Here is a 115,343-nt window from a genome sequence, read left to right on the forward strand (position 1 = left end):
GTCAACAGCAGGCCCATGAGCAGGGTGATGATCAGACCGACCACCGAAGCCTTGATTACCTGGGACAGAAACTCGGCCTCGACGTCATCCACATACACGCCAGAGCCGATGATCCAGCCCCAAGGCTCGAACAATTGGACGTAGGAGGTCTTGCCCACCGGGGCCTCGGCGCCCGGCTTCGGCCAGAGGTAGTTGATCATGCCTGCGCCCTTGGATTTGGCGATGGCAACCATCTCGTTGAACAGCGCATAGCCGTTCGGGTCACGGATGGCCGAGAGGTTCTGGCCTTCAAGCTTCGGGTTGGCCGGGTGCATGACCATCACGGGCGTCAGGTCGTTGATCCAGAAATAGTCACTCTGGTTATAGCGCAGGCCACGCACGGCGCTGAGGGCCTGCTTTTGCGCGGCATCACGGGTCAGGGTGCCAGCGGTTTCCAGGCCATGGTAGTAGCTCAGCACGCCGCTGGCGGTCTGTACCACGTGCTGGGTTTTCTGCACCTTGGCTTGGTAAAGGTCGGTGTGGATCTGATTGAGCATCAAGGCGCCGAGCGTGAACAACATCACGATGGCCACGACGAGGATGAGCCACAAGCGTCGGCTGATCGACACACTGCGCAAGCTATTCATACGCTGTCACTCCGGTTTTTTATTCTTGTCATATCGACGGCCGGCACTGTAGCGCCCGGCAGCTATCCCTAATTGACTTGAGTCACAACGCGGCAGCGTTATCAGGGCTTGTCTGATAGGATTTCGGCCCCGCAGCGCAAAACCTGAGCCTGTTCTCATTTTTCATTGGTTTTTTTTGAAAGGTCGCGGTTATCGTGCACCCGCCGCGGGGTACCTGCATGACACTTGAATATTGATAAGACCTGCATGAACAGCGTCTTTTTTGGGGGATGAATGGATTTGTGGACCGCCTTTTCGGCACTGATTCTTGGCGTAGTGGAAGGCCTGACGGAATTCCTGCCGATTTCCAGCACGGGGCACCAGATCATAGTTGCCGACTTGCTTGAGTTTGGTGGCGAACGTGCGATGGCGTTCAACATTATCATCCAGCTCGGCGCGATCCTGGCGGTGGTCTGGGAGTTCCGCCGCAAGATATTCGACGTGGTGTTGGGCCTGCCGACGCAACCCAGCGATCGCCGCTTTACCGCCAACCTGCTGATCGCCTTCATGCCCGCCGTGGTCTTGGGTGTGCTGTTTGCCGACTGGATCCACCACTACCTGTTCAACCCGATTACGGTGGCCGCCGCGCTGGTGGTGGGCGGTCTGGTGATGCTCTGGGCCGAGAAGCGCCAGCACCAGGTGCACGCTATGACCGTGGACGAGATTACCTGGAAAGATGCGCTGAAGGTCGGCCTGGCCCAATGCATTGCGATGATTCCAGGCACGTCCCGTTCCGGTGCGACCATCATCGGTGGCTTGTTGTTCGGGCTGTCGCGTAAAACCGCGACCGAGTTTTCGTTCTTCCTGGCGATGCCGACCATGGTCGGTGCGGCTGTCTACTCGGGCTACAAATACCGTGAGTTGTTTGTCCCGGCGGATTTCCCGGTGTTCGCCATTGGCTTCGTCACGGCGTTCATTTTCGCCATGATTGCGGTCAAGGCCCTGCTGCGATTCATCGCCAGCCACAGCTACGCCGTGTTCGCCTGGTATCGAATCGCCTTCGGCCTGTTGATCCTGGCAACCTGGCAGTTCGGCTGGGTGGACTGGACCGCTGCCAAGCCATGAACGAACCAGGCAACCGCAAGCGCGCCGGACGCAATGCTGAAGGTCGCGTGCAGCATCTGCGGCTCAAGCTGATGGCGTTTGTGCTGCTCTGTGCCTTGCCGGTGTTCGGTTCGCTGCTGTTCGGGCTGCGGGCGGTGTCGTGGGTGCCGATGGTGGCTTATGGCGTCGTCAGCGTGGTGGCGTTCCTGCTGTACTGGAGCGACAAGCGCAAGGCGCGCGCCGACGCCTGGCGCACCCCGGAGAACGTGCTGCATGCGGTGGAGCTGGCCGGCGGTTGGCCCGGCGCCTTGCTGGCCCAGCAGCTGTTTCGCCACAAGACTCGCAAAGTGTCGTTTCAGGTCGTGTTCTGGTTCATCGTGCTGTTGCACCAGGTGTTCTGGATCGACCAGTTGTTCCTGGGCCGCTTTGTGTTTTGAATAACTAGAGCAACAAGCCCGCCTGGGTGCGCTTGGGCAATTTGCTGACCACCAACTGGTGTGAACGTTGCAGCAGGCCACGCAGCTCTTCGCCATCCAGCGGGTAGGGCACCTGCATGATGACCCACTGGGCCCGCGCCAGGTAAGGCGCGGGGTGGATGCCCGGCCGATCGCAATGGCCCAGGAACAGGTCCTTGTCGACCTTGAACGCCAGCGAGTCGCCTCGCAGGCCCTGCAAGGCGAACATCTTGTTCCCGGCAATGGAAAACACCCGCACGCCGCCCCATTTGTAGTCCTCCCTGGCACCGGGCAGGTCCAGGCAAAACTGCGCGACATCCTCTTCGCTCAACCTCATATCGTTCTATCTCCACAGCCCTCGAAGGCTTCCACCAAATGATCGATCCATGCACGCACCGCCGGCAACATGCCGCGCCGATGCGGGTAGACCGCCTGGAGCCAGCCATCGGGTGACGACCATCCAGGCAACAGTTCCACCAGTGTGCCGTCCTGCAATTCCTGCTCGCAATACATGCTCGGCAATAAAGTGAAGCCCAGGCCGGCGAGGGTGCAGGCCCGGCGCACAATGAAGTCGTCAATGCCCAGGCGGGCTTCCAGGCTCAGTTCCACACGCTGCCCGTCGGCGCTGACCAGGCGCAGGTGCACCTGGCGATCGGCTTCCAATGCCCCCAGCACCGGCAACTGCTTGAGATCATCCGGGGTTTCGATCCGCCGTCCTTCGACAAAGGCCGGGCTGGCGACCATCATCAGCCGCGCCTGGCGCAGACGCCGGGTCATCAGCAAGGGGTCTTCGTCCCCCAGGTCGCGCACGCGCAACGCCACATCGATGCCTTCGCTGATCAGGTCGACCCGCCGGTTAAGCAGGGTCATCTCCAGTTGCACCAAAGGGTATTTCACCAGGAAGGTTTCGATTATCACCGGCAGGAACTGGTGGGCCAGGCCCACCGGGCTCGATACGCGCAATCGGCCACGCGGTTCGCTGGACATGCTCGCCACCGCCTCGTCGGCCATCTCGGCCTCCAGCAACATCGCCTGGCAATGGCGCAGGTAACGCTCACCGACCGCGGTCAACTTCAATTGGCGAGTGGTGCGTTGGAGCAACCGGGCGCCGAGGCGTTCTTCCAGCTCGGCAATCCGGCGTGACAGCCGCGATTTGGGAATCCCCAGCAATCGCCCGGCCGCCGCGAAACCGCCGGCTTCGACGACTTTGGCGAAGTAGTACAAGTCATTGAGGTCTTGCATGTTGAGCTCGATTGTCCTGTCAGTGGGACAAACTATCGCATTTATGCTGTCTTATCGATCATTAGCTTCGTCGATAGGATGGTCACCCATTGATCGCCCGGTTGCGGTCCTCACTTGGAGAGCACTGACATGAAACTGCTGCACATCGACTCGAGCATCCTCGGCGACAACTCCGCTTCCCGCCAATTGAGCCGCGAAGTGGTTCAAGCCTGGAAAGCTGCCGAGCCAGGCATCACGGTGACCTACCGCGACCTGGCCGCTGACGCCATCAGCCATTTTTCCGCCCAGACCTTGATCGCCGCCGGCACCAGCGCCGAATTGCGCGACGCAGCGCTCAAGCATGAAGCCGATCTCAGCGCGTCGGCGATGGCCGAATTCCTGGCCGCTGATGCGGTGGTCATCGCCGCGCCGATGTATAACTTCAGCATTCCGACCCAACTCAAGGCCTGGATCGACCGCATCGCCGTGGCCGGCCAGACGTTCCGCTACACCGAAGCCGGTCCCGAAGGCCTGTGTGGCGGCAAGAAACTGGTGATCGTTTCCACCGCAGGTGGTTTGCATGCCGGCCAACCGAGCGGCGTAGGGCACGAGGATTATCTGAAGCTGATGTTCGGTTTCCTCGGCATCACCGATATCGAATTCGTCCGCGCCGAGGGCCTGGCCTACGGTGACGATATGCGCACCAAAGCCATGAGCGAAGCCACGTTGCAGATCGGCCAGCAGTTCGCTGCTGCATAAGGCTTGCGTAAAGGCTCTAAGCTATTGGGGCAACCTTCGTAAAACCCTGTATTCTCGTCGTCATTGGATGGTCGGGATGCAGGGTTTTGCTGCATTCGGCGCTGGGCTTTATGGCGCAGGTTATGCACGGCCAAGACGGCGAGCGACGGGGCCTTCCCGTGCGCTGGTGAAGGTGGAAGATTCGATGACGCGTTTTGGTGCAGCGTTGCTGCTTTGCTTGTGTGCCAGTCTCGGTCCAGTGCAGGCCGCCCCGGGGCCACATCCGCATTGGAGCGCCGGTTTCCATGAGCTGAGTTTTCTCGATCCGCTGGATCAGCAGCCGATGCATGCCATCGCCTTTTATCCGTCCACCGACCGGGAACAGTCCAGCCTGCTGGGTGGCTACCAGATCGATGCCGCGCCAGACGCCAAGATCGCTATCGGGCGCTTTCCGCTGTTGATGCTGTCCCCTGGCAATACCGGTACGCCGCTGGCCCTGCATGACCTGGCCACTTCGCTGGCGCGCAAGGGGTTTGTCATAGTGGCGGTGACTCATCCCGGCGACAACGCTCAGGATCACAGCCGGCTTGGCACCCTGAGCAACCTGTACGGGCGGCCGATCCAGATTTCCGAAGCCATCACCGCAACGCTCAATGACCCGATGCTCTCGCCGTTCGTCAATGCCGGGCAGGTCGGGGTGATCGGCTATTCGGCCGGTGGCGAAACCGCGCTGATCCTGTCCGGTGCGACGCCCGACCTCAATCGCCTGCGCCGCTACTGCGTAGAGCGGCCGGACGACCGGGACGCCTGCAATACCCAGGGCGAACTGATCGCTGATCGCGATGACCTGCAACCGGTGGCTGACCCCAGGGTCCGGGCGTTGTTGTTGATGGCACCGTTGAGCCTGAAGTTCGGCCGTCATACCCTGGCTGATGTTCATGTGCCGGTGCTGCTGTACAGCGGCGATGGCGACAAACTCGTGGCCTTCGACAAGAATGCCGCCGCTCTGGCCCGTAAGCTGCCCACTGCGCCGGACTTCAAGACCCTGGCCGGTGCGGGGCATTTTGTCTTCCTGGCACCGTGCACAGACGAGCAGATCGCCGCGATGCCGGCGCTTTGCACGGATGCTGACGGTGTCGACCGCAAGGACATCCACCGCACCATGATTTCCGAGGCCAGCCGCTTTTTCGGCGAGGCCTTGGGCAAGCCGACCCGGGCGGGGATGAGGACGGCTGATCAATGAGGTAGTGCTGTTCACTTAAGCGTTCCCGGTGATCTTCCGTTCCGAGTTTTTGGTGTGTATATCCGTTTCTGCGGTAACGGCTACTTAGGGTTCCGCCCTGACGGCGGCTCACTTTTGGAAGAGCCGGGAGCCGGACCAGCCAAAAGTAAGCAAAAACGCTCATGCCCCACCACTTGGCACCTCGCTTAGGCTCGGTGTGCCCGAACGAAGGCATTGCTCCGTGGGCCCACTACGCAATACCTGCGTTCGGCCAGCGTGGTTAACGGGGCGCCCGAGATCAACGTCCACCGCGAGGCGGCCTTATAGCCGACCTGGCTCTTTCGGTCGTACACCCATCAGATCTGTTTGAGCAGGACCTGTGGAAGCAAAGCTTGCTCGAGAAGCGGCCTCACAGCCGACCTGATTCTCCCGTTCGTACGCCCATCAGATCTGTTTGAGCAGGACCTGTGGAAGCAAAGCTTGCTCGAGAAGCGGCCTCACAGCCGACCTGGTTCTCCCGTTCGTACGCCCGTCAGATCTGTTTGAGCAGGACCTGTGGGAGCAAAGCTTGTTCGAGAAGCGGCCTCACAGCCGACCTGGTTCTCCCGTTCGTACACCCATCAGATCTGTCTGAGCAGGACCTGTGGGAGCAAAGCTTGCTCGCGATAGCGGTCGATCAGCTTGCATCAGCGCTGGATGTGCCGCCGTCTTCGCGAGCAAGCTTTGCTCCCACAGATCTGACGGGTGTACGACCGGAAGAGCCAGGTCGGCTATCAGGCCGCCTCGCGATGGACGTTGATCTCGGCGCCCCGTTAACCACGCTGGCCGAACGCAGGTATTGTGGAGTGGGTATCCCGGCATGGATGCCGGGATACCCACGCTGGGCCATGGATGACCCTTCGCGGCGGGCCCACGGAGCAATGCCGGAGTGAGGGCACTCCGAGCCTAAGCGAGGTGCCAAGTGGTGGGGCAGAGCGTTTTTGCCATTCCTGAAACAAGCGCCGTTTCCCTAGTGAACAGTATTACGAAGACGCGTTCATGGCTCGGCGACGCAGCAGCAGAGTCAGGCCCAGCCCAGTGACGGACAACAAGGCGGCACAGAAGAAAATCGACGAATAACCCAGGTTCAACGCCACCGCCCCCATCAGCGGACCGGCAATCGCCAGCGCCAGGTCAAAGAACACCGCATAGGCGCTCAAACCCGCACCCCGGCTGGTGTTCGGCACTTGCTTGATGGCCTCCACCCCCAGCGCCGGGTATACCAGCGACAGCCCGAAACCAGCCAGCCCGGCACCGACCAGGGCGAACGCGGTGGACGGCGCCAGCCACAGCAATACCAGCCCGAGGGTTTCAATGCTCATGCAGGCAATGGCCGAGTTGAAGCCACCGAAGCGGGCGATGCTGGAAATGAACAACAACCGTGCCAGGATGAAGCAGATCCCGAAGACCGTCAGGCACCAGGCCGCGCCGGTCCAGCCGCGACTGATATAGAACAATGTGATGAACGTGGTGAGCGTGCCATAGCCGATCGACGCCAGGCTCAGGCTCGCGCCGAACGGTGCAATGCGTCCAAACACCGCCCAGAAAGGCAAGCGTTCGCCACGAATGACCGGCACCGATGGCTTGTTGCGAATCATCAACAGCGCCGCCCCGGCCAGCACCGACAAAGCCACACCCAGGCTGGCGAACCCCAGCTCACCGACCATCACCACGCCCAGCGGGGCGCCGATGGCGATGGCTCCGTACGAGGCGATACCGTTCCAGGAAATCGAACGGGCTGTGTGCTCCACACCCACCTGGCCCATGCACCAACTGATGGTGCCCACGCCAATCAGCCCTTGGGCCACGCCAAGCAGCAAGCGCCCAGCAATCAGAATCAACAGGCTGGGCAGGGGAAAGCTTTGCAGCAAGATCGAGAGCAGCGTCAGCAAACCGCTGAGCACAATCCCCGACAGCCCGTAGACGATTGCCCGCTTCGTGCCGACGCTGTCCGACAGTCGCCCGGCCATGGGGCGGCTGAGCAGGGTCGCCAGGTACTGTGAACCGATGGTCAACCCGGCCACCACTGCGCTGAAGCCCAGTTGCTCGTGGACGTACCCCGGCAGCACGGCGATGGGCAGGCCGATGCATAGAAAGGCGATGAAGGTGTAGAAAACGATGGAAACGATCTGCAGGGTGATCGACAGGGAGCTGGAGGCAGGTGAGGGCGTGGGCATAGGGCTCGTTCGCGGGCGGCGGTAAGAGAGCCTCATCATGGCGTGAGGTGAGGATAAAAGAAAGCAGGCTAACTAAATGGGTTTGGGAGGCTGAGTGCTCAGTTTGAAATGAGGTTGAATGTACCGGCCTCATCGCGAGCAAGCTTGAACTCCCACAGGTTGTTGCTCTTTGGGATACAAAAAAGCCCTGTCACATGGACAGGGCTTTGCTTTTGCAGCGAACAGCCAAGGACTGTCCTTAGAACACCACACCCTGGCTACGCAGGTAGTCGTCATAGGTGCCGCTGAAGTCGACCACGCCGTCGGCGCTCAACTCGATGATGCGGGTGGCCAGGGAGGAGACGAACTCACGGTCATGGCTGACGAAGATCAGCGTGCCCGGGTAGTTTTCCAGCGCCAGGTTCAGCGCTTCGATCGATTCCATGTCCAGGTGGTTGGTCGGCTCGTCCATGACCAGCACGTTCGGCTTTTGCAGGATCAGCTTGCCGAACAGCATGCGGCCTTGCTCACCACCGGAAATGACCTTGACCGACTTGAGGATCTCGTCGTTGGAAAACAGCATGCGGCCCAAGGTGCCACGAACCAGTTGTTCGCCACCCTGGGTCCACTGGCCCATCCAGTCGAACAGGTTGACGTCGTCTTCGAAGTCGTGGGCATGATCCTGGGCGTAGTAGCCCAGTTCCGCGGCGTCGGTCCATTTCACGGTACCGGCATCGGGTTCCAGTTCATTGACCAGGGTGCGCAGCAAGGTGGTCTTGCCGATACCGTTCGGGCCAATGATCGCCACGCGTTCACCGGCTTCGACGGTGAAGCTGAAGTCCTTGAACAGCGGCTTGCCGTCAAAACCCTTGGCCATGCGTTCGACAATGACCGCCTGGCGATGCAGTTTCTTGGTCTGTTCGAAGCGAATGAACGGGCTGACGCGGCTCGATGGCTTGACCTCGGCCAGTTGGATCTTGTCGATTTGCTTGGCGCGAGACGTAGCCTGCTTGGCTTTCGAGGCGTTGGCCGAGAAACGGCTGACGAACGACTGCAGCTCGGAAATCTGCGCCTTCTTCTTGGCGTTGTCCGACAGCAGTTGCTCGCGGGACTGGGTCGCCACGGTCATGTACTCGTCGTAGTTGCCCGGGAACAGGCGCAGCTCGCCGTAGTCCAGGTCCGCCATGTGGGTGCAGACACTGTTCAGGAAGTGACGGTCGTGGGAGATGATGATCATCAGGCTCGAACGCTGGGTCAGCACGTTTTCCAGCCAGCGGATGGTGTTGATATCCAGGTGGTTGGTCGGCTCGTCCAGCAGCAGAACTTCCGGGTCGGAGAACAGCGCCTGGGCCAGCAACACTCGCAGTTTCCAGCCTGGCGACACTTCGCTCATCGGGCCGAAATGCTGCTCGATGCCAATCCCCAGGCCCAACAGCAGTTCACCGGCGCGGGATTCGGCGGTGTAGCCGTCCATCTCGGCAAATTCGGTTTCCAGCTCGGCCACGGCCATGCCGTCTTCTTCGGTCATTTCTGGCAGCGAATAGATGCGATCGCGCTCGGCCTTGACCTTCCACAGCTCCTCGTGACCCATGATCACGGTGTCGATCACGGTGAATTCTTCGTAGGCGAACTGGTCCTGGCGCAGCTTACCCAGGCGCACGTTCGGCTCGAGCATGACCTGGCCGCCGGACGGCTCGAGGTCACCGCCGAGGATTTTCATGAAGGTCGACTTGCCGCAACCGTTGGCGCCAATCAGACCGTAGCGGTTGCCCGCGCCGAATTTGACAGAGACGTTTTCGAACAGTGGCTTGGCGCCGAACTGCATCGTGATGTTAGCTGTAGAGATCAAAGGTTTATCCTGCGGAACATTCAGAGTAGCTAAGGGTGCGGCAGTACCTGTTCAGTACCTGTTTGCGCACGTTGCGACCGCGCAAAGGCGTCGCGGTCGCAAGCGCAAGGGTCCATCCGGCATAAGAGGACAGCAGCATACGGAGCGCCTGGCCCGGTAGACGTGCGCCGAAGCCGCGTTTGCGGTATCGGCCAAAGGGGGCGCGTAATAGTTGGCGGCGATTGTACTGGTCTGGCCGCATAAACGATAGGGTATTGCCCGGGCAAGACAGTTTTTCACAATTGAAGGATAACTTTTGGTTACAAACTGTGGCTAGAATGCCATCGCACCCTGTGCCACCGCCCTTGCCGCTTGGCTGGCCCGGGGAGGCAACCTGATCACTCCAGCATGGTGACGGTTTTCGTGAAGCTCATCATTGTCGCGATCTACATCTTCTCCATTGCCTACGTTCACCTGCGCGGTCGCGTGCGGCATACGTTCGGACGCCAGTTGAGCGATCATTCGTCGTTTCTCGCGCCGATCAATTGCCTACTTTACCTGTGCTCGAAACTGCCCAACAGGCCGTTCCTGAGCCCGGCGCAGTTCCCGGACCTGAGCCCGTTGCAGGCCCACTGGCAAGAGATCCGGGCCGAAGGCCAAGGCCTGTTGCACGCGGGGCAGATCAAGCGTTCCAATCAATACGACGACGTGGGCTTCAACTCGTTCTTCAAGACCGGTTGGAAGCGTTTCTACCTGAAGTGGTATGGCGACAGCCATCCTTCGGCCATGAAACTGTGCCCACGCACCACCGAACTGGTGCAGAGCATCGGCTCGATCAAGGCGGCGATGTTCGCCGAGTTGCCACCGGGCTCGAAGCTGGTGCGGCACCGCGACCCATACGCTGGGTCCTATCGCTATCACCTGGGGCTGGAAACGCCCAACGATGCGGGCTGCTACATCAATGTCGATGGCGAGCCTTATCATTGGCGCGATGGCGAGGCGGTGATCTTCGACGAAACGTTCATTCATTACGCTCAGAACACCACTGACCATAATCGCATCATCCTGTTCTGCGACGTGGAGCGGCCCATGAAGTTTCGCTGGGTTAGCGCGTTCAACCGCTGGTTCAGCCGCACCGTGATGGCCGCGGCCGGTGCGCCCAACGACGCGGGCGACAGGACGGGCGCCTTGAACCGGGCGTTCTCCAGGCTCTACAAGATCCGGTTGCAGGGCAAGGCCCTGAAAAAACGCAACCGCACGTTGTATTACCTGCAGAAGTGGGCTTTTTTTGGTGGTTTGCTGGCGATCTTTGTCTGGATCTGAATTTTTTACCCTCGTAGGAGCTGGCGAAGCCTGCGATCTTTTGATCTTTTGATCTTTTGATCTTTTGATCTTTCGCTTGAGATTCAAGTGTCTGGGGAAAGATCGCAGCCTCGTTTCACTCGACAGCTCCTACGCTCCTACGTTTCTTCGTTTCTTCGTTTCTTCGTTTCTTCGTTTCTACGTTTCTACGTTTCTACGGGTCTATAGGGGTTCAGTCGTGGGGTTTTTGTGCATCCAATTGCTCCCACATCCTGGCCGTGATCCGCTGGCGGTGGTTGTAGCCTTCCCAAGGATCGGCGCCCAAGCCTTTGGCCCGTTCCAGCGCGGTATGAATGTCCCATTGCTGGGCGTTGCGCAGGGTTTGCAGTTCGGCCCGGGCAATCGGCACCGAGACCGGTAGCCCTGGCCTGGCGCGTACTGAGTAGGCGGCCACTGTGCTGGCACCGCGAGCGTTGCGCAGGTAGTCGACGAATATTTTCCCGACGCGGTTCTTTGGGCCCATGGTGGCCGTGATGCGCTCAGGCATTTGCCGGGTCAGAAACTGCGAGATGGCCTTGGCGAACGCCTTGGTGGCGTCCCAGCCCTCACTTCTCGCCAAGGGGACGATCACGTGCATGCCTTTGCCACCGCTGGTCTTGAGAAAAGCCTGCAAACCCAACTCGTCGAGCACCGCCAAGGTCATGTGGGTCGCCTCGATCATGGCGCTCCAGGGCAGCGAAGGGTCCGGGTCCAGGTCCAGAACGAACAGGTCAGGCGTCTCGATCCGGTCGTGGGTCGCGGTCCATGTGTGCAGCTCCACCGTGCCCATCTGCGCCGCGCTCACCAGGGCGTGGATGTCATCGATTTCCATGAGCGCTGCATGGCCCGGGTCCAGGTGCGGATCCAACTGTTGGATATGGGGAATCTCCAGGCGATCGGCGTGCTTTTGAAAGAACTGCTCTTCGCCGATACCGTCCGGCGCCCGCAGTAGCGCGACCGGGCGCTGCTTGAGGTGCGGCAGGATCCAAGGAGCGATGTCCAGGTAATACTGCGCCAACTCGGCCTTTTGCACACCGCTGACACCGTCGATGACCCGATCGGGGTGGGTGATTGTCACGCCGTCGACTTTGGCCGCGCGGGCTTTGCTGCGGCGTTTGGGTTCTGGCGTCGTGGGTTTTATTGGCAGAGGCTGTTCGCGAAACACCTTGTCGGCCGGCATATTGCTCGACAAGTCCAGGAAAATAGCCTGCCGCACCTGGTTATCGCGAGTCCATTCAGTGAACTCGACCTCGCAGGTCAGGCCAGGCTCGACCCATTGCACGCCACGTCCCTGCACACCGTTGGGTGGCAACGCCAGGGGCGAAGCCTCGCGCTGCTGCGCACACAGTTGCGGGTGTAATTGTTTGATTTGCGCCTGGCTGAACCCCGTGCCGACCCGACCGGCGTACACCAGCCCAGACGGCCCGTTGACGGCCAGCAGCAACGCGCCGAAACCGTTGCGCTTGCCTTGGGGGCGGGTGAACCCGACGATGACGAAGGCTTGACGCAACCGGCACTTGAGTTTTACCCAATCGGCGCTTCGCCGGGACATATAAGGGCTGCCCAGGCGCTTGCCGACCACGCTGTCCAGTGAGAGCGCGATGGTGCTTTCGAACATGTCGTGCTGGCTGGCGGAAAACGACTCGGAAAAACGCAGGCGCTTGCTGGCGTTGTTGCCAAGGGCTTTTTTCAGGGCGGCACGGCGTTGCTCCACCGGTGCCTGGCGCAGGTCGACACCATTGAGGAACGGCGCATCGAACAGGAAATACACCATGTCGACCGTGCGGTTGATGTCGAAGGCCTGGCGCAGGGCCGCGAAATCGCAGTGGCCGGTCTCATCGAGCAGCACCAGTTCGCCGTCGAGCCAACTGTCCCCCAGGTTCAACCCGGCCAGGGCGTCTGCATGCAGCTTCAACCGCTCGGTCCAGTCCTGGTGAGTGCGATTGAACAGGCGGACTTCGCCACGTTCGATACGGGTCAGCAGCCGATAGCCGTGGAATTGGACTTCATAGCGCCATTCGCCGGTGGGCGGTTCTTCCACAGGCGTGGCCAATTGCGGCGACAGGCGCTCGGGCAGGCTGTTTTGAGGCGCCTTGCGGGCCGTCGTAGCGTCAGACTCGGCGTTGGACAAACGAGCAGATTCACTCTTGGCGTTGGCCATGGCAGATTCCCTTGTATTGCGCACGCCAGGGTTTACCCCCGGGAGGCCTTGGTGGCTTTTTTGGCAGGAGCGGATTTGCGGGGTTTCGTCGGTTTTGCAGCGACCTTCCCGGCGGATTTGTCGGTGGCCTTGCCCTTGCTGCCCAGGCTGCGCTTGAGCAACTCGGTAAGGTCGATGACATCGGCGGTCTTGCGTTGTTCTTCGCCCGGGTCGGTCTCCACCGCTTCAAGGCGGCCTTCGTTGGCCTTTTTCTCCACCAGTTCCATGATCTTGTCTTCGAAGCTGTCCCGGTATTCTTGCGGCTCCCAGTCGGCGCTCATGTCCTCGACGAGGCGCTTGGCCATTTCCAGCTCGCCCTTGGCCAGGGTCGGGTTCGTGACCTCGTCGCCCAGTTCCAGGACATCAAGATCGCGCACCTGCGCGGGCCAGCGCAGCATCACCAGCACCAGCGCCGATTCAAGGGGCATGAGCGCCGCCAAGTGCTGGCGGGTATGCAACACGACGTGGGCCAGGGCGACCTTGTTGGTCTTGACCAGGGTTTCGCGCAGCAGGGCATAGACTTTGCCACCGCGTTTGTCAGGGGCGAGAAAGTAGGGTGTATCGATGTTTTGCAGGGGGATCTTCTCGCTGTCGACAAAGGAAAAGATATCGATGGTCTGGGTGGACTTGGGGTGGGCGGAACGAATTTCTTCCTCGCTGAGCAACACGTACTGGCCTTTCTGATACTGGACGCCCTTGACGATGTCGTCCTTGGTCACTTCCTTGCCCGTAGCCTTGTTGACCCGTTTGTAGCCCACCGGGTCCATGCTGCGTTTGTCCAGCCAGTCAAAATCCACACCCTGGGAGGAGGTGGCCGACACCAGCGCGACAGGAATGTGGACCAGTCCGAAACTGATTGCGCCTTTCCAGATTGCCCGTGCCATGGTGGTGTCGTCCTCGCCGGTGGATGTCTTTCTGGTGACCTTCGCGCCTTGGGAAAAGTTTCCATTGTGGATGCGAGCTTGCTTGCGACAGCGGTGGGGCAACTTGCATCAAGGGTGCCTGTAGCGCCGTCATCGCGAACAAGCCCGCTTGCACATTGTCTCGCAGACGTTTCGTTACATCTTCACCCGGACATTTCGCTTAACAAGGGCGAACCTGCGGCGTAGCGTGCTTTCGATATGCCTGAACTCAAGAGGTGTCCGAATGAACAGGCTGATAGTTGCCATCATGACGCTATTGCTGACCGCTGCCGCCCAAGCCGCCATGCCGGGCGCAGATCCCGTGGTTCTGGCCCAGAATCTTCCGGGCAACAACAATCCCTACAACAGCCCGACGCGGCGGGCCAATCCCAACAGCATGCAGGGCACGCGGTCCAATGTGCCGACGATTCATGACAACCCGACGGTGCCGGTACCGCGCCCACCGACCCTGGAAAACGGCGGCATCGGCAACGGTTACCCCCGCTCCGGCCAGCCATCGGGTTCGCCGCGTCCCACCATCGAGTCTCCTACGCCACCCAGGAGCACCCAAAATGGCAGCCGCTAGGTTCCGGAGGCCGTCGTCCGCTTTTCACACCACAGAAGGAATTGTGCATGTCGCGTAAAACACTCCTGGCCGTATGTTGCGCCAGTGCTGCCCTGACTCTCACCATGCCGGCTGCTGCCGCGCCAACCCAGTCATTCAAGAGCGAGGAGGGCACCGTGGAAGTGACCACCGTGGCCAAGGGGCTGGAGCACCCTTGGTCTGTTGCATTCCTGCCTGGCCAGGAGGGCATGCTGGTGACGGAGCGACCGGGCAACCTGCGCGTGGTCAGCGCCGATGGTCAATTGTCAGCGCCTTTGAGTGGCGTGCCTGTGGTATGGGCCAAGGGCCAGGGCGGCCTGCTGGACGTGGTGCTGTCGCCTGACTTCAAGCAGGACCGTACCGTCTACCTGTCTTATGCCGAGGCGGGCCCAGACGGCAAGGCCGGCACCGCCGTGGGGCGCGGGCAACTGTCCGAAGACCTCAGGAGCCTGAAGGACTTCGACGTGATCTTTCGCCAACAGCCCAAGCTGTCCACGGGCAACCACTTCGGCTCGCGCCTGGTCTTCGACCGCGACGGCTATCTGTTCATTACCTTGGGGGAAAACAACGAGCGGCCCACCGCCCAAGACCTGGACAAGCTGCAAGGCAAGGTCGTGCGCATCTACCCCGACGGCAAGGTGCCCGACGACAATCCCTTCGTCGGCCAGAAGAACGTCCGTCCCGAGATCTGGTCCTACGGCATGCGCAACCCCCAAGGTGCGGCCCTCAACCCGTGGAATGGCACGTTGTGGGAGAACGAACACGGCCCCAGGGGCGGTGATGAACTGAACATCATCGAGCGCGGCAAGAACTACGGCTGGCCACTGGCGACCCATGGCATCAACTACTCCGGCGCCCCGATTCCCGAAGCCCAGGGCAAGACCGTCGAAGGCACCCTTGGCCCACACCACGTCTGGCAGGTGTCACCGGGGCTCAGCGGCATGGCGTTCTACGACCATGATCGCTTCAAGGCCTGGCGGCGCAATGTGTTCATTGGCGCGCTGGTACCCGGGGAACTGATCCGCCTGCAACTGCAGGGCGACAAGGTCGTCCACGAAGAGCGTTTGCTGGGTGAGCTCAAGGCGCGAGTCCGGGATGTTCGCCAGGGCCCGGACGGATACCTGTATGTGCTGACGGATGAGGACGACGGGGCGTTGTACAAAGTCGGACTTAAATGACACAACGCCCTGTAGGAGCTGTGTAGGAGCTGTCGAGCGCAGCGAGGCTGCGATCTTTCCCCGGACACTTGAATCCCAAGCGAAAGATCAAAAGATCAAAAGATCAAAGATCAAAAGATCGCAAGCCTCGCCAGCTCCTACCTATTTGCCATTGACTTGCCACCAACGCGCCGCTAACTTCCAACCATGACTTCGACCGTACTGCGCAGCCAGCCAAGCATTATTACCGCCATTCCTTATTTGGCGGGTTAGCTGACGGCTGCACCCAACCCGCCCTGGAGGCGGGTTTTTTCTTTCTGTCTCCTGGGCTCCGCCCGAACCAGGAGATCGCCATGACCGTTACCCGCACCGAGCAAGCCCTGCTTGAGCACTACGTTAAGAAGATTCTCGCCGCGCCAGTCTATGAACTGGCCGTGCGCACGCCGCTGCAAGCGGCTCCCGCACTGTCCGAGGCCTTGGGTAACCGGATCCTGCTCAAGCGCGAAGACCTGCAACCGACTTTTTCCTTCAAGATCCGCGGTGCCTACAACAAACTCGTGCAACTGACTCCGCAGCAGCGCGCCCGTGGCGTCATTACCGCGTCTGCCGGCAATCATGCCCAGGGCGTTGCGCTGGCGGCACGGGAATTGGGTATTTCGGCGAGCATCGTCATGCCCGTGACCACCCCCCAATTGAAGGTGCTGGGCGTACGCAACCGCGGTGCCGAAGCGCTGCTGCACGGGGAAAGCTTTCCGTTTGCCCTGGCACATGCGTTGGAACTGGCCAAGCAGACCGGGCGGGAGTTCGTCTCGCCTTTCGATGACCCCGACGTGATCGCCGGGCAGGGCACCGTTGCCATGGAAATCCTGCGCCAGCACCCCGGCCAGCTGGATGCGATTTTCGTCCCGGTCGGCGGCGGTGGGCTGATCGCCGGGATCGCGGCCTACGTCAAGTACCTGCGCCCGGAAGTACGCATCGTCGGCGTCGAGTCGCAGCATTCTGCCTGTCTCCAGGCGGCGCTGGCAGCCGGCGAGCGAGTAACCTTGCCAGAAGTGGGAACCTTCGCCGATGGCGTGGCCGTGGCGCAGATCGGCGTCCATGGCTTCGATATCTGCCGTTTCTGCGTCGATGAAGTGATGACCGTGAGCAACGACCAACTGTGCGCCGCGATCAAGGACATCTATGACGATACCCGTTCCATCACCGAACCGTCGGGCGCACTGGCGGTGGCAGGCATCAAGCAGTACGTGGCGCATACGGGGGCGCGAGGCCAGACGCTGGTGGCGATCGACTCCGGTGCCAACATCAATTTCGACAGTTTGCGCCACGTGGCCGAGCGTGCGGCGGTGGGCGCGATTTGAGTTTTTTACGCCAAGTCACACTTTTTTCGAACCATGCGACGGATACCCGCTTGCGTCGCCGCATTCGGGACTACTCTGGTTTGCGAACAGGACCAGAAGCGATTGCACTTTGCATGGAAAAAACAGCCTTTTCTTGCATTTTGCACGAGCTCTTTGGCGCAGGAGAAGCTAAACGCTTGATTCAGATCAATCCGCAAGGTCGTCAATACAGGCATGCTTCTTGCGGGATGATGCAAGAGTTCGCCTGACGAACTCAATGACTGAAAATGCTGGAAAGAACGAACGAACGGCACGGTATTCGTAGTCCCAGTCCGCAGGGAAGAAAACGGACGAAAATACCGCCGGCGTGAACATAAGTTGGCCGCCTCAACAGGAGAGAGTCGCCATGTTTCTATCTGCCCTCGAAATGCGAAACATCATTGAAAGCAGCTTGTTGCCCAAGCGCTCGCAATGCACCTTGTCACCTGAGCTTAAGATGACGGTCAAGATTTACGACGATCACCAAACCGATCGCGTGGCCTTGGTCAAGACCGATATCGACGCCAATAAACTCATCGGTTGCCGGGCCATCAACGACCTGATCGCCGAGTTGCGTACCGAGCTCGATCACAACCCTGCCGCTGGCAATCACTTTCATCAGCAACACCACCGGATGACCGGGCGCTGATGACGGCCTTGTTGTAAGCCTGACGCTCGGGTCCGGTCATGTCCGAACCCGGCGTCCAGTTTTTCTGCGATGTGTCATTCAGTCCAGTTGTTGCCTGTAGGGCAGGTCTGGCCCGGTTTTGCCGCAAGTCAGGGCGGCGGCACGAATGGCAAACTCAAGCATTGTGCTGATCTGTTCCCGGGTCAGGGTGTGCAAGCCCTCGACCGAATCCAATCGTTGTTCCGTCAGCCATGCAATCAGCGCGGCCTGGAACGTGTCGCCTGCACCTACGGTATCGGCGATCTTCACCGGACAGGACGGCAGCGACCATGAGCCGTGTTGGCGACTGAAGACCGTAGCGCCCTCGCCACCACGGGTCAGGAAGACCAATTGGCAGCGGTTCCCCAGCCAACCTCCGATGATGGCCTCCGGCTCCTTCCCGGGGTAGAGCAGCTCCAGGTCTTCGTCACTGACCTTGATCAGGTCGGCATATTGCACCAGCGTCGCAATCCGTGAGCGCCACAGTTCGATATCCGGCTGCGGGTTGAGCCGCACGTTGGGGTCGAGGCTGATCAGGCGCCGGCCGCTTTCGCGTTGCATCAGGGCCAGGAGGGTGTCGGCGATGGGCTGGACCACCAGCGAGAACGAGCCGAAATGCAAGCCGCGCACTTCGGGGCTCAGGCCTGGTATATGGGCCAGGGTCAGTTGTCGGTCCGCACAGCCTTCGCCGCGAAAACTGTAGTGGGGCGAACCATTGGCGCCTACGGCAACCATCGCCAGGGTGGTCGGTGCGTCGAAGTCCACCAGGTATTGGGCGCTGACACCTTCATTGAGCAGCACCTGCCGCAAGCGCCGGCCCAGGTAGTCGGTGGACAGCCCGGTAAACAGCGCCGACTCAACACCCAGGCGGCGCAGCCCTACGGCCACGTTGAATGGTGAACCGCCGGCAATGGCCTTGTAGTTCACTTGCGAGGCTGGGCCATCCGCCTCGGTTTCACTGAAAAAATCAAACAGTGCTTCACCACACACCAAATACATAGTTGCCCGCTCTCAAAGGGTTGCGACGTGTTGTCGATAACGTTCATAAGCCTGCTGCGACGCCGCGACATGCGCGGCGATTGGCCGGGTTTCGCTGGCCGGGTCGAGCTTGACGCAGCGCTCGCACAGCTCGGCCAGGCCTGTCTGTGAACCGGAGTGGCACCATGCCGCCTGGATCGCCGCCCCCAAGGCAGCGGCTTCGCTCTGTTCGGTGCAAATGACCGTGGTGTCCATGATGTCGGCGACGATCTGCCGCCACTGTGCGCTCTTCGAGCCACCGCCGATCAGGCGAATGCTCTGGGCCTGGAGTCCGTTGGCCCGCAGCAGGTCCAAGCCATAGCGCAAACCGAAGGTCGTGCCTTCGACCACGGCGCGACACAGGTTGGCCCGGGTCAGGTTGGTAGTGGTCAGGCCCAGCAGGCTGCCGGTGGCATGGGGCAGGGCGGGAACGCGCTCACCGTTGAGGAACGGCAGCATGCACACACCCTCGGCGCCAATCGGAGCCTGGGCGACCAGGGCGTTGAACGTGTCGATGTCCAGCGCTAGCAGTTCGCGAATCGCCCCGGTGGCGTTGGTCAGGTTCATGGTGCAGATCAGCGGCAGCCAGCCACCGCTGGAGGAGCAGAACGTCGCCACGGACGGCTGTGGGCTGACCGCCGGTTCGGCGGCATAGGCGTAGACCGTGCCGGAGGAGCCGAGGCTCATGGTGATCACACCGGGCTGGATGTTCCCGGTGCCGATGGCGCCCATCATGTTGTCGCCACCGCCACTGGCCACCACCGCCTCGGGGTTGATGCCCAGGTGCGCAGCAATGGCCGGCAGGAGGCGTCCGACCGGCTGATGGGCCTCGATCAGTTCCGGCAGTGCCGCTTGCAAGCGTGCGCTGGGGTCGATGTGTTGTAACAGTTGCATGTCCCATTGGCGGGTGCGTACGTTGAAATAGCCGGTTCCCGAGGCGTCGCCGTATTCGCTGCAATGGCGGCCGGTGAGCCAGTAGTTGAGGAAGTCATGGGGCAGCAGGACGCTGGCGATGCGTTCGAAAACCTCGGGGTGCTGCTCCCGTGTCCAGAGCAGCTTGGAAACCGTGTAGCCCGGCGCGATCACCACGCCGAGGCGTTCGAGGCTGCCGTCTTCACCGCCCAGGTACGTCAGGAGCCGATCGTTTTCCGGCGTTGTCTCGGTGTCGCACCACAGCTTGGCCGGGCGCAGCACCTGGCCTTGGTCGTCGAGCAACACCAGGCCGTGTTGCTGGCCGGAAACGCCGATGCCGAGGATCGCCTGGCCATCGACCCCGGCGGTTGCCAAGGCCTGGTGAGTCGCCAGGGTGAATGCATCGAGCCATTGCTGGGTGTCTTGTTCGCGGCATCCGTTGGGGCCGCTGATCATGGAATGCGCCGCGGCACCCTGGCCGAGGACCTGGCCACTGGTCGCGTCCAGGATCAGTGCCTTGGTGCCTTGGGTGCCGCAGTCGATGCCCAGGAACAGTTGTTGGTTTGCCATGGAAATCCTCGGATCAAAGAACAAAACATGGAACCTGTGGCTGGAGATTGCTCCCGCCGGGCTCTGTAGGCGCTGGAGAAGCCTGCGATCTTTTGATCTTTTGATCTTTTGATCTTTTGATCTTTTGATCTTTCGCTTGGGATTCAAGTGTCTGGGGAGAGATCGCAGCCTCGTTGCACTCGACAGCTCCTACACAGCTCCTACACAGCTCCTACACGGCTCTACACAGCTCCTACACGGCGCCTATACAGTTTTTGGGGCAGTGTGAGCTTGCCCCTTGCCACAAGAGTGGATCGTGTCGAGCTTAATTCACGTCAGCCAGTACCCGCTCAAGCGTTCGCGTTACCCCGTGCTCGCGCAGGCTATTGCAGCACCATTCGAATGCTGCCACGAACTCCGGCGAGCGGGGAATGGCGGTGCCAAAGATTTCTTCCACCTCCAGCACCCGCTGGGTCACCAGCGCATCATCGGCCACCAGTGCCTGGCAGAACGCTGCCCGTGGGTCCGGGATTGAATACGTCACGCCGTTCTCGTCCACGCCCTTCAAGTAGACGGCCCAGGCGGCTACCACCAGCGCCGCGCGGCGGGTTTCGCTACCGTCGGCGATCAAGCGGTTGATGGTCGGCACCGTGAATTTTGGAAACTTCGACGAGCCGTCCGAACAGACCCGCTCCAACTGGTCGGCAATCGCTTGGTTGGAAAAACGCTCCACCAGGGTGTTCTTGTAGTCGGTCAGGTCGATGCCCGGCACTGGCGCCAGTTGCGGCGTCACGTCCAGGTCCATGTAGGCGCGCATGTAACGCACGAACAGCGGATCGTTCATGGTCTCGTGGACGAAGCGATAACCCTTGAGAAAGCCCAGGTAGGTCAACGCCAGGTGGCTGCCGTTGAGCAGCTTGATTTTCATCTCTTCATAGGGTGTGACGTCATCGGTGAATTGCACGCCGACCTTTTCCCAGGCCGGGCGACCGTTGACGAACTTGTCTTCCAGGACCCATTGCACGAACGGTTCGCAGACCACCGGCCAGGCGTCGTCGATGCCATGTTCGTCATGCAGTTGCAGGCGATGGGCCACGCTGGTCATGGGCGTGATGCGATCGACCATGGCATTGGGGAAACTGACGTTGCGGTCGATCCACTGCCCCAGCTCCGCGTCGCGCAACGCGGCGAAGGCCAGTAATGCCTTGCGGGTCACGGCGCCGTTGTGAGGCAGGTTATCGCAGGACATCAAGGTGAACGCCGGGGTGCCGGCCGCGCGGCGCTTGGCCAGGGCGGCGCAGAGGAAGCCGAAGACGGTTGTCGGCGCGTCAGGATGGGCCAGGTCGTGCTGGATCTGCGGCAGGTGGGCCATGAACTCGCCGTTGCTGTCGTCGATGCAATAGCCACCTTCGGTAATTGTCAGCGAAACGATGCGGATCTGCGGATCGGCCAGCTTGTCGATCAGCGCCTGGGCGCCATCTTCAGCCAGCAACATGTCATTGATCGCGCCGATCACGCGCACTTCGGTGTCATCGGTGTCGCCCAGTTCGTACAGGGTGAACAGGTAGTCCTGGCCGGCCAGGTCATCCCGGGCACGGCGATCTTCGGCTCGCAGGCCCACGCCACAGATGGCCCAGTCCAGGTCGGTGCCGGTATTCATCAGCGCATCGGTGTAGTAGGCCTGGTGCGCCCGGTGGAAGCCGCCGACGCCGATGTGGGCGATGCCCTGGCGGATGTCACCCAAAGGGTAGGCGGGCAGGGCGACGCCAGGGTTGAGGTTGTGCAGGTTTTGTCGGTTGAGTTTCATCGCAGGTCTCGGCAATCAGGCGGCGGCGCGCAGCGCGCGGGTCACCGCAACGCCCTCGGCATCGAATAAATGGCAGTGTTCAGCGTCCAGGTGCAAGCTCAGTTGCTCGCCGAAACGGCTCGCCAGGTCGCCGCGCACCCGCATGGTCAAGGCTTCGCCGGACGCCGTGACGACGTGACAGAAGGTGTCGCTGCCCAGCCGCTCGCTGACGTCGGCGGTGACTTGCAGGGTGCAATCACCCGGTTGCGCCAGGTTCAGGTGTTCCGGGCGAATCCCCACGGTCACCGCGCCGCCGACGCTCAGGCTGGCACCGCTCAAGGGCAGGCTGATACGCGTGCCGGCGTCCAGCAGCACTTCACAGCCCTGGCTGTCCAGGCCGGTGACCTTGCCTTTGAGAAAGCCCATCTTCGGCGTGCCGAGGAACCCGGCGACAAACAGGTTGGCCGGCTGGTGATACAACTCCAGCGGCGAGCCGACCTGCTCGATGCGCCCGCTGTTGAGCACCACCACCTTGTCGGCCAGGGTCATGGCTTCGACCTGGTCGTGGGTCACGTAGATCATGGTCGCCTGCAATTCTTTGTGCAGGCGTGCCAGTTCCAGGCGCATCTGCACCCGCAGGGCGGCGTCGAGGTTGGACAGCGGTTCGTCGAACAGGAAGATTTTCGGGTTGCGCACGATGGCCCGGCCGATCGCCACCCGTTGGCGCTGGCCACCGGACAGTTGCTTGGGCTTGCGCTCGAGCATCGGCCCCAGTTCGAGGATGCGCGCGGCTTCGTTGACCTTCTTCTCGACCTCGGCCTTGGGCACACCGGCCAGGTCAAGGGCGAAGGACATGTTCTTGCGTACGCTCATGTGCGGGTACAAGGCGTAGGTCTGGAACACCATCGCCAGGTCGCGCTTGGCCGGGCTGACTTCGGTGATGTCCCGGCCGTCCAGTTCGATGGTGCCCTCGCTGACCTCTTCAAGGCCGGCGATCAACCGCAGCAGCGTGGACTTGCCACAGCCCGACGGGCCGACGAAGACCACGAACTCGCGGTCGTTTACCTCAAGGTCGATGCCCTTGATGATGGAGAAGCCTTCGAAGCCCTTTTGCAGATTCTTTATTTTCAGGTTGGCCATGATGATGGGCCTCCACTTGTTATTTATTCAGTTGGCTGGGAAAGATCGCAGCCTCGTTGCACTCGACAGCTCCTACAGGGATTGGGTAGGAGCTGGCGAATTGGCGGTTCATTTCACCGCGCCGAAGGACAAACCGCGCACCAGCTGTTTCTGGCTGATCCAGCCAAAGATCAGGATCGGCGCGCAGGCCAGGGTCGAGACGGCCGACAATTTGGCCCAGAACAAACCTTCCGGGCTGGAGTAAGAGGCGATCAACGCCGTCAGTGGCGCGGCTTTGGAAGAGGTGAGATTCAGCGACCAGAAGGCCTCGTTCCAGCACAGGATCAGCGACAGCAGCACGGTGGACGCCAGGCCGCCCTTGGCAATCGGCAGCAGCACGCGGACCATTTCCTGCCAGAGCGTGGCGCCATCCAGGCGTGCGGCTTCGAGGATGTCGCGAGGGATGTCCTTGAAGTAGGTGTAAATCATCCAGACCACGATGGGCAGGTTGATCAAGGTGTAGATGATGATCAACGCGGTGCGCGTGTCCAGCAGGCCAAACTGCTTGGCCAGCAGGTAGATCGGCATCAGCACGCCCACTGGCGGCAGCATCTTGGTGGAGAGCATCCACAACAACGTGCCTTTGGTGCGCTGGGTTTCATAGAACGCCATGGAGTAGGCCGCCGGCACCGCGATCAGCAGGCACAGGGCGGTGGCGCTGAAGGAAATCACCACCGAGTTCCAGGCGAAGCTGAAGTAGTTGCTGCGCTCGTTGATGTGCAGGTAGTTCTCCAGCGTGGGCGCGAAGATGAACTGCGGTGGCGTGGCGAACGCGTCGATTTCGGTCTTGAAGCTGGTCAGCACCATCCAGAAGATCGGGAAGAAGATCAGGATCGCGATGGCCCAGGCCAACGTGCCCAGCAGCAGGCTCTGCAGGCGACGGGATTGTTGAAGAGTCATGGCGACGGCCTCAATGCTTGTCGGTGAGGTTTTTGCCGATCATCCGGACCAGGATGATGGCGGCGATGTTGGCAATGACCACGGCGATCAGGCCACCGGCCGAAGCCATGCCGACGTCGAACTGCACCAGTGCCTGGTTGTAGATCAGGTAGGCAAGGTTGGTGGAGGCGTAGCCGGGGCCACCGTTGGTGGTGGTGAAGATCTCGGCGAACACCGACAACAGGAAGATGGTCTCGATCATCAGCACCACGGCAATCGGGCGGGCCAGGTGCGGCAGGGTCAGGTGCCAGAAGATCGCGATCGGCCCGGCACCGTCCAGGCGGGCGGCTTCTTTCTGTTCCTGGTCCAGCGACTGCATGGCGGTCATCAGGATCAGGATCGCGAACGGCAGCCATTGCCAACTCACGATGATGATGATCGACAGCAGCGGGTAATGCGCTAGCCAGTCCACTGGCTGGGCGCCGAACAGTTTCCATACCGAGGCGAGGATGCCCGAGACCGGGTGGAAGATCAGGTTCTTCCAGATCAGCGCGCCGACGGTGGGCATGATGAAGAACGGCGAGATCAGCAGGACACGGACGATGCCGCGACCGAAAAACTCACTGGCCTCCAGCAGCGCGCTGATCAACACCCCCAGCACGATACTGATCAGCAGCACGCTGCCCACCAGCAACAGGGTATTGGTGGCGCCGGGTATGAACCCCGAATCGGTCAGGAAATAGGTGAAGTTCTCCAGCCCGACGAATTGGTTTTCGCCGGGGTAGAGCAGGTTGTAGCGGATCAGCGAGAAGTAGACGGTCATGCCCAGCGGCACGATCATCCACAGCAGCAACAAGGCCACCGAAGGACTGACCAGGAACCAACCGGGGTTCGCCAGGCGGATCTTGCGTGCCGGAGGGGCAATCTCGACGGGGGCTTTGGCAGTTGTTGTTGAGCTATTCATGAGTGCTTACTCTTATGCGACGCATTCCCTGTGGCGAGGGAGCTTGCTCCCGCTGGACCGCGCAGCGGGCCCATGCCGATAGGCAATCCTCTCGATCGCCAGGGCGGGCTTCGCCCGCCAGCGGGAGCAAGCTCCCTCGCCACAAATGGATATTTACAAGCCTTTACTTGGGATACCCAGCGCGTTTCATCTCGCGTTCGGTGGTGGACTGCGCGGCGGTCAACGCCTGGTCCACGGTTTGCTGGCCGGTCAGCGCGCCCGAAAAGAACTTGCCCACTTGGGTGCCGATGGCCTGGAACTCGGGAATGGTCACCAACTGGATGCCGATGTAGGGCACAGGCTTGAGGGTAGGTGATTTCGGGTCGGCGACTTTCAACGACTCCAGCGTCACCTTGGCAAATGGCGCGGCCTTCATGTACTCATCGCTGTAGGTCGAGGCACGGGTGCCTGGCGGTACGTTGGCAATGCCGTCGGTCTTGGCGACCAGTTGGCTGTATTCCTTGGACGTCGCCCAGGTGGTAAAGACCGTGGCCGCTTCCTTGGCTTTGGAGCTGGTCGGGATGGCCAGCGACCAGGAGTACATCCACGAAGTGCCTTTGTCGGTTTTTTCGTGGGGGGCGAAGGTGAATCCAACGTGATCGGCCACCTTGCTCTGGGTCTTGTCGGTGACGAACGAACCGGCAACGCTGGCATCCACCCAGATCGCGCATTTACCGCTGTTGAACAGCGCCAGGTTTTCGTTGAAGCCGTTGCTGGATGCGCCCGGCGGGCCGGATTTCTTCATGTTGTCGACGTAGAAATTGAGTGCCTCTTTCCACTCGGGCCCATTGAATTGCGGCTGCCATTTTTCATCGAACCAGCGCGCGCCATAACCGTTGGCCAAGGTGGTGATGAGCGCCATGTTCTCGCCCCAACCGGCCTTGCCCCGCAGGCACAGGCCATATTGTTCCTTGGATTTGTCGGTGAGTTTTTCGGCGAACTCACCGATCTGGGTCCAGGTCGGGTGTTCGGGCATCGTCAGCCCGGCGTCCTTGAACAGGTCGGTGCGGTAATAGGTGATCGAGCTTTCGGCATAGAACGGCAGGGCGTACAGCGAGCCTTTGACTGACAAGCCATCGCGCACGGAAGGGAAGACGTCGTCCAGGTCGTAGGAAGCCGGCAGGTCTTTCATCGGCTCCAGCCAGCCCTTGGCACCCCAGAGTGCAGCTTCGTACATGCCAATGGTCAGCACGTCGAACTGACCGCCTTGGGTGGCGATGTCGGTGGTCAGGCGCTGGCGCAGGACGTTTTCTTCGAGCACCACCCAGTTGAGCTTGATGTCCGGGTGCTCGGCCTCGAAGGTTTTCGAGAGCTTTTGCATGCGGATCATGTCGCTGTTGTTGACGGTGGCAATGGTGAGGGTCTGTGCGCCGAAACTGACGCTGCTGAGGGTCATGCAGGTGGAGACAAGCAGAGCTTTTACCGAAGGTTTCATCGCGCACTCCTTTTCCGCGCCCAGAAGGCTGCAGAAGGACAGTTATTGTTTTTGTGTCTTCCGGATGAAGGGAAGAATGTGCGCTGATTACAGCCCTCAATGGACGGCATGACAAATCATCCGTCGCACTTGTGCTGATACTATTTTGCACTGGATAGGAGTTGTGGCGATGGAAGTTATCTGTGGGAGCAAGGCTTGCCCGCGATGCAGGCGTCTCGGTTCCCCAAGAGACCGCGTCATCTTCATCGCGGGCAAGCCTTGCTCCCACATTGAATCCCGTCACAGAAATGATTCGAGATTCTCAGCCCTGGTTCTGCTCGGTCAACCGTTGCACCGCCAGCCGCCGGTAGTGGGAAGGGGTCATGCCCTTGAGCTGCTGGAAACGCCGGTTGAAATTGGAGATGTTGTTGAAACCGGATTCAAAGCACACGTCTGTCACCGGTTTGTCGCCGTCGGCCAGCAACTCGCAGGATTTGCTGATGCGCAGGCGATTGACGAATTCAATGAAGCAGCGGCCAGTGGCCTGCTTGAACACGCGGCTGAAATAGGTGGGTTTCATGCCCAGGTGCTCGGCCACTTCTTCCAGGGACAGTTCCCGGGCGTAATGGGCGAAGATGTAGTCCACCGCGCGGTTGGTGCGGTCGATGCTGTGTTCGTCCGCCGCTTGCGGCGCGGTCGCGCCGGAAAGCAGTTGATAGTCGTCCGTGGCGGCCAGCAGCTCCATCAGGATGAAAAAATGCCCCAGGCGGCTCATGCCCTGGGAATCGGCGATACGCTGCATCAGGATCATGGCTTGGCGAATGGTGCGCTTGCAGCGGAATTCGATGCCGTACTGGGCGCGTTCGAGCAGCGGGGCGACCGTCTTGAGTTCGGCGAATACCTGGTGACCGCTTTCGAACAGCTCGTCGGTGAAGTTCACCAGCATGTCGCGCTTGGGCACCACTTCGTCCTCGGCCACCTGGCTGATCCAGTTGTGGGGCAAGTTGGGGCCGGTGAGGAACAGCGACTGGGGATAGAAGTTGCCGATGTAGTCGCCAATGAACACCTTGCCGGAACTGGCGACGATCAAGTGCAGTTCGTATTCCTTGTGGAAATGCCAGCGCACCAGCGGGCAGGGAAAGCCGTGCTGACGGTAGATGATGGACAACCCGTTATGGTCGTCCATCAACTCGTAGGAGGGGTCAGTGATTCTGGCTGTTCGGGTCATGGGCCTGGCGCTTTTATTGTTATCGCCGTTGGATAATGCCCCCTTCGCCAGGCAGGTGCCACTCTGACGTCTAAGCGTTGCGGTTTTTTTCTTCGATCCACTGGGACATGTATTGGGTGCTTTTGTGCTGGTGGTGACGCAGCATGCTGCCGGTGAAATTGTCCCGGCGCCGTTGTGCCAGGTCCGCCCGGCAAGCGTTGATGCTGTCGATCAGCGCCGGGCCGTGCACCTGTTGACGGTAGCGGTTCGCCAGTAAAGCGAGGCCTGCATCCTGGGCCTGGGTCCAGCGCGCCTGGTCGTTGTACAACTGCACTGCCGCGCTGGCGATGCCTTCGGCACTCTGGGCAATCGCGCCGGGCCAGGGCATGTCGCCGTGCATGGCTTCGGCCCCCACGGGTGTGGTGACGTTGGGGGTGCCGCAGAGCATGGCATCGATCAGCTTGCCCTTGATGCCAGCGCCGAAACGCAGCGGCGCCAGGCAGATGCGTGCCGCCGACATCACCTGCAAGGCGTCCTCGGCCCAGTTCATGATATGAAAGCCCTGGGCCGGGTTGTGCAGCGCGGCGGCCTTGGGCGGGGTGTAGGCGCCGTACAGGTGCAGCTGCGCGCCGGGCAATTGTTGGCGGATCAGTGGCCAGATGGCGTTTTTCATCCAGAGCACGGCGTCCCAGTTCGGCGCGTGGCGAAAGTTGCCGATGCTCAGGAAATGCGCCCGGTCTTCGAACGGCACCGACTGTTCGTCGGGCAGGTCCAGCATCAACGGGCACCAGTGCAACAGGTTGCGGGGCAACTTGAAGTGTTCCACCAACAGTTCGATTTCAACCTCGGACACCATCAGGTTGAGGTCGCAGCGATACAGTGCCGCGATTTCCCGCTTGGCCAGGTCGGTGTCGGCCATCCGCTGGAACTCCTCGCCCAGGGGCGGGGCGAAGAGGTCGCTGAAATCCTGGCAAGACTCATCGCGCTTCAGGCGGTCCTTCAAGCGCTGATGCCGGGCGTGGCGCAGGCTCTGCAAATCTGACGTCTCCAGTACCCGCAGGGCGCCGGGGCAGTGCTTCTCGACCCGCCAGCCGAACTGTTCTTCCATCATGAATTGGTCAAACAGCACGATGTCCGGCGCAAGCGTGCTGATGAAGGCGTCGAAGCTGCTGTCATTGAGTTCGATCGGCACTTCACGGATACCCAGCGCGAGCAGGTCGGCACGCTGCTCGCCGGGACCCGCCGGACTGCTGAAGGTGATGTCCCAGCCTTGCCCGAGGAACGTCTCCAGTATCTGCATGACGTGCCCGCTGGCAGCCGACGAGCGCGGCTCGGGCCAGACATAGCCGATAACCAGGACCTTGGTGGCGCAGGGGGAATGCATGAGCAGGGAGTTCCTCGAAGCGAATCAGGCGCCGTCGGCGCGCGGGGCGCCGATAGTGACCAAGAATCGGCCGGGGCTCAAGCAAGAATGCGTTTGACCTTGTCCCGTAATTGATCGATGGAGAAGGGCTTGCCAATCACCGACATGCCGTCAGGCACATCGATGCTTTCGGCATAACCGCTGGCAAACAGCACAGGCAGCTGTGGCCGCACGGCCCGGGCCTGTTTCGCCAATTCGCGCCCGTCCATGACCGGCAGGCCGACGTCGGTCATCATCAGTGCGATGGGCTGCGCGTCGTTGCGCAAAAATGCCAGCGCCTGCTCACAACCGTCCGCCTCCAGGACCCGGTATTCCAACTCCTCCAGTACGTCGACGATCAACATCCGCACGATGTCATCGTCTTCGACGACCAGGATGGTGGACGGGGTGGCGGGAGGGGGGGTGGACATAGTAGACATTCTCGAAGAAGGGAACGGGAGGGAGGCTCGAAAAAAAAAGCCTCTTTCATGAGTCTCTTTCATGAGCCTCTTTTATGAGTAAGCTGCGAGGCGGCACAAGTTCCCAAGGTTGTACAAGAAAGGATCTATAGTACAAGAGCTGACAAGGATAGTCGCTTCCTTGCTATAAGGTAGATCGTCGCGGGACTTGCGCCTTTGACTCGTCAGATAATGTGGATCCAAGTACCGTTTTTCGGGCAAACTCCACGGTTTTCAACTGTCCACCAAGGCCCTTTCCATGATTCCTTCGTCTTCGGTCGACGAGCAAAGTTTTCGCAAGCTTCTGAGCCGCAATATCAGCCTGCCGCTGGGCATAGGCGCCCTCAGCGCGGCGTTTTTCATCATCCTTATCACGTACCTGCTGTCGGTGTTCCAATGGGTCGGGCATACCGACCGGGTGATCAATAATGCCAACGAAGCGTTCAAGCTGAGCGTGGATCTGGAAACCGGCATGCGTGGCTTTCTCTTGAGCGGTGACGAGCATTTCCTCGACCCCTATGAAGTCGCCAAGCCCAGGATTGCCGTTGTGCTGGACACACTGTTGGAATTGACAGCCGACAACCCCGTCCAGACCGACCGTCTGCACAAGATACAAGCACTCCAGGCCGAGTGGGCCAATTACGCCCAGGACATGATCGACCTGCAACGCACCAGCGGCGATTACCGGGGAGCGTTGAAGGCCGGGCGCGGCAAGCGCCTGACCGACGAGATTCGCCAGTCTTTCGAAGACATTGTCGCGACCGAGCAGCAACTGCGTGCGGCGCGCAATGAGGAGGTGCGTACCACCACGATCTGGAGTATCGCCCTGTACCTGCTGTTCGTTGCCGCAGTCAGTGGGTTGCTGGCCTACGTCGGCCGCCGGGATCTGTTGAGCCTGTCCGAGAGCTACAGCGCCAGCTTGAAAGTCCAGCAACGCAGCGCCTTGCACCTGGAGAAGCAGGCCTGGTTACGCAATGGCCAGACACTGCTGGCCGAGCAGGTCCTGGGGCAGTTGTCGCTGAACCTGTTGGGCCGCAACATCCTGCAGTTCTGTGCCAAGTACCTGGGCGTCGCTGTCGCTGCGCTTTATGCGCGCGAAGAAAATGGAGTCCTCAGGCGCGTTGCCACCTACGGTCTGTCCCGGGAGGACGAAGAGCAACAGCAGGTGATCGTCGCCGGCGAAGGCATCGCCGGCCAGGCCGTGCAGCAGGGGCGCCTCATCCGCCTGGACGACGTGCCGGACGATTACCTGAAAGTCAGCTCCGGATTGGGGCAAGGTCTGCCCAATAGCGTGCTGGTGGCACCCACCAGTGACGATGACCGGATCAACGGTGTCATCGAGCTGGGTTTCTTGCGGCCATTGACCGAGCGCGACATCGAGCTGCTGGAGCTGATTTCCGGCAATATCGGCACCTCCATCGAAGCCGCCCGTTATCGCCAACGCCTGCAGGAAGTGCTGGCCGAAACCCAGCAGTTGAACGAAGAACTGCAAGTGCAGCAGGAAGAGCTCAAGACCGCCAACGAGGAACTGGAGGAGCAGTCGCGCATCCTCAAGGAGTCCCAGGCCCACCTGGAAGCCCAGCAGCAGGAACTGGAGCAGACCAACGAGCAATTGGCCGAACAGCGCGACGCCATGGACCACAAGAACAGCGAGCTGAACCTGGCCCAGATCCAACTGCAGGAGCGCGCCGAAGAACTGCAGCGTTCGAGCAAGTACAAATCCGAGTTCCTGGCCAACATGTCCCACGAGCTTCGTACACCGCTCAACAGCTCGCTGATTTTGTCCAAGCTGCTGGCGGAAAACCCGCAGCAGAATCTCAGCGAGGAGCAGGTCAAGTTTGCCGAGTCGATCTACTCCGCCGGCAACGACCTGTTGAACCTGATCAACGATATTCTCGACATCTCCAAGGTCGAGGCCGGAAAGCTGGAAGTACGCCCGGAAAACACCAGCGTGCAGCGTCTGGTGGAAGGACTGCGGGCCATGTTCGAGCCGTTGGCAGCCGACAAGGGCCTGGGTTTCGAGGTCCAGCTGTTGCCTGATGCGCCGGCAATGCTCTACACCGACCGCCAGCGCCTGGAACAGGTGGTCAAGAACCTGTTGTCCAATGCCGTGAAGTTCACCGAGCAAGGCACCGTCAGCCTATCGGTGGCCGGGCAGCCGGGCTCGGGCATCGCGTTCATGGTGCGCGACTCCGGGATCGGCATCGCCGCCGATCAGCAGCAGAGCATCTTCGAAGCGTTCCGCCAGGCCGATGGCACGACCAACCGTCGTTATGGCGGTACCGGCCTGGGGTTGTCGATTTCCCGGGACCTGGCCACGTTGCTGGGCGGCTCGATCTCCGTTTCCAGCGAGCCGGGGAAGGGCAGCGTATTTACGCTGGTATTACCTGAACGTTACGTCGAGCCTGGAGACTCGCCGATGGAACCGATGACGTTCACCCCGACGGCCACCGCGCCAGCGCCGGCTGCGTCAAAAGTCGCATCGGCGCCGCTGATCGCTGAAGTGGATACGCCGATTGCCCGATTTGCCGACGACCGCGACAAGGCGCCGTTCGACACCCGATGTATCCTGGTGATCGAAGACGAGCCCAAGTTCGCCCGGATCCTGTTCGACCTGGCCCATGAGCTCGGTTACGGGTGCCTGGTGGCCCACGGTGCCGATGAAGGCTTCGACCTGGCATTGCAACTGGCGCCCGACGCGATCCTGCTGGACATGCGCCTGCCGGACCACTCCGGGCTGACCGTGTTGCAGCGGCTCAAGGAGCGGGCCGAAACCCGGCACATCCCGGTGCACGTGATTTCCGTCGAAGACCGCGTCGAAGCGGCCATGCACATGGGGGCCATCGGCTATGCCGTCAAGCCGACCACCCGCGAAGAACTCAAGGATGTATTCGCTCGCCTGGAAGCCAAGCTGACCCAGAAGGTCAAGCGGGTGCTGCTGGTGGAGGACGATGACCTGCAGCGCGACAGCATTACCCGCCTGATCGGCGACGATGACATCGAGATCACCGCCGTTGGCCTGGCCCAGCAAGCCCTGGACCTGCTGCGGACCAACGTCTACGACTGCATGATCATCGACCTCAAGTTGCCGGACATGCTTGGCAATGACCTGCTCAAGCGCATGTCCAGCGAAGACATCTGTTCCTTCCCGCCGGTGATCGTCTACACCGGGCGCAACCTGACCCGCGACGAAGAGGTCGAACTGCGCAAGTATTCACGCTCGATCATCATCAAGGGCGCCCGCTCGCCAGAGCGCCTGCTGGATGAAGTGACACTCTTTCTGCACAAAGTCGAATCCCGGTTGTCCCATGAACGGCAGCGGATGCTCAAGACCGCCCGCAGCCGCGACAAAGTGTTTGAAGGCCGCAAGGTGCTGCTGGTGGATGACGATGTGCGCAACATCTTTGCCCTGACCAGTGCCTTGGAGGCGAAGGGGGCGATCGTTGTCATCGGCCGTAACGGCCTGGAGGCGATCGATCGCCTGAACGAATTCGACGACATCGACCTGGTGCTGATGGATGTCATGATGCCGGAGATGGACGGTTTCGAAGCCACCGCGCTGATCCGCAAGGACCCGCGCTGGCGCAAGCTGCCCATCATTGCCGTGACGGCCAAGGCGATGAAGGATGATCAGGAACGCTGCCTGGCGGCCGGTTCCAACGACTACCTGGCCAAGCCGATCGATCTGGATCGTCTGTTCTCGCTGATTCGCGTGTGGTTGCCGAATATGGAAAGAATTTAGTGGAACGTGACACTGACATTGAAATTCGTCTGTTGATCGAAGCGATCTACCTCAAGTACAGCTACGATTTTCGCGATTATTCCGGTGCGTCCATCAAGCGCCGGGTCCACCATGCGCTGAGTCAGTTCGAGTGCAGGACCATTTCGGCACTGCAGGAGCGCGTGCTGCACGACCCGGGAGCGTTCATGCAGTTGCTGCAATTTCTGACGATTCCCGTCAGCGAGATGTTTCGCGACCCCTCGCATTTCCTGGCAATCCGCGAAGAAATCGTGCCGCTGCTCAGGACGTATCCTTCGATCAAGATCTGGATCGCCGGTTGCAGCACGGGGGAAGAGGTTTATTCCATGGCGATTCTGCTGCGCGAAGAAGGCCTGCTGGACCGTACCTTCATCTATGCTACCGATATCAATCCGCACTCGTTGGATAAAGCCAAACAGGGGATTTTTTCCCTGGAAAACGTGCGCGCCTATACCCAGAACTACCAGAATGCCGGAGGCCGGCGCTCGTTTGCCGATTACTATACCGCCGCCTACGATTATGCGATGTTCGACAAAACCCTGTGCGAGAACGTGACCTTTGCCGATCACAGCCTGGCGACCGACAGTGTCTTTTCAGAAACTCAGTTGATTTCCTGTCGTAACGTATTGATATATTTCAATAAGAAACTACAAGATCGTGCATTTGGACTGTTTCATGAGTCCCTTTGTCACCGTGGTTTCCTGGTACTGGGCAGTAAGGAAACGTTGGATTTCTCGGCTTACGGCCATCGATTCGAGCCGTTGGTCAAACAGGAACGGATCTATCGCAAGTTATGAACCAGACGAAGGACAGATCCAACCCGCCCATCGAAGCCATTGTCGTCGGTGCGTCGGCCGGTGGTGTCGACGCGCTGCTCAGGGTGTTCGGACACCTGCGCAGAGGCTTTGGCGTGCCGATCCTGGTGGTATTGCATTTGCCGGATGAGCGCGACAGTCAACTGGCCCACGTATTCGGACATCGTCTGGCGGTGCCGGTGGAGGAAGCCCGGGACAAGCAAGACATCATGCCGGGAACCTTGTATGTCGCCACGCCTGGCTATCACTTGTCGGTCGAAGCTGACCGTAGCCTGTCGTTGAGCCTGGAAGAGCCGGTGCATCACTCGCGGCCGTCCATCGATGTGTTGTTTGAATCGGCCGCCGATGTCTACGGCCAGAAATTGCTGGCCGTGGTGCTGACCGGCGCCAACAATGATGGCGCCTGGGGCTTGGCCAAGGTCAGGGCGGCGGGAGGAATCACGGTGGTCCAGGACCCCGATGAGGCCCAGGTCTCGACCATGCCCGAAGCGGCGCTGGCCCTTCACGACCCCGACCATATCCTTACTTTGCAAGGCATCGGCCAATTGCTGGCCGGGCTGGAATGAACTACATGCCAAGAGATATTCAAGCCAAACTGCTGATCGTCGATGATCTGCCTGAGAATCTGTTGGCCCTGGAAGCGTTGATCAAGGGGAGTGACCGCGAGGTCTTCAAGGCCCAGTCGGCGGACGAAGCGTTGTCGCTGCTGCTGCAACACGACTTTGCCCTGGCGATTATCGATGTGCAGATGCCGGAGATGAACGGGTTCCAACTGGCCGAGCTGATGCGCGGCACGGAGAAGACCCGCAGCATTCCCATCATCTTCGTCAGTGCCGCTGGCCGTGAACGCAACTATGCCTTTACCGGGTATGAAAGCGGAGCGGTGGACTTCCTGCACAAGCCGCTGGACACCCAGGCGGTCAAAAGCAAGGTCAATGTATTCGTCGAGTTGTACCGCCAACGAAAGGCCATGAAGGAGCAGGTCGTAGCCCTTGAGCAGAGTCGCCGCGAGCAGGAGGTCCTGTTGCAGCAACTGGAGGCCACTCGCGGCGAACTGGAGCAAGCGGTGCGCATGCGTGATGACTTCATGTCCATCGTTGCCCATGAGGTGCGCACGCCCCTCAATGGTCTGATTCTCGAGACACAACTGCGCAAGATGCACCTGGCCCGGGACAACGCCGCAGCCTTCAGCCTGGACAAGGTGCGGGCGATGGTCGAACGTGACGAGCGGCAGATCAAGAGCCTGATCCGACTGATCGAAGACATGCTGGATGTTTCGCGGATTCGCACCGGCAAGCTGTCGATCCGTCCGACCCGCCTCAACTTGACGGCATTGGTGGAAAACCTGCTGCACAATTTCCAACCGCAGATCGCCGTCGCCGAATGCTCGTTGACCTGCTTGGCCGAACCGTCGGTGGAGGGGCTTTGGGATGAGTTTCGTATCGAGCAGGTGGTCTCGAACTTGTTGACCAATGCGTTGCGCTACGGCGGCAAGGGCCCGATCGAGGTGCGCGTCTACAAGACGCCCGACCACGCCTGTATCGAGGTCCAGGATCACGGCATCGGCATCAGCGAGGAGAACCAGAAACGGATCTTCCAGCAGTTCGAGCGCGTATCGTCCAAGGCGGCCGCTGCCGGCCTTGGGCTTGGGCTGTTCATTTCCGAGCAGATTGTCACGGCCCATGGCGGGACGATCACGGTCAACAGCCGCCTTAACGAAGGGGCGTTGTTTCGTGTTTGCCTGCCTTTGCAGAAAACTGTCTTGGACAAAACCGCCGAACAGACGCAACCTCTGAGAGACCCCAAGGTCGTATCAGCAGCTATTGATCGAACGAAGGCTTCTCATGAGTGAAGATGCGCAAGATGTTGTATTGATCGTCGAGGATGACCCGTCGATCCTGATGGTGTTATCGGCTTACCTGTCTGGCGAGGGATACCGGGTGCTGCAGGCCGAAAACGGTGCCCAGGCGTTCGAGATCCTGGCGAGCAAGCCTCATCTGGACATGATGATTACCGATTTCCGCCTGCCGGGTGGTATCTCCGGGGTGCAGATCGCCGAGCCTGCGGTCAGGTTGCGTCCCGAGCTGAAGGTCATTTTCATCAGTGGCTACGCCCAGGAAGTGCGCGACACTGACAGCCTCCTTGCCCGCGAGGCGCCGATCCTGGACAAGCCGTTTGACCTGGATGAGCTGCAGAGCATCATGCAGTCGATGTTGTCGTAGGTTTTTAGAAGGCTTGTTTGGATTGGGCAAGCTTGTGTAGAGCATGACTTGTGAGGGGCGCACGGCTATTTGAAGCGAGCAGCCTTGCTCCCACAGAATCAGGGACCTTCCCACAGAATCAGGGAGCCGCCCGCAGAGTCAAACGGTCTGGATCATCTCCCGCACCTTGGCCGTCAATAGATCAAACGTGAACGGCTTGGTGATCATCTGCATCCCTGGGTCAAGGAAGCCGCCGCGTACCGCGGCATGTTCCGCGTAACCGGTGATGAACAGTACCCGCAGGTCCGGGCGGATCTGCCGGCCTATTTCCGCCAGTTGCCGGCCATTCATGCCGGGCAGGCCCACGTCGCTGATCAGCAGGTCGATGCGTTGGCCTGACTGCAGGATCGGTACCGCGCCGTTGGCGTCGGCCGCTTCCACAAAGGCATAGCCCAGCTCGCTCAATACCGCGCTCACCAGCACTCGCACCGCGGGATCGTCCTCGACGATCAACACGGTCTCACCGTCCTGCGCATAGGGTGCGTTTGGGGTGGTGACCTGAGGTTCGCGTATTTCTTCACCGCGAAAGCGCGGCAGGTAAAGGTTCACGGTGGTGCCTTTGTCGACTTCGCTGTCGATGGTCACATGGCCACGCGATTGCTTGCTGAACCCATAGATCATCGACAGGCCCAGCCCGGTGCCCTGGCCGATTGGCTTGGTGGTGAAGAACGGGTCGAACGCGCGACCGATGATCGCTTCGGGCATGCCGCAGCCGCTGTCCTGCACGCTCAGTACCACATAGTCGCCGGGTGCCAGATTGGTGTAGGCATCGGTGAAATCGGCGTCCAGGTGCTGATTGCAGGTCTTCACCACCAGGTTCCCACCGTTGGGCATGGCATCCCGGGCGTTGAGGACCAGGTTGAGCAGGGCGCTTTCCAGTTGGTTGGGATCGGCTTCGGCGACCCAGAGCTGTTCGTCCAGCTGCATGTCCAGGCGGATGCTTTCGTTGAGGCTGCGTTGCAGCAGCTCGCCCATGGACAGCACCAGGGTGTTCATCTGGACGGCCTTGGAGTCCAACGATTGCCGACGGGAAAACGCCAGCAGGCGATGGGTCAGGCCTGCGGCGCGGTTGGCCGAGGTCACGCCCAGGTCGATCAGGCTGTCCAGGTCCTCGGTGCGGCCACGGGCCAGGCGTCGGCGCAGCAGTTCGAGGCTGCCGATGATCCCGGTAAGCATATTGTTGAAGTCGTGGGCAATACCGCCGGTGAGTTGGCCGACCGCTTCCATTTTCTGTGACTGGCGCAGGGCTTCTTCGTTATGGCGCAACTGGGCGGTGCGTTCTTCCACTTGCTGCTCAAGGGTTTCAAGGGTGGTTTGCAGGCGCAGTTCGCTGTTGCTGAGATCGATCAGGCGGTCGCGGGCTTCGTACTGCCTTCGACGGCCTCGCAGGGCGGTGGTCACCAGGCTGATCAGGGTCACTGGATGGAACGGTCGCTCCAGAAAAGTCACGTTGCCCAGTTGCGTACCGATACGCGCCGCCGGGTCCTGTTCCGGGCCGCCATGGTGGGTGAGCAAGACAATGGGCAGGTCAGACCAGGCCGGCTGCTGCTCGATGTGCAGGAACAGCGCTTCCAGATCAGCCCCCACCAAGGCCTCCGAGGAAATCACCAGCAGGCCGGCACCTTTTTCCAATTCTTCGCACAAATGGCCCAGATGATGGCAAACGAGGCCGGCGAAACCGGCTTCGTTGAGGATCATCAAGGCGATCTGGCTGTCCCGTCCCAGCGGCGCGAGGATCAGCGTTCGCTCGGGCAGGGGCTCGACCAGGGTCACCGGTGTTCATCCTTGAGCAGCGGGTTGCTCTCGCCCATGTACGTGGGAACCCCTCGCAGGACGCCCTGGAAGGCCTCAAGCGGCTCGCCGATGGTCATGCCCGACCCGTTGATGCGGTATTCGCGGATGGTCGACTCATGGCTGCCCGTGCGTTTCTTGATGATGGAAATCGCCCGGCGAACCTTGCCCACTGCCTCGAAATAACGCAATAGAATCACCGTGTCGGCCAGGTAAGTAATGTCCACGGGCGCCTGCATGTCGCCGACCAGACCGTGCTGTGCAACCGTCATGAAGGTCGCCGCGCCCTTGCGGTTGAGATAGAGCAACAATTCATGCATGTGCAGCACCAGGGCGTTCTCCTCCGGCATGGCCGCCTGATAGCCATTGATGCTGTCGATGACCACGGTCTTGATGTCACCCTCATCGACACAACGGCGCACGCGGTAGGAGAACTCGCCGGGGGACAGCTCGGCGGCGTCTACTTGTTCGATCAGCAGGTTGCCGGTCTCTTGCAGGGCCTGCAGATCGATGCCGATGTTTTTCATGCGCTCGAACAGCAAGCCCAGTTCTTCATCGAAGATGAACAGCGCGGCCTTCTCCCCGCGGTGCACGGCGGCGGCGGCAAAAATCAGCGCTATCAGCGACTTGCCGGTCCCTGCCGGGCCCAGGATCAACGTGCTGGAGCCGGTCTCGATACCACCGCCCAGCAGCGCATCCATCTCGTCGATGCCGCTGGAGAGTTGCTGACGCAGGTAGCGGCCGCGGTGTTCGGCGGCCACCAGGCGTGGGAAGACGTGTACGCCGTCGCCCATGATGGTGAAGTCATGGTAACCGCCACGGTATTTCTGCCCGCGATACTTGACCACCCGGATCCGGCGCCGTTCGGCGCCATAGTTGGGGGTCAGTTCCTCCAGGCGAATCACCCCGTGGGCGACGCTGTGCACGGTTTTGTCCAGAGACTCGGTGGTCAGGTCGTCGAGTAACAGGACCGTGGCATCGTAGCGCACGAAGTAGTGCTTGATCGCGAGGATCTGGCGACGATAGCGCAAGGAGCTTTGCGCCAGCAGGCGAATCTCCGACAGGCTGTCGAGCACCACCCGGGTTGGCTTGACCCGTTCGACCACTTCGAAGATCTGTCGGGTCGCTTCGCCCAGTTCCAGGTCCGAGGAGTACAGCAGGCTCTGCTGGTGCTCGGCATTGAGCAGGCTTTCGGGCGGGGTCAGTTCGAAAATATGAATGTTGTCGTCCAGCGTCCACCCGTGGGAGGTTGCGCCCTGACGCAGTTCACGCTCGGTTTCCGATAGCGTGATGTATAACGAGCGCTCGCCAGCCTTGGCGCCGGCCAACAGAAAATGCAGCGCGACCGTGGTCTTACCAGTCCCCGGTTCCCCCTCGAGCAGGAACACATGGCCGCGGGACAAACCACCGGAAAGGACGTCGTCAAGTCCTTCGATGCCGGTGGCGGCTTTTGCACTGATCAACTCGTTAGATGTAGACAAAAATAGCCCTCTCATGACTAGGGAAGTGGGCAGCAGGCGGGGTAACGCCTGAATTTAACTGCCTGAACACTTGACCTTTGGCGGTGATGGCGGTTCCGCTTACATCGATAAAACGAGGTGTACTGCACAACTTTGGTAGGCGCTGTGTAGGAGCTGTCGAGCGAAGCGAGGCTGCGATCTTTACCAAGCCCATCGAATGACAAGCGAACACTCGAACTCTCTAGATCAAAAGATCGTCAGAACGCGGCCCGAGCCTTCGGCAGCTCCTACAGGCCTTGTTGCAGCGCCGGGTCGTCAGGGTTCAACTGTTCAAGTTGCGCCTGCAGGATCTGAACATTCTGCAACTGACCGGTCTCCTTCCAGTAGTTGATCAGCAATACCCGCGCCTTGCGATCGGCGGGGTAGCGCTGGACGATTTCCTGCAGCTGTTTCTGCGCTGCTTCCACTTCCTGCTCGGCATGCAGGGTAGTCGCCAGGTCATAGCGGTAATGGCGGTTCTCGGGGTCCAGTTCCACAGCTTTTGCCAAGCCGAGCACGGCATACTCGTTCTGGCCGTGTTGCAGCAGCCACATGCCCAGCGCATGTTGCAGATAGGCCGACGCTGGCTGGGCTTTCAACTGTCGGGCGAGCAATAGTCGCGCGGCTTCGCCCTGGCCTTGTTTGTCCAATACTTCGATCTGCATGACCAGCGCCGGCAGGTTGTCCGGTTGCAGGCGCAAGGCCTGCTCAAGCGCCAGTTGGGCTTTCTTCAATGCGCCGTTGTGCAGGTGCAGCCGAGCGAGCTGGAAGTAGGACTCAGCGGTTTTCGGCGCGTCTTCGAGTACCTGCTCCCAGGTGTCGATGGCTAACTGCATCGCCCCGAAATACAGGCCGAGGTCATCCGGGGAGAGGCCCAGCAGCGCATTCACGGCGGCGAATCGGACATTCTGGTCGTCATCATCCAGGAGCGGGCCGAGCAACAGGCTGCGCTGACCTGTCGGCACCAGCCCGACGATGCTGCCAATGGCGGCCCGACGCACGTCCGGCGATTCGCTGTGCAGATCCGCATCCGCCAGCTTCAGGGCTTGGGGGCTGGGGTAGTTGGGCAGTTCGGCGTGCAGCCATATGCGGCGCTTGGGCGACAGGTCTGGACGCCCCAGTTGCTGGTAAAGCATCCGCGCCGCCCCAGGCTGCCCGTTGCGGGCGCTTCCCAAGGCTTCACTGTAGCCACGCTTGATCGCTTCCGGGATCTGCGGCGTGGTGCTGCGCAGCCATACCGCGACAAGACCAATCACCAACAGGACACAGAGGCTGAGGAGCAGATAGCGGCGGCGAGACGAAGACATGCAGGTAATCCATAACCAGGAGCGTGAAATGCCGCAAGCTTCGGTCAGGTGGGGGCTTGAGTCAAACTCTGTGAAGCCTCTCATGCACCCAGAGTAAGCTTGCCCGAGTCAATGTGGGAGCATGGCTTGCCCGCGATGAGGGGGGTATCAGCAATGCAACTGACACACTGCTATCGCGAGCAAGCTTTGCTCCCACAGGGCACTCCCACAGGAGGAGGTCGAGGTTAGCGCCAGCCGAAAAAAAGCCCCGCGTCCAAATGAGAAGCGGGGCAAAAATTTGGCTGGTTGCGGCCAACCAAAGGAGCTCGGTTGAGAAGGGGGTCAGTTGCTGGCAACGGTCTCCGGTTTCCAGCCGCCGCCCAGGGCCTTGTAGATCGCGACGATGCCGCGGTACAGGTCCACTTCGGCCTGGGCCTGGGTGTCTTCGGCGGCCAGGCGTTCGCGCTGGGCGTCGAGCAGCACGAGGAAGTCCACAGTGCCTTCGCGGTAGCGAATCTCGGCCAGGTCGGCGGCGGCACGGCTCGATTCACTCTGGCGGATCAGCGAGATCAGCCGTTGTTGGCGCTTGCCGTAGTCACTGAAGGCGTTCTCCGATTCTTCCAGGGCCAGCAGCACTTGCTGTTCGTAGGTCGCCAGGGCGCCGTCCGCCTCGGCGTCGGCACCGCGCAAGCGCGCCCGCACGCTGCCCAGGTCGAAAGCCGCCCAGGTAATGCTCGGGCCCAGCGCCCAGGCGTTGGCCGCCGAGGAGCCGATCTGCGAGCCGCGTCCAGCCGTGAAGCCCAGGAAACCGCTCAGGCTGACCCGTGGGAACAGATCGGCCTTGGCCACGCCTATGCGCGCCGTGGCAGCGGCCAGTTGGCGTTCGGCACTGAGGATGTCCGGACGCCGTTGCAGCAGTTCACCCGGGTCGCCGATGGGCAGGGCCTTGGCGATGGCCGGCAACTGTTTCGGGCTCAGGTCCACGCTGAGTTTGTCCGGACGCTCGCCCAGCAACGTGGCGATGCGATTGCGTTGGCGCACCTGTTCAGCCTGCAGTTGCGGCACGCTGGCCTCGACCGAGGCCAGGCGGGCATCGGCACGCACCACATCGAGCTGATCGCCGACGCCGGCATCACGCAGGCTTTCGGTGATCTTGCGCGAATCCTGCTGGTTCTTGAGGTTCGCCAGAGCAATTTTTTCCCGCAGTTGCGCGCCGCGCAACTGACCGTAGGCATCCACCAATTCGGCGATCATCGTCACCTGCAATTGATAGAGATCGGCTTCGGCGGCCTGCTGATCGGCGTCGGTGGCTTCCAGGTTGCGTTGGATGCGTCCGAACAAGTCCAGCTCCCAGGCCATGTCCAGGCCCAGGTCGTAACGCTCGGTATTGACCCGGTCGGTGGTCTGCCCCGGGATCTGGCCTTTGCCCAGGTTGCTGCTGGCACGGCTGGTGATGGTCGGCATGGCGTCATTGCTGGCGTCATCGCGAATCGCCCGGGCGGCCCGCAGACGGGCGAAAGCCACGCGCAACTCGCGGTTGCCTTCCAGGGATCGGGTCACCAACGCGTTGAGGGTCGGGTCGTCGAACTGCTGCCACCAGATGCCTTCGAAACGGGCACGGTCGAAATTCTTCTGGCCGGCGGCGCCGTCGGTGGCGGTGGTGATATTCGCCGCCTCCGTTTGTGGGGCCTTGTAGTCCGGGCCCACGGCGCAGGCACTCAAGGCCAACGCCAGCAGGCTCGGCACGAACGCTTTCAAACTCATTGTTGCGCCTCCAGTTTCAAAGCCCGGGCCGCCTTGCGGGCCTCGCTGCGCTCGACGAAGTTGCGGATCAGTACATAGAACACAGGGGTGAGCAGCAGGCCGAAGAAGGTTACGCCCAGCATCCCGGAGAACACCGCTACACCCATGGCATGGCGCATTTCCGCACCGGCGCCGCTGGAGAACACCAGGGGCACCACGCCCATGATGAAGGCGAAGGAGGTCATCAGGATCGGCCGCAGACGCAGACGGCACGCTTCCAGCACCGCCGCCAGCGGATTCAGGCCCTCGAGCTGTTTATCCTTGGCGAACTCGACGATCAGGATTGCGTTCTTGCACGCAAGGCCTACCAGTACGATCAAGCCGATCTGGGTAAAGATGTTGTTGTCGCCGCCGGAGAGAATCACCCCGGTAATTGCCGACAGCAGGGTCATCGGTACGATCAGGATCACCGCCAATGGCAGGCTCCAGCTTTCGTACTGTGCCGCGAGCACCAGGAACGCCAGCAGTACGCAGAGCGGGAACACGAACAGCGCGGTGTTGCCCGAGAGGATCTGCTGGTAGGTCAGATCGGTCCACTCGTAGGTCATGCCGTTGGGCAGTTCGTCCTTGAGCAGTTTCTCGATGGCTTTTTCAGCCTGGCCGGAGCTGTAGCCCGGGGCGGCGGCACCGTTGATTTCAGCGGTGATGAAGCCGTTGTAGTGCATCACACGGTCTGGCCCCGAGGTATCGCTGACCTTGATGAAGGTCGCCAGCGGGATCATCTCGCCACGGTTGTTGCGCACCTTGAGCTGGCCGATCTGGTCCGACTCGAGGCGGAACTGCTGCTCGGCCTGGACGTTGACCTGGTAGGTACGGCCGAAGCGGTTGAAGTCGTTGGCATACAGCGAGCCCAGGTAGATCTGCAAGGTGTCGAAAATGTCGCTGACGGCCACGCCATGGGTCTTGGCTTTTTCACGGTCGATGGCGGCATCGACCTGGGGCACGTTCACGGTGTAGCTGGTGAACAGTCCGGCCAGTTCCGGCACGTTGTGGCTCTTGGCGATGATGTTCATGGTTTCTTTGTACAGCTCGTCGTAGCCCAGGTTGCCCCGGTCTTCGATTTGCAGGCGGAAACCACCGATCGTGCCCAGGCCCTGTACCGGCGGCGGCGGGAAGATCGCCATGTAGGCTTCCTGGATCTCCGAGAACTGGCCGTTCAAGGCACCGGCGATGGCGCCGGCCGACATGCTCGGGTCCTTGCGCTCGTCGAAGGGCTTGAGGGTCACGAACACGATGCCGGCGTTCGGGCTGTTGGTGAAACCGTTGATCGACAGGCCCGGGAAGGCCACGGCGCTTTCAACGCCCGGTTGCTTGAGGGCCAGGTCGGACATGCGCTTGATCACGTCTTCGGTACGATCCAGGCTCGCGGCGTCCGGCAGTTGGGCGAAGGCCACCAGGTATTGCTTGTCCTGGCCAGGCACAAAGCCAGTCGGCGTGGTGGAAAAACCGAAGAAGGTCAGCACCATCAGGCCTGCATAGAGCACCAGCGCGATGCCGCTGCTACGAATCACCCGGGCGACGGTGCCCACATAACCATGACTGGCACGCTCGAAGAAGCGGTTGAACGGACGGAACAGCCAGCCGCCGAATACCTTGTCCAGCAACCGCGAGAAACGGTCCTTGGGCGCGTCATGGCTCTTGAGCAGCACCGCGGCCAGCGCCGGCGACAGGGTCAGGGAGTTGAACGCCGAGATCACGGTCGAAATCGCAATGGTCAAGGCGAATTGTTTATAGAACTGCCCGGTCAAGCCACTGATGAATGCCGCCGGAACGAAGACCGCGCACAGCACCAGGGCGGTGGCGATGATCGGGCCGGTCACTTCGCTCATGGCGCGCTTGGTGGCCTCCACCGGCGTGAGCCCGAGACCAATGTTTCGTTCGACGTTCTCCACCACCACGATCGCATCGTCCACCACGATACCGATCGCCAGTACCAGGCCGAACAGCGACAGGGCGTTCAACGAGAAGCCAAACAGGTGCATCACCGCGAACGTACCGATCAGCGAAACCGGTACCGCCACCAATGGAATGATCGAGGCGCGCCAGGTCTGCAAGAACAGGATCACCACCAGCACCACGAGAATCAGTGCTTCGAACAGGGTGTGCACCACCGCTTCGATGGAGCCACGGACGAAGATCGTCGGGTCATAGACGATGCTGTAGTCCATCCCGGCCGGGAAGCCCTTCTTCAACTCTTCCATCTTCTGGCGGACGTCGTTGGAGATCTGGATGGCGTTGGAGCCCGGACGCTGGAAGATCGGGATCGCCACCGCCGGCTGGTTGTCCAGCAGCGAACGCAGGGCGTATTGGCTGGAACCCAGTTCGACCCGGGCGATGTCCTTCAGGCGAGTGATCTCACCGTTGGCGCCGGAACGAACGATGATGTTCTCGAACTCTTCCTCATTCACCAGGCGACCCTGGGTGTTGATCGACAGCTGGAAAGCCTGGGCATTGGGCGCTGGCGGCGCACCCAGGGCGCCGGCAGCCACCTGGCGGTTCTGTTCGCGGATCGCGTTGACCACGTCGGTGGCAGTCAGGTTGCGCGAAGCCGTCTTGTTCGGATCCAGCCAGACTCGCAGCGAGTAGTCGCCCATGCCGAACAGTTGCACATCACCCACACCACCCAGGCGCGCCAGCTCATCCTTGATGTTGAGCAGGGCGTAGTTGGACAGGTAGAGCATGTCGTAGCGTTTGTCCGGCGAGGTCAAGTGCACGACCATGGTCAGGTCGGGCGAGGCCTTGTCCACCGTGATACCGATCCGGGTCACCTCTTCCGGCAGCTTGGGCTCGGTCCGGGTGACGCGGTTCTGCACCTGCACCTGGGCGTTATCCAGGTCGGTGCCCAGGGCGAAGGTGATGGTCAGGGTGATCTTGCCGTCGGCGGTGGACTGCGAGGACATGTACAACATGTTCTCGACACCGGTGATGGCTTGCTCCAGGGGCGCGGCCACGGTTTCGCCGATGACCTTGGGGTTGGCGCCCGGGAAGTTGGCGCGCACGACCACGGTCGGCGGCACGACTTCCGGGTATTCGCTGATCGGCAACTGGAACAGCGAGATGGCGCCGGCGATCAGGATCAGCAGCGAAAGCACCGCTGCGAAGATCGGCCGCGAAATGAAGAACTGGGAAAATTTCATCTTGGATTCAGTCCCTTAACCGCGTGGGGTCGCAGCGGCCAACTTGCCTGCCGAGTCTGACGCGGCCTTGGACGGCGCGACTTGGGGCAGGTTGCTGGCTTCGAGCGCTTTTCGTTGTTGTGCCAGGGCGGCGATGGTTTCTTCACTGGCCATCGGCACGGTTTCAGGCGTGACCGGCGAACCGGGGCGAGCCCGTTGCAGCCCTTTGACGATGATGGTGTCGTCCTTGCTCAGGCCGTTGCGCACGATGCGCAGTCCTTCGATCTTCGGCCCCAACTCGACGGCGCGGTAGGCCGGCTTGTTGTCGGCGTCCATCACCAGTACGAACTTCTTGCCCAGGTCGGTGCCCACGGCTTCGTCATTGATCAGCACGGCGGAATAAGTGCCGCTGCCCACCAGTTTCAGTCGGGCATACAGCCCTGGGGTGTAGGCGCCGTCCTTGTTGTCGAACACGGCGCGGCCACGGATGGTGCCGGTCTGCGGGTTGACCTGGTTGTCGATGAAATTCATGTGGCCCAGGTGCGGGTTGCCGTCCTCATTGGACAGGCCCATATAGACCGGCGTGGCCTGGCCGCGCTTGCCCTGGCGGGCAAGTCGGGTGTACTTGAGGAAGACGCGTTCGTCGGCATCGAAGTAGGCGTAGACCTTGTCGGTGGAAACCACGCTGGTGAGCGGGGTGACGTCTGCAGTCACCAGGTTGCCGGCGGTGATATCCGCCCGGCTGACGCGACCGCTGATGGGCGAGGTCACCCGGGTGAAGCTCAGGTTCAGCTTGGCCAGGTCCAATTGTGCCTGGATAGCCGCGGCGGCGGCCCGGGCTTCCTGGGCGGCGCTGGTACGCGAGTCGGCCAGTTCGGCGGAAATGGCGTTGCTCAAGCGCAGGCGTTCACCACGCTGGGCTTCGTTCGCGCTGCGGGTGGCGGTGGCGCGAGCCTGGGCCAGTTGGGCTTCGAGGCGACGTACTTCAGCCTGGAAGGGGCGTGGGTCGATCTGGAACAACAGGTCGCCTTTCTTGACCAGCGCACCTTCGGTGAAGGCCACTTCGTCGATCTGCCCGGAGACCCGTGGGCGGATCTCGACGGTTTCCGGTGCTTCAAGGCGGCCGGTGAACTCATCCCATTCGTTGACAGGCTGCTCCAGCACCTTGGCCACACTGACTTTGGCCGGCGGCATGGACGCTGCCGTGTCGGGAGTCTTGCCGCAGGCGCTCATCACCAGCACCGCCAGCAGCGCGAGGGGAAAACGCAGTTTTGAAAGTGAATGTTCCATGGATAGCATCCGCCAATGTATTGAGAATGGGCGGATGATGCGTGGCACAAGGCAGAGGAACGAATCGAATGAAGCAAAGGTAACTATCATTCAGAATGATATAAGCCATCGATAAGGACTCTGGTCCGGCAATACGGTTCATTAGATGTGGAATTATTGTGGCGGGGGGATTTATCCCCTCACCACCGCCTACTGTGGCAGATAAATGTCATGAACCCGCTTGACTGTCCCATCCGCGCGAAGCGCTTCAACCGCTTCGCGCAAATCCTCGACCATTTTTGGCGAGCATTGCTTCGAGCAGGCCAGGTATAGATCGGCGCTGCTGCCGACCGGGCTCATGAGCAGTTTGCGCTTGGATACCTTCGGCCAGATGTACCGACTCTCCGGTACACCGTTGAACCACGCATCGATGCGCCCCATCAAGAGCAACTGGGCGGGGTTGTCGCCAATGGCCAGCGGATGGATCTGCTCATCGCTGAACCCTTCTGTGCGCAGGATATCTTCCTGTGCGCTGCCCAGGCCGACGCCGATCTTGCGGTAGGTTTCCTTCGCTTGGGCAAAGCTGCTCACCCGCCGCTCAAGGCTGAAAAAAGCGCGCTCCATGGGCATGATCGAAGCGATCCAGGTGAAGCGATCCTCACGGGTGGGGATGCGCGAAAGGGGCGTGATCAAGTGGTCCTGTTCTTCACTGACATGCTTCTGTGCCCTGGCCCAGGGGAGCACATGGATTTTCACGGCGTATCCGGCCTTGGTCATTGCCGCCACGGCGACATCGCCAACGATTCCGTGGCCCCTGGGGTCGTCGACGAATGTCAGCGGCGGCGCGTCGAGGATATGCAGTTCTATCTCCAAGGGTTCACCGCGTGCATTGTTGACAGCCAACAGCGGTAACAACAGACAAAGCCTGGATAGCGCTCTGGTGGGGGCATTCAAAACGCGTTTGCTCGGGCTCATGATCAATACTTCAGGCATGGAAAGTGGGGCGTCATCCAAAAGGGGGCGCGGAAAACAGCGTCTTGCAGGCCGACGTTTTATGTCATGTAGCGCACCCGAAGCGGGTTTGCCACAGTCGTCTTATCAGCACACGCCAGTCTGTTGCCTTGGCCTGGCTGCGTGTACTTGAAGGTATAGATCATCCGGTCGACAAAAACCTTGAGCCTGCGCATTGGTTTTTGTTTGGGTGCAAAGAGGTGTGATTCATACGGGGGTGGCTCGGGCTTGCTCGGCAATCAACTGCACCAGTATCCCCGCCGGTTCGGTGAGGCTTTGTCGAGGTCGATGGACGAGCCCGACATCACGGTGGAAGGTGTGCTCTGCGAGGTCGAGGGCGCGCACACCCTCTGGCCATTTGCGGTGGGTCGCGGTTTGCGGCACCAAAGCCACACCGACGCCGTTTCCAACCAGTTTGATGATGGCTTCCAGTTCATCCAGCTCGCTGACTTCATGCAAGGCGAAATGCATCTTGCGCAGGAAACGGTCCACCTGCCGGCCACCGAACGACGCCCGGTCATAACGAATGAAGGGTTGGCTGCCAAGCAGTTCGACCCAGTCTTCTCCGGGGAGCGCGCTTGGAACGATCAGGCGATACGGCTCAAGCGCCAGGGTCATCCAGCGCAGATCGCTTTGCAGCGAGAAAGGCGGGCGGATGATGGCGGCCATGTCGATTTCGCCGGCATCCACCTGGTTGATCAACTCCATCGACACGCCAGGCAGCACCCGCGTGCGGCACTGCGGACATTGTTGGTGAAACCTGGCGAGCGCGTCTGGCAGGAAGGAGCGCTGCACCGAAGCGATAGCGCCAATGTTCACCAGCACGCTGGGGGCAAGCCCGGCAGGGCTCGCGCCAAGATTGTCGTAAAGGCGCAACAACTCTTGCGCTTGCAAGAGTATTTGATGGCCCATTCGATTGAGGTGGGCCGTGCGTCCCTTGCGGTCGAAAATCTCGAAGCCAAGCTCGGCCTCCAGGCGCTGGATCTGTGCGCTGACCGCCGCCTGGGTGAGGCCGATTTTATGGCCTGCGGCAGCGAAAGTACCTTCCCGTGCTACGGCGATAAGGGTCTTGAGTTCTTTTATCATTCACAAATATTAATTGTGTTACTGAGAGAAATATATTGTTTTTCTTGTTTGGAACCGAGCCTTACGATGGCCCGGTCCTTATAAAAAGCAACAGGAGCCGTGATGAGCCTTTCCCCATTCCACCTCGCAATCCCTGTTTATGACCTTCCAGGCGCCCGGGCCTTTTATGGCGAAGTGTTTGGGTTGCAAGAGGGGCGTTCCAGTGCCCACTGGGTCGACTTCAACTTCTATGGCCACCAGTTGGTTATCCATGAACAGCCAAAGACCGCTTCCCAAGAGAGCGTGCACAGCAACCCGGTCGATGGGCACGACGTGCCGGTGCCTCACTTCGGCATCATTCTGGGTTGGCAGGAGTGGGAAGCGCTGGCCGAGCGGCTGAAATCCTTTGGCACCGAGTTCGTGATCGAGCCTTACGTACGTTTCAAAGGACAGGTTGGAGAGCAGGCGACGATGTTTCTGTTCGATCCTTGCGGTAATGCGCTGGAATTCAAGGCGTTCAAGGATATGAGCCAGATTTTCGCCAAATAGAAGGAAGGGGCGTGCCGACAGGTTGATAGTGGCTGGCTTGTGACGCTATTACTTAATGGTCACAAGTTGTCAACGATCTTCAGGATGCGTAAGCTGCCTCCATGAACCAGCCCTCAATACCTTCGCCCAGCACCCGCGGCCCCGCCGATCACGACATTCGAAACCAGATTGTCGCGGCGGCCAACGAGCATTTCAGTCAATACGGTTATGGCAAGACCACGGTGTCCGACCTGGCCAAGGCCATCGGGTTCTCCAAGGCCTACATCTACAAGTTCTTCGACTCCAAGCAGGCGATTGGCGAGGCCATCTGCAGCCAGTGCCTGGCAGAAATCGTCGCGGCGGTGGAGCAGGCCATCAGTGAAGACGGGCTTTCAGCGACGGAGCGTTTTCGCCGCCTGGTCAAGGCCCTGATCACCACAGGCGTTAACCTGTTTTTCAATGACCGCAAGCTCTATGACATTGCGGCGTTTTCCGCGTCGGAGCAATGGCCCAGTTCGCAAGTCTATAACGCACGGATCAAGAGCTTCGTGTTGCAAATCGTGCGCGAGGGACGGGAATTGGGCGAGTTCGAACGCAAGACGCCACTGGACGAAACCGTAGACGCGATCCATCTGGCGCTGCGGCCTTTCGTCAATCCGTTGTTGCTGCAGTACAGCCTCGATTACGTCGAGGTTGCCCCCACGCTCACCTGCAACCTGATCTTGCGCAGCCTCATGCCTTGAACTGTGGCTGAAGATTGCACCCAGGCCATTGCAGGCGCTTTACCCATCCGATTCGCCTCCCGCTCCAGCGGCTGATAGTCGCCTTTATTTATCCACTTCGTGACCATTTGCACAAATGGTCATATCTTTGGAATGTCGTTCCCCAGGGTAAAAAGCTGCCTTTGTGCTTGCTCAGACGCCCATGATGCGTGCCATGAGGCCCCAATGAAACCGGCGCGGTGTGGCCCAGGTCAGCACGGTGATTGCCTTGTATCTGATCAACTCAGCGAGCTGCCACCGGCTGGGCTTCAGGGGGCTGCCAGCCACCGCCCAGTGCCTTGAATGCCGCCACCGCCGCCCGTGCCGACTCCATGCGCGCTTGCGCCCGCGCATCGGAGACTTGCAGCAGCGTCGCGTCGGCATTCAGAACATCGATCAGACTGGCCGTGCCTTTCTGATAGGCAATGAATGACGATTGGCGGGCCTGCGTCAGCGAGGTTTCGCCCTGGGTGAGGGTGCTCGCCTGGGATTCTCGATTCACCAGCGCGGAGAAGGCATTCTCGACGTCCTCGGTGGCGCGCAATACGGACTGACGGTAGGCCGCCAGCGCTTCGGCTTCCTGCCCCTTGGCCTGATCGATATGCGCATTGATGCGGCCAAAGTCGAAGAGTCTCCAGCGCAGGCCCAGTGTGCCGGCCGCCTGGCTGGCATCGCCAGTGAAGAGGTTGCCGCCGGAAACCGCTGTGGCACTGCCCAGTAACGCACTGAGGGAAAATTTCGGGTAGTACTCAGCGACGGCTTCGCCGATACGCGCATTGGAGGCGGCAAGACGGCGCTCGGCCACGATCAGGTCGGGCCTGCGGCGCAGCAGATCGGCGGGGGTTCCCATGGCTGTTATCTGTGGCGCCAGAGGGATGCTTCGTCCGTTCGCCAGTTGCGTGCGATGGGTGCCGGGCGGCGTGCCAAGCATGACATCCAGCGCATTCATGGCGGCATCCAGGCCGGTCTGCAGCACGGGCACCGTCGCCTGGACCTGCGACAGGGTGCCCTCGACCTGGTGAACCTGATAGCTGGCCGCAACGCCCTTGCTGTAGAGCAGTTGGGCTTTCTCCAACAGATCCTGCTGCGTCTTGACTTGTTGATTGGCGATGTCCAGCCGTGCCTGCAACCCGCGGGCGCTGATGTAGAGATCGGCGGTCTGCGCGGCAACGACCAGTCGTGTGGCCGCGACGCCAGCCTCGGACGCCTGGTATTGGGCCAATGCGGCCTCGCGTCCACGGCGCAGGCCGCCGAAGAGGTCGATTTCCCAGCTGGCCCCCACGTTAAGTTCGTAGGCGTTGCCGTACCGATCGTATCCAGGCGTCGAGTTCAGCACTTGGCCAAGGGGTGTTTCCACGGATTGGTATGAGCGCGCGGCCTGCCCGCTGATGTTTCCAGAGGGCAATAACGCGGCATTTGCAGCCCCCAGGCCTGCCCGTGCCTGGGTGACGCGGGCCGAAGCCTGGGCCAGGTCCAGGTTCTGCTCAAGTGCCTGGGCAATCAGGTCGCTGAGCACTGGGTCAGCAAAGCCTTCCCACCAGGCGACGAGGCTGGCCGATGTCGCTGCGGACCTCTGCTCGACAGACGCCTGGCCCAGGTAACGATGCGCCAGCGCAGCGTCCGGACGCTGGTAGTCCGGACCGACCGTGCAGCCTGTCATCAAGCTGAAGCTCACCAGCAAAGCAGCGGGGTGGAGGGGCGACATTGAGACTCCTGGAGCCGTGGATGGGTTGTGACCATATTATATTATGGTCACAACCTGTCAATGAGCGCTCATAGGAGTCAGTCGCGCGGTCACCTATGAATTGGCAAGTATTGCTGTGATGAGTGCTCCGTGATGAGTTGTGACGATTGACAGAAATGGTCACTAGATTGAGAATGAGGCTCCTGTCCTATCTGCCCAAAAGGGAACCTATGCTCCGGCTTCGACCTGTCACCTTTGCCGCTTGCTTGTTGCCTCTCGTCCTGACGGCGTGTGGCGACTCATCCACCGCTAAAGATCCACGCACGCTTGCGCCCCTGGTGCGGGTCTCTGAAGTCCAGGGTTCGTCTGATCTCTCGCGATCTTTTACCGGCGTCGTGGCGGCTCGGGTCCAGAGTGATCTGGGCTTTCGGGTAGCGGGCAAGGTGCTTGAGCGCCTGGTCGATAGCGGACAGGTCGTCAAACGCGGCCAGCCGTTGATGCGCCTCGACCCCATCGACCTGGGGCTGCAGGCGCGAGCCCAACAGGAAGCGGTCGCTGCCGCTCGGGCCCGGGCCAAGCAGACCGCCGATGACGAGGCACGCTATCGCGACCTGGTCGCCGCAGGCGCTATTTCCGCATCGGGCTATGACCAGATAAAAGCGGCTGCCGATACTGCCGAGGCACAACTCAGCGCTGCGCAAGCGCAGGCTGACGTCGCCCAGAACGCTTCGGGTTATGCCGTGCTGCTCGCCAATGCCGACGGTGTTGTGATGGAAACGCTTGCCGAGCCCGGGCAAGTCGTCAGCCCCGGGCAAACCGTGGTTCGACTGGCGCGGGCGGGGCAGCGCGAAGCCGTTGTGCAATTGCCCGAGACGCTGCGACCTGCCGCAGGCGCTACCGCACAGGCGACGCGTTATGGCGTCACCACCGGAGCGGTCACCGCGAAGCTGAGGCTGCTTTCGGATTCGGCTGACCGCGTGACGCGTACCTTCGAGGCGCGGTATGTGCTGGAGGGTGCGCTGGCCAATGCGCCGCTGGGTTCGACCGTCACGCTTCGCATCGCCGAAGACAGCGTGCAACGCCAGGCACTGCAAGTGCCGATCGCTGCCGTTTTTGACCCGGGCAACGGCACCGGCGTGTGGGTCATAAAGGGGGAACCGGCGAAAGTCACTTGGCGACCTGTGCACATTCTGAGTTTGAGCGATGACACTGCGCGAGTCGCCGGCAATCTCAATGTTGGCGAGCGTATTGTCGGGCTCGGCGCCCACCTGCTGCGTGAAGGTGAGCAAGTGCGACTGGCTCAACCGGGTGATGTGAAGGTTGCCGGGGGCCGTCAATGAGCCTCAATTTATCGGCACTCGCCGTTCGCGAGCGCTCCATTACCGTGTTCCTGATCTTCCTGATTGCCGTCGCGGGCACCTTGGCGTTCTTCCAGTTGGGGCGTGCCGAGGATCCACCGTTCACGGTCAAGCAGTTGACTGTCATCACCGCATGGCCGGGCGCGACCGCCCAGGAGATGCAGGACCAGGTCGCCGAGCCGCTTGAAAAACGCCTGCAAGAGCTGAAGTGGTACGACCGCACGGACACCTACACCCGTCCCGGCCTGGCGTTCACCATGGTGTCGCTGGTCGATCGCACGCCACCTGCGCAAGTGCAGGAGGAGTTCTATCAGGCGCGCAAAAAGCTCCAGGACGAAGCACTCAAGTTGCCGGCGGGCGTGATTGGGCCGATGGTCAATGATGAATTTTCCGATGTGACGTTCGCGCTGTTCGCCCTGAAAGCCAAAGGCGAGCCGCAGCGCCTGCTGGTACGTGATGCTGAGTCGTTGCGCCAGAGCCTGTTGCACGTGGCGGGCGTGAAGAAGGTCAACATTATCGGTGAGCAGCCCGAGCGGATCTTTGTGTCGTTCTCCCATGATCGACTGGCCACCTTGGGCGTCTCGCCCCAGGATATCTTCGCCGCGCTGAACAATCAGAACGTACTCACGCCCGCTGGCTCGATCGAAACCAACGGGCCACAGGTCGTCCTGCGGGTGGACGGCGCCTTCGATAAATTGGCGAACATTCGTGACACGCCCCTTGTGATTCAAGGCCGCACGCTCAAGCTCTCGGACGTCGCGACAGTCGAGCGTGGATATGAAGACCCGGCCACTTTCCTGGTGCGCAACAATGGCGAAGAGGCCTTGTTGCTGGGGGTCATAATGCGTGAGGGCTGGAACGGCCTGGACCTGGGCAAGGCGCTGGACGCGGAGACCGCCAAGATCAATGAAGGCATGCCACTGGGCATGACGCTGACCAAGGTCACCGATCAAGCCGTGAACATTGACTCGGCCGTCGGTGAGTTCATGGTCAAATTTTTTGTCGCGCTGCTGGTTGTAATGCTCGTTTGCTTTCTCAGCATGGGCTGGCGTGTAGGCGTTGTGGTCGCAGCCGCCGTACCGTTGACACTGGCGATAGTGTTTGTAGTGATGGCGGCCACCGGAAAGAACTTCGACCGGATCACCCTGGGTTCGTTGATCCTGGCACTCGGGCTGCTGGTGGACGACGCGATTATCGCGATCGAAATGATGGTGGTGAAAATGGAGGAGGGCTACGACCGGATCAGAGCCTCCGCCTATGCCTGGAGCCACACCGCCGCACCGATGTTGTCCGGTACGCTGGTAACGGCGATTGGCTTCATGCCCAACGGTTTCGCGCAGTCGACCGCCGGCGAATACACCAGCAACATGTTCTGGATCGTCGGCATTGCCCTGATCGCTTCTTGGGTGGTGGCGGTGGCGTTCACCCCTTACCTGGGGGTGAAGCTGTTGCCGGACATCAAGCAGGTCGAGGGCGGTCACGCGGCAATCTACAACACCCGTCATTACAATCGCTTTCGCCAGGTCCTGACCCGCGTCATCGCGCGCAAGTGGTGGGTGGCCGGCACCGTGGTCGCGACATTTGTCGTGGCGATTCTCGGCATGAGCCTGGTCAAGAAACAGTTCTTTCCGACGTCAGACCGTCCCGAGGTGATGGTCGAGGTGCAGATGCCCTATGGAACCTCCATCGAGCAGACCAGCGCCGCCACTGCCAAGGTCGAGGCCTGGTTGCAGAAACAGGATGAGTCAAAAATCGTCACGGCCTACATCGGCCAAGGCGCGCCACGTTTCTACCTGGCGATGGCGCCGGAACTGCCCGACCCTTCGTTCGCCAAGATCGTGGTGTTGACGCAGAGCCAGGAAGCGCGCGAGGCCCTCAAGTTCCGTCTCCGCGAGGCGGCTGCCGAGGGGCTCGCACCAGAGGCGCGTATCCGTGTGACGCAACTGGTGTTCGGTCCGTATTCGCCATTTCCGGTTGCCTACCGGGTGATGGGGCCTGACCCGTCGAAATTGCGTGAAATCGCAGACCAGGTCCAGAGTGTCATGCAGGCGAGCCCGCTGATGCGGACCGTCAATACCGACTGGGGGGCGCTGACGCCGACGTTGCATTTCAGTCTGGACCAGGATCGTTTGCAGGCGGTGGGGCTGACGTCAAATGCCGTTGCCCAGCAGTTGCAATTCCTGCTCTCGGGGGTACCGATCACGGCGGTTCGCGAGGACATCCGCTCAGTGCAGGTGGTCGGTCGTGCTGCCGGTGATATCCGGCTCGATCCGGCCAGGATCGAGGGGTTTACCCTGGTGGGTGCGGCAGGCCAGCGCATTCCGCTGTCCCAGGTCGCAGAGATTGATGTGCGTATGGAGGAGCCGATCCTGCGGCGACGTGATCGCACGCCAACCATCACCGTGCGCGGTGACATTGCCGAAGACTTGCAGCCGCCAGACGTATCGAGCGCGATCGTCAAGCAACTGCAGCCGATCATCGCCAGCCTCCCTGACGGCTACCGGATCGAGCAGGCCGGGGCCATCGAGGAATCGGGCAAGGCCGGCAAGGCGATCGTGCCGCTGGTGCCGATCATGGTGGCCCTGACGCTGCTGATCATCATCGTGCAGGTGCGTTCGATCTCGGCCATGATCATGGTGTTCCTCACCGCACCGCTGGGCCTGATTGGCGTGGTGCCGACCCTGCTGATCTTCCAGCAGCCGTTTGGGATCAACGCCTTGGTCGGCCTGATCGCACTCTCGGGCATCCTGATGCGCAATACGCTGATCCTGATCGGGCAGATCCATCACAACAAACAGGAAGGACTGGACCCGTTCCATGCGGTCATCGAAGCCACGGTACAACGGGCCCGTCCGGTACTGCTGACGGCGCTGGCGGCCATCCTGGCGTTCATCCCCCTGACACACTCCGTTTTCTGGGGGACGCTGGCCTACACACTGATCGGGGGCACGTTCGTTGGCACCATCATGACGCTGGTGTTCCTGCCAGCGATGTATTCCATCTGGTTCAGGATCCGTCCTGACTATTCAACGCATGCTCAGACCGTTCCGCAGGTTTAAACAAGCGCACTTGTGCTTTTTAGTGACATTGACTGAGATATGAAGAGGTTCCAATGATGACTTCCCAAGGTCAAAAACGCATCGTCGTCACCGGCGTGGGCATTGTCGGCCCGTTGGGCTGTGGCGTCGAAGAAGTCTGGCAACGCCTGCTGGCCGGGCGCTCTGGCATTCGTATCCTGTCTGACGACATTACCGAGGGAACCGGCGTGGCCGTGGGCGGCCAGGTGCCTACGTTGGAAGAGGACGCCATCGCCGGTTACGACCCGGAGCGCATCATTGCGGCCAAGGATCGCAAGAAGATGGATCGCTTCATCGAGTTCGCGCTGGTGGCGGCCGAAGAAGCATTGCAACAGGCAGGTTGGCAACCGACCGATGCCAACGGCCAGGAACGGACGGCGACTCTCATCGCCTCGGGCGTGGGTGGCTTTGGCGCCATTGCCGGTGCCGTACGCACCACCGATGAGCGTGGCCCGCGCCGATTGTCGCCGTTCACGGCACCTGCTTTTCTCGCCAACATGGCCGCGGGGCACGTTTCCATTCGGCACGGTTTCAAAGGGCCTCTGGGCGCGCCGGTAACCGCCTGTGCGGCCGGGGTTCAGGCCATTGGCGACGCGGCCAGGCTCATCCGAAGCGGCGAAGCGGATATCGCCATATGCGGCGGTACGGAAGCGGCGATCGACCGCGTGACCCTGGGTTGCTTTGCTGCCGCCCGCGCACTGTCCACCGGTTTTGCCGAGCGCCCGCAAGAGGCCTCACGGCCCTTTGATCGTGATCGCGACGGCTTTGTCATGGCCGAGGGGGCCGGGTTGCTGGTGATCGAGTCGCTGGAGCACGCCCTCGCTCGTGGCGCCAAGCCCCTGGCGGAGCTGGTGGGTTATGGCACCAGCGCCGATGCCTATCACCTGACGGCGGGCCCGGAGGACGGCAACGGCGCCCGGCGTGCGATGGAACAGGCACTGCGCCAGGCCGCTGTCAGCCCCTCGGACGTGCAACATATCAATGCCCACGCGACGTCCACCCAGGTTGGTGACAGCGGGGAACTGGCGGCTGTTCGCTCGGTGTTCGGCACGGACTCCGGTGTGGCGATTACCTCCACCAAGTCGGCCACCGGGCATCTTCTGGGGGCAGCTGGTGGTATCGAGGCTATTTTTACGGTGTTGGCGCTTCGGGACCAGATTGTCCCGCCTACCCTGAACCTGGCTCATCCTGACGAGGCTGCTGCGGGGCTTGATCTGGTTGGCCTGAAGGCCAGGAAAATGCCGATTACCCATGCGCTTTCCAATGGATTTGGGTTCGGTGGGGTCAATGCCAGCGTGTTGTTTCGTCGTTGGGTACCGTAGGCTTGAACAGCTGATCTTCGATTTCGAGCATGGTTTTCATGAGTGGATTTTCGGCAGGGTATATATCCGTTGCTGCGGTAACGAATAGCTTAAGCACCTGCCGATAATACTTGCATCACGCTCATATTGTGCCCCGAGGCATTGGCACCTTGCGCCAATGCCTCGTCAAGTCAGCGTCACAGCATACGGCGCAAAACATCGCTTCGAGGGTCCCGGTCAAAGAACCGGTGCTTGAGGGCGCCGGCAATATGCACCAGGATCAGACCGAGCAGGGTGTAGGCGAGCACCTTATGCAGCCATTGGAAGACAACGAACCAGTCGTCATTTTTCCCAAGGAGCTCCGGAAGGTTTATCCCGAAAAAGAACACCCCGTCACTCATCGTGTAGGTGCTCGACATCGAATAGCCCATCAACGGCACGATCACCAGAAGTGCATACAAGGTGCGGTGCGCAAGCCTTGAGGAAACTCGCTCATACCGTGCCAGCGTCTGCGGCGGTTGCGGCAGCCTGGGGGTGCGCACGCGCAGGGTGATCTGAATCAGGGCCAGCAGAAACGCCAGTACCCCGAAGGATTTGTGCCACGGGTAATAGAGTTCATATTTGCTCGCCACTTCATCATCGAGCCCAGTCATGTGCCAGCCTGCCCAGAGGAGGCCGGCGATGAGCACGGCGCGCACCCAGTGCAACATACGCAGGGACGTCGGATACCGATCAATTATTGTTTGATTTACCGGATTCATCGCGGTCTCTCCATCGATCATCAAGGCATCGCAAATGCACGTTTGAACGGCCACCCTCCACGACACAGGGGCTTGGAGGGTGGTCCGGCCAGTGCGGTTTTTTGTTCTCAGCTAGGTAGTAGTACGGTGATGACTTTCTCCTCGGTATAGGCCAACGCGCCGCCAAATCCGCCTTCACGGCCAACGCCGCTGGCCTTGACGCCGCCCCAGGGCAGGTTGGCGTCCAGCGGGCTCCAGCAGTTGATGCCCACGGCACCGGCCTTGACCGCCGCGGCTACGCGGTGCGCTCGCACCAGGTCGCTGGTCCAGACCGTGGCCGCCAGGCCGTAGTTGGAATCGTTGGCCAGTGCGACCGCCTCATCTTCGCTGTCGAACGTGATCACCGTGCCGACGGGGCCGAAGATCTCGTCCCGGGCGATCGCCATGTCATTGCGGGCATTGGCGAAGATCGTCGGCTGGACGAACCAGCCCCGCTCAGGGTTCGACACACCGCCGGCCAACAGGGTGGCACCTTGGTCGATGCCCAATTGGATGTAACGGTTGACGCGATCCAATTGCGCTTTCTTGGCCACCGGTCCCATCTGTACGCCGGGTTGGCGAGGGTCGCCGACCTTGACGGCTCGCGCGGCATCGGCAAGCGCCGCGGCGAAGCGATCAGCGATGTTGCGTTGGACCAGGATGCGTGAGCCCGCCGCGCAGATCTGTCCCTGGTTGGCGAACAGGCCCAGTGAGCAGCCGAACAACGCGTCCTCGAACGAAGCGTCGTCGAAGACAATCTGCGGGCTCTTGCCGCCCAGCTCCAAGGCCACGTGCTTGAAAAGTACGCCGGCGGTGCGCTGGATTTCGCGTCCGGCCTCGGGGCTGCCGGTGAAGCTGATCTTGGCGACGTGCGGGTGCTCGCACAGGGCGCGTCCCACCTCGTTGCCGTAGCCGGTGACCACGTTGATCACCCCATCGGGGAAGCCCGCTTCCTGAGCCAGCGCCGCCAGGTGCAGGGCCGACTGCGGCGTTTCTTCCGAGGGCTTGATGACCACGGTGCAGCCGGCTGCCAGCAAAGCGGCGAGCTTCCAGACTGTGATCATCAGCGGCGAGTTCCAGGGGACGATGGCACCGACCACGCCCACCGGCTCCCGGACCGTGTACGAGAGGGCCTTGGTGCCGAAGTAGCCGCTGGTGGGAATGGTGCGGCCTTCCAGCTGATTGGCCCAGCCGGCGGCGGCGCGCAGGTTGGCGATGGCGTTGGGTACGTCCAGCCGGCGCGGTTCGATCGGTGAGCGACCGATGGCATTGGCGTCCAGGTCCGCCAGCACGTCGGTGTCGCGCTCCACCAGGTCCGCCAGCTTCGACAACAGTCGGCCACGCTGGGCACCGTCGAGCTGGCTCCAGGCGCCACGCTCAAGTTGGGTGAGTGCCGCTGCTACGGCGCGGTCCACGTCCTCGGCCGTGCCGCGCGCGGAGCTGCCGTAGATCTGTTCTGTCACGGGGTCGACCAGTGTCATGCGACGGCCGTCGGAGGCCTCGAAGGACGCGCCTTCAATGAAGTGGTTCAGCTGTTGAGTCATTTTGCAGTCCCTCAAATGATGTGGAGTAGTCGAGGTGTACACACCTCATCCCTTGAGGGAGGCCAGGGCGTCGCCAAAGATGTCCAGGGCCTTGAAGAACAGCGCGCGCGAAATCGTCAGCGAGGGCATGACCCGCATCACGTTGCTGTAGCGACCGCAGGGAATCATCAGCACCCCGTGGTTCAACAGGTAGCCCATGAGTTGGCCGATCTTGTCCGGTGCCAGTGGCGCCTTGGTGATCGGATCCTCGACCAGCTCGATGCCGATCATCAGGCCGCGACCGCGGACTTCACCGACCAACGGGCTGTCGAAACCACGGATACGTTCCTGCGCTTGGAGCCCCAGCGTGTGGGCACGGTTGAGCAGATCAAGCTCTGGGTCCTGGAGGATGCTGATATTGGTCAGCGCCACGGCCGCGGACAACGAGTTGGCGGCGAAGGTGTTGGGCATCGACCCGTCAGGAATCGCGGCTGCCAGGTCCGAACGCATGATCAGGCCCGCCATCGGCAGGTCGCTGCCGATGCCCTTGCCGAAGGTGAGCATGTCGGGCTTCACGCCCGAGTGCTCGACCGCCCACATCTTGCCGGTGCGCCCGGCGCCGGACTGCACTTCATCGACGATCAGCAGCGCGCCACTGCGGTCGCAGGCCTTGCGCAACAGTTGCAGGAATTCGGGTGAAGGTGGAACGTAACCGCCTTCGCCCTGCACCGGTTCGACGATCACGGCGGCCACGTCATCGGCGGCGGTGTAGGGGGTGTTCAGCAGGTAATCCACGTAGTCACCGGCAATCTGCTCGGCGCTTTTGTGGGTGGTGTCGAAGGGGAAACGATAGGCATAAGGGTAGGGCGCATGAATGACCCCGCCCATCTGGGCGCCGTAGCCCTTGCGGTAGGCCGTGCCTGTGGTCAGCGCACCGGAGGCGTTCCACACGCCGTGGTAGCCGCCGTGGAAGGCGATGATCTGATGCCGCCCGGTGACACGTTTGGCGAACTTGATCGCCGCCTCCAGCGCATCGCTGCCGCTTTGCGTGAAGAACGTGATGCAGTCGCCGCGCAAGCCGTCGGGTGCGATTTCGGAGAGCTTGGCGGCCAGTTCGGTGCGCCGGGTGCTGTTGACTTCCAACGCATGCATCAGCACTTCGGATTGCTCGCGAATGGCCTGCACCACCTTCGGATGGCAGCGGCCTACGCTGCTGACGCCCACGCCAGCGGACAGGTCGATGTAGGTGTTGCCATCGGCGTCCTTGAAGGTCGCGCCGAAGGCCCGGTCCATGGCCACGGGCATACGTCCGCCGCCGCGGGCCATCGACTCGGTACGCGCCGACAATGCCAGGGCCTCGGTGGTCCTTGGGCCAGGAATGGTGGTGGTGATCCGCGGGGCATCCGCGAAATGGAGGGATTCTAGCTTGGCTTCACTCATGACGGTCTCTCAGGATGTCGGTTACAGTGCCCCGATCATCCTCGTGGCCCGTTCCTGGCCGGTAGCCCGAATCGGCACATTGGACGGGCCGGATCGAGCGTCAGCACGAGAGCACTGACATGAACCAAAGAAAATTTGCAGAATTCTCTTAATGTGAGAATATCGCGCAACAAGGCATTCTAAAAACAAGAATATTGGCCGAGGCTTTCGTCATCATGAAAAATCAGAACATCAGCCATTTTCGTGACATCCATGTCCACGCCGCCACCGTCCAGGAGTGGAGCCAGGACTACAACCAGTTAACCGCTGGTTCGGCCGAGAGTTCGCTTATCCAGTTGACGACGGGGCGATGCCACGTATTCCGCGAGCAGATCAACCAACGCGTGGTGCAGCATGGCGTCGCCCCCCGAGGCAAGATGTGCTTTGCCGTGCCCATCACCGTCCCGGGTTCGATTCGGATGCAGGGACGGGAGGTGGACGAGAGCAGCCTGTTCTTTCTTCATGGCGGCGAGGAGTTCATGTTCCACATGCCGATGGGCATGGAACTGCTGGCCATTACCTTCGAACGTGAATTGTTCGAACAGGCGTTGGCGCAAACCGCGTCGGTCAAGGAAATCAGCCAGTTACTCCGCCAGCCGGTGATCAGGCTCCCCACGCAACGCTATGCTGACGCTCGACGTCGGATGCTGGCTGCATTCTCCCAGGCGCTCTCGAGCGAAGAGCTCGACCCTGCGCAAGATCGGGAGCTGGCACTGGAACAAGCCATGCTCGACGAGTTGCTGCAACTCATGACCGACCCTGCCTGTGACAAGCAGCAGCGTACGCCAAGCTCCACGCGCAGTTTCATTGTCGAAAAATGCCATCGCCTGGCCACCGCGGAACTGAACAACGTGCCCAGCGTGGATGAGTTGTGCCAGCGACTCCAGGTGAGTCGACGTACCGTGCAGAACAGCTTCCGCTCGGTTGCCGAGACGACTCCGCTCAATTACTTGCGCTCCGTGCGGCTCAACGGTGTGCGCCGGACCTTGATGTCCACCCGCGCGTCGCATCTCTCGATCGGCGATGCCGCTGCCCAATGGGGCTTCTATCATCTCAGCCATTTTGCAGCGGAATATCAGGAACTGTTCGCCGAATTGCCTTCCCAAACCGCACGCGCTGCCATCAACGGTTGCGCGCTTGCTTGAATATTTGTCGCGGTTTTTTTGAGAAGAGGTCTCTGGTTACCGATTTGGGATAGTGGGACGTTCAGGGAGAGGCATAGGATCGAATCCAGCGTGCGACAAGAACAATAACGCTATTCGGTGACGGTGAGCGGTTGACTGCATCGATCCTACAGCGCCTGCCTCATACCATAAGGTCAAGAAAACATGAGCGTATCTCTCCCGGTCAACAGCTCCACGGAGCTCAAGCGTGGGGCCCTGGGTGTGGGCTTCATCATCTTCTTCGTGGTGTCGGCGGCCAGCCCCTTGAGTGTCATCGCTGGCGGCTTTCCCATTGGCATCATGCTGGGCAACGGTGCGGGCACACCGGCGTTGCTGATCCTGGCCTTGCTGGTGTTACTGGCGTTCTCGGTGGGCTACACGACCATGTCCCGGCACGTCACCAATGCCGGCGGTTTCTACGCGTTCACCTCGCGCGGCCTGGGTGGCCTGGTGGGCGGTGCGGCGGGGGTGCTGGCGATGTTTGCCTACAACATTCTCCAGGTCGGCCTGTATGGCATGTTCGGTGGGGTGGTCAGCGGCACGATGCAAAGCGTGTTCGGCCTGGTGTTGCCCTGGTGGACGTACTCGCTGATGGCAATGGCCAGCATTGCGATTCTCGGCTATCGCAAGATCGATCTGTCGGCCCGGGTGTTGTCGGTCATTGTGATCGCCGAATATCTGGCGATCCTGCTCCTGGACTTCGCCATTCTCAGGACCGGCGGCGACAGCGGCGTCAACCTCGATGCGTTTGATCGCAGCCACGTGTTCAGCGGCACGCCGTCAATCGGCCTGCTGTTCTGTTTCGCCGCGTTCATCGGTTTCGAGGCCACCACTATCTACGGCGAAGAGGCCAAGAACCCGCAACGTACGATCCCGATTGCCACCTACTGTTCGGTCTTGCTGATCGGTGGTTTCTACGCGCTGTCGGTCTGGTCGATGGTGATCGGCGTAGGCGCGGACAAAATCGTCTCCACGCTTCAGGCCTTGCAAGACCCGACGACGTTTATCTATGGCATGTCCGATCACTTTGTCGGCCCGCACCTGACCCAGGTCATCCGCGTGCTGTTCATGGTCAGCATCTATGCCGGGTTGCTGGCGTTCCACAATGCCGCGGCCCGTTACTTCTACGCCATCGGGCGTGACGGTTTGCTTCACAGTCGCTTGGGCACCACTCATCGCGTCCATCAGAGCCCGCACATGGGCTCGGCGTTGCAGAGCTTGATCTCTGCGGTGGTCGTGCTGGTCTTCGCCGCGATGGATGCCGATCCGATCCTGCAACTGTTTGCCTGGCTGTCCAACCTGGCGACGCTTTGCGTGATTTTGCTGATGGCGCTCACGTCCGCGGCGGTATGGGTCTTTGCCCAGCGCCACCCCGAGCTCAAGCTGGGGATCTGGCGTGGGCGGATTTTTCCGGGCTTCTCTTGCCTGGCGCTATTGGCGGTGCTGTTTATCGCGGTGGTGCATTTCGATGTACTGACGGGTGCGAGCAAGGCCTTGTCGTACGGCCTCTGCGCCATCATCCCCGCAGCGCTGCTGGTTGGTGTGTTCCTCGCGGCGCGACTGCGCAAGGCGGCACCGCAGCGGTATTGGGTGCTGGGTAGTCACAAGCTATAGGTGCTCGCGCAGTATTGATGGCGCTTGAGAAGGATCAGGCTAAGCTCATTGGGTTCCCGCGCTCCAGTGCCTCGGCGGCCGGAGTGCCAGGCTGGAGCGTAAATAGCTGAGGAGTCTTGCGATGACGCTTCCACGAGCGTTGGCATTCGATGTGTTCGGTACGGTGGTTGACTGGCATTCAGGCATCGCACGTGAGGCGAGTCCATTCGTGTCGACCTACCTGCCCGCTGTCAGCCCTGCGGAATTTGCCATGCAATGGCGCCGGTTGTATGCGCCAGCGCTGCGCGAGTGCATCAAAGGGCATGGAGGCTTCGTTGTGCTGGACACATTGCACTACGAGACGCTGGTCCAGTTGTTGACGGCTTACGGGCTGGAAGTCGACCAGGTTGACCCCGAGGTATTGCACACGCTTGCCCATGCCTGGCGTCGCCTGGACCCTTGGCCTGACGTGACCGAGGGCTTGGCCCTGCTGCGTCGGCGCTTTGCGGTGGTGACCTTGTCCAATGCCAATGTGGCCTTGATGATCGCCATGAACCGCTACAACGGTTTGCAATGGGACGCACTACTGGGGGCGGAGTTCGCGCAAACCTACAAACCGGATCCTGCGGCGTACCTGTCCACGGCCAGGGCATTGGACATCAAACCCGCTGAACTCTGCCTGGTGGCCTGCCACCACAGCGATCTTGCGGCGGCCAGGGCGTGCGGCCTGATGACGGCCTATATCGACCGGCCCATGGAATATGGCGGAGCGCCTGCACCCGATGCCGCCCAAGCCCAGGATTGGGATTGGCAGGCCGATAGTTTCATCGATCTTGAACATAAGCTCTAGCTGCTTGAGGGACTGGTCAACCGAAACCGCCAGCAGCGCGCGCTTGCGCCCGGATGCGAACGGCATGCCCCCCCTAAAGGTGGTAGCGCGATTGCACCCATTGTTGGATTTGTTCCAATGCTTTGCTGGGGGCCAGGGTGCTGTCCGTTTCAATGAGGCGAGTCTTATTGGCAAGCACATCGTCCCGGATCACATGGCGGAACCAGTTGGAAAAATCGCCGGCCTTCATATGTTCGCCAAGAGCGACATCGGACAGTTGCATCGAGAGGGACAAGAACTCCGTCAGGTTTGTGGCACTTTTGCCTAGGGCCGGAAAGTGAAACGCATGCCATGCGCCTACATTTCCCGAGACGTACTTGCCGCTGTGCCGATGGTGCTTCTGGTCTGGCTGGACCTGGTCGAGCAGCAACACTTGTTCGCCTTCTCGCAGGTTCCACAGACAGGCATGTTCCAAGCCTGGCGAGCGCTCTGGAAAGGCGGGCCAGCTGCGTTGTATGCGTTTGGCGAACTGTTCGACCAGTTGCCGGGCAGTACTGCCGAACGTTACCAGTACGTTTACCTCCTCGAGGAGCGCCGGGCATATCTGATCGAAGTTCAGGGCAACGATGATAACCCCCATGTTGCCGAGAAAGCCGGGGGGCCAGTTGGCACAGTGGGGAAGCATGTAGTGTGCTTCGTCCACGATCAGCCAATAGGGTCGGCCCGAAACGTTACGAAGATGATGAATTGCGGGCAATAGCTCGCCAAACAGTTGCACACGCGCCGCCGGCTCCAGGGCCAGGGCGCTGACCACAACGTTAAGCCGTGCCTGTAGAAGCAGTTGCACCGACTCCTCGGTCGTCGGAGGTACGGTCAGGCCACCCACCGTTACCGCGTCGTCAAGGGTCAGATAGTCGCCTTCCGGATCAATGATGCAGAAATCCTGGCGAGCCTGGACCATTCGTTCTGTCAGCCAGGTAATGAAACTGGATTTGCCGGAGCCCGAATTGCCAACCACCAGCAGCACCGACTCTGCAGGCAACCAGGCCTTGTTCGCATCAACGGTCTGGCCTAACGAGACCCCGGTGCGCTCGATGGGCACCAACGCGACGTCTTTTTCCAACAGCATCTCCACCAGCTCGCAGACCCCACGGCCATGGTCTTGGCTGAGGCACACGTCTGCGCTGGACTTTATCGACGCAATGGCATTGTTCACGGCCGCGGCACAGCCACAGATCGATAAAAAAGCGTGGTCGTTTTCCGCATCACCCACGCCCACCACATTCAGCTCACAGATCCCCAGTCGTCGCAGAGCCGCACTCAGGCCCGACGCTTTGTTCACACAAGGAGGCAAGACCATGATCGCATCCTTGTTGAACGTCATCTGCCACTCCAGGCCAAGCTCGCGGATGCTGCTGAGCACCGTGTTTTCAAACGGACGCCACGTGGCGATGACCGATCGGCCGATCGACAACGGCCAGACCCCTTTGTCACGTAGGCTGGCCACCAGTTCGGTGGAAGCTGGATCCGCGATGAGTTCTTCGGTGTCCGTGGCGGGGTCGTACAAGAGCGCGCCGTTTTCGACGATCACCAGGTCAAACAGGTCAAGCTGTGGAAACTGGTGCTTGAGCGCTTGCAACTCCCGGCCGGTCACCAGTAGCAACTTGCGTCCGCTCTCTTTTAGGCGCGTGAGCGCTGCACAGACCTGCGGCGGGACATTGCCGTTTTCGGCGATGGTTCCGTCGAAATCCATTGCCAAGGCTAAGAAGTGCATGCTGTTTCCCGGCTTGGTTTAATCGGTTTTCGTCTATTCGTCGCGTGTCCAGCGGATGCTCACCCCATATTTATCCCCGCTGTATCGATAATCGGCCTTACCTTTGAAAGAACCCTCCAATGCATGGCCCAGGCAGTTGGCCAAGTGGATACCGGTCGTGGTCACGACCAGATTCTGCTCTGATTCAGTCAGCTTCATGAGGCGCTCCAGGGCGTGCTCGGCTTTTTCCTTTTTTTCAGTGTTGTGAATCAGGTTGATGATTTCACTTCGGTGTTTTTGCAAGAAGCCACCCGACAAGGTGAGTGTTCCTGCCGGTGCGTCGTCATCGATACGTCTACACGCTGGGCAGGCTGTTTCTTGTGCTTCATGAACCACGGTGTTTTCAGGACGACTCCAGGCCCAACTTCCGGCCTGGTAAACAGCACCACAGTGCGGACACACCGCTGAACCCTCGACGCGCTGCAAGCGATAGGGGTCATGAGCGGTGCTTTTGAACAACTTGTCTTTCTGGCTTTTCTGATACTTGTCCATGGCGTTTCCCTCGGGCATTGAGATGAAAAAATCCACGTTCAGTTGATTGAAAATCGAATACCCATCCCTGGATTCCATGACTTCATTTGGGACTCTGTTTCGGCCTCCAACGTTGATTTGTATCAATCTATAGGCAGGTGCCGGCACGCGTTCATCCAAAGGCATGCGGTGAGGTTTTGAGTTTGTTGATAAAAATCAATATGGAACGGGACACTTCATAGAAGCTGCCAGCACGCGTTGGTTATGCCTATAACCAGGAGAGCAGCCTGATGGCCCACAGCAAAATGACGTTTCGCGCGGCAGCACGCGAGAAAATCCTCAATGGCGCCTCGCAATTGGCGGATGCTGTGCGCATCACATTGGGGCCGAAATCGAAGTCGGTACTGATTCAGAACAAGTGGGGCAACCCCACGGTCTGTAACGACGGCGTGACGATTGCCAAGCGTATTGACTTGCAGGACCCCGAGGAGAACCTCGGGGCGCAAATGCTGCGCCAGGCTGCGGAGCGTACGGGCGACGCGGTAGGGGATGGGACCAGCACCTCCACGGTGCTGGCTCATGCAATCCTGGCCGATGGCATTCGCAACGTCGTCGCCGGCGCCAGTGCGATAGACCTCAAGCGCGGCCTGGATCGTGGGTTGTTGCTGGTCGTGGAATCGCTCGCAGCCCAGTCACGGCCGGTCAGCACGCTCAAGGAAAAAGCCCAGGTCGCCACGTTGTCGGCGCATAACGATGCCGTCATCGGCCAACTGGTGGCAGACGCGCTGGAAAAGGTCGGCGTTGAAGGCGTCGTCAGCGTCGAGGAGTCCAAGACCACCGAAACAGTGGTCGAGGTCATGGAAGGGATGCGATTCGACCGGGGCTATGTCTCCCCCTATTTCGTCACCGACACCGAGAAAATGCAGGTCGAACTCGACGACGCCTATTTGCTGCTCTGTGACCATAAGATCGGCGCTCTCAAGGATTTGCTTCCATTGCTTGAACTCGTAGCCAAGAGCGGGCAACCCCTGGTTCTGATTGCCGACGACATTGAAGGCGAGGCGTTGACCACGTTGGTGGTGAATCAGATAAGAGGCATCTTGCGAGCGGTGGCCATCAAGGCGCCAGGCTTTGGCGATCGACGCAAAGAGATGCTTCAGGACATGGCCGTTCTGACAGGGGCGACGTTGGTTTCAAACGAACTGGGCATCAGCCTGGAACATTTGGAACTGGGCCAGTTGGGGCGGGCGCACCGCGTTGTGGTGCAAAAAGACAGTACGGCTTTGATTGGTGGGGCAGGTACACGCGAGGCCATCGAGGCGCGTCTGCAGCAGATTCGCACACAAATGGACAGCACCACCAGCGCCTACGATCTTGAAAAACTTCAGGAGCGCTTGGCGAGGTTGTCCGGTGGTGTGGCGGTGATCCGCGTCGGGGCGCCTTCCGAAGCCGAAATGAAGGCGCGCAAGGATGCGCTGGATGATGCCATTTCGGCGACGCGGGCGGCGATCGCCGAAGGCATTGTCCCGGGCGGGGGACTGGCGCTGCTCAAGGCTGTCCCGATTATCGCGGCCGAAGAGGCGCGCCATGAGGGCGACGCCAGGACTGGTCTGCAGATTCTTCGCCGGGCGCTGGAAGCCCCGGCCAGGCTCATTGCGGAAAATTCCGCGGTGGACGCTGGCGTCGTGGTTGCGCGCATGCTTGCCGAACCCAACAACATTGGCTTCGATGCGTCCGCCAATTGTTATGTCGACATGTACGAAGCCGGTATCATCGATCCGACCAAAGTCGTGCGTATCGCCCTGGAGAATGCTGTTTCAGTCGCCAGTATCCTGCTGCTGACCGAGGCGACCATGACTGATATCCCGGATAAGGAATCACCCATCCAGCCACCATTTCCTGAGTGATGGCTGTGGGCAAGGGGAGTGTTCATGTCCGTATGGACGTCTCGATCGAGGACAGGTGACCGAGCAGCGGGTTTTCGCCGTGCAGGTCATTCAATGCCTGGTGCATCAGCTGCACCGCTTCTACTTTCTTCTGATATCGCTTGTCCTGATCGGCATGACGCAGTGCTGCGCCCGCAAGGGAGAAGCTGCGCGTGGCCGCACGCAAAGACAGGAAAAACGCCAGGGGCTTGCAGTCTTCCTCCCACGCACAGTGGTTGATGTAACTGGACAACAGGCGTGCGCCTAAACTTTCCAGCCCATGGTGTCGCAGGTCCATCAATACAAAAGCCACGTCGTAGAGCACATCGATGCAGGCAATCCGTTCACTGAACTCAATGCCATCGAAGAGTGTCGGCTGACCGTCGAGAAGACAGATGTTGGCCAAGCGCATGTCACCATGGCAGCGGCGAACGCGATTTTCACGGCGGCGATCTTCGATGCAGCGGGTCAAGGACTCCAGCAGGAGCCTTGAAGCGTGAGCAATCGCGGCGACTGTCGCGGTGTCGAGAATAGACGGATAGCGAGACATTTCCCGATGGTTTTTTTCGATTTCTTCTTTCAAGTCCGGGAGGCCACCGAAAGAAGGGGTGATTTGTGCATGCCCATGAAAGCGCGCGATCTCGATCCCCAACTGATCCATCATCGGTTCAGTCAGACGCCCTTCAACGGCCATGCGATCGAACAGCCGGTCCTGATCGAAACGGCGCATCACCACGAGCCAGTCAACCACTCGTCCGCGACCGTTGAGCGCCAATTGGCCATTAGCCTGGCGAGTAATTGAAAACAGCCTCAAGTACAGCGTCGGGGCTGTCCGTCGATTGAGCAATAACTCTGCCTGGCAGGCCTTTTTTCGGCTTTGCAGACTGAGGAAGTTCAGCTCGGCAAATGCCACGGCTCTTTTGAGTTTATAGGCACGGTCGCCATGCAGGAAAATCACCGAGCCATGGGTCTCGATACGCTCCACCGGCTGGTTTGCAGTGTCGTAGCTCGACGGTTTGGAGAGAAAGGCAATCACCTCATCTTGCAGGATGTTCATGCTCGTCTCCATGTCGTCTGCGGCCTTTGGGCAGTGTGGAGAAAGGCAGGCCCGCGCGATTGACATTAATCAAGTCCAGTGGATTGGAGGTGCGCACTTCTTGAGGGCCTCACGCCGGTATTTGATATTTATCAACGTCAGGCAAATGCCAGCGGCGCACCCTGAGTCGACGCTGGGGCTTGATCCGGCGAGGACGAATCGATGGGTCGACGAAGACGTTCGCCCCCTGCTGTTGGTCGCTGTAACAAGCGCCGGTCGGGGGCGTTCGCTGTGTTGAACCGTTCGCGACTCAAAGAGGCGATCATGCATCCGTCAATCATCGATAAACCCCTGGACCGCTTGCCCGTTGCGCCGAACTGGGTCGATAGCGTCCAGGCGCGCGAGGCCTTTTCCTGGCAAGAAGAGGGCCGCGCCCTGGCCGGTTTGCCGGGCGGTGGATTGAATCTTGCGTATGAGGCTGTGGATCGGCATGCGCAAGGTGCGCATCGACGGCATGCAGCTTTGCGCATTCTTGATCGCAATGGTGGCCGTCGCGACGTCAGCTACGCCCAACTGAGCACCCAGAGCAACCGATTTGCCAATGTATTGAAAACCCTGGGCGTGGTGCCAGGCGACCGCTTGTTCGTACTCTGCGGCCGGGGGTTGGAACTGTATCTGGGCGTGCTCGGCGGCCTGAAGCTCGGCTGCGTGGTGTCGCCATTATTCTGTGCGTTCGGCCCGGAACCCATCGAGACCCGCTTGCATCTGGGCGGAGCCAGTGTGTTGCTGACCAGTGGAACGCTCTACAGGCGTAAGGTCGCGGCCATTCGCGAACGCTTGCCGGCACTCAAGCATGTGCTGCTGTACGAAGAAGATGATGGGGACACGTTGCCTATGGAGGGGACGCTGGATCTGAGTTCGCTGCTGGCGCAGGCAGAGGAGGCGTTTACCGTCGTCAATACGACCGCCGACAGCCCCGCGCTTTTACACTTCACCAGCGGTACCACCGGCACCCCAAAGGGCGTGTTGCATGCCCACGGTGCGGCGCTGACTCATCGCGTCACCGGAAAATACGCCTTGGACCTGCACCCCGATGATGTCTATTGGTGCAGCGCCGATCCGGGTTGGGTGACCGGTACTTCCTATGGGATCTTTGCGCCTTTGCTGTTGGGTGTCACCAGCGTGGTCGAGGGCTGTGAATTCGACGCCGAGCGTTGGTATGGAATACTTGAACAGCAACAGGTAACGGTCTGGTATACGGCCCCGACGGCTATTCGACTCTTGATGAAGGCTGGTGCAGCGTTGGTGCGCAGCCATCATTTTCCGAGCCTGCGATTTATTGCCAGTGTCGGCGAGCCGCTTAATCCCGAGGCCGTCTGGTGGGGCAAAGAAGTGCTTGGGCTGCCGATCCATGACAATTGGTGGCAGACCGAAACCGGCGGCATCATGATTGCCAACACGGTCGCCATGCCCATCAAGCCCGGGTCCATGGGCAAGCCATTGCCCGGGGTCGAGGCAGCCATTGTCGCAAGAACCGAACAAGGCGGGCTGGTGTTTCTGGAGGACAACGAGGTCGGCGACCTGGCCCTGAAACAGCCTTGGCCTGCCATGTTCCGTACCTATCTTGGACAGGAGGAACGTTATCGTCAGTGCTTTGTCGGTGAGTGGTACCTGAGCGGCGATCTGGTGCGTCGCGATGCCGATGGTTATTACTGGTTCATTGGACGCAGCGACGATGTCATCAAGTCGGCGGGGCACCTGATCGGTCCGTTTGAAGTTGAAAGCTGCCTCATGGAACACCCCGCCGTGGCCGAGGCTGCGGTCATTGGCAAGCCCGACCCTCTGCTGGGTGAAACCGTGAAGGCCTTTGTTTCGCTCAAGAGTGGCTTGAGTGCCAGCGCGACCCTGCACGACGAATTGCTCGGTCATGGGCGCAAGCGCCTCGGGGCGGTCGTTGCGCCCAAGGAACTGGAATTTGTCGAAGCACTGCCACACACCCGTAGTGGAAAACTCATGCGTCGTCTGCTCAAGGCCCGTGAACTGGGTTTGCCTGAAGGCGATACATCCAGCATGGAGCGTGCGCCATGAGCCTCCCACCACGGACCCAGGACATTGCGCTCGACTTGCTACGGGACATGGTGCGCATCCGCCGTCTTGAGGAGCGGGCTGGCGAGCTGTACGGCGAGGGCAAGATTCGTGGCTTTCTGCACCTGTACATTGGCGAGGAGGCGGTGGCGGTCGGTGTCCTGCATGCACTGGCAGCCAACGACGCGGTGGTTGCGACATATCGCGAACACGGCCACGCCCTGATCAAGGGAGTCTCCATCAATGCCATCATGGCCGAGATGTATGGACGCCAGGAAGGATGCTCCCGCGGGCGAGGCGGCTCAATGCATCTGTTTGATGCCAGTACTCGGTTCTTCGGCGGCAATGCCATCGTAGCCGGTGGCCTGCCACTGACGGTGGGCATGGCGCTCGCTGAACGCATGCAAGGCGGGTCGCGTGTATCGGTGTGTTTTTTTGGTGAAGGCGCGATGGCGGAAGGGGCTTTCCATGAGTCCATCAACCTGGCCGCATTGTGGCAACTGCCGATGCTGTTTTGCTGCGAAAACAATCTCTATGCGATGGGGACTGCCCTGGACCGTTCGCAGTCGCAAACGGATCTGTGTGCCAAAGCATCGGCGTACAAAGTCGATGCCAGGTCCGTCGATGGCATGGACGTGATCGCCGTGCATGAAGCCGCTTGTGATGCGGTCGAACACATCCGCGCGGGGCGTGGGCCTTTTTTCCTGGAATGTCGCACCTATCGGTTTCGCGCCCACTCGATGTTCGACCCACAGTTGTATCGGGACAAGGACGAGGTGGAGCAATGGAAGGCGCGTGGGCCGATTCATGCATACAGTGCCCGGCTCAAGGCCGAAGGCCTTCTGGACGAACCCGGGTTTCTGGCGATCCTGAGCCAGGTGGACGCTGAAGTGGAGGCCGCTGTTACCTATGCCGAAAACGGTAGCCTGGAGCCGCTCGAGGACCTGTCTCGCGATGTCTACACCCCAAGGGCGACGCCATGAGTACGCGTATGAGCTATCGCGAAGCGCTTCGCGAGGCAATGCGTGAGGCGCTGGAGCGGGACCCACGGGTATTTCTGATGGGCGAAGACGTCGGTCGCTATGGTGGCAGCTATGCCGTCTCCCTGGGGTTGCTTGGGGCGTTTGGTCCCGAGCGTATCCGAGACACGCCATTGTCCGAGCTGGGTTTCGTGGGGGCCGGTATTGGGGCGGCGTTAGGGGGGATGCGACCGATCGTTGAAATCATGACCGTGAACTTCAGTCTGCTCGCCCTCGATCCGTTGATCAACACGGCGGCAGCCTTGAGGCACATGTCCGGCGGACAGTTCTCCGTGCCCTTGGTTGTGCGGATGGCGACAGGCGCCGGACGCCAGCTTGCCGCGCAACACTCCCACAGCCTGGAGGGTTGGTATGCACATATCCCTGGCTTGAAGATCCTGGCGCCGGCGACCGTTGAAGACGCGCGCGGCATGCTCTGGCCAGCGCTGGAGGATCCTGATCCGGTGCTGATATTCGAACATGCCCAGCTCTACAACCTGGAGGGCGAGACGGGTGAGTGGGAAACGGTGGATATCAACCGCGCCAAGGTACGTCGAGCCGGCAAGGACCTGACCTTGATCACCTATGGCGGCACCCTCGGCAAGGCCCTGACGGCCGCGCAGGAGTTGGCCGCCGAGGGTATCGATTGCGAAGTCATCGATCTGCGGGTTTTGCGCCCGTTGGATGACGAGACGCTGATGGCTTCGGTCTGCAAGACCCATCGTGCCCTGGTGGTGGACGAAGGGTGGCGCAGCGGCAGCCTGTCCGCCGAGATCATTACGCGGATCGTAGAGCAAAGCTTTTTCGAGCTGGATGCTCCGCCGGCCCGGGTGTGCAGCGCCGAGACGCCGATACCTTATCCGCGGCATCTGGAGGAGGCGGCCTTGCCCCAGGTGTCGACGATCGTCGCGACCGCTCGTCAACTGTGCCAAGGGCACCAGGGTGAGCACAGTGACGCGGGGTATTCGGATTCCGGGCCAGGAAGGTAGACGATGATCGAATTCAAACTGCCCTCTCTGGGGGCCGATATGGATGAAGGCACGTTGCTGGAGTGGAAAGTCCATCCGGGCGATGTGGTCAAGCCGGGTCAGGTGATTGCTGTCGTCGATACCACCAAGGCCGCCATCGAAGTCGAATGCTGGCATGACGGCACGGTGTCGCAACTGTTGATCGACGTCGGCGCCAAAGTCCCTGTGGGCACTACCATCGCCTGGTTGGCGGAACCGGGCGAAAAACCACAGGCCCCGGAACGCACAACGACTGCCGCGCCTCTGCTGATCGAAAAGCCAGCCCCGCACGACAGGCGCCCGCGGATTTCTCCGGCGGCGCGCAAGCGTGCTGCCGAGTTGGGGGTCAGTACCGAGGATTTGAAAGGCCATGGTCCTCAGGGGGCCATTACCCTGGAGGACATCGAGGCAGCCGCCCGCGTGGCGAACACCCCGGATCCCGTGCAGGCCATGCGGCACACCATCGCTGCGGCCATGAGCCGTTCAAAACGCGAGATTCCCCATTACTACCTCAGCGAAACCATCGCCCTGGGCAAGGCCATGGCCTGGTTGCAGGCGCACAATGCGCAAAGCACGCTCGAAACGCGCCTGTTGCCCGGTGTCTTGCTGCTCAAAGCAGTGGCGCTGGCCTTGCGCGACTATCCGCAGCTCAATGGGTTCTGGCTGGATAACGTCTTCAAACCCGCACTCGATACAGACCTTGGGGTGGCAATCAGCCTGCGCCAGGGGGGACTGGTCGCGCCGGTTCTGCATCATGTGGCAGATATTTCCCTGACTCATTTAATGAGCGAACTGGCCAGCCTGGTGGAGCGTGCCCGCAACGGATCCCTGCGTAGCTCCGAACTGGGAGGCGCCGGCATGACGGTCACGCAACTCGGCGACCAGGGTGTGGACAGCGTATTGGGGGTGATCTACCCGCCCCAGGTGGCCTTGGTCGGTTTCGGCCGTATCAGTGAGCGCCCGTGGGTGAACGATGGCCAGCTGTGCGTCATGCCAACGGTCATTTGCAGTTTGTCGGCCGATCATCGAGTCAGCGATGGTCATTACGGCGCACGCTTTCTGAGCGAAGTCCGTCGTTTGTTGCAGACGCCAGAGGCGCTTTGAGGAAAGGACATATGAACCGGAAAATGATCCGTGATGAAGTATTGAAGGCCTTGAAAGGCATCGCCCCGGAGCTTGAAATCGAGCAGTTGCGTCCCGATCGGTCACTGCGCGAGGAGGTGGATCTGGATTCCATGGATTGGCTTCGTTTCATCGAGGCCATTGATCGAAGGCTGGGCATGGCAATTCCCGAAAGCGATTACCAACACGTGGACACCCTGGACAAGCTCATCACCTATCTGGAGCAAACAGGACGCTCCTCCACACCTGAGCCTTCGACCCACAAGGGGTGAATACGACATAACCTTCTTTGAGGAACGCACCGATGAACATCGACCAAGCGATCTACGGCCGTCGCTCGACACGCGATCGATCCTCCGTAAAGTGCCGCAGATCCGTTGGCTAGGCTGATCCAGGCGGGGCATCAGTGATCCACGTGTTCACAGGCGATCAAATGCACCATTCTCCGCCAGGAACGTCGCGACCAGGCCGGTGCTGTCGAGCACTTGCAAGTGTTGTGTGACGCAGTCGGGCGGCAGGCGAAACGGCGCAACGGTGTCGGTAATCGCGATGTGCTGGAAGATCGGCGGGTCGAACAGGTGACGGCCAGCGGTAAACAAACCATGGGTGGCGGCGGCGAACAAACGTGTGGCGCCGGCCTTCTGACAAGCCAGGCCAGCATGTTTGAGCGTGTCCCCGGTGCTGATCAGGTCATCGAAAACAATGGCGGTCTTGCCGGCAACATCGCCGATCAGCAGGCTGCCCGTGAGCGTGGTATGGGTACGGTGCTTTTCCATCAAGGCGCTGCCGACCGTACGCCCCAGCTGCCGCTCCAGGGCCTGGCGAAAGTGTTCGGCGCGCTTGGTCCCTCCTGAGTCCGGCGACACCACCACCACGGCGGTGTCGCCGACTCGTGTGGCGAAATGCTCGGCGAACAGTTCTGAGCACTGCAGATTCCATGCAGGCAGGCGAAACGCGTTATCGAACGCGGCGGGATTATGCACGTCCAGGGTCAGCAGGCGATCCACGCCACAGGCTTCGAAAAACGACGCCACGTAGCGGGTGATGATCGGGTCTTGAGGCTGGCTGCGGCGGTCCTTGCGCCCGTAGCAGAGATACGGTGAAACCACCTGCACCTGGCGCGCGCCGGCATCCTTGAGGGCGCCGCAAAAAAACAGCAGGCGACACAGCTTATCGTTGGCGCTCTGCCGGCCATCGCCGTACAAGGCGTGGAAGACCACGACCTCGCGACCGTTTACCGGATCCAACGGCCGACACTTGTGCTCGCCGTCTTCATAGTCACGTTCCTCATGGCGTGCCAACGGGCAAGCAAGTCGTTGAGCCACGCGAGCGGCATAGTGCTCGCTGCCTTGCAGGGCAAAAAGAAGGGGGGGCAGGGTAAGCATGCAAGACTCCTCTGAGACTGCCGGCAATGGCGCCTCATTTCAGTGGCACGTATCCCTATGCATGTTTGCCATTGCGAGCCTGCATGGCCCGCCGGCCTTGATCGAGCGCATCCTCAACGGGCGGCGCCATGGCGTACCACCTCAATGCAATACGTCTCTTCGAAAGGCGGCACATGGCATTCGACGATGTCATCGGCGGCGACCTGCAAATGTATGCCAACAATGTCGGCCCGAATCGGTTGCTGGCAGATATGCCGGTCCACCAGTACGGCGGTATGGACGCGGCGTGCCCCCAGTTGCGCCAGGTACGCACAGGTGCGCAAGAGCGAATGGCCTTCGAAGAGCACATCGTCGACCACCAGCAACGTGGTATTGGCCAGGTCGAGACCGCCCAGGGCCGGGTTTTCGGTCAATTGGGTGTAGGTATGCAGCACTTGCAGGTCGTCGGCGTAGCGCTTGACCTGGAGAGGGTAAAGAGGCAGTTGCGGCTGGCCGGTCCGATGCGCGATGTACTCGCGCAACCGTTGAGCCAGCGGTTCGCCCCGGCGCTGGATACCAATCAGTGCTGCGTGGGTCGGGGGCAGGAGGGTCGCGGCCTTGTGCGCCATTACCTGCAGCACGTCATCCAGCTCGTTGCTGTCATACAGGCGCACCCGCTGACTGGCCAATAGGATCGTCATCGCCTTTCTCCTGTCCGTAGACCATGGGTTATGTACCCAAGGTAATCCGGTTGCCACTGACGAGATTGACATTGATCAATCGCGGTCCAAACAAAGGCCGGTGATTGACGAGGGCGAACCGCCAACCCGTCCCGACACGCATGCGCCGTTGAAGGCCTGGTCGTCGAAAGTAATTGATATATATCAACGCCACGGTCGCCCTGACGGAGGATGGTGAATCTACAACGAAGGTGCCCGTTGCAGCGGCAGATACGACAATGGCCCGCGGTGACAGGCAGTGACAAACGTGCCAGTTCCTATGCAAGTTCCATGGAGTCCGATCATGAGCCAGTATCAACGGTTATTGCTGATCATCAACCCGGCCCTGCGCCACTCCCATGCCCTGGGACACGCTGCGGCCCTGGCCAAGGCCAGCGGTGCGAGCCTGCACGTCGCCGCCTTGATCCCTTCCTGGAAACTGTTGTCACTGCTCGAAGAAGGTGACCGGGAGCAGGCGCGCGAAGGCTACCTGCAAGACCATCGCGATTGGCTCAAGAACCAGGCGAATCACCTGCGCGACAGAGGCATCGACGTGACCACGGAGGTGACCTGGGCCGATGACATGCAGCAAGACATTCTCGATCACGTCACCGAGATGCAGCCCGACCTGTTGATCAAGCAGGTGCAGCACGAGTCAGCGTTCAAACGGGCCTTTTTCACCCCCCTGGACTGGCGCTTGCTGCGCCATTGCCCGGTACCGGTGTACCTGCTGGGTGAAAGCGACCGTCCCTTGCCACGCAAGGTCGTGGCGGCGGTCGACGCGTCCAGTACCCTGGCGCAAGACAACGAGCTCAATGAGCGGATCATCCAGCAGGCATGCGGACTCGCCATCCAATGCGATGCCGAGTTGCACTTACTGTACGCCTGCGACATTTCGATGGTGTACATGGGCGATATGGGCGGCGGCGGTCTAGCGCTCTCGGATCTTGGCGAGCAGTTGCGCAAAGAACATGAAAAGTCCTTTTTCGACCTGGCTGACCGACATGGCGTGGCCGCTGAGCGACGTCACTTCATTGAAGGGCACCCTGTCGCGGTGCTGAGCGCGTTCGCCGATGAGCAGCATATGGATGTGATTGTGATGGGCAGGGTCCAATCCCATGGCCTGGACAAGCTTTTGGGCAGCACGACCGAACATACCCTGTACCAGGTAACTTGCAGCGTCCTGGCCATCTAGCGCGACCAGGATCGTCCATAACGAAGCGACAGGCATCATTGCCTCAGGAGGTTCCCATGATTCAGAGCCCCTCATTGCAAACCACTTTGCCGAACCGCACCGAGGCCGGTCGGCGGCTGGTCGAGCCCTTGTTCAAATATGCCAACAGACCTGACGTCATCATCCTTGCCTTGCCCCGTGGTGGCGTCCCGGTGGCTTATGAAGTCGCGACGGCCCTGAACGTTCGCCTGGACCTGATGCTGGTGCGCAAGCTTGGCGTCCCGTCGCACCCGGAGTTCGCCATGGGCGCCATTGCCAGTGGTGGCATACAGATCCTCAACGACGAGGCGCTGCGGGTGCACCCGATCGACCGCGCCAGTTTCGATGCCGTCGTCGCCCGGGAAACGCAGGAACTGTTGCGGCGCGAACAGGTGTATCGGGGTAATCGCCCGCCGTTGCAGCTCAAGGACCAGGTCGTGATCCTGGTCGACGACGGCCTGGCAACCGGTTCCTCCATGATGGCCGCGGTCCATGCGGTACGCGTGCAGTCCCCGGCGCGCATCGTTGTCGCGGTGCCGGTTGCTCCCCTGGAAACGGTCGAGGCGTTGCGCAGCGAAGTGAATGAAGTGATTTGCCCGCTCATCCCCGAGTGGATGATGTCGATTGGTTATTGGTATTTGAGTTTTGCCCAGACGTCGGACGATGAAGTCATCGATCTCATGCACCAAGCCTGGCAGCGGGAAGCGGCGAGCGGTTGCACGACGGAGCATCCTGATGCTTGAACCTCAATCTCGAACCATCGACTTGCCAGGCGTCGAGTTATCGGCCGATCTGCGTTTGCCGGCGAACACCCGTGCCCTGGTGATCTTCGTCCATGGCAGCGGCAGTGGGCGTACCAGCCCACGTAATCAATACGTGGCCGATGTCCTGGCCCGTCGTGGCCTGGGTTCGCTGTTGTTCGACCTGCTCACGGAACATGAGCAGCGTATGGACAATCTGACCGGCGAGTTGCGCTTCAATATCCCCCTGTTGGCCCGGCGCCTGATCCATGTGATCGACTGGGTTGGCCGCAACCCTGAACTGCACGCGCTGCGGATCGGACTGTTTGGCGCCAGCACCGGCGCAGCTGCGGCGCTGGTGGCGGCGGCCGAGCGGGTGAATGCGGTCGCGGCAGTGGTCAGCCGGGGAGGGCGAACCGACCTGGCGGGGCCGGCGTTGCTCAAGGTAGAGGCGCCGACCTTGCAGATTGTCGGTGCACTGGACCCGCTGGTGTTCGACTTGAATTGTCAAAGTCGCCAGGCCCTTCGGTGCGAGCAGGCATTGGAAGTCGTGGCGGGTGCCACGCATCTTTTCGAAGAGCCGGGCACCCTGGAAGAAGTCGCCAGGCTAGCCGGCGACTGGTTTGAAAAATACCTGCTGGCTTCCACCCCCTAAGCAGGCTGCCTACCTCCTCATACGCCAAACGGATAGGTTTCGTCTTCCGGTTCCAGTGGCTGGTTGTGCGGCAGGGGCAGCGCCGTGACCGGCGTGGTTTGCTCGAACCAGATCATGGCATCGAATTGTTCGGCCAGTACCGACTCGAAGTAATGGCTGGAACGCTCGCTCTCGGGGCGGTAAATCACCCCGATGGCCCGCTCCAGCAAAGGAGGGGACAAGACCCGTCGCAGCTCTTTTCGCTGCGGGTCCCGCCAGTCGGTCAGGGACGCCGCAACCCCAGCTTTGAGGAACTGATGTTCCCAACTGTCCGGTCGGGAAGGGCGAATGTCCTTGATCCGCATCTCACCGTCCCAGTCATCGGCGGCAGCCACTTGGCCTCTGTCGGTGGCCATGCCGATCAGGACGGCGTCGCGCCCAAAGGTGCTACGGCACAGCTGACCGATGTTGAACTGCCCCTTCCAACCCATTTCCGTGGCGCCTGCGTGGCCGATATGGGAGTTGTGTGCCCAAACCACCGCCTTGGCGTGCGGCCCCCGATGTTCGAGCAATGCACGCAACGTCTCGAACATGTGTCGGTCCCGCAGGTTCCAGGAGAGCGTCGATCCTCGATAAACCGCGCGGTAATACTGTTCCGCCGCCACCACCACCCTGGCGTTCTGCGTTGCGTTGAAGAACGCTTCGTCGTCGCGAATGAGCCCGGCCAATTGCTCGGCCAGCATGACGTTGAGCTGCTCGACCACCGGTTGCTCGCAGGGCATCACACCGTCGCGCTCGACAAAATGGCCATACAGCGCGGGATCATCCTGCCACGGGGTCAAGCAACCATAGCGTCGCCGGGCTTCATGGGCCAGCTGCGGGTCGACCCGCTCCAAATAGCTCAGCACCTCATGAATGGAGTTGCGCAAGCTATAGACGTCCAATCCGCGAAACTCGACGCGCTGCTCGGCAGCCAGTCGGTGATTGTGCTCATGAAGCCAATGGGTGAAGGCCTTCACTTCGCTGTTACGCCACATCCAGGTAGGGAACCTGCTGAAGATATGGCGCTTCCACGCCGAATGCGCCAGCCCCCGGACGTACTGGTCGACATGGCCGGCGTCCGGCCAATCGGCCTCAACCGCCACAATGTTGAACCCGTGACGCTCGATCAGTCGTTGGGTAATCGCCGCCCTGGCTCGATAGAATTCGTGGGTTCCATGGCTCGCCTCGCCGATCAGCACCACACGCGCGTCGGCGTAGCGATCGAACAGTTCGGCAAAACTGGGTGAGTCCAGGTCCGGCAGTGGTTCTGCGTATTGACGCAGCAAAGGGACTATGTGGGCTCTATCAACGTGATATTGCCGGCCATAGAGCTTTTCCATCAGTTTTTGCGAAGGTGAGTTCATGAACGTCATCCCTCAAAGTTGAGCACGCAGGTGGAATATCAAAATCCCTGAGAGAAGGTAATGCTGTTCAGTTCAAGAGTAGATTCAGCTACTTGCTTGAGTGAACAGCGTTGCGGGGCCAAGGGGTTCTTACGGGCTACAGTTTCAGGCGATCAGCAAATGATCCTCCACCTTGTTGACCCCCGGCACAGACCAGGCGGCCCGTTCCGCGATCTGGCGTTCACGCCACAGATGCACTCTGCCTTCAAGCTTGACCACACTGCCTTCAACCTTGATTTGAATCGCCTTGGCGTCGATTTCGGCATTGCGCTTGAGCGCTTCTTCAATGCGCCGCTGGATATCGGCCACGGCCACCTGGGGACGAAGCGTGAGCCGGTTGTCCACGCCGACCACCCCCGAAAGCTTGCGTACGGCCCGTTCTGCCGTTTCCTTCTGGTACTGCCAGTCCACCTGGCCTTCCAGGCTGACCCAGCCGTTCTCCACGATCACCTTGACAGCGCCTATTGGAAGATCGGAACTCCAATCAATGATGTGCAGTGCGCGACTGGCGATGGCGTCATCCGCTGTACCGGCATCCTTGTTCAGTCTTACCTGGATTTCTTCGGCCACTGCGCGCACGCCTTTCACCGCCTTGACTGCACGTTCGGCACTGACTTTCTGGGCGTAGTCGCTGACGTGCCCAGTCAGGGTGACAACCCCATTGTGAACTGTAACGCCAATTTCCGCGGCATCTATGTGGGGTTGGAATTCAAGCTCTTCCAGGATGGTGTTACGCAGGCTCAGGTCGCTCATGACGATGTCCTCGGTAGAAGGGGCAGGAGTCGCCCGTTCCTCTTTTTTACCCTCGGTCAGCGTCAAGACATTGAGCTAGGTCAAGTGGGTAACAGTGCTCGCTGGCCGTTGATCGCTAGGATCGATAGGGTAAGGGCCATGTCCCGACGGGCAACGACACGGAAGCGGGGCGAGCCCTGAGCGCGCTGCCAAGATTCGCACAACGAGGCAGGCCAATCGTTTTTGAGGAAGTTTTTCTTATGCTCGATAAATGGCTGGACCCCGTTCTCTTGCTGCTCACCGCACTGACGCTGCTGGCTGGGGCCATTGCGCATGTTGCACAGCAACCCGAATGGGCGTCGATATGCTGGGCGGCGGGCAGCCTGGTAATGGCTGGGGTCCTGCTGGTTGAAATCCTCAAGCGCCTGTCCCGGGGCGAGAGCGGTGTCGACCTGATCGCCCTGCTGTCGATCACCGCCGCTCTGGTCTTTGGGCAGGCCCTGGTGGCCGCGCTGATTGCCTTGATGCTGGCGAGCGGCCGGATCCTGGAGTTCTTCACCCGCCAACGTGCCGAGCGGGAGCTCAGTGCGCTCATCGATCGGGCGCCACGTTTCGCTTGGGTGCAGGAGGAGGACGGCCTACGCAAAATCCCCGTTGAGCAGGTACAGCCCGAGCAAACATTACTGGTGCGGCTGGGGGAAGTGATTCCGGTTGATGGTCGCTTGCTGAGCCCTGTGGCCATTCTCGACGAATCGGCGCTCAGCGGCGAATCGTTACCGCGGACGCGCCGGGAAGGCGAGCAACTGTCCAGCGGGGTTTCCAATGTCGGTGACTCCATCCTGCTCATCGCCACAAGCACGGCGGCGCAAAGCACCTACGCCGGGATCGTGCGCCTGGCCGAGGCGGCACGCCATTCGCGGGCGCCTTTCGTACGCCTGGCTGACCGTTATGCGCTGTTCTTCATCCCCTTGACGTTGCTGATGGCAGCCACGGCTTGGTACATGAGTGGTGATGCCTTGCGGGCACTGGCGGTGCTGGTGGTGGCCACACCGTGCCCTTTGATACTGGCAGTGCCGATTGCCATCATGTCCGGTATCTCGCGGGCGGCGCGGCGCGGAATACTGATCAAGGATGGCGTGACCCTGGAAGCGCTGGCCGGCATTAAACAGGTATTCCTCGACAAGACCGGCACCTTGACCAGCGGGCATGCCCGCTTGCAGTCGATCGAGACGAACGGACCCATCGATCCGCAACGCCTGCTTGGCCTGGCCGCTTCACTCGCCCAGGCTTCGACGCACCCCATCTCCCAGGCCATCGTCGACGCGGCGCATCAGCGCAAACTGCCGCTCTTCGTCCCGCAAGGGGTAGAGGAGAGTCCCGGTGCAGGGCTGTCTGGGCAGGTCGACGGTGTACAGGTGCGTTTTGGTACATTGTCGTTTGCCAATCACGATGCGCCCGTGAGCGACTGGGCCACCACCATGCTGCGCCACATGGATTACCAGGCATGCAGCGCAAGCTTCATCGCCGTGGATGGCAAGCTCGCTGGCCTGCTGGTCTTTTTGGACACCGTTCGGCGCGAAACCCCGCAAACCCTGCGTCGACTGCGCAATAGAGGGATTGAACGGATCGTCATGCTCACCGGGGATCGCCTGGAAACGGCCGAAATGATTGCCCTGTCCGCCGGGATAGATGAACTGCGTGCCGGGTTGAGCCCCGAGGATAAAGTGCAGGCTGTACAGCAGGGTTGCCTGCGCGCCAGCACATTGATGGTCGGTGATGGCATCAACGACGCCCCCGCGCTGGCGGCGGCCAACGTCGGCGTGGCGATGGGGGCCAGCGGTGCCACCGCTTCTGCGCAAGCGGCGGGCGTTGTGCTGCTGGTCGATCGCCTCGATCGCCTGGTCGAGGCATTGGACATCGCCCGGCGAACCCGTTTTATCGCTCGTCAAGGCGTGCTGGTGGGGATGGGAATGTCATTGCTGGCCATGGTGCTGGCGGCCCTCGGTTATCTACCGCCGCTGGTTGGCGCCGTGGTGCAGGAGGGCATCGACGTGGTGATCATCGTCAACGCCTTGCGCGCCTTGGGGCCGCTGCAAGCGCTGGGGAAAAGAAAGCTGGCCGCTGAGCACATTGATCACCTGCAAGCTGAACACCAGCAACTCGGTGCTTTACTGAGCGATCTGCACCGAATGGCCAACGACTTTTCCCAGCGACCACCTGAGCAGGCACGGACTGATCTGGCGGAGTTGGTCAGCCTTCTGCAGACATCACTGGCGCAGCATGAGCGCGAAGATGAGGACACACTGTACCCACTGCTGATACGAAACATGACAGGCGAGGACCCGCTATCGGCCATGAGCCACGTCCACCGGGAGATTTTTCGGCTTATTCATCTGCTGGCGCGCATGAGCGACGACTTCAGTTGCGCCCCCGCCACGGCAACTGCCGATGAGATCCAGCATCAACTGATCCGGCTGGACACCCTGGTGCAACTGCATTTTGAACAGGAGGAAGAGCTGTTTCGTTATCTGGATTGGCGCTAGCGATTGAAGACGGGGGGAAAAGACTGTGTTGTCAGTCCTTTCAAAGACTATCCTGATCCCCGAAAAACATTTTGCCTGGGCTCTAGGACGGTTGTTTCAGGTGGAAAAAAAGAGTTGTGCCCCATTTTTTCCCCACGTGCCCCGGCTGCGCTAGCGATCGTGAATGGCGATTTCTGATAACACCAATGTGACTTTGGCTGGCTTTCAGTGGACTTCCTTCCACGCCGTGTCATCTGGGTACTTGACTCTGCCCCATGGGACACCTCGTATGCTTTTTTCCAGCGCCCACTCTGGCGCGCTGCCAACAAGGAGTTCCTGTGAAAGGTTTATGTCTGGTGACAGGTGCCAACGGCCATCTGGGCAACACCTTGCTGCGAGCGCTGCTCGATCAGGGCTATCGGGTCCGAGCCGGCGTTCGTGACATCTGTAACCACACACCCTTTGTCGGGCTGGACTGCGAGTTGGTGTATGCCGAGCTGCTAGACAGTGCGGCCTTGGACAAGGCGCTGGAGGGGGTGCAGGTGCTGTTTCAAGTGGCCGCCGTGTTCAAGCACTGGGCTCGCAACCCGGAGGCCGAGATTGTCGAGCCGAATATCCAGGGCACGCGGCGTGTGCTGCAAGCCGCTTCACGGGCGGGGGTGCAGCGTGTGGTCTACGTCAGTTCGGTGGCCGCCGTCGGTCATGATGGTACGGCGCTGGATGAGGCGCACTGGAATACGGAAAGCGAAAACGCCTACTACAAATCGAAGATACTTTCCGAGCAGGCGGCTTGGCGGTGCGCTGAGACGTTGGGGTTGAACATGGTGTCGGTATTACCTTCGGCCATGGTTGGCCCCAATGCTGGCCACCTCACCGATACCATGGGATTTCTTCAGTCGGTTCGCCAGCGGCAGATGCCCTTTGACCCGGGGTTTCGTTTCAACTTCGTGGATGTTCGCGATGTGGCCGAGGGGATGATACTCGCCGCCGAAAAGGGGCGGCCAGGGCAGCGCTATATCCTGGCCAATGAGCGTTCGTCGCCGCTCAGCGATTTGATCGAGGCCGCCAACACCCAAGCGCCCGGGTATCGCCAGCCTGCCTCAGCACCACGCTGGTTACTGCTGGGCGTGGCGTGGTTCCAGGAACGCTGGGCGCAACGAGTTGGCAAACCCGCCCAGTTACTCTTGAGCCAGGTGCGCCTGTTTCACAACGTGGCGCAGGAATACGACATCACCAAGGCGAAAAACGAATTGGGATTCAACCCTCGGCCGCCTGAAGTGGCCTTGAGGCAAGCGTTTGCTTATCTGTACAGGCAGGCGCATCAACCTTATGAAGACCTGCGACAGGGCGAGGCGCAAACATTGAGTTCATCTCGCTTTTAAGTTCAATCAAGTGAAGATCAAGCGCCTGCAGTTCCGCGATCCTGTCCCGGACCTGCTGGCGCTTGTCGTCGACTGCCTGGTTGGCCAATGCCAGCGGAAAGGATTTCAACTTGTTTTTTGCAGCAATCAGCGGGTTCATCTCGGCCAGCTTGAACCCGGCAGTCTGCGCTTTGCGGATCAGGTGGACGATTTCCAAGTGATGAGCATTGTAGAGGCGATACCGCCCCTCACGCTCTGGCTCGCTGATCAGGCCCATTTGCTCGTACAGTCGAATGGCTTTTGGGGTGCAGCCGGTCAGTTCGGCGAGTCGTCCAATGAACATCTGTCAATTCCTTATGTGAGACGGCAAGTACTCTAGCGTTGTTTGATCGCCAGAGCTGCAAAAGCCGTTACATAAAAATCGAAAAATGTCGAGGTTGGGCTCGGTAGCGAATCATCACCGCTTTCAGCTCGAAGTAATCATCAACGAATGCGTTGCCGAACTGCCGGCCTATCCCCGAGGATTTTTGCCGCCAAAAGGCTCCGCTGGGTCCAGCATCGTGCTGGCTTCGATGGCGGGCACGATGCGCAGGGCTTTGCTCAAGTCTTTTGTCCAGAGGCTGGCGCTCAAGCCGTAGGGCGTGTTGTTCATCAAGGCCAGCAGTTTTTCTTCGCTGTCGTACGGCAAAAACATGGCGATGGGTCTGAAGGTTTCCTCGTTGAGCAGGGTGTCGTTGACGTTGTTGTCAGCATGATCGTCCCCGACGACGCCTAAAGACTCTCAGGGTCGCCGAAGAACATTTTGACTGGGCTCTAGGACAATGTTTTTAGGTCGATAACACTTTTGTTTGCCCCCACTTTTGCCCCCATTCGTACCGAGTGTGCGGGTGATCGCGAATGGCAATTTCCGACGGACTTCGCTATTCCTGGCCACTTAAGCCGTTGGGCCAGGTTGCTGATCAATCGTTAGGCAAGTGCAACTGCACTTCCATGGCGTCATGAAGGAGCCTGACGACCTCGATCACGTCGTCGTTTGCCACACGATAGAACACGATATGGCGTGGGCTTTTGACCGTTCCATGGGTTTGTTTGGCCTGCTGGCGTGAATAGATGAGGTGATAGCTGCGAAGGCCCGGTGCAAGCTCATCGCGGTCGTGGCTGCCGATGCGATAAGGCGTGTCGGCAAGCGCTTGCAGCGCCGCGAGGATCAGCGCTTGGTAGCGCTGGCGAGCTTGATCGCCGAACTGCGTCTGCGAGAGCCTGAGAATGTCGACAATGTCGGCGCGCGCCGGGTTGGAAATCCGATACTGCGGCATGCTCAGTGTTTCTCTCGCGCGGGGAGGGTTGCCTCCAGGCTCAAGCCCTCGAGGTAGTGCTCCAGATCCCCTTCGTTCACCTGAGTAAAGCGCCCGTGCTCAAGATCCATGATGCCGATTGAGGTCGCCTGACGCAGGGCCTCAATTTTGGCGGTGTCTTCGGCGACGCGCTGCTCCAATAAACGTAAACCTTCTCGCATCACTTCGCTGGCATTCTGATAACGGCCGGACTGCACCAAGTCATGGATAACCTGTTCCTGGTGAGGGGTGAGCACAACGTTTCGCGTCGCCATAACTAGCTCCAGGTCTATGCAAACAGGTACTTTTGATTGTTGGCATATTATGCCATTTTCGCTCAGGAGAATAGCTTGGGGCCGACATCCGGCGATCAGGTGATGGCTGACTCGGCGCCAATCAGCAAGGTTCAAAGTCATCCGCCCATAATAAAGCGACCTGCAGATTGATTTGAAGATTGATATGCCTGACTGTGCGTGGGAGGAGACGCGCGATGTGTGCTTCTCGATCCGCCCTGAAATCGATCGGCATGTTCGATGCCCATCAATATTTGCGTTTAGAGGCATCAAGAGAGGTTCCAATGCCCTACGAGTTAGAAAATCGCCTGGTGATTGGCGTCGCTTCCAGCGCTGTGTTTGATTTGTTGGCATCGGACGCAGTGTTTCAGAGTCAGGGGGAGGAGGAATACCGCAAGTTTCAGCAAGAAAATCTTCACGTCCCGCTTCCTAAGGGGATAGCGTTCCCCTTCATCAAGCGCTTACTGTCAGTGAATGACCTTAGCGTCGATCCTACGGATCCGCTCGTCGAGGTAATACTTCTTTCGCGTAATGATCCCGACACTGGGCTGCGCGTACTGAAGACTATCGAGCACTATGGGCTTGGGATGACAAGGGCGATTTTCATGCAGGGAAAATCTCCTTATGAATACATACCAGCACTGAATATCGCTTTATTTTTGTCGGGTGACAAAAAAGACGTGGAAGCGGCTATCAGGGCCGGGTACCCGGCTGGCCAGGTGCTCGATTCAAAATTTGAAGACGACGAGACTGATAAAACCCTACGCATCGCATTCGACTTTGACGGCGTGCTCGCCGGCGATGAGTCCGAAACAATCATGCAGGCCTCTGGATTGTCTGAGTTCCATGCGCACGAAGTGAAGAACGTCATGCAGCCCCATAACCCTGGGCCGCTGAAGGAATTCATGGTGCGGATATCCAAAATCCAGTCGGTCGAGGAGAAGCACAAAAAGCTCAATCCTAAATACGAAAACCGCATACGCGTCTCGATCGTCACAGCCCGCAATGCTCCGTCTCATGAGCGTGCGATGAATACACTCAAGAGTTGGGGTGTTATGGCCAATGACGCATTCTTCCTAGGTGGCATCGAGAAAGGAAAAATTTTAGGTGTATTGAAACCACACATCTTCTTCGATGACCAATCAGGGCACCTTAAATCGACTAGCGCAGTTGCTCCATCCGTGCACATTCCTTTCGGCATCACCAACCATGTCGCTACTGTGGATGCGCTAGAGCCTGAAGCGGATCAGGTCCAGCAGGTGGTGTAACACGGTGGCTTGAGCGCGTAGTACCACAGGAATTCGTATCGGTTCTGTGCTTGAACTGGCCTAATGATCCCGGACACCTCTTAAGGGCGATATGATTCGCCCAATCAGGAGGTTCCATGCAAGAGCGATAGACCTACACCCGCGAGTTCAAGCAACGTGCTGCAAGCATGGTTCTTGATGATAGCTGCTCAGTTCCCGACGTCTGTGCATCTATGGACGTTGGGCCTACGGCTCTGCGCCGCTGGATTGGTCAGGTCCAATCGTTGTGTAGATACCTATGCCGATCAATGGGCCGATCAATGGGTTAAAACACGTGGCTACCAGCCACCGGGAAACCATTGCCGGGCGAGCTGCACCGTTACGCGCAAGGTGTGCTGGCTTTGTTCGCACGCAAGCGCCTGTTCTTCAGGCGACGCCGGTTTGCTCCACTTTGGCTGGGTTGCCAAGCGCTGTGCATAGCTAGCTTTAAACGCAGGGCTGGCCTCGCCAGTCAGCCGCATCGCTTTAGCATAGTCCGCCTCGAGATCTTCGGGCAGCGAACCACAGGCCAGTTTGGCTTGCTGATAGCGCACGGCGTACATGAAGCCATCGGTGGGGGCTTCGTCGTAGGTGTAGCGGGAGGGTTCTGCGGCCATGGCAGTACCGGTGAGGAATAGGGCGATGAGGAGGGGGCGTCCGTGCATGGGCGGGGAAAGTCTCGGGTGGTTGACGGTGCGTTTGACCTGAACACGAGTTGTATAGCATTGAACAGGCCACTCGTTAACTATACGTGCCCGGTTTGAATTGCAGCGACCAAGGCAATGGGCCATCATTGTTGGCCGCTACGAGCCATTCTTCGTATGTCGTTCGGATTTATAGGGTGTAAGAAATGTTTAGGCGTCTCATGGACTTGAGCAAGCGGTTGCGCAAGGATTTTGCTGCTGTAGCGGTTTCCAAGGAACAGGTTCTGCACTCGATGGAGGTGTACCCTCAGGCAGGCCCCGTCGGGTGTTTGCCCGCGAATGTGCTGGACTACTGGCACAGAGCGCTGATCGCCGATGACTTGGGTGGCCTGCAAGCCACCGATGTTCGCATTCCGTTGAAAAATTACGCGAGACTGGCCTGGCCCGACTTCAATCTTGGTTTCGGCACGCGCCCGGCGCTGGCGCTGGGCATTCTCACCGAGCGTGCCGCAGAGGCTCGGCGTAAACAGCAAGCGCAGGCGCTTGAGGCGTCAGAGGACGACGCAGAGGGTGAGCAGGAGGCGGACGAGCCGGATGACGATCCGCGCATTCCCATGGCGCTGGTGTTTCATCAAACCACTTCATCAAACGATGAGGTCCAGGTCACGTGGCCCGACCCGGATAAAAAGCCTGCGCCGGGCGCGAAAAAAATCCGCCTCAAGCCCGACCGGCTGAATATCGCGTTCTGGTTTCCTTTCGACCTGAACGACAAAAACCAAATATGCCTGCCACGCGACCCCAACGATTGCCGGCCGCGTGTGGTCCGCCAATGGCTTGAACCGCAGCCATTGATGGCGGCCAACGACCTGCCGCCGGCCATTGGCCACTTCGATTGCTATCGCGACGAGCTCAAGCTATTTCTCGCGACGTTGAGCCAAAGCGCCAATTTGAGCGGTTATGTCGACGCCTGTTTTGCCTTGTTCGCCCGCGTTCAAGCGGATGGGGTTGAGACGGGAATGGCGCCGATCACGGGGCAATGGGTTGCGGTGCCGCGACAGCCTGGCTATGCAACACGTGCGCTCGCCAACGTGTATGAAGCGATCCCCAATGCGCCGTCCATCGGCGCACTGGAGCAGCTCATAGGCGCCGGACGACACCGTTCGGCTGTCCAGGCAGGCGGCATGGCAGCGCCGCAGGTGACGATCCGGCACGTGGCCATGGTCGATAAGGCCACACACCTCGACAAGCCAGACGTCAATCGCGGCGCAGACCCCTTGAACGAATCGCAGCGCCGCGCATTGCACGCCCTCGGCCGGTTGGGTGAGCAGGTCGGGGTGGTTGCGGTCAGTGGGCCGCCGGGCACCGGGAAGACGGCCATGCTGCGTGCGATGATCGCCAACCAATGGGTGTTGGCGGCTTACGATAACCGCGAATATTGCCCCGTCACGTTTGTGTGCGGGGCGACCAACCAGAGTGTCGAGAATGTGATGGGCACGTTCAATGGTGCCGTAGGCAGGAAGCATGCCCTGGCACGTCGTTGGTTGGACCCTACGGGCAAGCCACTATTGGGTTTCACCGCCAGCGCACCGTCCAAGGCCAAGGGGAAAACCCATCGCAGCAAGTTCACCACGCTTGAGATCCGGCAAAAGCAGTTGCGCATCTTGGGCGTCGGGTCCTCCAGCCTCAAGCAATCGTACGAAGACGGTGTTGCGGCAGCCCTTGCTTTGGCGCGGCACTTTGAAGATGCCTTCCGCGAGCTGCCAGAGTTGTTCAATGCGTTGTTTAGCGTTGAGCAGAAACATCAGGTCAGTGATGCCACGCGTTTTATCTATCTCATGCAGAAGAGTGCTTCGACAACGCCTACGGCGTCGACCCTCTGCGAGCACTTGAACACGCTGACCCAGGTATTGCGCAGTGGGTTGGCCTCAGCAATCGAGCGCCAGGCTGACATCGACGCGTTCATCGAGCCCGGTGAACTGGCTGCGCGCTTTCCCAGTGAGGCATGGGTATCTTCCTGGGCCATCGACATCCTCGCGGATTTGCGTGTGGCTGCAACCCCCGAGGCGCGGCAGGCGCAGCAGCAGAAATTGCTGGATGTGGTGTGGCGGCCGATTATTTTCCAGTTGGCCGCGCGTTACTGGGAGACGCGTTGGCTGGCCAGTGTGATCGCAACCCCCGAGCCTGGCAGCCGAAAGAACGCACTCAGGCACACAGCCATGCTGTTTCCGTGCATTGTCGCCACCTTGCACAGCGCCCCACGGTTACTGGGAGAGGGCCGTAGGCCGCTGTTCGCGTTCCTGGATTTACTGATTATCGATGAGGCGGGGCAAGCTGCGCCGGAGCTGGGTGTGCCGGTGCTTAGCCTGGCTAAAAAAGCCGTGGTGGTCGGCGATATGAAGCAGCTCTCCCCCGTGTCTTCGGTAACACCCGAGGTCGATGCGCGCCAGGTGCAGGACCGTTGGGCCGATCCGTCGTCTTTGGACGCCTTGCTCGTGCGTGGCGCGGACTCCGCCACGGGTTCAATCATGAAGCTTGCCGCAACCGGGGCATCGTTTGCCGAGGCCATGCCGGACGGACGGCTACGGGACGGGCTGCTCCTGCGGGAGCACTACCGTTGTGCAGAGTCGATCATCAATGTGTGTATCGATTTGCTGTACCACGATCACGACCGTGATGCCGAGGGCGGGTTGCTCAGCAAAGAGTTGGAACCCAAAGTGCCCAACCCGCTGGCAGGGCTGTTCGCGGATGCCGAGTTGCCCTTGCTCGAGGGCGAAGCTGAAATGCAGTTGCGCAAACGCATGAAGGCGACGTTCCCGCTACCGCCGCTCGGGTTCTATCAGACCGGTGGCCCGAACGATGAGCCCTGCAAAGGCGACTCATGGTCCAACCCTGGAGAAGCCAAGGCCATCGTGGACTGGCTTAAAGAGCACGGACCGCGCCTGGCGAAGTGGGTCGCCAGGGTCGAAGGCCACCCGGAGCAGCCGATAGGGTTGGAAAAACTTGTCGCGGTCGTCACGCCATTTCGAGGCCAGGTCGAAGCGATAAAGCGTCGGGTGCGCGAAGAACTCGACCCTGATGACGCTGACCTGAGTGAGCGTTTGACCATCGGCACGGTTCATACCCTTCAAGGGGCGGAGAAACCTGTGGTGTTGTTCAGTGCCGTGAATCGGGAAAGCCGCGCCAGCCGTCGAACCGATACCAATCATCGTGAGCGGGTGTTTATCGATCGTGACGATGGGCGCCTGCTCAACGTAGCGATCAGTCGTGCGCAGAAAAGCTTCATTATGTTTGGCCATTCCGATCTGTTTTTTTCCCAGCAGGCGATGGACCCGAACAACGATTTGCCTTCGGCTGTGGTAGGACGATGCTTGGCCGGTGTGCGTGAGCCAGAGCATGAGCGGCTCACCTGCGCCCCGCGGGTGCCAGCGTGCAAGCTCGGTCCCGCCACGCTGATGGTTGTCGAATCCTTGCACAAGGCGAAAATCATTCAAGAACTGGTACCTGGCGGTACTCAGGTGTTCGGCTGTGGCGGTCATATTCGTGACCTCCCAGGCCCCGGTGCGATCAGTTGGCGTGATGGGTTCAAACCGCACTGGCAATTGAGCGAGCGCGAAGGCAGTGACCTGGCGGCGTCCCTACGCAATACCGGCAGCCGTTTACTGCAATGCACTGAGCTGGTGTTGGGGACGGACGATGATGCCCAAGGCGAAGCTATCGCCTGGCACATGATCCAGGTACTCAAGGAAGCACCGTGGTTCATGCATATCCAGAGGGTGCGTCGGGTAAGGTTTCATGCATTGACCACCCCCGAAATGGCCCGATCATTTGAGGAGGGTCGGTGTGTACAGGTCGAGGGCGCTACCGCCGACGAGCGAGCTGCCAGCGCTTGCCGGGCCTTGAATATGGGCTTGGCATATGGAGCCATTGCCCAGCGGGTGCTGGACAACCTCATCGGCTCGGTCTACATGCGTCACGGTATTGTCGGGGGCGGACGGGTCAAGGGGCCCTTGCTCAGGGTACTGGCGGGCCATGGTGATTCCCCGGGGTTACCCGGTAAACGGTTGGGTGTCGCGATAAACCTGAAAGTGAACGATACCCTCGTGCCGGCTCGCTTGATGGTGCGGCGCGGCAGCGAAGCTTGGCGCGCGTGGGGCAGTGACCGCACAGAGAGCGTTCACACCTTGATCGACCAACTGAGCGACGCGGTGGTTTCACCGACACCTTGCGTGCTCGAGCATGAGGACTTGCTGCTGGCACCTGCTCAAAGCCTGGGCACTAACCTGGTCCTGCAAGAGGCGTTCAGGCGATTTGGCTGGATGCCGTCGAGCACCATGAGCACGTTGCAAAAACTGTATGAGATGCGCGAGGGGCAGGACGAGCCCGAGTCAGCACCGAACGACAATGGTTGGGCTGCATTGGATGCGCAGGGACGCCTGTTCCTGACCGAGTCCGGACGGCGCCAGGCAGATAAGGTGCTGAACAACCCTTGGCTGAACACAATCAGCGCCAATGCGTTGTTGATGGCCTTCGACGATGCGCTGACTCACCTGTCCCAATTGCCGGATGCAGGGGAGGCGGACTACCTTGCGTTCGTGCACACCTGGGCGGCGCAGTTTGATGATCAGTGCGGCGCGCAGCCGGTTGCGGGCCCCCATGCACCAACGGTCGATGCGCAAGGCGCTGAGGTCGCGCTGTTTTCTCTGCAGCCCGCCGTCGAGCTGAATACGTGGGGCGCGCCTGCCGGTTCGCCTTCACCCGCTGAGGCCGAGCAGCACGACGATGATCCCGCGCCTGGTGCGCAAACCCACCCGGTTTCGGACGGCGGCCGCAGCGGTGCCCACGGAGCACTGGTGCCTCTGGACATCAGCCTGGAGGCCGACAACCCCAAGATGGCCGCGCTTACCCCGAGGCAGCGGCAACTTTACGACCTGATGTCCAAACTGATGTTGGCCTCTTCCCTGCGAGATGGACAGTTTCAGACTGTACGCCGGATTTACACCCTGACGTGGCCGGGTAAACCGGCTGTCCGGCAGGTTGAAATTGGTGTCGAGGTGATAACAGGCAAGCCGGGCAGCTACCCAGGCTGGTTTACGCTGGACCCCGATGGCCTGCACCAGCACACGCGCAATTGGGCGTCGGCAGAGATGGAGGTAGTGCTCGATGAGCAAAGCCCTCGCTTGCAAGTGATAGTGCAAGACCACGGCATACGCACCCGCTCGCTACTTGAGCCGACAGTCGATCGTTTATTGGCGTGGATGCAAGCGCGTGGACACGGTAGGCCCTCGACATTCGGCAAGCACATCGATGATCTGGTACGTGGCAATACGTCGAACGCGCGCGCGGAGGGCACTGCCGATGAATAGCATTTTTGCCGCCATGACCCTGATGCGAAACGCCTATGAGGCCGCATTGCGCGACCCCTCGGACGCAGTTGCCCAGGCAGCGTTCGTCGCTGCGCACCAAGCGCAACAGCACACGTTCGTTGATTCATTCGACGTCGCGGGCATTACCTACCCGCGTACTGATGGGCACACACTGAGTGAGCGTGAAGCGCGCGAGGTGATTTCCAGAATCCTGTCCAACCCGGCGTACAGCGTATCGGACCTGCGGCCCAGCGTCATTGAAGCGGCCTACCCGCTACAGGCAGACGTGCTGCGTGCGGAAATCGAAGCCACGGTCGCGCGGGCCAATAAAATCAATGGGCTCGACTGGCGAACCGACGCGCTCGATGCCAGCACCAAGCAAGCGATGCGTGAACTGCTACGCATGCCCACCTTGGCGGGCGGCTACAAAATCATTTCCCAGGTCAAGTCCGCGGCCAACGCCCAGGTGTTGAATATCTACCGTGGCTACGATGCCGATCACTTGATCCCCGACAAGGCACTGCGAGGGTCACTGCACAGGGGGCAGTCTTTCAGCCTTGACCAGAGCTACGCGACGTTTATGCAGGATTCACAGAACAGAGGATCGCAGCATAAATTTGTGACGGACGCCCAGAAACACACACGCAAACGGCTGCGCTGCGATCCGAAACTGCTCGCGAAAAACCCAACGACTGGCGAGTACCTGGAGCATGTGCTTGAGTGGATGACCCATGTCTATACCACCGCGGATCTGGGTGTGGATGTGGCCGTCAGGAACAGTGGCCTTGCCAACTCGGATGAATTCAAACGTTTCAACGTCAAAGGTTTTGACTTGGCGCAGGCAGGGTTCATGACGTGGAATGAACGCAAAAGTGTCGGCCGCGCTGTCGCCATGGTGCTCCTGATTGAGGCGCGTGAGTTCTACACGGCGGCCGGCTGGCCCATGGACAGGGAGTTGCCTTTGTTCTACGACGTACCTTCTACAGTGACCCAACAACCGGTGCCTGTGACATGAGCGACAACATAAACCCATCAACACCCGCCCATGGCGTCCGGCGCTACCAGCTTGCCGACCTGACAATGGCCGCCGGTGTGCCCTGGTTTGCCGTGCACGTGTCGGACGAAAGCGGTCATACATCGTCCTGGATTATCAGGGGGGAACTGGACGGTGAGCATTTACGCCTGCAACCACAGGTTTGGGTGCCAGATGCCATCCAGGCCATCGTCAATGATAGCGACGGCCAAGTCTGGGCGATCACTAGCGAAGATGAACTGATCACCAACACCGTCCTTGGACAGGTGGCTGGATGGCGGCAGGTTACGCCCCATCCACAGCTCAACGCGCGCGATGAGTGGTACTCCCGCACACTGGGTTATGTGGCCACGGATGGCCAGAACGTCGAGCTTGCTGAATGCCTGTGTTGGGCGAGCGATGGCTTGTTGATCGGTACGTTCAGCCGCCGGTTGTATCGTTGGACATCGGGCGATGTTGCTCGCCTTGAACACGACGATCACATTGTCGGAACGCTGGGTGGTGTCAACAACATTGTCCAGACGCAAGACGCAATATACGCGCTGGGGTATGCGGGCCTGATCCTGCGTCGGTTGGTGGACGGGACCTGGCAGCGAATTGATGGACCCTGGCCGATGGAGGCCCGCGCGTTCATCAATATGATTGCCGGTGTCGAAGGTCCGCGAGGGGAATTTTGGGCCATTGCGGCGGGCGGTTCGGTCGTCAGCGTTGCGGGTGATGTGACCCGCACCATTGCACAAGTACCCGGTGAGCCTCTGGGCATCACCCGGTTCCAGCGCCAGTGGTTCGTGTCGACCCTCGACGGTTGCTACGAACTACCGGGGGATGGTGACACGGTCCTGATCAAACGCGATATTTTGATGGGTAAATCGATTGATGCCGGGAACTGCCTGATTGCCGTCGATGCCGAGCCACAACACGCCGATCACGCGCAGGTCCACCTGTGGTTGCGCACCAGAAACCGCGATGCTTGGCTGCGCCCAATCATTTGCCGGGCCTGATTGAGGCGTTAAGGTGCAAGCGCGCGGGATACGGGCTTGCTTTCGAGGCGCAAGCCCGTGGTTTCACCTGGTCGGCCAGGCAGGCTCAATTGGTTTGTGGGCCGCGCCCGCGATGCGCGGTGATGCGGTTGTAAATGTTGGGTGCCGTGACCGCCATTTCTTTGCTGATCTCCGGGACTGAGTAGCCTTTGTCATAGAGATGTTGCAAGAAAGCGTCTTGGTCACGCCGGGCAAGCTGGCCGTAAAAGCCGCGATTTATTTCTTTCTGGATGCCTGAGAAAAAACCAAACATAGGGACCTCTGTATTCGACTCGCGTCATGTTGATGGTGGGAGGAGAAGGCGTGGCTTGGGCCGCTCCTTCTGTATGCAAGCCCCTTGTAAACCCCGGATTTGGAGTTTGAGTGAGCTAGCCGGTTGCAGGTTATTCACTCTGCTGCTTATCGGCCATCCCAACCTGGGTAGCACCCAGCATGGTGTGATTTATGCGAACAGACGAATACACGGATGACGAAGTCGAGACAAAGGACAAGTGGGACAAACTGTTCTGGATTGAGCTCGCTAAGCGCAAAGAGCGCTTGGTAACCGGGGATGCACACCTGATGCTTGTTCAATTGCATGATCAAATAGCCCAGGCCATCGATACACCCGGCCAAGTGATGGATGAGCCCATCGAAGGCATAAGGGGGGCTGCGGTCCTTTTGGACGCGTTTCAGTGGCAGTACGACCCGGCTGATGAGGCTGATGACGAACACCAGGCTCAGTTGTTGCGGGACACGATGAATCGCTTCGAAAGCCAGATTGATGAAGTGTGGTCAAGGTTGCAGTTCACGCGGGGCTTCCGACTTGCCGACCTAGCCGTGGAGAACGACCTTGAAGACATGTGGCAGTGGTGGGTGTTCGTCAATTCTTCTGCCGGGCGCGCAGAGCTGGGGATCACCAGCGGAAAGTTCTCGCACCATGGCATACAGGCTCGAATGGACGAGGACCATGAGCCGCCACGGATGATTGAGGTCCATACGTTCTATAACCGGCCCGGGCAGTCTCCAATCCCCATTTCCAATCGCAGTGTCAGGAGCTTCACCACTGACGTGGATGAAGTGATCATCAACGGCAAACGGGTCAGCGATAGTGTAATTGTGGTGTTTGACTCCGAAACTCCAGCGCCATCCAGAAGGGAAATCGTGAACGCCGCTTATTCCGGCAGAGGAATGATTCGGGCACGGCGTTTAGCGGATGCCCGTGCAAAAGGCGATTACGCCAGACTGCAACGCTTGCTAGACGAACCGTCGCCGACCACAGATTTTGTCGACTTATTCGAGCCTGTACAGGCGCATAAATTGTTCAAGACACTTACCAGCGTTGCGCCGTTGATTCGAGGGCTATTCGCCTGGGATCTTCACCATGACCAGGGACTCAGCAAAGCGCAGGCCTGCCGAGTTACGGCGGAAAAACTACCTGGAATGGGCACTACCCCACGCAGCGTCAACAATGCGCTTATATCAGTGGGAAAAAAGATCAACGGCTACCAACCCGAGCAATTGCCTTGGATTTTTCAACGCTTTAGCGATTGAGGGTTCCGTCGCCGGAACCCGGTCGCGTTGAGCTAGGCAGCGCCGTATTGGGCGATACGCCGTTGTGCCAGCGCTCGCCCTCGGCCTGCGTCGCCGCGGTTTCATAACGAATGCCATAGGCTTGTTCGCCAATCTTGCTCATGGCATCGAAATGCGCACGACGCGCCTCATCGGCAAGCACGCTGATCAAGCTGATACACAAATGGCCAAAGGCCTCCTTGTGCGTCTTCAACCACAGGCTGCGCAGCTTGCGGTCGGCGTGGGCTTCGTCGTCCCCAGGTTCCAGGTAGATCAACACAAAGGGTACGCCATGGGCCATGATGGCCTCGATTTCGGCTTGCCCCTGTGCACCGTAGCCCGGTACGACCACGTCGTTGCGCACTATTCAGCGCGGCGGGTGTTGCAGGGCTTCAGAAGCCAGCCCAATAGCTGCGTGCGTTGCTGACGCAGGAAAAAGTGCCCGCCGTCCACCAGGCGCCAGTCGAAACCGGCTGCTGCGTGCCGTTTCCAGCGGCGCGCGGCTTCCACCGTGACCAGGTGATCATCGCTGGCGGCAATCATCACCATCGGCACCGCCAGGGTCGTATCGGTTGCTACGCAGTAGCCTTCCGACAAGGCACTGTCGCGTACCGCCCAGGTGTCGGACTTCGAGGGCGAATCCTCCTCGCTGTAGTCCGACACTTTGCGCTGGATCGGCAAACTCGGCGCCGGGCACGCCATCAGGACAGCAACTGCGGGTGGCGACCCTCGCTAGCCAAGGTCCGCGCCACTTCGAGGGCGATCTTGCACCCCAGGCTGCAACCCAGCAATGCCCAGGGTTTGTCGGTGTAGGGCCGGATCGCGTCCATGAGCTGGCGCATCAGTTGCGTCATGTCCTGAATGCTCGGTTCGGCGATGCGGCTTTCGCTGAAGGATCTACGAGTAAGCCTGTTCCGGGGAAAGCATTAACCTTGCTTTGGCGGGGTGGGCCATGAGGCTTATCTGATCGGTTTCAATACCGACACGACTCGGTCATTAATACGGGGTAGGGCTGAGGGCTCATATCTCCTTCAGTCCATTCATCCTCATCAATAGCCTGCTTGGCCTCAGACTGGCGGCATCATTTTCAAACCATCCAAAGCATGCCCTCAAATTTGCCCCAAATGTAGCAATTCGCTGGAAGTAAATGGCTATTCGAGACTAGAAAAACGCAGAAATGATCAGCTAACAAGCATGCGCGAAGCCTCTAAAGACTCTCAGGGTCGCCGAAGAACATTTTGACTTGGCTCTAGAACGGTAGTTTCAGATCATAAAAAACTAATGATGCCCCCAGTTTTGCCCCCAGTTACACAGGGTGCGAGAGCGCTCGCGAGCGGCGATTTCTCACGGACTCCAGTATGGCAGTGACTGGCTTTCGGTGTAACTCCTCATTGGATCTGGAGGTAGGTTGCAGGGCTCATCAAGGACACGCTAATCCGCTCTCGCTCGAGAGCAGCAACTCCGATCGGCCGTGTTCGACCCAATATTTGCATCCGCGTAATTGGTTTGCTGGTCTTGGAGGTTTCTACGAAACCAGGGGCGATTCAGAGCCTAGCATGCACTTTTAGTTAGGGTGCTATCAATTTGATAGATGACAAAGCTGTGTTGCGTTGCCAGCAATGATCGAACACCTGCGTTGAAAGCGTATGGACGGCCTGCCGGGTAAGCTTTGATCAGACGAGGCGCTTCTCGAAACCAGCCAGATATTCGCGAACCATCGTCGAGTAGGGTGCTTGAGGCTTGGCCATCTCTTTCATATGTCGCACCGTACGGTCTATCAATGCTTCCATTCGTTTTATGATGCGCTTGTTTTCATCCGCGCACGGAGCATTCCTGCACACTTCGAGTTTCAGAATCATCGCGCAAAGATCCTTTACTGACTCCTCCATAAAGGCGAGTTGGCGCAGTACTCGCGTGCGATCCTGGACCAATCCCAAACGGTTCAGCCCGTAGGTATGGATCGATACCGCGCCACGAAGACTGAGCTTGTTTTCAAGCGCCTTATCAATTTCACCTTTGAATTCCGGGAGTAGATCTTGGGTTGGAATGACTTCAGGTAGCCCCGCGCCATCGTGTGGTTTTGGTAACACCAACCCAATGAGCTTTTCGCAGTCGACATGGAAGGCTAAATGCTCTTGTGGATCATCCCGGCAGGGATTGAGTAACAACGCGTATTCCGTTGAACAGTCCCTCGAGTCCTGTGTCGCGCGCGGCCCCAGGATTGGAAAATGGTTGCCTTTACCTGTAGTGACCCTGCGTTGCTTGCTGAAGCCTAAGTGGTCACTGCGCAGTTCAACCAATTGGGTTGAGAGCACCGGTGTGATGTGTTCGTTCAGTCGGTTGCAATGGATACAGCTGGGAAGCAGGTTTTCCCAATCCATCGCCAGCCACCAATACCCCGTATGGTCAGTATCATTTACGCCCCCCTTCGGCCTGTAATGCTCTACGTCAACCGGGGCCACGGCAGGGTAGAACGTTTCGCAATACGCGCACTTGCCATGAAACAGCGCTAACAACTGGGTTTTGACCGAATTTTTGCGATAGGTCTTGAAAAGGGGTTTTTTCAAGGAGTCCACTGCCTTTGCGGCTTCAATCACAACCGGATCATCGGCCGCCAGCGTGGCTCTGGCGCGCGCCAAGGTCTCAAGTGCAGCCGTTTTTTCTTTGAAATAGGCGGTTAAATCAGTGAGTTCCTGATCCGCGGCACTGACTGTGGTCTTTCTCGGCAACATCGCCAGGGGCTTTTTCACGAGGGATCGGTCAACGAAGCGCACGGTTCAAAAGTCCTTGAGGATATTCAGTATTTTGGTCTTGGTTTCCACACGTATCGTTTCCCACTCACTGGAAGGCTCCTTCTTTCGCCGCTGAAGAAATTCGGCGACAGCCTCCTGAACGACACGCTGGGCCTCACTGGTGCCAACGGGAAGCGCGTCCTTGACCTCATCTTCGAAATAGGCCATGACCCGCTGTTCTTGGGCGGTCAACACTTCTCTGTTTTTGCGCTTGCTCAATAGATCGGCCACGCTGGCCAATTGCTTCTCCATTTCCGGCTGGTCAGTTGACATCAAATTGAAAAAATCGGACGTTAGCAACTGCTCGATCGTCAACCGGGAGGAGTCCGGTAGATCACTCAATTGCTCAATGCACGTGGCGTACTGAGTCTTTGCCCCGCCAGCCTTGGACCGACGTTGAACGACCACGACTTCTCCTTTCTGCATGCCGCGCAGACATAGGGGGTCATGGCTGGTGGCGATGAACGTGACCTTGGGCAAGGCCTTGCGCAACACATGCATGATCTGAATTTTCCAGCGCGGGTGCAGGTGCGCTTCGACTTCGTCGATTAACACCACAGCCTGGGCATGCTCAAGTCCTTGAAAACGGGGATGGACGCGACGGTCCATGAGCCGTTGCATGATGTCGCATACCATTGCCAGGATGGTTCTGTAGCCTGAGGACACATCATTGAGCGGTGTCCTAGTCACTACACCGGCGGGGACCGTCACGATCAGGCAAGATTTACCGTCGGGCGCTTTTTCGATGACTTTTATGTCGCCGTCCACAGACATGATGATTTTCAATGCACGGGCTACGTCATTGAAGTCTTCGCCTTCCAGCCCGAGCAGCCAGTGCTCCGGATTGGCCAGTAGGCGATCCGTTTCGAACAGGTTGATGATCGCATGATCGGCTTCATGAGCCGGAGGAGATCTTTTCTGGTATTGGCGAAAGGCGCCATAAGCGAACACTGGCGGTACATCATCCGGTCCATCTGGTCGAAAGACGTTGTCATCAATCCTCAAGACTTTGGCTTGCCCCTCGTCGAAACTCAAACGTACCTGTGCCGGGGTTTTAGAGGCCACGTCATCCGAGCCCAGTTGGGCTGGAGAAAGTACAAAGGAGGCAGGTGTCAGGTTCAAGGTGGCAGGTGTATCTGGATGGCTCAGAGCAAGCGCAATCGCTTCGAGAATCGAACTTTTTCCGGTGGCGTTTTCACCCAGTATCAGCAGTGCTGGCTGTAGAGTTTCATTGCTCAACTGCGATTCGGCGCTGAGTGTGCCGAGATTCAATTCGAGGTGCTCGATCGCCTTGAAATGCTGAAGTTCGATGGAATGCAAGGACGGGTAAACCAGCGGCACAGGTGTCTTCTGCTGGTCTGGCTCAGTGCCCAGAACGCCATAGTCCGTTGGCGGTATGTTCAAGGTTTTACGGCCGAAGTCAGTTTCTTTAATCCACCCCTGCAATTGTTCACGCGTCTGCTGATAGTCCCCGACTGAAAGCAGGGTTTTCAGTGTCTTTGCCACCCCGGAGCGGCCGGTAGGCATTGTCAGGCCAGCTCTTTGTGACAAGTACAGCGCAATTCGCCGGCATTGCAGGTACCACAGGCCACCGAACTCAAGTTCGGCAAAGTCAAAATAGGTCTGAAAGGTAGCCTGGCGTAATCGCGGCAGGTGTTCACCAGACGCCAATAGTTCTTCACGGTACTGCCGAAGTCTGGCTTCCCGCAGTTCATTCAATTCTGGACGGTCCAGGCGAAAATTGGCGATTGTGATATCGCCCTCTTCAGACAGTGGCAGCAGCTCGCCATTAACGGAGGGGAAAAAGTGCTTTTCAAAACGCTGATCAACGCACGGATCAAGCAAAACGGCTGTCTCGCGGTATGTGGAGAAGCGCCATGAACCGAGATTGTCATCGGCATACTGGCGCAATTGCTCAAGGTTCGGAATCGGAGCACGTTTGCCCTTGACCGGAAAGAACGAAGGCTGACGCGGAATACACTTCAGACAGATGGGATAGATATTTTCCCAGGCATTGGCGAGCCAGACATAGTAGAGATGCGAGTCAATGCCTCCCATCGTAGAGGTTGCAGACGACGTTGGTCGGAATCGGTAGGGAAGTGGATGATCCTTGCTTTCGCAAAATGCGCATTTCCATCGAAACATTTGTCCCAGCGCATCATAAACAGGGCTGACCTGGTTCAGATTCAGTTCCAGGTCTTCCATGGGCACACGGGTTTGAGAGCGCTCCTGAGTGTCCAGACTGAAGAAATCCAGCAGTTGCTCTCTGGACTTCCTGAATTGCTCTTCGCGGAAAATGGAGGGAGGTACTTTGTTGCGTAAAAATCTTTGCATTGCTCATCTTCCCTGACACGGCGAAAAAAACCGCCACAGATCATCGCCAAACACAGGGTGCACGATATAGCATGGGGCCACTATCGAAAAGTCTGTGATGGTCCGCGAAGGCTGTCACGCGTCATTGAGGCATACCTAATGTCCACGGCTTCAGGAATGGCTTGTTTCAAGCAATAACCTGGCACCCGCCCGTGTCGAGCCCTCGGGCTTTTGGAGAATCTGTACTTCAATGGACTGTGACCTTGATTCAAATCGACAAACCCGTAACCTTTCTGCTGCCATTTGATCGGTACAGCCTGACGCTCTCACACCGGCTGCTGGACAGCATGGGCGGTGTATCGCGTTTTTTGCTCAGAGCCATCGAACAGGAGCTGTCGCTCGCCGCACTGATAGAGGTAACGGCGCTTAGCGAGAGCGTGCTGCTTAATCAGCTGGCATACCTGCAGGCCCACCGGTATGTGCAAATAGAAGAGGGTGAAAATGGCCCGTTGCTGTGGCTGACGGCGCGGGGCACCTCTATCGTGCAAGTGGAGCACTTGCTTGAGGATTTCAGCCTCACGGTCTGGCTGGACGCTTTCACCCTTTCGCGTCACGCGGCGCACTTTGTGATGTTCGACTACGGTACGACAAACCCACAGACATTACCTGCGAATGACGCCCCATCGACCGTTGTCACTCATGTGCCTCGTCGGACAGGTCGGGCAGGGCGCTCAAGGCTTTTTGATGATGCCAACCGCCTCAGAGGGCTGTTGGAGCAAGACGGTCTGAAGCAGTTGCTCGAGTATTGCTGGGGAGCCGATTGCGAGTTGATAACGAGCGAGCTTGAACACTGGGCGTTCGAGCTGGGCATGGATGAGGGTGAGCAAGCCGGGCTGCAGGTGCCGATCGAGTACGCGGCCGGGGAACTGCAATTGCGCCTGAAGACGTCCAATCATCATTGCAAGTCGGATGCACTGCCGTCGCTGACCTTGCCCGTGGTCGAAATTGCTCATGTGTTCAAGCCAATAGCGAATTTCCCGTGGACGGTCGAGCTACCGTCCACGCGTGTTCAGCGGCTTGAATTGGTCAGTTCGGGCACCTTGAGCCATTTCACAACGGCTGCCGTTGTGGAGAGCGAGGACGCCAGACATGCCAGGCTGCCCATGTGTCTTGGTGACGGCCTGCCAAGTGAACTTGATTCGTTGACCGTTGCGCCTGGCCTCTGCGTAGAAACCAACGCCAGAATCCTGCAACTCTTGTGCTCAATGGATGAGGTGCAGTTGGCCCGTCATCTACAGCGCACCCCTGACGCGTTCACCCTGTCCCACAACCTCATGACCGAAGAAGCGGCGGAATTAGCGTGATTACTGTCGATGTGTTCGCGACCTTGTTTGACTGGGACGACAAAACCACGGAACGGGTCAAACGTACCAGTGGCGTCAGCCGCACCCTGTATACGATGGCGCGTACGGGTAAAGCCGCCAGTCCGTTGATTTTCGTCGAGGCGGGGCTGGCATTTCTGGATGCTTTGGGGGCTTACGCTGATTATCGTCAAGCCAAAAGCAAAACACAGGCACTGGAGGCCGAAGGTGAAGCTCTTCGCCGTGAGTTCAAGGAACTTGAGAAGCAATTTCGCTTACAGGCCAAGGAGCGTGACCTGAAGTTCAGTGCGCAAATGAACGCGTTGCGCAACCAGTTGGAGGCTCGTGACGTAACGCTGCACATCGGAGTGACGAACCTGGAGAACCTGGGACGGCATATCAAGCGTCTGGGTGATCACGTGTCTCGGGAGCGTTTGGCGGTGACACCCAATTGCGTGCCATTGTTGAAGCTGGAGCGCACCTATTATCTGTTGGTTGATGCGCAGCTCAGTGCAGCGCTTTCGCTGTTGGACGAGTGAGGACCCATCATGAAAAAGGCAAAACCGCAAAAGACGAACACTGCCGAAAAGGCAGGCGATAGCGAGAAGGTCACAATGAAAAAACTCGACCAAGTGGCCGATATCGCCAAAGCCGCCATTTCTGTGACCGGCAAGCTCGCCGATTGGGGCAAGCAGACCTCGGTAACCAAAGCTTCCATTGAAGCTAGCAAGGCGCGCGTCAGCGCTGCCGAAGAGAAGACCAAGCAGGTGGCCTGGAACGCCGTACAAAAGATGTCTGAAACTGACCGCCTGCGGCAGAAAGACGCCAACGAGCACGATCAGGCAATGGCCAGGCTCCAGATGGAGCATGAACAGATGATGACGCTCGACCGTGAACGGGAGCGTGTTCTCGACAAAATTCTTGAAGAGCCAGCCTCCCTGGACCAACTGGCGCACAGCTACCGGGCGCTCATTCCGCTCAAGCCTTGAGATCTACGACCTATGTACCAATTTGTTGCTGCGGGGTTGTTCGTTCTGGGTGCGAGTGCCGTTGCCTGGTTTCTGGATCGTGAAACCGATGAAGAACGTGAGCTCCATGAAGAACTGAAGCAGCGCAATGCCCGGACGCGAAGTGATTTTCAGGCTACCAGCTGGGCAAACGCCATGGAGCAAGCTCGGGCCCACGAAAGTGCTGCGCTGCGGTACAAGGCCGAGAACCAGGATTATTGCAAAAAGTTTCGGGCGCGCCTGCAAGGCACGGCCCAGGAGTTCGACATTCTGGCGCAACGGCTGGCCAACGATCTGTCGGACGTATCAATCAGTCCCTACAGACGCAACGCACTGCGCCTGCTCAATGGGCGCCTGCAAGATACGCAGAACCGCCTGGCAGGTTTTTTCGCATACTGCGAATGGTATCTGCAGACATTAGACAAACTCGCTCAAAAGCAACAGTTCACTGAACTGATGAACATGGCACAGCCACAATCCCGGTTACCTGACGACTGGTTTTACGGCGGCAAGGTCGTTCTGGCATCGGTCTCAGAGATTGATAATGCATTCAACGCCTACGGGCAAAAGCTCGAACTGCGTGCGGAGAAGCAGGCCGACGTTTGGACCGATACGCAACAGCGCGCACTGATGATGCAGTACCCCGATCAGGATGCGGTGCCGGTGCAGATGTCAGGTAACGTCAAGCGGCCGAATTTCTTCAAAGCCTGCGTTTTTCGGGGGGCATTGCACGCGGAACACATACTGGAAAGTGTGCCATGCACGGCTTTCATTGAAAGAGCGCAGACATCGCCACAATATGGCGACGGCTACCTCGTGCGTTGTTATCCAGGTTTCTGTTCTGTCGACAAGCAGCAGTCCGCAAACGGCGGTGTCGTCGCATTCTTGCCACGCAGCGAGTCGAGCTTCCCCGGAAAGAATTACCCGCGTGGTGATCGTATTGAAGTGTACGTTCATTACTACGACTTACTGCTGAGCAAAGGCCAAGTGACGGTCACTCAGCACCCGGAGTCGCTTCGCTACGGCGAACAGAGTGCAGCACCGGTGTTTATCCACGCGGACCGCGCTGTGTATGATCTTGAGGGGCTGGAACGCGAAAGTGGCAGTGCACAGTGGCAGTTGCGGGGCTCGGTCGAGATTGATGGCGAACTCATCGTCTCCCTGCAACTTGGGGCATGGCTGATCGAGGCCAAAGCCAGCTTCAAGGACTCTCAGTTGCACATTGTGAATGTGACGCGCACCGGTTTCGATAGCGTTGAGCTGGACGCTTTGCCTTGCCCGGTGCGGTTGATTGACGTGAGATTCAAGGACAGCGTCTTCTGCGACGTCCTGCAGTTCGAAGCCTTCGTGACCTTTTGTCGTCAGCAGTCATTTTTCGCCGGCGACAGTCAGGCACGCAAGCAGGCTGGACAGTTCTTCGAGCGTTGGAATGCAGTTACAGATTATCTGTTGGCTGAAACAGGGCATGCTGTATTTAACTTGAGTGATGTCACTGAAGTGGAAGAGCGAACGCTGGAGTGTTCCAGCAGTTCGAATCTGGTCGATGGCCTGCAGAAATTGATTGAAAAGGCTCGTAGTACGCCGCGGTTGTTCGTGGAGCAGCTGTGCCTGAGTGCCGATGGTGAAGAGCGCTGGTTGCAGGTCGCCGAGTTGCATGGGGTGCCAGAGGCCCGAGCTGCAAAACGTTACGAAATCTTCCATAAAGGGATGAAGCGCCCAGGCTCCGATAGCGGTTACGTCGATGTGCAGCCGTCGCAACACAGAATACGCTTTCCCAACCGGGGCGAGCTGGCAAATCTGGGTCGGCAGAAGATCGCGCTTCAGGGGTTCCTGGGTGGGCGCCTGATTAATCGAAACCTGCAGCAAATTCTGCTGATGCCTGCCCGCTATGTTCCACAACCCGACCCATTCTGGAATGAACGGGTCAATAGTGGCCTGAACTGGCGGGACCCCAATTGGCAGGGGGCTGACAAAGCGAAGGCCGCAAAAAAGGTGATCGAGGCGGCGCTCGTCGAATCCAATTTGTATCTGATACAAGGGCCTCCGGGTACAGGCAAGACCACCTGCATCGTCGAGTTGTTGCACCAGTTGTTCTGCGCCAGACCAGACTCCAGGATTCTGGTAGTTTCGCAACAGAACACTGCGGTGGATAACGCTCTCGATCGCTTCCTTGAACAGTTCCCGGGTTTCAGCTCCAACGTATTGCGCATCGGCAACGATGTAGAAAAGGTGCAAGTGGAAGTTCGGCCGCGCATGACCGAAAACGTTTTGATGGAGTACCTGCGCGAGCGTCAGCAGGACTACAGTCTGGCGAGCCTCGAGAACCCCGAAAAAGCCGATTGGATCGAAACCTGGATGGACCGTATCTATCATCCTTCAGACCGGGGACGTTCACAGTTCGATGATGAACTGGCTGAGCTCGTTGTCCAGGATCACGGCCTGATCGGTGCTACCTGCGTAGGATTGTCATCGCGACGTTACGGTATGGATCGACTTGCATTCGACATCTGCATCGTCGACGAAGGAGGCAGGGCAACGGTTCCCGAACTCTTGATTCCACTTATGCGCAGCCGTAAAGCAATCATTATCGGGGATCATTTCCAGCTCCCCCCGAGCATCGGCCGCGCCTTGCAAGAGGCCGAGGCAAAGACGGTCTTGCCGTTTCTTGAGGAAACATTTCTCAAGACCAGCTTTTTCGAGCAGCTTTATGAAAACCTGCCAGCGGCCTGTTCCGGCAGACTTGTGGAACAGTTTCGCATGGTCGAACCCATCGGCGATCTGGTAGCGGACCTGTTCTACACCGCCAATGACGTGAGGGGGCTGCACAACGGCAAGGTGCACGAACGTAAGGATTTTCTCGACGCAGAACACTGCATGCGCTGGGTGGACGTCCCTCATGGCAAGGAAGAAAACGAAGGCACCAGCCTGTTCAATGAGGCGGAGTCCAAAGCGATAGTCGATTTCCTGAAAGCGTCGGCGCATAAACTGGCATCGCGCCGAGCGGAAGGCACCCATAGCGTTACGACTAAATCCGTGGCAATCATCACACCCTATGGAGCCCAGAAACGCGTAATCAATAAAGATTTCGCAGCGCTTAGAAAGAGCTTGCCGCTTATCGACGACGTGTTTGAGGTAAAGATCGATACGGTGGACAGTTTCCAGGGAAGCGAAGCGGATATCGTGTTGTATTCAACTGTTCGTACTCAGGGGGGCATCCGCTTCCTGCTCGACCGTCAACGTTTGAATGTGGCGTGCTCACGAGCGCGGGAAAACCTCACATTCTTTGGCCACGCCCAGTTTCTGCTCAAGCAGGAGCGCGGCAAGAATGCACTGTTTAGCCTGATCATCAAACGCAGCGCTCGAGCCACGGCTTCGAATCCTTTTCAGGCGAATACTCACAAGAGCAAGGTGCCATTGAGTAGTTAGTGTTTCCTGATGCAGTAGCTGGACTGGACGGACCTGCTTTCGGATTGCTCCGGTCGCTTGGCAAAAGCGGCCTCTGCGTCGGTCGGCGACACCGTCCTGTTTGTCCGACTCAACAGCCGAACCCTGAGCCGACTTTCCAGATTGCGGACGGCATGAATAGCGGCGCCTAGAGACTATCCGGGCCCCCAAAAAACATTTTGACTGGGCTCTAGCGCTGTGTTTTCAGGCAGATAAGTTTCAGATATGCCCCCAGGTTGCCCCTAGGTGTATCAGGTTCTTGGTGGAGATTTCCGACAGAAACCAGATGGATTCAGATGGCCTTCAGTAGTTCATAGGTTGAGGGTAAGCGACACGTTCCCCCTGGAAACGGTGAAGTCATCGAAACGAAAGGTGGCAATCACTCCGGCCTGAAGGCTTGGAAAGCTCAGTACGGTCCTCTGTCGTGAAAAGCTGAGGTCCTCGAGCCGTACGGTATTGGATAGGGTAATTAGGGTTGCTCGCGAACCTGCATCCATTCGAAAAAATCTTCGGATGCAAAGCCGACGCTGCAGTTCGCGTCGAACCGCTCGTTGATTCTGATTAGAGTCATCCGCTGAGCTTCTTGTGGTGAGGTTGGGAAGAAAGCTCCACCAGGTTCGCTGTGCATGAAAAAATCGCCGAGCTTGGCTCCGCAGTTTTCGCAGTGATTCATCAGGTAACGGCTGCCTACCGTTTTGCTGTAGGCCTGCTTGAACTTGTTAGTGAAGTGATGGATCTGCTTCGCGACCCCGGGAGAGAGGCTGGCGATATTGGAGACCGTTCCGCGATACCCATGGCACTTCCATTCGCCGAGGTTGCTTGTGAGCGCGAAATCTTCGTCCTCATCCTCGTAGTAATCGAACTCTTCGTGTTGCTCGGGCAGCTTGAACGAAAACACGCGGGTCAAATTAGAACAGCCCCAGCAGTCGGACACTGACTCTATGATGTAGTAATACGGTGCTCTGACACTAAATTCAGGTCCGTGCTCGAGGTCTGCGTGCTCTGTTACGGGTAGCCATTGAGCCAAGGGGCCGATGTCGACACCCTCGGGGATGTACCAAGTCTTCAGGCCCGGGTCCCACTTGGCACCGAGTGATTTCGCTTCATCTTTTTCTGAGAAGGGGACTTTCAGATCAATCCTTGCCATTTCTGTATCCGTACGTATTGCTCATCAGTAAGCGTCAGATCCCATGCTAGAGCCTTCTAGCCTTGTTGGGGACCTTCGAGTGACAAAGCAGGCTGATGGCGGGATGTGCTGCAATAGCCCGCTGGTCTGTCTTGGTCAGAGGTTAATTCATAACTGCGCTCAATGGTTGGGTCTTCAATCAGTCTGTATATGTTGCCTGCTAACCGACTATGGCTGTTATCTGAGGTCGACCAAGTTTAGGCCTTAAAAGGAGGCCTATAACTCGGCTCAGGGCAGCAGCCAATTGCTGTTTGGGGTGGTGAACCGGATGCCGACTGCCTGGCAATGCTCAAGAATCGGCAGAATGTAGGTGATGTTGGTACGGCCCGGCTTGCCTTCTGTTCTGTAACGAGCCGCCTGGCAAAGTGGGCCGGCTTTTTCGTGCGTATGGTTGGAGCTGATTTCCACAGCTTGTGCTTGGCCGAAATGATTGTTACCGGCGAGGTAGTCCAACGTTTGCTGGAACGCTGCTCGAGTCAGCGCCAACTGCGAGTCTTCCGATCCGGTCTCAATCACAACGCGATTTGCATCAACGGTCGTGATACGGAAACGGGCGCTACGCGACGGTGTTTGCAGTTCCTTGCCCTGCAAGCGGCTGATCAATGCCCAGAGAGTGTTGTCGACTTGAATGATGTGCTGCATGGGATAATTCCTTCGTTGCTGAACGGACGCTAGCTTTAACCTGAAGCGACTTATGGAATCTTGATACCTAAAGCATTCAGCGACGGCGTATCCATCCGGCCATTCACGGTCAGCCCACTGTCCATCTGAAAGGCCATCAACGCACCACGTGTCGCCTTGCCCATCACCCCATCAATGGTGCCTTGGTAATACTGGCGCACCATCAGCGCGGTCTGCACACGGGTGACCAGGTTGCTTTTCTGCTCATTGGTCGCGCGGCTCTTTGAAGTGCTCGAACTTGTCCCTCTGGTAGTGCCAGACGACTGATAAAGGCTGTTGCTGCTTGAGGTGCTGCTCGAAGCACTCGGCGCGCTGTAGCTTCGGGTACTGGTAGCGGGTGGGCTGTAGTAGCGAGGTGCGCTATAGCCACCCGAGCCGCTGTAGTGAGAACTATGCGAGCTATGGGATCGGTGTGAACTGTGCGAGCGATGTGCCGCATAGATGTTGACGGTGTCTGGCGCATTGAGCGTATCGGCAAATACCGGGGGCTGTAGCTTGTCGTTGGGTTGCCAGTTCGCATCGGCGAGCGACAGATGGCCCGCCTGTGCCAGGGTGGTACCTGCCATTGGCAGCAAGCTGATTCCACTGATCAGGACTTTCCAGCGGTCGAGCAATTTCACTGTGCACTCCTTGCATAGGCACTGAAGGCCTCGGTCGATAGTAGTTGTACGCCGCGGCTCTGCCAGCGGTCGTTGTGGGATTTGAAGAAGCCAGAGCAATGTTTGACGGCAGCGCATTGCTGACAGGTATCGATAAACAGGTTCTTCCAGTCCGAGATGCTCTGGCGGGCGAAACGCGAGAGGTGGGCCGGGATCAGGCACAGGGGCAAGTTGTAGATCGAAACCGGCACTCCGCGGTTGAACAGGAAATACACGGCCTGGCTCAACGACTCCTGATAGTCCAACGGGTCAATCCACAGTTCTTCGTAGTTCTTCCTGGCCAGGCCGGTACTTTCGATACCCATCAGCGCAACATGCCGCACGAAGGGCAGGTTCCTGAACACGTAGTTGGCGAGCTCCGGCAAGCGTGGCGTGGTCAGGCGATTGAGCACCACGCGTATCTCGATGATCTGGTTGGCACGCGCCAGGTTGTAAAGACCTTGCAGGGTTTCGCTAAACGCGCCGGGAGCCTGCACCACATGGTCATGGTCTTCGGCATTGTCGGCATACAGCGGAATACCCCAGCTCAACTGAGGGTGGTCGATAGTAGAGAGTGCTTGGATCCAGCTCGGATCTTTGAACAGGCGCCCATTGCTGAGCACATGAATGGATTTCTGCGGCAAAACGGCTTTGCACTTGGCCAGAGTTTCGAGTAGGCCGTCGCGATAGAGTGTTGGCTCGCCGCCGCTGATGCCCAGGTTTTCCTCGCCCGGGTCCATCAGGTCGATCAGCCGAAGGTTTTCCTCGATGTGCCAACGGTCATCGATATCTTTGGGCGGCTGCGAGCACATCAGGCAGAGGCTGTTGCAACGATCGGTCATGAACAGCAGGTTGCTGTCCGAGCCTCGTCGATACAGCACTCGCACCAAAGCGTTGCCTGGTGTGATGGCAATGACATCGCCGGGCTGCACGACATCCGCATCTTTGGGTGTGTGCAGGTGTAGCCGCTCGCTGTCGAAGTCGCCAATCAATGGCTCTGGGGTCAGGAATCCACCCACGGGCAATGAAAGCAGGTTCGGACTCCGTAGCCGTTCTTGGTTTGGCAGCCAAAGCAGCAGCTCACCGACCTCAGCGTTTCCGGCACATACAGCCAGGCCTTGTTCGATAAACTCATCCAGGGTGATGACTTTGAGCAGCTTTGGCTCATCCAGGTGATAGATTTCGAAATGGGTATCTTTGCGCAGCATCGCCATCAGCCCCTGTAACCCGGGAACCGAACATCGCTGTAGGAGCGCCTGTTCAACCAGGACAACAGCACCCTCTGCGCGTTGTCGTCGCCATCGCGAAGCAGGCCGAATAAATGCTTCAGCAGTCCCATGTTCTTCTTGCAGAAGCTGCTGAACACCCGGTGTCCGATTGGGTCGCCTTGGCGCGCATAGTGTTCGATGGGGTCTGCGCCGCAGTAGGGGACCAGTGCGCAGTCCGAGCAGCCCGGCAGTGCCTCCGCAACACCACTGGCAAGCAATGCCTCCATGACGGGCGATGCCAGTAGTTCAGACAAGTGTTGCTGTACGGTGCCGAGCCTCAAGCCATCTTCACCCATCTCCAGCAACATTCGGGCTTCGTCCGAGGGATAGACATAACCGTCATAGTTGTAAACCAACGCCGCAGTGCCTGCGCCAGCAGGGGAGCGCAGGTCCACATAGCCGGAGGAGAAGGGCGTGAGGATGTTCTTCAGCAGCAGGCTCGTGTAACTCTCCGACAGGTACACGCCCTGCTGGTTGATACGCAGCAAATAGTCCAGTGCCTTCTTGTAGAAGGCCAGGTATCGCTCAATCGGGTAATCAAGTCGATGGGCACTCTTGGTGGCAAACCCATAAGGGCTCAGAGGCCGAAGCGAGATGCTGGAGAAGCCCTGGCTTACATACTCATCGATGATCGCTTCAGGTTGTTCGAGGCTTCTTGAAGTCAGCGTGGTCAGCGCGGAAACTGCATCATGGCCAAGGCGCTGACGGACCCACTGGATGCCTTTTACAGTGCGTTCGTAGGAGTCTCGTGACGGGGTAGGGCGGTTGGCATTGTGCAAGGGCGCCGGCCCATCGAGCGAGGTCGAAAATTGGATGCGATTTTGTTCTGCGAAGTCGAGTATTTCCTCCGTCAGGTGGTGCAGCGTGGTGGTGATGACGAACTGGATATCCCGTTGTTCGACCACGTTCCGTTCAGCGACCCATTCGACAATCTGGCGGACGCGCTCGAAGGCCAGAAGCGGCTCGCCACCCTGAAACTCCACAGTCAGGGCGGGAGCGTTCGATTCGAACAGGCGATCGACCGCCGCCTGTGCATCCGCTTCCGACAGGTCGTGGCCGGATCCTCCCAGAGGGGCTCGCGACACCTGGCAGTACTGGCAGGTGTGGTTGCAGCGCAATGTAACCACGAACAAGTGCAGTGCAGGGCCCTGGAAGAGGAAGTCCTTGCGGCTGCGATACTGCGCGGCCATTTCCGGGAACGGGTCGTGGCGGGCTGGTTCGTAGATGAAGTGGCGGGCCAGCAGGTCCTTGTAAAAAGGCGTACTTGCTTGAACGTCGAAGTAACTGAGAGCTCGTAATTGCGCGTCGTTCACGTGCATGTACTCACCGGTATCGGAGGTGAGCAGGATGTCACGTTCATGTCCCGTGTTCATGCGCATGAATCGAAAAGGCAGCAAGCGGTAGTGCTTGGCGTCTGTCGCAATCAGTGTCACTGCGAAACCCCACATCCAGCGAGTGCGGCTCGGGCCAGGACTTCGCGCAACCCTGCTGTTTCGCGGTTGATATGGTCGCGTAGGGCGAAGTCGTTCAGATGCTGGAGGATCAGCGAGTGAGCCTGCTCCGGGGAAAGCGTTAGCCTTGCTTCGGCGGGGTGGGCCGTGAGACTTATCTGATTGGTTTCAATACCGACCTGGATCGCGACAGTGTCGGCAAGGGAATAAGCGGCGCGTTGCACCACGCTGAGCGGGTAGGCTTCGCTGTCGAGTTTCAGCGTGACAGGCCATGT

95 protein-coding genes and 5 pseudogenes (2 of these 100 running past the window's edge) are annotated in these 115,343 nt (G+C 59.6%); 46 read left to right on the forward strand and 54 right to left on the reverse strand.

Annotated features, from left to right (window positions below; all coding sequences use genetic code 11):
* Window positions 1–626, reverse strand: partial view of a methyl-accepting chemotaxis protein gene (locus GFU70_RS12795; protein WP_153388144.1) — the 5' end (the start) only. The gene continues 1,009 nt to the left of window position 1, outside the view; only the first 626 of its 1,635 coding nucleotides appear in the window; it begins with the start codon at window positions 624–626; its stop codon lies off the left edge, out of view.
* A 273-nt stretch (window positions 627–899) separates the two neighbouring features.
* Between GFU70_RS12795 and GFU70_RS12800 the strand changes: the two genes are divergently transcribed.
* Both GFU70_RS12800 and GFU70_RS12805 read left to right on the forward strand, forming a co-directional pair.
* Window positions 900–1,730 (forward strand): undecaprenyl-diphosphate phosphatase, encoded by an 831-nt coding sequence (locus GFU70_RS12800; protein ID WP_153388145.1) that lies wholly within the window; start codon window positions 900–902, stop codon window positions 1,728–1,730.
* Window positions 1,727–2,146: a DUF1294 domain-containing protein gene (locus tag GFU70_RS12805; RefSeq protein ID WP_058544392.1), complete on the forward strand. Its 420-nt coding sequence runs from the start codon at window positions 1,727–1,729 to the stop codon at window positions 2,144–2,146. The genes GFU70_RS12800 and GFU70_RS12805 overlap by 4 nt, the downstream gene beginning before the upstream one ends.
* Window positions 2,147–2,150: 4 nt before the next feature.
* On the opposite strand, the gene GFU70_RS12810 is transcribed toward GFU70_RS12805, so the two are convergent.
* Window positions 2,151–2,501 (reverse strand): MmcQ/YjbR family DNA-binding protein, encoded by a 351-nt coding sequence (locus GFU70_RS12810; protein WP_058544391.1) that lies wholly within the window; start codon window positions 2,499–2,501, stop codon window positions 2,151–2,153.
* Window positions 2,498–3,406, reverse strand: a complete 909-nt coding sequence (locus GFU70_RS12815; RefSeq protein WP_058544390.1) for a LysR substrate-binding domain-containing protein — start codon at window positions 3,404–3,406, stop codon at window positions 2,498–2,500. Before GFU70_RS12815 ends, GFU70_RS12810 begins: the two co-directional genes overlap by 4 nt.
* Window positions 3,407–3,535: 129 nt before the next feature.
* On the opposite strand from GFU70_RS12815, the gene GFU70_RS12820 reads away from it, so the two are divergent.
* The 3 genes and pseudogenes from GFU70_RS12820 to GFU70_RS28730 all read left to right on the forward strand — a co-directional run.
* On the forward strand, window positions 3,536–4,144 hold the full coding sequence (locus GFU70_RS12820; protein ID WP_116642332.1) for an FMN-dependent NADH-azoreductase: 609 nt from the start codon (window positions 3,536–3,538) through the stop codon (window positions 4,142–4,144).
* Between the two features lie 184 nt (window positions 4,145–4,328).
* Window positions 4,329–5,366 (forward strand): alpha/beta hydrolase family protein, encoded by a 1,038-nt coding sequence (locus GFU70_RS12825; RefSeq protein ID WP_153388146.1) that lies wholly within the window; start codon window positions 4,329–4,331, stop codon window positions 5,364–5,366.
* A gap of 225 nt (window positions 5,367–5,591) precedes the next feature.
* Window positions 5,592–5,672: pseudogene (locus tag GFU70_RS28730) on the forward strand (nucleoid-structuring protein H-NS); the annotation flags it as partial.
* 695 nt (window positions 5,673–6,367) lie between these two features.
* Here GFU70_RS28730 and GFU70_RS12830 read toward each other — a convergent pair.
* Together GFU70_RS12830 and GFU70_RS12835 are read right to left on the reverse strand one after the other, a co-directional pair.
* Window positions 6,368–7,561 (reverse strand): MFS transporter, encoded by a 1,194-nt coding sequence (locus tag GFU70_RS12830; RefSeq protein WP_153388147.1) that lies wholly within the window; start codon window positions 7,559–7,561, stop codon window positions 6,368–6,370.
* A 238-nt stretch (window positions 7,562–7,799) separates the two neighbouring features.
* A complete protein-coding gene (locus tag GFU70_RS12835; RefSeq protein ID WP_003181279.1) occupies window positions 7,800–9,389 on the reverse strand; it encodes an ABC-F family ATPase in 1,590 nt (529 codons plus the stop codon).
* A 402-nt stretch (window positions 9,390–9,791) separates the two neighbouring features.
* Between GFU70_RS12835 and lpxO the strand changes: the two genes are divergently transcribed.
* Window positions 9,792–10,691: a lipid A hydroxylase LpxO gene (gene lpxO, locus GFU70_RS12840; protein WP_058545918.1), complete on the forward strand. Its 900-nt coding sequence runs from the start codon at window positions 9,792–9,794 to the stop codon at window positions 10,689–10,691.
* Window positions 10,692–10,902: 211 nt separating this feature from the next.
* On the opposite strand, the gene ligD is transcribed toward lpxO, so the two are convergent.
* Both ligD and GFU70_RS12850 read right to left on the reverse strand, forming a co-directional pair.
* Window positions 10,903–12,870, reverse strand: coding sequence for a DNA ligase D (ligD, locus tag GFU70_RS12845; RefSeq protein ID WP_153388148.1), 1,968 nt, complete (start codon window positions 12,868–12,870; stop codon window positions 10,903–10,905).
* Window positions 12,871–12,902: 32 nt separating this feature from the next.
* Window positions 12,903–13,793 carry a Ku protein gene (locus GFU70_RS12850; protein WP_153388149.1) on the reverse strand — a complete coding sequence of 297 codons (891 nt, stop codon included), beginning with the start codon at window positions 13,791–13,793 and terminating at the stop codon, window positions 12,903–12,905.
* A 262-nt stretch (window positions 13,794–14,055) separates the two neighbouring features.
* On the opposite strand from GFU70_RS12850, the gene GFU70_RS12855 reads away from it, so the two are divergent.
* The 5 genes from GFU70_RS12855 to GFU70_RS12875 all read left to right on the forward strand — a co-directional run bounded on the left by GFU70_RS12855 (window position 14,056) and on the right by GFU70_RS12875 (window position 17,600).
* On the forward strand, window positions 14,056–14,397 hold the full coding sequence (locus GFU70_RS12855; protein WP_116642328.1) for a hypothetical protein: 342 nt from the start codon (window positions 14,056–14,058) through the stop codon (window positions 14,395–14,397).
* Window positions 14,398–14,444: 47 nt separating this feature from the next.
* Complete coding sequence (locus GFU70_RS12860) at window positions 14,445–15,593, forward strand: PQQ-dependent sugar dehydrogenase (protein WP_153388150.1); 1,149 nt, start codon at window positions 14,445–14,447, stop codon at window positions 15,591–15,593.
* Between the two features lie 332 nt (window positions 15,594–15,925).
* A complete protein-coding gene (gene ilvA, locus GFU70_RS12865) occupies window positions 15,926–16,933 on the forward strand; it encodes a threonine ammonia-lyase, biosynthetic (protein ID WP_153388151.1) in 1,008 nt (335 codons plus the stop codon).
* A gap of 50 nt (window positions 16,934–16,983) precedes the next feature.
* A complete protein-coding gene (locus tag GFU70_RS12870; protein WP_153388152.1) occupies window positions 16,984–17,181 on the forward strand; it encodes a hypothetical protein in 198 nt (65 codons plus the stop codon).
* 137 nt (window positions 17,182–17,318) lie between these two features.
* Window positions 17,319–17,600: a DUF1652 domain-containing protein gene (locus GFU70_RS12875; protein WP_058545836.1), complete on the forward strand. Its 282-nt coding sequence runs from the start codon at window positions 17,319–17,321 to the stop codon at window positions 17,598–17,600.
* A gap of 78 nt (window positions 17,601–17,678) precedes the next feature.
* Here GFU70_RS12875 and GFU70_RS12880 read toward each other — a convergent pair whose 3' ends face one another.
* From GFU70_RS12880 to GFU70_RS12925, 10 genes are all read right to left on the reverse strand, one after another.
* Window positions 17,679–18,617, reverse strand: coding sequence for a carbohydrate kinase family protein (locus GFU70_RS12880; RefSeq protein ID WP_153388153.1), 939 nt, complete (start codon window positions 18,615–18,617; stop codon window positions 17,679–17,681).
* A gap of 12 nt (window positions 18,618–18,629) precedes the next feature.
* Window positions 18,630–20,117 (reverse strand): xylulokinase, encoded by a 1,488-nt coding sequence (xylB, locus tag GFU70_RS12885; protein WP_153388154.1) that lies wholly within the window; start codon window positions 20,115–20,117, stop codon window positions 18,630–18,632.
* 304 nt (window positions 20,118–20,421) lie between these two features.
* A complete protein-coding gene (locus GFU70_RS12890; protein WP_153388155.1) occupies window positions 20,422–21,903 on the reverse strand; it encodes a mannitol dehydrogenase family protein in 1,482 nt (493 codons plus the stop codon).
* Window positions 21,904–21,918: 15 nt separating this feature from the next.
* Window positions 21,919–23,022, reverse strand: coding sequence for an ABC transporter ATP-binding protein (locus GFU70_RS12895; RefSeq protein ID WP_058545840.1), 1,104 nt, complete (start codon window positions 23,020–23,022; stop codon window positions 21,919–21,921).
* Between the two features lie 108 nt (window positions 23,023–23,130).
* Window positions 23,131–23,961: a carbohydrate ABC transporter permease gene (locus tag GFU70_RS12900; RefSeq protein WP_064106816.1), complete on the reverse strand. Its 831-nt coding sequence runs from the start codon at window positions 23,959–23,961 to the stop codon at window positions 23,131–23,133.
* 10 nt (window positions 23,962–23,971) lie between these two features.
* A complete protein-coding gene (locus tag GFU70_RS12905; RefSeq protein WP_058545841.1) occupies window positions 23,972–24,904 on the reverse strand; it encodes a carbohydrate ABC transporter permease in 933 nt (310 codons plus the stop codon).
* A 163-nt stretch (window positions 24,905–25,067) separates the two neighbouring features.
* On the reverse strand, window positions 25,068–26,378 hold the full coding sequence (locus tag GFU70_RS12910) for an ABC transporter substrate-binding protein (RefSeq protein ID WP_064106817.1): 1,311 nt from the start codon (window positions 26,376–26,378) through the stop codon (window positions 25,068–25,070).
* Window positions 26,379–26,679: 301 nt separating this feature from the next.
* Complete coding sequence (locus tag GFU70_RS12915; protein WP_058545842.1) at window positions 26,680–27,585, reverse strand: AraC family transcriptional regulator; 906 nt, start codon at window positions 27,583–27,585, stop codon at window positions 26,680–26,682.
* Window positions 27,586–27,655: 70 nt separating this feature from the next.
* Window positions 27,656–28,948: a glycosyltransferase gene (locus GFU70_RS12920; RefSeq protein ID WP_153388156.1), complete on the reverse strand. Its 1,293-nt coding sequence runs from the start codon at window positions 28,946–28,948 to the stop codon at window positions 27,656–27,658.
* 77 nt (window positions 28,949–29,025) lie between these two features.
* Window positions 29,026–29,397, reverse strand: coding sequence for a response regulator (locus GFU70_RS12925; protein WP_058545844.1), 372 nt, complete (start codon window positions 29,395–29,397; stop codon window positions 29,026–29,028).
* A 286-nt stretch (window positions 29,398–29,683) separates the two neighbouring features.
* On the opposite strand from GFU70_RS12925, the gene GFU70_RS12930 reads away from it, so the two are divergent.
* Genes GFU70_RS12930 through GFU70_RS12950 form a run of 5 tightly spaced genes read left to right on the forward strand, consistent with a single transcriptional unit; the run spans window position 29,684 to window position 36,221 of the window.
* Complete coding sequence (locus GFU70_RS12930) at window positions 29,684–33,166, forward strand: response regulator (RefSeq protein WP_153388157.1); 3,483 nt, start codon at window positions 29,684–29,686, stop codon at window positions 33,164–33,166.
* Window positions 33,166–33,981: a CheR family methyltransferase gene (locus GFU70_RS12935; RefSeq protein WP_058545846.1), complete on the forward strand. Its 816-nt coding sequence runs from the start codon at window positions 33,166–33,168 to the stop codon at window positions 33,979–33,981. Before GFU70_RS12930 ends, GFU70_RS12935 begins: the two co-directional genes overlap by 1 nt.
* On the forward strand, window positions 33,978–34,565 hold the full coding sequence (locus GFU70_RS12940) for a chemotaxis protein CheB (RefSeq protein ID WP_058545847.1): 588 nt from the start codon (window positions 33,978–33,980) through the stop codon (window positions 34,563–34,565). Before GFU70_RS12935 ends, GFU70_RS12940 begins: the two co-directional genes overlap by 4 nt.
* A gap of 5 nt (window positions 34,566–34,570) precedes the next feature.
* The gene (locus GFU70_RS12945; protein WP_153388158.1) at window positions 34,571–35,851 is read left to right on the forward strand and encodes a hybrid sensor histidine kinase/response regulator; all 1,281 of its coding nucleotides are present in this window, start codon (window positions 34,571–34,573) and stop codon (window positions 35,849–35,851) included.
* Window positions 35,844–36,221, forward strand: coding sequence for a response regulator (locus tag GFU70_RS12950; RefSeq protein ID WP_058545849.1), 378 nt, complete (start codon window positions 35,844–35,846; stop codon window positions 36,219–36,221). The genes GFU70_RS12945 and GFU70_RS12950 overlap by 8 nt, the downstream gene beginning before the upstream one ends.
* 138 nt (window positions 36,222–36,359) lie before the next feature.
* On the opposite strand, the gene GFU70_RS12955 is transcribed toward GFU70_RS12950, so the two are convergent.
* The 8 genes from GFU70_RS12955 to GFU70_RS12990 all read right to left on the reverse strand — a co-directional run bounded on the left by GFU70_RS12955 (window position 36,360) and on the right by GFU70_RS12990 (window position 49,121).
* Window positions 36,360–38,033, reverse strand: a complete 1,674-nt coding sequence (locus GFU70_RS12955; protein WP_058545850.1) for a response regulator — start codon at window positions 38,031–38,033, stop codon at window positions 36,360–36,362.
* The gene (locus tag GFU70_RS12960; RefSeq protein ID WP_058545851.1) at window positions 38,030–39,532 is read right to left on the reverse strand and encodes an ATPase domain-containing protein; all 1,503 of its coding nucleotides are present in this window, start codon (window positions 39,530–39,532) and stop codon (window positions 38,030–38,032) included. Before GFU70_RS12960 ends, GFU70_RS12955 begins: the two co-directional genes overlap by 4 nt.
* 266 nt (window positions 39,533–39,798) lie before the next feature.
* A complete protein-coding gene (locus GFU70_RS12965; RefSeq protein ID WP_116642322.1) occupies window positions 39,799–40,857 on the reverse strand; it encodes a tetratricopeptide repeat protein in 1,059 nt (352 codons plus the stop codon).
* 321 nt (window positions 40,858–41,178) lie between these two features.
* The gene (locus tag GFU70_RS12970; RefSeq protein WP_058545853.1) at window positions 41,179–42,600 is read right to left on the reverse strand and encodes an efflux transporter outer membrane subunit; all 1,422 of its coding nucleotides are present in this window, start codon (window positions 42,598–42,600) and stop codon (window positions 41,179–41,181) included.
* Window positions 42,597–45,776, reverse strand: coding sequence for an efflux RND transporter permease subunit (locus GFU70_RS12975; RefSeq protein WP_116642320.1), 3,180 nt, complete (start codon window positions 45,774–45,776; stop codon window positions 42,597–42,599). The genes GFU70_RS12970 and GFU70_RS12975 overlap by 4 nt, the downstream gene beginning before the upstream one ends.
* A gap of 15 nt (window positions 45,777–45,791) precedes the next feature.
* A complete protein-coding gene (gene mexE, locus GFU70_RS12980; protein ID WP_116642319.1) occupies window positions 45,792–47,045 on the reverse strand; it encodes a multidrug efflux RND transporter periplasmic adaptor subunit MexE in 1,254 nt (417 codons plus the stop codon).
* Between the two features lie 189 nt (window positions 47,046–47,234).
* On the reverse strand, window positions 47,235–47,999 hold the full coding sequence (locus GFU70_RS12985; RefSeq protein ID WP_116643769.1) for a substrate-binding periplasmic protein: 765 nt from the start codon (window positions 47,997–47,999) through the stop codon (window positions 47,235–47,237).
* Window positions 48,000–48,242: 243 nt separating this feature from the next.
* A complete protein-coding gene (locus GFU70_RS12990; RefSeq protein ID WP_058545855.1) occupies window positions 48,243–49,121 on the reverse strand; it encodes a LysR substrate-binding domain-containing protein in 879 nt (292 codons plus the stop codon).
* A gap of 102 nt (window positions 49,122–49,223) precedes the next feature.
* Between GFU70_RS12990 and GFU70_RS12995 the strand changes: the two genes are divergently transcribed.
* Window positions 49,224–49,649: a VOC family protein gene (locus GFU70_RS12995; protein ID WP_058545856.1), complete on the forward strand. Its 426-nt coding sequence runs from the start codon at window positions 49,224–49,226 to the stop codon at window positions 49,647–49,649.
* A 101-nt stretch (window positions 49,650–49,750) separates the two neighbouring features.
* Window positions 49,751–50,371 (forward strand): TetR/AcrR family transcriptional regulator, encoded by a 621-nt coding sequence (locus GFU70_RS13000; RefSeq protein ID WP_003202289.1) that lies wholly within the window; start codon window positions 49,751–49,753, stop codon window positions 50,369–50,371.
* 262 nt (window positions 50,372–50,633) lie between these two features.
* Here the strand turns inward: GFU70_RS13000 and GFU70_RS13005 are convergent, their stop codons facing one another.
* Window positions 50,634–52,094, reverse strand: coding sequence for an efflux transporter outer membrane subunit (locus tag GFU70_RS13005; protein WP_153388159.1), 1,461 nt, complete (start codon window positions 52,092–52,094; stop codon window positions 50,634–50,636).
* 209 nt (window positions 52,095–52,303) lie between these two features.
* Here GFU70_RS13005 and GFU70_RS13010 point away from each other — a divergent pair, with 209 nt between their 5' ends.
* From GFU70_RS13010 to fabF, 3 genes are read left to right on the forward strand one after another with little or no spacing between them, the layout of a single operon-like run.
* Window positions 52,304–53,413, forward strand: a complete 1,110-nt coding sequence (locus tag GFU70_RS13010) for an efflux RND transporter periplasmic adaptor subunit (RefSeq protein ID WP_153388160.1) — start codon at window positions 52,304–52,306, stop codon at window positions 53,411–53,413.
* Window positions 53,410–56,490, forward strand: a complete 3,081-nt coding sequence (locus tag GFU70_RS13015; RefSeq protein ID WP_153388161.1) for an efflux RND transporter permease subunit — start codon at window positions 53,410–53,412, stop codon at window positions 56,488–56,490. The genes GFU70_RS13010 and GFU70_RS13015 overlap by 4 nt, the downstream gene beginning before the upstream one ends.
* A 53-nt stretch (window positions 56,491–56,543) precedes the next feature.
* A complete protein-coding gene (gene fabF / locus GFU70_RS13020; protein ID WP_058545860.1) occupies window positions 56,544–57,830 on the forward strand; it encodes a beta-ketoacyl-ACP synthase II in 1,287 nt (428 codons plus the stop codon).
* Between the two features lie 176 nt (window positions 57,831–58,006).
* Here the strand turns inward: fabF and GFU70_RS13025 are convergent, their stop codons facing one another.
* The 3 genes from GFU70_RS13025 to GFU70_RS13035 form a co-directional block, all read right to left on the reverse strand.
* Window positions 58,007–58,570 carry a cytochrome b gene (locus GFU70_RS13025; RefSeq protein WP_058545861.1) on the reverse strand — a complete coding sequence of 188 codons (564 nt, stop codon included), beginning with the start codon at window positions 58,568–58,570 and terminating at the stop codon, window positions 58,007–58,009.
* Between the two features lie 107 nt (window positions 58,571–58,677).
* Complete coding sequence (locus GFU70_RS13030; protein ID WP_153388162.1) at window positions 58,678–60,132, reverse strand: aldehyde dehydrogenase family protein; 1,455 nt, start codon at window positions 60,130–60,132, stop codon at window positions 58,678–58,680.
* Window positions 60,133–60,177: 45 nt separating this feature from the next.
* Window positions 60,178–61,551, reverse strand: a complete 1,374-nt coding sequence (locus tag GFU70_RS13035; RefSeq protein ID WP_058545863.1) for an aspartate aminotransferase family protein — start codon at window positions 61,549–61,551, stop codon at window positions 60,178–60,180.
* A 215-nt stretch (window positions 61,552–61,766) separates the two neighbouring features.
* Between GFU70_RS13035 and GFU70_RS13040 the strand changes: the two genes are divergently transcribed.
* The 3 genes from GFU70_RS13040 (at window position 61,767) to GFU70_RS13050 (ending at window position 65,196) form a co-directional block, all read left to right on the forward strand.
* Window positions 61,767–62,735 carry a helix-turn-helix domain-containing protein gene (locus tag GFU70_RS13040; protein WP_058545920.1) on the forward strand — a complete coding sequence of 323 codons (969 nt, stop codon included), beginning with the start codon at window positions 61,767–61,769 and terminating at the stop codon, window positions 62,733–62,735.
* Between the two features lie 183 nt (window positions 62,736–62,918).
* Complete coding sequence (locus tag GFU70_RS13045; protein ID WP_153388163.1) at window positions 62,919–64,367, forward strand: APC family permease; 1,449 nt, start codon at window positions 62,919–62,921, stop codon at window positions 64,365–64,367.
* Window positions 64,368–64,488: 121 nt separating this feature from the next.
* Entirely contained in the window at window positions 64,489–65,196 is a 708-nt protein-coding gene (locus GFU70_RS13050; protein ID WP_058545865.1) for a haloacid dehalogenase type II, read from the forward strand.
* A gap of 73 nt (window positions 65,197–65,269) precedes the next feature.
* Here GFU70_RS13050 and GFU70_RS13055 read toward each other — a convergent pair whose 3' ends face one another.
* Entirely contained in the window at window positions 65,270–66,949 is a 1,680-nt protein-coding gene (locus tag GFU70_RS13055; RefSeq protein ID WP_058545866.1) for an HAD-IIB family hydrolase, read from the reverse strand.
* A 33-nt stretch (window positions 66,950–66,982) separates the two neighbouring features.
* A complete protein-coding gene (locus tag GFU70_RS13060) occupies window positions 66,983–67,480 on the reverse strand; it encodes a BCAM0308 family protein (RefSeq protein ID WP_058545921.1) in 498 nt (165 codons plus the stop codon).
* Between the two features lie 269 nt (window positions 67,481–67,749).
* On the opposite strand from GFU70_RS13060, the gene groL reads away from it, so the two are divergent.
* On the forward strand, window positions 67,750–69,366 hold the full coding sequence (gene groL, locus GFU70_RS13065) for a chaperonin GroEL (protein WP_058545867.1): 1,617 nt from the start codon (window positions 67,750–67,752) through the stop codon (window positions 69,364–69,366).
* A gap of 22 nt (window positions 69,367–69,388) precedes the next feature.
* Here the strand turns inward: groL and GFU70_RS13070 are convergent, their stop codons facing one another.
* Window positions 69,389–70,441 carry a phosphotransferase gene (locus GFU70_RS13070; protein ID WP_153388164.1) on the reverse strand — a complete coding sequence of 351 codons (1,053 nt, stop codon included), beginning with the start codon at window positions 70,439–70,441 and terminating at the stop codon, window positions 69,389–69,391.
* Between the two features lie 303 nt (window positions 70,442–70,744).
* Between GFU70_RS13070 and acsA the strand changes: the two genes are divergently transcribed.
* From acsA to GFU70_RS13095, 5 genes are read left to right on the forward strand one after another with little or no spacing between them, the layout of a single operon-like run.
* Window positions 70,745–72,508 carry an acetate--CoA ligase gene (gene acsA, locus GFU70_RS13075; RefSeq protein ID WP_153388165.1) on the forward strand — a complete coding sequence of 588 codons (1,764 nt, stop codon included), beginning with the start codon at window positions 70,745–70,747 and terminating at the stop codon, window positions 72,506–72,508.
* Complete coding sequence (pdhA, locus tag GFU70_RS13080) at window positions 72,505–73,488, forward strand: pyruvate dehydrogenase (acetyl-transferring) E1 component subunit alpha (RefSeq protein WP_058545871.1); 984 nt, start codon at window positions 72,505–72,507, stop codon at window positions 73,486–73,488. Before acsA ends, pdhA begins: the two co-directional genes overlap by 4 nt.
* Window positions 73,485–74,513 (forward strand): alpha-ketoacid dehydrogenase subunit beta, encoded by a 1,029-nt coding sequence (locus GFU70_RS13085; protein WP_153388166.1) that lies wholly within the window; start codon window positions 73,485–73,487, stop codon window positions 74,511–74,513. The genes pdhA and GFU70_RS13085 overlap by 4 nt, the downstream gene beginning before the upstream one ends.
* A 3-nt stretch (window positions 74,514–74,516) precedes the next feature.
* A complete protein-coding gene (locus GFU70_RS13090) occupies window positions 74,517–75,635 on the forward strand; it encodes a dihydrolipoamide acetyltransferase family protein (protein ID WP_153388167.1) in 1,119 nt (372 codons plus the stop codon).
* 11 nt (window positions 75,636–75,646) lie between these two features.
* The gene (locus GFU70_RS13095) at window positions 75,647–75,925 is read left to right on the forward strand and encodes an acyl carrier protein (protein WP_116642308.1); all 279 of its coding nucleotides are present in this window, start codon (window positions 75,647–75,649) and stop codon (window positions 75,923–75,925) included.
* Between the two features lie 147 nt (window positions 75,926–76,072).
* Here GFU70_RS13095 and GFU70_RS13100 read toward each other — a convergent pair whose 3' ends face one another.
* A complete protein-coding gene (locus tag GFU70_RS13100) occupies window positions 76,073–77,038 on the reverse strand; it encodes a ribose-phosphate diphosphokinase (RefSeq protein ID WP_116642307.1) in 966 nt (321 codons plus the stop codon).
* A gap of 113 nt (window positions 77,039–77,151) precedes the next feature.
* Entirely contained in the window at window positions 77,152–77,718 is a 567-nt protein-coding gene (locus tag GFU70_RS13105; RefSeq protein ID WP_153388168.1) for a phosphoribosyltransferase family protein, read from the reverse strand.
* A gap of 322 nt (window positions 77,719–78,040) precedes the next feature.
* Between GFU70_RS13105 and GFU70_RS13110 the strand changes: the two genes are divergently transcribed.
* Genes GFU70_RS13110 through GFU70_RS13120 form a run of 3 tightly spaced genes read left to right on the forward strand, consistent with a single transcriptional unit; the run spans window position 78,041 to window position 80,344 of the window.
* Window positions 78,041–78,931 (forward strand): universal stress protein, encoded by an 891-nt coding sequence (locus GFU70_RS13110; RefSeq protein WP_058545877.1) that lies wholly within the window; start codon window positions 78,041–78,043, stop codon window positions 78,929–78,931.
* 56 nt (window positions 78,932–78,987) lie between these two features.
* Entirely contained in the window at window positions 78,988–79,692 is a 705-nt protein-coding gene (locus tag GFU70_RS13115) for a phosphoribosyltransferase (protein WP_058545878.1), read from the forward strand.
* A complete protein-coding gene (locus GFU70_RS13120) occupies window positions 79,685–80,344 on the forward strand; it encodes a dienelactone hydrolase family protein (RefSeq protein ID WP_058545879.1) in 660 nt (219 codons plus the stop codon). The genes GFU70_RS13115 and GFU70_RS13120 overlap by 8 nt, the downstream gene beginning before the upstream one ends.
* A 17-nt stretch (window positions 80,345–80,361) precedes the next feature.
* Here the strand turns inward: GFU70_RS13120 and GFU70_RS13125 are convergent, their stop codons facing one another.
* Window positions 80,362–81,729, reverse strand: coding sequence for an erythromycin esterase family protein (locus GFU70_RS13125; RefSeq protein WP_058545880.1), 1,368 nt, complete (start codon window positions 81,727–81,729; stop codon window positions 80,362–80,364).
* Between the two features lie 144 nt (window positions 81,730–81,873).
* Window positions 81,874–82,521 carry a BON domain-containing protein gene (locus tag GFU70_RS13130; protein WP_058545881.1) on the reverse strand — a complete coding sequence of 216 codons (648 nt, stop codon included), beginning with the start codon at window positions 82,519–82,521 and terminating at the stop codon, window positions 81,874–81,876.
* 239 nt (window positions 82,522–82,760) lie between these two features.
* Between GFU70_RS13130 and GFU70_RS13135 the strand changes: the two genes are divergently transcribed.
* Together GFU70_RS13135 and GFU70_RS13140 are read left to right on the forward strand one after the other, a co-directional pair.
* Complete coding sequence (locus GFU70_RS13135) at window positions 82,761–85,043, forward strand: heavy metal translocating P-type ATPase (protein ID WP_153388169.1); 2,283 nt, start codon at window positions 82,761–82,763, stop codon at window positions 85,041–85,043.
* Between the two features lie 317 nt (window positions 85,044–85,360).
* Complete coding sequence (locus tag GFU70_RS13140; RefSeq protein ID WP_116642304.1) at window positions 85,361–86,404, forward strand: NAD-dependent epimerase/dehydratase family protein; 1,044 nt, start codon at window positions 85,361–85,363, stop codon at window positions 86,402–86,404.
* Window positions 86,405–86,417: 13 nt separating this feature from the next.
* On the opposite strand, the pseudogene GFU70_RS13145 reads toward GFU70_RS13140, so the two are convergent.
* The 4 genes and pseudogenes from GFU70_RS13145 to GFU70_RS13160 all read right to left on the reverse strand — a co-directional run.
* Window positions 86,418–86,726: pseudogene (locus GFU70_RS13145) on the reverse strand (MerR family transcriptional regulator); the annotation flags it as partial.
* A 67-nt stretch (window positions 86,727–86,793) separates the two neighbouring features.
* Window positions 86,794–87,128, reverse strand: a pseudogene (locus GFU70_RS13150) (aldehyde dehydrogenase family protein); the annotation flags it as partial.
* Window positions 87,129–87,342: 214 nt separating this feature from the next.
* Complete coding sequence (locus GFU70_RS13155; RefSeq protein WP_092250824.1) at window positions 87,343–87,699, reverse strand: type II toxin-antitoxin system RelE/ParE family toxin; 357 nt, start codon at window positions 87,697–87,699, stop codon at window positions 87,343–87,345.
* Window positions 87,700–87,701: 2 nt separating this feature from the next.
* Entirely contained in the window at window positions 87,702–87,992 is a 291-nt protein-coding gene (locus GFU70_RS13160; RefSeq protein WP_032698686.1) for a type II toxin-antitoxin system ParD family antitoxin, read from the reverse strand.
* Between the two features lie 302 nt (window positions 87,993–88,294).
* Between GFU70_RS13160 and GFU70_RS13165 the strand changes: the two genes are divergently transcribed.
* Window positions 88,295–89,278 carry a 5'-nucleotidase gene (locus GFU70_RS13165; RefSeq protein ID WP_193034306.1) on the forward strand — a complete coding sequence of 328 codons (984 nt, stop codon included), beginning with the start codon at window positions 88,295–88,297 and terminating at the stop codon, window positions 89,276–89,278.
* Window positions 89,279–89,424: 146 nt separating this feature from the next.
* Window positions 89,425–89,586 (forward strand): annotated as a pseudogene (locus tag GFU70_RS13170) (transposase); the annotation flags it as partial.
* Between the two features lie 9 nt (window positions 89,587–89,595).
* On the opposite strand, the gene GFU70_RS13175 reads toward GFU70_RS13170, so the two are convergent.
* Window positions 89,596–89,913 carry a hypothetical protein gene (locus GFU70_RS13175; protein ID WP_057010989.1) on the reverse strand — a complete coding sequence of 106 codons (318 nt, stop codon included), beginning with the start codon at window positions 89,911–89,913 and terminating at the stop codon, window positions 89,596–89,598.
* Between the two features lie 248 nt (window positions 89,914–90,161).
* Between GFU70_RS13175 and GFU70_RS13180 the strand changes: the two genes are divergently transcribed.
* Genes GFU70_RS13180 through GFU70_RS13190 form a run of 3 tightly spaced genes read left to right on the forward strand, consistent with a single transcriptional unit; the run spans window position 90,162 to window position 97,337 of the window.
* Entirely contained in the window at window positions 90,162–95,303 is a 5,142-nt protein-coding gene (locus GFU70_RS13180) for an AAA domain-containing protein (RefSeq protein WP_193034292.1), read from the forward strand.
* Window positions 95,296–96,318 (forward strand): hypothetical protein, encoded by a 1,023-nt coding sequence (locus GFU70_RS13185; RefSeq protein ID WP_153388171.1) that lies wholly within the window; start codon window positions 95,296–95,298, stop codon window positions 96,316–96,318. Before GFU70_RS13180 ends, GFU70_RS13185 begins: the two co-directional genes overlap by 8 nt.
* Complete coding sequence (locus tag GFU70_RS13190) at window positions 96,315–97,337, forward strand: hypothetical protein (RefSeq protein ID WP_153388172.1); 1,023 nt, start codon at window positions 96,315–96,317, stop codon at window positions 97,335–97,337. Before GFU70_RS13185 ends, GFU70_RS13190 begins: the two co-directional genes overlap by 4 nt.
* 85 nt (window positions 97,338–97,422) lie before the next feature.
* Here the strand turns inward: GFU70_RS13190 and GFU70_RS13195 are convergent, their stop codons facing one another.
* Window positions 97,423–97,629: a sigma-70 region 4 domain-containing protein gene (locus tag GFU70_RS13195; protein WP_057010985.1), complete on the reverse strand. Its 207-nt coding sequence runs from the start codon at window positions 97,627–97,629 to the stop codon at window positions 97,423–97,425.
* Between the two features lie 191 nt (window positions 97,630–97,820).
* On the opposite strand from GFU70_RS13195, the gene GFU70_RS13200 reads away from it, so the two are divergent.
* Window positions 97,821–98,909, forward strand: a complete 1,089-nt coding sequence (locus GFU70_RS13200) for a hypothetical protein (RefSeq protein ID WP_153388173.1) — start codon at window positions 97,821–97,823, stop codon at window positions 98,907–98,909.
* On the opposite strand, the gene GFU70_RS13205 is transcribed toward GFU70_RS13200, so the two are convergent.
* From GFU70_RS13205 to GFU70_RS13220, 5 genes are all read right to left on the reverse strand, one after another.
* Complete coding sequence (locus GFU70_RS13205; RefSeq protein WP_153388174.1) at window positions 98,899–99,291, reverse strand: hypothetical protein; 393 nt, start codon at window positions 99,289–99,291, stop codon at window positions 98,899–98,901. The two genes, GFU70_RS13200 and GFU70_RS13205, sit on opposite strands and share 11 nt — an antisense overlap.
* The gene (locus GFU70_RS13210; protein ID WP_226921122.1) at window positions 99,291–99,629 is read right to left on the reverse strand and encodes a thioesterase II family protein; all 339 of its coding nucleotides are present in this window, start codon (window positions 99,627–99,629) and stop codon (window positions 99,291–99,293) included. The genes GFU70_RS13205 and GFU70_RS13210 overlap by 1 nt, the downstream gene beginning before the upstream one ends.
* Window positions 99,629–99,805 carry a thioesterase domain-containing protein gene (locus GFU70_RS28735; protein ID WP_226921168.1) on the reverse strand — a complete coding sequence of 59 codons (177 nt, stop codon included), beginning with the start codon at window positions 99,803–99,805 and terminating at the stop codon, window positions 99,629–99,631. The genes GFU70_RS13210 and GFU70_RS28735 overlap by 1 nt, the downstream gene beginning before the upstream one ends.
* Before the next feature lie 795 nt (window positions 99,806–100,600).
* Window positions 100,601–101,701 (reverse strand): endonuclease, encoded by a 1,101-nt coding sequence (locus GFU70_RS13215; RefSeq protein WP_226921125.1) that lies wholly within the window; start codon window positions 101,699–101,701, stop codon window positions 100,601–100,603.
* A gap of 3 nt (window positions 101,702–101,704) precedes the next feature.
* Window positions 101,705–104,053: an AAA family ATPase gene (locus GFU70_RS13220; protein ID WP_153388175.1), complete on the reverse strand. Its 2,349-nt coding sequence runs from the start codon at window positions 104,051–104,053 to the stop codon at window positions 101,705–101,707.
* A 242-nt stretch (window positions 104,054–104,295) separates the two neighbouring features.
* Between GFU70_RS13220 and GFU70_RS13225 the strand changes: the two genes are divergently transcribed.
* Genes GFU70_RS13225 through GFU70_RS13240 form a run of 4 tightly spaced genes read left to right on the forward strand, consistent with a single transcriptional unit; the run spans window position 104,296 to window position 109,826 of the window.
* Window positions 104,296–105,396, forward strand: coding sequence for a hypothetical protein (locus GFU70_RS13225; RefSeq protein WP_153388176.1), 1,101 nt, complete (start codon window positions 104,296–104,298; stop codon window positions 105,394–105,396).
* Window positions 105,393–105,932, forward strand: coding sequence for a hypothetical protein (locus tag GFU70_RS13230; RefSeq protein WP_153388177.1), 540 nt, complete (start codon window positions 105,393–105,395; stop codon window positions 105,930–105,932). Before GFU70_RS13225 ends, GFU70_RS13230 begins: the two co-directional genes overlap by 4 nt.
* Before the next feature lie 9 nt (window positions 105,933–105,941).
* Window positions 105,942–106,382 carry a hypothetical protein gene (locus tag GFU70_RS13235; protein WP_029612456.1) on the forward strand — a complete coding sequence of 147 codons (441 nt, stop codon included), beginning with the start codon at window positions 105,942–105,944 and terminating at the stop codon, window positions 106,380–106,382.
* 12 nt (window positions 106,383–106,394) lie between these two features.
* Window positions 106,395–109,826: an AAA domain-containing protein gene (locus GFU70_RS13240; RefSeq protein ID WP_153388178.1), complete on the forward strand. Its 3,432-nt coding sequence runs from the start codon at window positions 106,395–106,397 to the stop codon at window positions 109,824–109,826.
* Here GFU70_RS13240 and GFU70_RS29105 read toward each other — a convergent pair.
* Window positions 109,823–109,984 carry a hypothetical protein gene (locus GFU70_RS29105; protein WP_413468857.1) on the reverse strand — a complete coding sequence of 54 codons (162 nt, stop codon included), beginning with the start codon at window positions 109,982–109,984 and terminating at the stop codon, window positions 109,823–109,825. The genes GFU70_RS13240 and GFU70_RS29105 overlap by 4 nt on opposite strands.
* A 186-nt stretch (window positions 109,985–110,170) precedes the next feature.
* Between GFU70_RS29105 and GFU70_RS13245 the strand changes: the two are divergent.
* A pseudogene (locus tag GFU70_RS13245) lies at window positions 110,171–110,272 on the forward strand (transcriptional regulator); the annotation flags it as partial.
* A gap of 41 nt (window positions 110,273–110,313) precedes the next feature.
* On the opposite strand, the gene GFU70_RS13250 reads toward GFU70_RS13245, so the two are convergent.
* The 6 genes from GFU70_RS13250 to hxsD form a co-directional block, all read right to left on the reverse strand.
* Window positions 110,314–110,991 (reverse strand): DUF5710 domain-containing protein, encoded by a 678-nt coding sequence (locus GFU70_RS13250; RefSeq protein ID WP_153388179.1) that lies wholly within the window; start codon window positions 110,989–110,991, stop codon window positions 110,314–110,316.
* 267 nt (window positions 110,992–111,258) lie between these two features.
* On the reverse strand, window positions 111,259–111,672 hold the full coding sequence (locus tag GFU70_RS13255; RefSeq protein WP_153388180.1) for a hypothetical protein: 414 nt from the start codon (window positions 111,670–111,672) through the stop codon (window positions 111,259–111,261).
* Between the two features lie 50 nt (window positions 111,673–111,722).
* The gene (gene hxsA, locus GFU70_RS13260; protein ID WP_153388181.1) at window positions 111,723–112,331 is read right to left on the reverse strand and encodes a His-Xaa-Ser repeat protein HxsA; all 609 of its coding nucleotides are present in this window, start codon (window positions 112,329–112,331) and stop codon (window positions 111,723–111,725) included.
* Window positions 112,328–113,563 carry a His-Xaa-Ser system radical SAM maturase HxsC gene (hxsC, locus tag GFU70_RS13265; RefSeq protein WP_153388182.1) on the reverse strand — a complete coding sequence of 412 codons (1,236 nt, stop codon included), beginning with the start codon at window positions 113,561–113,563 and terminating at the stop codon, window positions 112,328–112,330. Before hxsC ends, hxsA begins: the two co-directional genes overlap by 4 nt.
* Complete coding sequence (gene hxsB, locus GFU70_RS13270) at window positions 113,563–115,050, reverse strand: His-Xaa-Ser system radical SAM maturase HxsB (protein ID WP_153388183.1); 1,488 nt, start codon at window positions 115,048–115,050, stop codon at window positions 113,563–113,565. Before hxsB ends, hxsC begins: the two co-directional genes overlap by 1 nt.
* Window positions 115,047–115,343: the 3' portion of a His-Xaa-Ser system protein HxsD gene (gene hxsD / locus GFU70_RS13275; protein ID WP_153388184.1), read on the reverse strand. Its footprint extends 3 nt past the window's final position; the window shows 297 of its 300 coding nt (coding positions 4–300); the start codon falls outside the window, past its right edge; the stop codon is at window positions 115,047–115,049. Before hxsD ends, hxsB begins: the two co-directional genes overlap by 4 nt.

Origin of the sequence: Pseudomonas brassicacearum, from assembly GCF_009601685.2 — a bacterium.
In the GTDB taxonomy this organism is placed as follows: domain Bacteria; phylum Pseudomonadota; class Gammaproteobacteria; order Pseudomonadales; family Pseudomonadaceae; genus Aquipseudomonas; species Aquipseudomonas kilonensis_B.

What these genes read in the sequence shown, in the direction of transcription:
- GFU70_RS12800 (WP_153388145.1), top strand. Translation starts at nt 900, where the DNA reads ATGGATTTGTGGACCGCCTTTTCGGCACTGATTCTTGGCGTAGTGGAA.
- GFU70_RS12805 (WP_058544392.1), top strand. Translation starts at nt 1,727, where the DNA reads ATGAACGAACCAGGCAACCGCAAGCGCGCCGGACGCAATGCTGAAGGT.
- GFU70_RS12810 (WP_058544391.1), bottom strand. Translation starts at nt 2,501, where the DNA reads ATGAGGTTGAGCGAAGAGGATGTCGCGCAGTTTTGCCTGGACCTGCCC.
- GFU70_RS12815 (WP_058544390.1), bottom strand. Translation starts at nt 3,406, where the DNA reads ATGCAAGACCTCAATGACTTGTACTACTTCGCCAAAGTCGTCGAAGCC.
- GFU70_RS12820 (WP_116642332.1), top strand. Translation starts at nt 3,536, where the DNA reads ATGAAACTGCTGCACATCGACTCGAGCATCCTCGGCGACAACTCCGCT.
- GFU70_RS12825 (WP_153388146.1), top strand. Translation starts at nt 4,329, where the DNA reads ATGACGCGTTTTGGTGCAGCGTTGCTGCTTTGCTTGTGTGCCAGTCTC.
- GFU70_RS12830 (WP_153388147.1), bottom strand. Translation starts at nt 7,561, where the DNA reads ATGCCCACGCCCTCACCTGCCTCCAGCTCCCTGTCGATCACCCTGCAG.
- ligD (WP_153388148.1), bottom strand. Translation starts at nt 12,870, where the DNA reads ATGGCCAACGCCAAGAGTGAATCTGCTCGTTTGTCCAACGCCGAGTCT.
- GFU70_RS12850 (WP_153388149.1), bottom strand. Translation starts at nt 13,793, where the DNA reads ATGGCACGGGCAATCTGGAAAGGCGCAATCAGTTTCGGACTGGTCCAC.
- GFU70_RS12855 (WP_116642328.1), top strand. Translation starts at nt 14,056, where the DNA reads ATGAACAGGCTGATAGTTGCCATCATGACGCTATTGCTGACCGCTGCC.
- GFU70_RS12860 (WP_153388150.1), top strand. Translation starts at nt 14,445, where the DNA reads ATGTCGCGTAAAACACTCCTGGCCGTATGTTGCGCCAGTGCTGCCCTG.
- ilvA (WP_153388151.1), top strand. Translation starts at nt 15,926, where the DNA reads ATGACCGTTACCCGCACCGAGCAAGCCCTGCTTGAGCACTACGTTAAG.
- GFU70_RS12875 (WP_058545836.1), top strand. Translation starts at nt 17,319, where the DNA reads ATGTTTCTATCTGCCCTCGAAATGCGAAACATCATTGAAAGCAGCTTG.
- GFU70_RS12880 (WP_153388153.1), bottom strand. Translation starts at nt 18,617, where the DNA reads ATGTATTTGGTGTGTGGTGAAGCACTGTTTGATTTTTTCAGTGAAACC.
- xylB (WP_153388154.1), bottom strand. Translation starts at nt 20,117, where the DNA reads ATGGCAAACCAACAACTGTTCCTGGGCATCGACTGCGGCACCCAAGGC.
- GFU70_RS12890 (WP_153388155.1), bottom strand. Translation starts at nt 21,903, where the DNA reads ATGAAACTCAACCGACAAAACCTGCACAACCTCAACCCTGGCGTCGCC.
- GFU70_RS12895 (WP_058545840.1), bottom strand. Translation starts at nt 23,022, where the DNA reads ATGGCCAACCTGAAAATAAAGAATCTGCAAAAGGGCTTCGAAGGCTTC.
- GFU70_RS12900 (WP_064106816.1), bottom strand. Translation starts at nt 23,961, where the DNA reads ATGACTCTTCAACAATCCCGTCGCCTGCAGAGCCTGCTGCTGGGCACG.
- GFU70_RS12905 (WP_058545841.1), bottom strand. Translation starts at nt 24,904, where the DNA reads ATGAATAGCTCAACAACAACTGCCAAAGCCCCCGTCGAGATTGCCCCT.
- GFU70_RS12910 (WP_064106817.1), bottom strand. Translation starts at nt 26,378, where the DNA reads ATGAAACCTTCGGTAAAAGCTCTGCTTGTCTCCACCTGCATGACCCTC.
- GFU70_RS12915 (WP_058545842.1), bottom strand. Translation starts at nt 27,585, where the DNA reads ATGACCCGAACAGCCAGAATCACTGACCCCTCCTACGAGTTGATGGAC.
- GFU70_RS12920 (WP_153388156.1), bottom strand. Translation starts at nt 28,948, where the DNA reads ATGCATTCCCCCTGCGCCACCAAGGTCCTGGTTATCGGCTATGTCTGG.
- GFU70_RS12925 (WP_058545844.1), bottom strand. Translation starts at nt 29,397, where the DNA reads ATGTCCACCCCCCCTCCCGCCACCCCGTCCACCATCCTGGTCGTCGAA.
- GFU70_RS12930 (WP_153388157.1), top strand. Translation starts at nt 29,684, where the DNA reads ATGATTCCTTCGTCTTCGGTCGACGAGCAAAGTTTTCGCAAGCTTCTG.
- GFU70_RS12940 (WP_058545847.1), top strand. Translation starts at nt 33,978, where the DNA reads ATGAACCAGACGAAGGACAGATCCAACCCGCCCATCGAAGCCATTGTC.
- GFU70_RS12945 (WP_153388158.1), top strand. Translation starts at nt 34,571, where the DNA reads ATGCCAAGAGATATTCAAGCCAAACTGCTGATCGTCGATGATCTGCCT.
- GFU70_RS12950 (WP_058545849.1), top strand. Translation starts at nt 35,844, where the DNA reads ATGAGTGAAGATGCGCAAGATGTTGTATTGATCGTCGAGGATGACCCG.
- GFU70_RS12965 (WP_116642322.1), bottom strand. Translation starts at nt 40,857, where the DNA reads ATGTCTTCGTCTCGCCGCCGCTATCTGCTCCTCAGCCTCTGTGTCCTG.
- GFU70_RS12970 (WP_058545853.1), bottom strand. Translation starts at nt 42,600, where the DNA reads ATGAGTTTGAAAGCGTTCGTGCCGAGCCTGCTGGCGTTGGCCTTGAGT.
- GFU70_RS12975 (WP_116642320.1), bottom strand. Translation starts at nt 45,776, where the DNA reads ATGAAATTTTCCCAGTTCTTCATTTCGCGGCCGATCTTCGCAGCGGTG.
- mexE (WP_116642319.1), bottom strand. Translation starts at nt 47,045, where the DNA reads ATGGAACATTCACTTTCAAAACTGCGTTTTCCCCTCGCGCTGCTGGCG.
- GFU70_RS12985 (WP_116643769.1), bottom strand. Translation starts at nt 47,999, where the DNA reads ATGAGCCCGAGCAAACGCGTTTTGAATGCCCCCACCAGAGCGCTATCC.
- GFU70_RS12990 (WP_058545855.1), bottom strand. Translation starts at nt 49,121, where the DNA reads ATGATAAAAGAACTCAAGACCCTTATCGCCGTAGCACGGGAAGGTACT.
- GFU70_RS12995 (WP_058545856.1), top strand. Translation starts at nt 49,224, where the DNA reads ATGAGCCTTTCCCCATTCCACCTCGCAATCCCTGTTTATGACCTTCCA.
- GFU70_RS13000 (WP_003202289.1), top strand. Translation starts at nt 49,751, where the DNA reads ATGAACCAGCCCTCAATACCTTCGCCCAGCACCCGCGGCCCCGCCGAT.
- GFU70_RS13005 (WP_153388159.1), bottom strand. Translation starts at nt 52,094, where the DNA reads ATGTCGCCCCTCCACCCCGCTGCTTTGCTGGTGAGCTTCAGCTTGATG.
- GFU70_RS13010 (WP_153388160.1), top strand. Translation starts at nt 52,304, where the DNA reads ATGCTCCGGCTTCGACCTGTCACCTTTGCCGCTTGCTTGTTGCCTCTC.
- GFU70_RS13015 (WP_153388161.1), top strand. Translation starts at nt 53,410, where the DNA reads ATGAGCCTCAATTTATCGGCACTCGCCGTTCGCGAGCGCTCCATTACC.
- fabF (WP_058545860.1), top strand. Translation starts at nt 56,544, where the DNA reads ATGATGACTTCCCAAGGTCAAAAACGCATCGTCGTCACCGGCGTGGGC.
- GFU70_RS13025 (WP_058545861.1), bottom strand. Translation starts at nt 58,570, where the DNA reads ATGAATCCGGTAAATCAAACAATAATTGATCGGTATCCGACGTCCCTG.
- GFU70_RS13030 (WP_153388162.1), bottom strand. Translation starts at nt 60,132, where the DNA reads ATGACTCAACAGCTGAACCACTTCATTGAAGGCGCGTCCTTCGAGGCC.
- GFU70_RS13035 (WP_058545863.1), bottom strand. Translation starts at nt 61,551, where the DNA reads ATGAGTGAAGCCAAGCTAGAATCCCTCCATTTCGCGGATGCCCCGCGG.
- GFU70_RS13040 (WP_058545920.1), top strand. Translation starts at nt 61,767, where the DNA reads ATGAAAAATCAGAACATCAGCCATTTTCGTGACATCCATGTCCACGCC.
- GFU70_RS13045 (WP_153388163.1), top strand. Translation starts at nt 62,919, where the DNA reads ATGAGCGTATCTCTCCCGGTCAACAGCTCCACGGAGCTCAAGCGTGGG.
- GFU70_RS13050 (WP_058545865.1), top strand. Translation starts at nt 64,489, where the DNA reads ATGACGCTTCCACGAGCGTTGGCATTCGATGTGTTCGGTACGGTGGTT.
- GFU70_RS13055 (WP_058545866.1), bottom strand. Translation starts at nt 66,949, where the DNA reads ATGCACTTCTTAGCCTTGGCAATGGATTTCGACGGAACCATCGCCGAA.
- GFU70_RS13060 (WP_058545921.1), bottom strand. Translation starts at nt 67,480, where the DNA reads ATGGACAAGTATCAGAAAAGCCAGAAAGACAAGTTGTTCAAAAGCACC.
- groL (WP_058545867.1), top strand. Translation starts at nt 67,750, where the DNA reads ATGGCCCACAGCAAAATGACGTTTCGCGCGGCAGCACGCGAGAAAATC.
- GFU70_RS13070 (WP_153388164.1), bottom strand. Translation starts at nt 70,441, where the DNA reads ATGAACATCCTGCAAGATGAGGTGATTGCCTTTCTCTCCAAACCGTCG.
- acsA (WP_153388165.1), top strand. Translation starts at nt 70,745, where the DNA reads ATGCATCCGTCAATCATCGATAAACCCCTGGACCGCTTGCCCGTTGCG.
- pdhA (WP_058545871.1), top strand. Translation starts at nt 72,505, where the DNA reads ATGAGCCTCCCACCACGGACCCAGGACATTGCGCTCGACTTGCTACGG.
- GFU70_RS13085 (WP_153388166.1), top strand. Translation starts at nt 73,485, where the DNA reads ATGAGTACGCGTATGAGCTATCGCGAAGCGCTTCGCGAGGCAATGCGT.
- GFU70_RS13090 (WP_153388167.1), top strand. Translation starts at nt 74,517, where the DNA reads ATGATCGAATTCAAACTGCCCTCTCTGGGGGCCGATATGGATGAAGGC.
- GFU70_RS13095 (WP_116642308.1), top strand. Translation starts at nt 75,647, where the DNA reads ATGAACCGGAAAATGATCCGTGATGAAGTATTGAAGGCCTTGAAAGGC.
- GFU70_RS13100 (WP_116642307.1), bottom strand. Translation starts at nt 77,038, where the DNA reads ATGCTTACCCTGCCCCCCCTTCTTTTTGCCCTGCAAGGCAGCGAGCAC.
- GFU70_RS13105 (WP_153388168.1), bottom strand. Translation starts at nt 77,718, where the DNA reads ATGACGATCCTATTGGCCAGTCAGCGGGTGCGCCTGTATGACAGCAAC.
- GFU70_RS13110 (WP_058545877.1), top strand. Translation starts at nt 78,041, where the DNA reads ATGAGCCAGTATCAACGGTTATTGCTGATCATCAACCCGGCCCTGCGC.
- GFU70_RS13115 (WP_058545878.1), top strand. Translation starts at nt 78,988, where the DNA reads ATGATTCAGAGCCCCTCATTGCAAACCACTTTGCCGAACCGCACCGAG.
- GFU70_RS13120 (WP_058545879.1), top strand. Translation starts at nt 79,685, where the DNA reads ATGCTTGAACCTCAATCTCGAACCATCGACTTGCCAGGCGTCGAGTTA.
- GFU70_RS13125 (WP_058545880.1), bottom strand. Translation starts at nt 81,729, where the DNA reads ATGAACTCACCTTCGCAAAAACTGATGGAAAAGCTCTATGGCCGGCAA.
- GFU70_RS13130 (WP_058545881.1), bottom strand. Translation starts at nt 82,521, where the DNA reads ATGAGCGACCTGAGCCTGCGTAACACCATCCTGGAAGAGCTTGAATTC.
- GFU70_RS13135 (WP_153388169.1), top strand. Translation starts at nt 82,761, where the DNA reads ATGCTCGATAAATGGCTGGACCCCGTTCTCTTGCTGCTCACCGCACTG.
- GFU70_RS13155 (WP_092250824.1), bottom strand. Translation starts at nt 87,699, where the DNA reads ATGCCGCAGTATCGGATTTCCAACCCGGCGCGCGCCGACATTGTCGAC.
- GFU70_RS13160 (WP_032698686.1), bottom strand. Translation starts at nt 87,992, where the DNA reads ATGGCGACGCGAAACGTTGTGCTCACCCCTCACCAGGAACAGGTTATC.
- GFU70_RS13165 (WP_193034306.1), top strand. Translation starts at nt 88,295, where the DNA reads ATGCCCTACGAGTTAGAAAATCGCCTGGTGATTGGCGTCGCTTCCAGC.
- GFU70_RS13175 (WP_057010989.1), bottom strand. Translation starts at nt 89,913, where the DNA reads ATGGCCGCAGAACCCTCCCGCTACACCTACGACGAAGCCCCCACCGAT.
- GFU70_RS13180 (WP_193034292.1), top strand. Translation starts at nt 90,162, where the DNA reads ATGGACTTGAGCAAGCGGTTGCGCAAGGATTTTGCTGCTGTAGCGGTT.
- GFU70_RS13185 (WP_153388171.1), top strand. Translation starts at nt 95,296, where the DNA reads ATGAATAGCATTTTTGCCGCCATGACCCTGATGCGAAACGCCTATGAG.
- GFU70_RS13190 (WP_153388172.1), top strand. Translation starts at nt 96,315, where the DNA reads ATGAGCGACAACATAAACCCATCAACACCCGCCCATGGCGTCCGGCGC.
- GFU70_RS13195 (WP_057010985.1), bottom strand. Translation starts at nt 97,629, where the DNA reads ATGTTTGGTTTTTTCTCAGGCATCCAGAAAGAAATAAATCGCGGCTTT.
- GFU70_RS13200 (WP_153388173.1), top strand. Translation starts at nt 97,821, where the DNA reads ATGCGAACAGACGAATACACGGATGACGAAGTCGAGACAAAGGACAAG.
- GFU70_RS13210 (WP_226921122.1), bottom strand. Translation starts at nt 99,629, where the DNA reads ATGGCGTGCCCGGCGCCGAGTTTGCCGATCCAGCGCAAAGTGTCGGAC.
- GFU70_RS13220 (WP_153388175.1), bottom strand. Translation starts at nt 104,053, where the DNA reads ATGCAAAGATTTTTACGCAACAAAGTACCTCCCTCCATTTTCCGCGAA.
- GFU70_RS13235 (WP_029612456.1), top strand. Translation starts at nt 105,942, where the DNA reads ATGAAAAAGGCAAAACCGCAAAAGACGAACACTGCCGAAAAGGCAGGC.
- GFU70_RS13240 (WP_153388178.1), top strand. Translation starts at nt 106,395, where the DNA reads ATGTACCAATTTGTTGCTGCGGGGTTGTTCGTTCTGGGTGCGAGTGCC.
- GFU70_RS13250 (WP_153388179.1), bottom strand. Translation starts at nt 110,991, where the DNA reads ATGGCAAGGATTGATCTGAAAGTCCCCTTCTCAGAAAAAGATGAAGCG.
- GFU70_RS13255 (WP_153388180.1), bottom strand. Translation starts at nt 111,672, where the DNA reads ATGCAGCACATCATTCAAGTCGACAACACTCTCTGGGCATTGATCAGC.
- hxsC (WP_153388182.1), bottom strand. Translation starts at nt 113,563, where the DNA reads ATGGCGATGCTGCGCAAAGATACCCATTTCGAAATCTATCACCTGGAT.